120 protein-coding genes, 2 tRNA genes and 3 pseudogenes (1 of these 125 cut by a window edge) are annotated in these 115,033 nt (G+C 48.2%); 99 read left to right on the top strand and 26 right to left on the bottom strand.

Annotation, left to right across the window (positions count from 1 at the left end; all coding sequences use genetic code 11):
- Positions 1–832: the 5' portion of an ROK family protein gene (locus G358_RS0105400; RefSeq protein ID WP_019636180.1), read on the bottom strand. 89 nt of this gene lie to the left of the window's left edge; the window shows 832 of its 921 coding nt (coding positions 1–832); the start codon lies at positions 830–832; its stop codon lies beyond the left edge, outside the window.
- A 112-nt stretch (positions 833–944) separates the two neighbouring features.
- Between G358_RS0105400 and G358_RS0105395 the strand changes: the two genes are divergently transcribed.
- Positions 945–1,979, top strand: a complete 1,035-nt coding sequence (locus G358_RS0105395) for a LacI family DNA-binding transcriptional regulator (protein ID WP_019636179.1) — start codon at positions 945–947, stop codon at positions 1,977–1,979.
- Between the two features lie 196 nt (positions 1,980–2,175).
- On the opposite strand, the gene G358_RS0105390 is transcribed toward G358_RS0105395, so the two are convergent.
- A complete protein-coding gene (locus tag G358_RS0105390; RefSeq protein ID WP_019636178.1) occupies positions 2,176–2,790 on the bottom strand; it encodes a superoxide dismutase in 615 nt (204 codons plus the stop codon).
- Between the two features lie 197 nt (positions 2,791–2,987).
- On the opposite strand from G358_RS0105390, the gene G358_RS0105385 reads away from it, so the two are divergent.
- Positions 2,988–3,245 (top strand): YuzB family protein, encoded by a 258-nt coding sequence (locus G358_RS0105385; RefSeq protein WP_019636177.1) that lies wholly within the window; start codon positions 2,988–2,990, stop codon positions 3,243–3,245.
- A 108-nt stretch (positions 3,246–3,353) separates the two neighbouring features.
- Here the strand turns inward: G358_RS0105385 and G358_RS0105380 are convergent, their stop codons facing one another.
- Positions 3,354–3,986 (bottom strand): helix-turn-helix transcriptional regulator, encoded by a 633-nt coding sequence (locus G358_RS0105380; protein ID WP_019636176.1) that lies wholly within the window; start codon positions 3,984–3,986, stop codon positions 3,354–3,356.
- 25 nt (positions 3,987–4,011) lie between these two features.
- Complete coding sequence (trhO, locus tag G358_RS0105375; RefSeq protein WP_019636175.1) at positions 4,012–4,905, bottom strand: oxygen-dependent tRNA uridine(34) hydroxylase TrhO; 894 nt, start codon at positions 4,903–4,905, stop codon at positions 4,012–4,014.
- A 120-nt stretch (positions 4,906–5,025) separates the two neighbouring features.
- On the opposite strand from trhO, the gene G358_RS0105370 reads away from it, so the two are divergent.
- Positions 5,026–5,730, top strand: coding sequence for a PIG-L deacetylase family protein (locus G358_RS0105370; RefSeq protein ID WP_019636174.1), 705 nt, complete (start codon positions 5,026–5,028; stop codon positions 5,728–5,730).
- A gap of 78 nt (positions 5,731–5,808) precedes the next feature.
- Here the strand turns inward: G358_RS0105370 and G358_RS0105365 are convergent, their stop codons facing one another.
- Together G358_RS0105365 and G358_RS0105360 are read right to left on the bottom strand one after the other, a co-directional pair.
- Positions 5,809–6,354: a DoxX family protein gene (locus tag G358_RS0105365; RefSeq protein ID WP_019636173.1), complete on the bottom strand. Its 546-nt coding sequence runs from the start codon at positions 6,352–6,354 to the stop codon at positions 5,809–5,811.
- 433 nt (positions 6,355–6,787) lie between these two features.
- Positions 6,788–7,561, bottom strand: coding sequence for a polysaccharide deacetylase family protein (locus G358_RS0105360; protein WP_019636172.1), 774 nt, complete (start codon positions 7,559–7,561; stop codon positions 6,788–6,790).
- A 169-nt stretch (positions 7,562–7,730) separates the two neighbouring features.
- Between G358_RS0105360 and G358_RS32920 the strand changes: the two genes are divergently transcribed.
- The 7 genes from G358_RS32920 (at position 7,731) to G358_RS0105325 (ending at position 16,706) form a co-directional block, all read left to right on the top strand.
- Positions 7,731–7,892: a hypothetical protein gene (locus tag G358_RS32920; RefSeq protein WP_019636171.1), complete on the top strand. Its 162-nt coding sequence runs from the start codon at positions 7,731–7,733 to the stop codon at positions 7,890–7,892.
- Between the two features lie 146 nt (positions 7,893–8,038).
- Positions 8,039–10,219, top strand: coding sequence for a hypothetical protein (locus tag G358_RS0105350; RefSeq protein ID WP_019636170.1), 2,181 nt, complete (start codon positions 8,039–8,041; stop codon positions 10,217–10,219).
- 106 nt (positions 10,220–10,325) lie between these two features.
- Complete coding sequence (locus G358_RS0105345) at positions 10,326–11,633, top strand: ABC transporter substrate-binding protein (protein ID WP_019636169.1); 1,308 nt, start codon at positions 10,326–10,328, stop codon at positions 11,631–11,633.
- A 59-nt stretch (positions 11,634–11,692) separates the two neighbouring features.
- On the top strand, positions 11,693–12,562 hold the full coding sequence (locus tag G358_RS0105340) for a carbohydrate ABC transporter permease (RefSeq protein WP_019636168.1): 870 nt from the start codon (positions 11,693–11,695) through the stop codon (positions 12,560–12,562).
- Complete coding sequence (locus G358_RS0105335; protein WP_019636167.1) at positions 12,559–13,362, top strand: carbohydrate ABC transporter permease; 804 nt, start codon at positions 12,559–12,561, stop codon at positions 13,360–13,362. Before G358_RS0105340 ends, G358_RS0105335 begins: the two co-directional genes overlap by 4 nt.
- Positions 13,363–13,398: 36 nt before the next feature.
- Positions 13,399–14,988 (top strand): response regulator transcription factor, encoded by a 1,590-nt coding sequence (locus G358_RS0105330; RefSeq protein WP_019636166.1) that lies wholly within the window; start codon positions 13,399–13,401, stop codon positions 14,986–14,988.
- The gene (locus G358_RS0105325; RefSeq protein WP_019636165.1) at positions 14,985–16,706 is read left to right on the top strand and encodes a sensor histidine kinase; all 1,722 of its coding nucleotides are present in this window, start codon (positions 14,985–14,987) and stop codon (positions 16,704–16,706) included. The genes G358_RS0105330 and G358_RS0105325 overlap by 4 nt, the downstream gene beginning before the upstream one ends.
- 141 nt (positions 16,707–16,847) lie before the next feature.
- Here G358_RS0105325 and G358_RS32915 read toward each other — a convergent pair whose 3' ends face one another.
- Positions 16,848–17,513: a flagellar brake protein gene (locus tag G358_RS32915; protein ID WP_019636164.1), complete on the bottom strand. Its 666-nt coding sequence runs from the start codon at positions 17,511–17,513 to the stop codon at positions 16,848–16,850.
- 359 nt (positions 17,514–17,872) lie between these two features.
- Here G358_RS32915 and G358_RS0105315 point away from each other — a divergent pair, with 359 nt between their 5' ends.
- On the top strand, positions 17,873–19,762 hold the full coding sequence (locus tag G358_RS0105315; protein WP_019636163.1) for a bifunctional diguanylate cyclase/phosphodiesterase: 1,890 nt from the start codon (positions 17,873–17,875) through the stop codon (positions 19,760–19,762).
- Between the two features lie 145 nt (positions 19,763–19,907).
- Here the strand turns inward: G358_RS0105315 and G358_RS0105310 are convergent, their stop codons facing one another.
- Positions 19,908–21,047: a response regulator gene (locus G358_RS0105310; protein ID WP_019636162.1), complete on the bottom strand. Its 1,140-nt coding sequence runs from the start codon at positions 21,045–21,047 to the stop codon at positions 19,908–19,910.
- A 354-nt stretch (positions 21,048–21,401) separates the two neighbouring features.
- Here G358_RS0105310 and G358_RS0105305 point away from each other — a divergent pair.
- A tRNA-Val gene (locus tag G358_RS0105305) sits at positions 21,402–21,474 on the top strand.
- A gap of 166 nt (positions 21,475–21,640) precedes the next feature.
- On the opposite strand, the gene G358_RS0105300 is transcribed toward G358_RS0105305, so the two are convergent.
- From G358_RS0105300 to G358_RS32120, 3 genes are all read right to left on the bottom strand, one after another.
- Complete coding sequence (locus tag G358_RS0105300; protein WP_019636161.1) at positions 21,641–22,930, bottom strand: tyrosine-type recombinase/integrase; 1,290 nt, start codon at positions 22,928–22,930, stop codon at positions 21,641–21,643.
- A gap of 75 nt (positions 22,931–23,005) precedes the next feature.
- Entirely contained in the window at positions 23,006–23,476 is a 471-nt protein-coding gene (locus tag G358_RS0105295; RefSeq protein ID WP_019636160.1) for an ImmA/IrrE family metallo-endopeptidase, read from the bottom strand.
- A 21-nt stretch (positions 23,477–23,497) separates the two neighbouring features.
- Positions 23,498–24,151 carry a helix-turn-helix domain-containing protein gene (locus tag G358_RS32120; protein ID WP_019636159.1) on the bottom strand — a complete coding sequence of 218 codons (654 nt, stop codon included), beginning with the start codon at positions 24,149–24,151 and terminating at the stop codon, positions 23,498–23,500.
- 237 nt (positions 24,152–24,388) lie between these two features.
- Between G358_RS32120 and G358_RS0105285 the strand changes: the two genes are divergently transcribed.
- The 13 genes from G358_RS0105285 (at position 24,389) to G358_RS0105230 (ending at position 31,745) form a co-directional block, all read left to right on the top strand.
- Positions 24,389–24,601, top strand: coding sequence for a helix-turn-helix domain-containing protein (locus tag G358_RS0105285; RefSeq protein ID WP_019636158.1), 213 nt, complete (start codon positions 24,389–24,391; stop codon positions 24,599–24,601).
- Positions 24,598–25,356: a Rha family transcriptional regulator gene (locus G358_RS0105280; RefSeq protein WP_019636157.1), complete on the top strand. Its 759-nt coding sequence runs from the start codon at positions 24,598–24,600 to the stop codon at positions 25,354–25,356. Before G358_RS0105285 ends, G358_RS0105280 begins: the two co-directional genes overlap by 4 nt.
- The gene (locus tag G358_RS0105275; protein WP_019636156.1) at positions 25,353–25,652 is read left to right on the top strand and encodes a helix-turn-helix domain-containing protein; all 300 of its coding nucleotides are present in this window, start codon (positions 25,353–25,355) and stop codon (positions 25,650–25,652) included. Before G358_RS0105280 ends, G358_RS0105275 begins: the two co-directional genes overlap by 4 nt.
- Positions 25,653–25,658: 6 nt before the next feature.
- A complete protein-coding gene (locus tag G358_RS0105270; RefSeq protein WP_019636155.1) occupies positions 25,659–25,856 on the top strand; it encodes a hypothetical protein in 198 nt (65 codons plus the stop codon).
- On the top strand, positions 25,840–26,019 hold the full coding sequence (locus tag G358_RS0105265; protein WP_019636154.1) for a hypothetical protein: 180 nt from the start codon (positions 25,840–25,842) through the stop codon (positions 26,017–26,019). The genes G358_RS0105270 and G358_RS0105265 overlap by 17 nt, the downstream gene beginning before the upstream one ends.
- A 3-nt stretch (positions 26,020–26,022) precedes the next feature.
- Complete coding sequence (locus G358_RS34485) at positions 26,023–26,217, top strand: zinc-finger domain-containing protein (protein ID WP_084662670.1); 195 nt, start codon at positions 26,023–26,025, stop codon at positions 26,215–26,217.
- Positions 26,218–26,235: 18 nt separating this feature from the next.
- Positions 26,236–26,358, top strand: coding sequence for a hypothetical protein (locus tag G358_RS34235; RefSeq protein WP_019636153.1), 123 nt, complete (start codon positions 26,236–26,238; stop codon positions 26,356–26,358).
- A gap of 69 nt (positions 26,359–26,427) precedes the next feature.
- The gene (locus G358_RS0105255; RefSeq protein ID WP_019636152.1) at positions 26,428–26,682 is read left to right on the top strand and encodes an AbrB/MazE/SpoVT family DNA-binding domain-containing protein; all 255 of its coding nucleotides are present in this window, start codon (positions 26,428–26,430) and stop codon (positions 26,680–26,682) included.
- Between the two features lie 23 nt (positions 26,683–26,705).
- Positions 26,706–27,125, top strand: a complete 420-nt coding sequence (locus tag G358_RS0105250) for a hypothetical protein (protein ID WP_019636151.1) — start codon at positions 26,706–26,708, stop codon at positions 27,123–27,125.
- Positions 27,122–28,324: a DUF2800 domain-containing protein gene (locus G358_RS0105245; RefSeq protein WP_019636150.1), complete on the top strand. Its 1,203-nt coding sequence runs from the start codon at positions 27,122–27,124 to the stop codon at positions 28,322–28,324. The genes G358_RS0105250 and G358_RS0105245 overlap by 4 nt, the downstream gene beginning before the upstream one ends.
- 175 nt (positions 28,325–28,499) lie before the next feature.
- Positions 28,500–29,099: a DUF2815 family protein gene (locus tag G358_RS0105240; RefSeq protein ID WP_026342073.1), complete on the top strand. Its 600-nt coding sequence runs from the start codon at positions 28,500–28,502 to the stop codon at positions 29,097–29,099.
- A gap of 328 nt (positions 29,100–29,427) precedes the next feature.
- Complete coding sequence (locus G358_RS34480; protein WP_033403813.1) at positions 29,428–29,790, top strand: nucleoside triphosphate pyrophosphohydrolase family protein; 363 nt, start codon at positions 29,428–29,430, stop codon at positions 29,788–29,790.
- Entirely contained in the window at positions 29,787–31,745 is a 1,959-nt protein-coding gene (locus G358_RS0105230) for a DNA polymerase (RefSeq protein ID WP_019636147.1), read from the top strand. The genes G358_RS34480 and G358_RS0105230 overlap by 4 nt, the downstream gene beginning before the upstream one ends.
- On the opposite strand, the gene G358_RS0105225 is transcribed toward G358_RS0105230, so the two are convergent.
- Positions 31,746–32,255, bottom strand: a complete 510-nt coding sequence (locus G358_RS0105225; RefSeq protein WP_019636146.1) for a hypothetical protein — start codon at positions 32,253–32,255, stop codon at positions 31,746–31,748. It abuts the gene before it with no gap.
- Positions 32,256–32,321: 66 nt separating this feature from the next.
- Between G358_RS0105225 and G358_RS0105220 the strand changes: the two genes are divergently transcribed.
- From G358_RS0105220 to G358_RS32900, 31 genes and pseudogenes are all read left to right on the top strand, one after another.
- On the top strand, positions 32,322–32,561 hold the full coding sequence (locus G358_RS0105220; RefSeq protein ID WP_019636145.1) for a hypothetical protein: 240 nt from the start codon (positions 32,322–32,324) through the stop codon (positions 32,559–32,561).
- Positions 32,562–32,600: 39 nt separating this feature from the next.
- Entirely contained in the window at positions 32,601–35,054 is a 2,454-nt protein-coding gene (locus G358_RS0105215) for a virulence-associated E family protein (RefSeq protein ID WP_019636144.1), read from the top strand.
- A 146-nt stretch (positions 35,055–35,200) separates the two neighbouring features.
- Positions 35,201–35,482: a VRR-NUC domain-containing protein gene (locus tag G358_RS0105210; RefSeq protein ID WP_026342071.1), complete on the top strand. Its 282-nt coding sequence runs from the start codon at positions 35,201–35,203 to the stop codon at positions 35,480–35,482.
- Entirely contained in the window at positions 35,479–36,855 is a 1,377-nt protein-coding gene (locus G358_RS0105205; RefSeq protein WP_019636142.1) for a DEAD/DEAH box helicase, read from the top strand. The genes G358_RS0105210 and G358_RS0105205 overlap by 4 nt, the downstream gene beginning before the upstream one ends.
- Positions 36,852–37,205 carry a hypothetical protein gene (locus tag G358_RS0105200; RefSeq protein WP_019636141.1) on the top strand — a complete coding sequence of 118 codons (354 nt, stop codon included), beginning with the start codon at positions 36,852–36,854 and terminating at the stop codon, positions 37,203–37,205. The genes G358_RS0105205 and G358_RS0105200 overlap by 4 nt, the downstream gene beginning before the upstream one ends.
- 308 nt (positions 37,206–37,513) lie before the next feature.
- Positions 37,514–38,128 (top strand): ECF-type sigma factor, encoded by a 615-nt coding sequence (locus G358_RS0105195; RefSeq protein ID WP_019636140.1) that lies wholly within the window; start codon positions 37,514–37,516, stop codon positions 38,126–38,128.
- 195 nt (positions 38,129–38,323) lie between these two features.
- Positions 38,324–38,409: pseudogene (locus G358_RS32905) on the top strand.
- A gap of 3 nt (positions 38,410–38,412) precedes the next feature.
- Positions 38,413–38,485 (top strand) — tRNA-Pro (locus G358_RS0105190).
- 136 nt (positions 38,486–38,621) lie between these two features.
- Entirely contained in the window at positions 38,622–39,512 is an 891-nt protein-coding gene (locus tag G358_RS0105185; RefSeq protein WP_019636139.1) for a DUF4747 family protein, read from the top strand.
- A gap of 5 nt (positions 39,513–39,517) precedes the next feature.
- The gene (locus G358_RS0105180) at positions 39,518–40,108 is read left to right on the top strand and encodes a hypothetical protein (protein ID WP_019636138.1); all 591 of its coding nucleotides are present in this window, start codon (positions 39,518–39,520) and stop codon (positions 40,106–40,108) included.
- Between the two features lie 43 nt (positions 40,109–40,151).
- The gene (locus G358_RS0105175) at positions 40,152–40,655 is read left to right on the top strand and encodes a hypothetical protein (protein ID WP_019636137.1); all 504 of its coding nucleotides are present in this window, start codon (positions 40,152–40,154) and stop codon (positions 40,653–40,655) included.
- Positions 40,648–42,027, top strand: a complete 1,380-nt coding sequence (terL, locus tag G358_RS0105170; protein WP_019636136.1) for a phage terminase large subunit — start codon at positions 40,648–40,650, stop codon at positions 42,025–42,027. The genes G358_RS0105175 and terL overlap by 8 nt, the downstream gene beginning before the upstream one ends.
- A 3-nt stretch (positions 42,028–42,030) precedes the next feature.
- The gene (locus tag G358_RS0105165; RefSeq protein ID WP_019636135.1) at positions 42,031–43,539 is read left to right on the top strand and encodes a phage capsid protein; all 1,509 of its coding nucleotides are present in this window, start codon (positions 42,031–42,033) and stop codon (positions 43,537–43,539) included.
- Positions 43,539–45,290 carry a phage minor capsid protein gene (locus G358_RS29460; protein ID WP_019636134.1) on the top strand — a complete coding sequence of 584 codons (1,752 nt, stop codon included), beginning with the start codon at positions 43,539–43,541 and terminating at the stop codon, positions 45,288–45,290. Before G358_RS0105165 ends, G358_RS29460 begins: the two co-directional genes overlap by 1 nt.
- 2 nt (positions 45,291–45,292) lie before the next feature.
- Positions 45,293–45,490, top strand: a complete 198-nt coding sequence (locus G358_RS0105155; RefSeq protein WP_019636133.1) for a hypothetical protein — start codon at positions 45,293–45,295, stop codon at positions 45,488–45,490.
- A 141-nt stretch (positions 45,491–45,631) separates the two neighbouring features.
- A complete protein-coding gene (locus tag G358_RS0105150) occupies positions 45,632–46,213 on the top strand; it encodes a phage scaffolding protein (protein ID WP_019636132.1) in 582 nt (193 codons plus the stop codon).
- A 26-nt stretch (positions 46,214–46,239) separates the two neighbouring features.
- Positions 46,240–47,193 (top strand): major capsid protein, encoded by a 954-nt coding sequence (locus tag G358_RS0105145; RefSeq protein ID WP_019636131.1) that lies wholly within the window; start codon positions 46,240–46,242, stop codon positions 47,191–47,193.
- Between the two features lie 13 nt (positions 47,194–47,206).
- Positions 47,207–47,428 (top strand): hypothetical protein, encoded by a 222-nt coding sequence (locus G358_RS0105140; RefSeq protein WP_019636130.1) that lies wholly within the window; start codon positions 47,207–47,209, stop codon positions 47,426–47,428.
- Complete coding sequence (locus G358_RS0105135) at positions 47,428–47,769, top strand: hypothetical protein (protein WP_019636129.1); 342 nt, start codon at positions 47,428–47,430, stop codon at positions 47,767–47,769. Before G358_RS0105140 ends, G358_RS0105135 begins: the two co-directional genes overlap by 1 nt.
- Before the next feature lie 13 nt (positions 47,770–47,782).
- A complete protein-coding gene (locus tag G358_RS0105130) occupies positions 47,783–48,154 on the top strand; it encodes a head-tail connector protein (protein WP_019636128.1) in 372 nt (123 codons plus the stop codon).
- Positions 48,154–48,471, top strand: coding sequence for a hypothetical protein (locus tag G358_RS0105125; protein WP_019636127.1), 318 nt, complete (start codon positions 48,154–48,156; stop codon positions 48,469–48,471). The genes G358_RS0105130 and G358_RS0105125 overlap by 1 nt, the downstream gene beginning before the upstream one ends.
- A gap of 1 nt (position 48,472) precedes the next feature.
- Complete coding sequence (locus G358_RS0105120) at positions 48,473–48,847, top strand: minor capsid protein (RefSeq protein WP_019636126.1); 375 nt, start codon at positions 48,473–48,475, stop codon at positions 48,845–48,847.
- Positions 48,844–49,236, top strand: a complete 393-nt coding sequence (locus G358_RS0105115; protein ID WP_019636125.1) for a minor capsid protein — start codon at positions 48,844–48,846, stop codon at positions 49,234–49,236. The genes G358_RS0105120 and G358_RS0105115 overlap by 4 nt, the downstream gene beginning before the upstream one ends.
- 9 nt (positions 49,237–49,245) lie before the next feature.
- Entirely contained in the window at positions 49,246–49,692 is a 447-nt protein-coding gene (locus G358_RS0105110) for a phage tail tube protein (RefSeq protein ID WP_019636124.1), read from the top strand.
- A gap of 45 nt (positions 49,693–49,737) precedes the next feature.
- Positions 49,738–50,064 carry a hypothetical protein gene (locus G358_RS0105105; protein WP_019636123.1) on the top strand — a complete coding sequence of 109 codons (327 nt, stop codon included), beginning with the start codon at positions 49,738–49,740 and terminating at the stop codon, positions 50,062–50,064.
- Positions 50,065–50,116: 52 nt separating this feature from the next.
- Positions 50,117–50,392, top strand: a complete 276-nt coding sequence (locus G358_RS0105100; RefSeq protein ID WP_019636122.1) for a Gp15 family bacteriophage protein — start codon at positions 50,117–50,119, stop codon at positions 50,390–50,392.
- 56 nt (positions 50,393–50,448) lie between these two features.
- Entirely contained in the window at positions 50,449–53,268 is a 2,820-nt protein-coding gene (locus tag G358_RS0105095) for a phage tail protein (protein WP_019636121.1), read from the top strand.
- Positions 53,269–53,277: 9 nt separating this feature from the next.
- Positions 53,278–53,640, top strand: coding sequence for a DUF6711 family protein (locus tag G358_RS0105090; RefSeq protein ID WP_019636120.1), 363 nt, complete (start codon positions 53,278–53,280; stop codon positions 53,638–53,640).
- A gap of 4 nt (positions 53,641–53,644) precedes the next feature.
- Complete coding sequence (locus G358_RS0105085) at positions 53,645–55,738, top strand: hypothetical protein (protein ID WP_019636119.1); 2,094 nt, start codon at positions 53,645–53,647, stop codon at positions 55,736–55,738.
- A gap of 43 nt (positions 55,739–55,781) precedes the next feature.
- Entirely contained in the window at positions 55,782–56,363 is a 582-nt protein-coding gene (locus G358_RS0105080; protein ID WP_019636118.1) for a stalk domain-containing protein, read from the top strand.
- A gap of 55 nt (positions 56,364–56,418) precedes the next feature.
- Positions 56,419–56,655 carry a hypothetical protein gene (locus G358_RS32900; RefSeq protein WP_019636117.1) on the top strand — a complete coding sequence of 79 codons (237 nt, stop codon included), beginning with the start codon at positions 56,419–56,421 and terminating at the stop codon, positions 56,653–56,655.
- Here the strand turns inward: G358_RS32900 and G358_RS0105070 are convergent.
- Positions 56,615–57,460 (bottom strand): DUF4393 domain-containing protein, encoded by an 846-nt coding sequence (locus G358_RS0105070; RefSeq protein WP_019636116.1) that lies wholly within the window; start codon positions 57,458–57,460, stop codon positions 56,615–56,617. The genes G358_RS32900 and G358_RS0105070 overlap by 41 nt on opposite strands.
- Before the next feature lie 99 nt (positions 57,461–57,559).
- Here G358_RS0105070 and G358_RS29455 point away from each other — a divergent pair, with 99 nt between their 5' ends.
- The 11 genes from G358_RS29455 (at position 57,560) to G358_RS0105010 (ending at position 64,966) form a co-directional block, all read left to right on the top strand.
- Positions 57,560–57,775: a hypothetical protein gene (locus G358_RS29455; RefSeq protein ID WP_157274266.1), complete on the top strand. Its 216-nt coding sequence runs from the start codon at positions 57,560–57,562 to the stop codon at positions 57,773–57,775.
- Positions 57,741–60,338, top strand: a complete 2,598-nt coding sequence (locus G358_RS0105060) for a hypothetical protein (RefSeq protein WP_019636114.1) — start codon at positions 57,741–57,743, stop codon at positions 60,336–60,338. Before G358_RS29455 ends, G358_RS0105060 begins: the two co-directional genes overlap by 35 nt.
- 12 nt (positions 60,339–60,350) lie before the next feature.
- Complete coding sequence (locus G358_RS29450; protein ID WP_019636113.1) at positions 60,351–60,905, top strand: hypothetical protein; 555 nt, start codon at positions 60,351–60,353, stop codon at positions 60,903–60,905.
- Positions 60,898–61,044, top strand: coding sequence for an XkdX family protein (locus G358_RS32110; protein WP_019636112.1), 147 nt, complete (start codon positions 60,898–60,900; stop codon positions 61,042–61,044). The genes G358_RS29450 and G358_RS32110 overlap by 8 nt, the downstream gene beginning before the upstream one ends.
- A gap of 55 nt (positions 61,045–61,099) precedes the next feature.
- Positions 61,100–61,378, top strand: a complete 279-nt coding sequence (locus tag G358_RS0105045) for a hypothetical protein (RefSeq protein WP_019636111.1) — start codon at positions 61,100–61,102, stop codon at positions 61,376–61,378.
- Positions 61,379–61,397: 19 nt separating this feature from the next.
- Positions 61,398–61,682, top strand: a complete 285-nt coding sequence (locus tag G358_RS0105040) for a phage holin family protein (protein ID WP_019636110.1) — start codon at positions 61,398–61,400, stop codon at positions 61,680–61,682.
- Entirely contained in the window at positions 61,663–62,364 is a 702-nt protein-coding gene (locus G358_RS0105035) for an N-acetylmuramoyl-L-alanine amidase (protein WP_019636109.1), read from the top strand. The genes G358_RS0105040 and G358_RS0105035 overlap by 20 nt, the downstream gene beginning before the upstream one ends.
- A gap of 562 nt (positions 62,365–62,926) precedes the next feature.
- Complete coding sequence (locus G358_RS0105030; protein WP_019636108.1) at positions 62,927–63,613, top strand: class I SAM-dependent methyltransferase; 687 nt, start codon at positions 62,927–62,929, stop codon at positions 63,611–63,613.
- A gap of 91 nt (positions 63,614–63,704) precedes the next feature.
- The gene (locus G358_RS0105025) at positions 63,705–63,953 is read left to right on the top strand and encodes a hypothetical protein (protein WP_019636107.1); all 249 of its coding nucleotides are present in this window, start codon (positions 63,705–63,707) and stop codon (positions 63,951–63,953) included.
- A gap of 237 nt (positions 63,954–64,190) precedes the next feature.
- Positions 64,191–64,634 carry a GNAT family N-acetyltransferase gene (locus G358_RS0105015; RefSeq protein ID WP_019636105.1) on the top strand — a complete coding sequence of 148 codons (444 nt, stop codon included), beginning with the start codon at positions 64,191–64,193 and terminating at the stop codon, positions 64,632–64,634.
- Between the two features lie 92 nt (positions 64,635–64,726).
- Positions 64,727–64,966 (top strand): DUF3892 domain-containing protein, encoded by a 240-nt coding sequence (locus G358_RS0105010; RefSeq protein ID WP_019636104.1) that lies wholly within the window; start codon positions 64,727–64,729, stop codon positions 64,964–64,966.
- Between the two features lie 79 nt (positions 64,967–65,045).
- On the opposite strand, the gene G358_RS0105005 is transcribed toward G358_RS0105010, so the two are convergent.
- The gene (locus G358_RS0105005; RefSeq protein WP_019636103.1) at positions 65,046–65,780 is read right to left on the bottom strand and encodes an MBL fold metallo-hydrolase; all 735 of its coding nucleotides are present in this window, start codon (positions 65,778–65,780) and stop codon (positions 65,046–65,048) included.
- Between the two features lie 179 nt (positions 65,781–65,959).
- Here G358_RS0105005 and G358_RS0105000 point away from each other — a divergent pair, with 179 nt between their 5' ends.
- Positions 65,960–66,535 carry a hypothetical protein gene (locus tag G358_RS0105000; RefSeq protein ID WP_019636102.1) on the top strand — a complete coding sequence of 192 codons (576 nt, stop codon included), beginning with the start codon at positions 65,960–65,962 and terminating at the stop codon, positions 66,533–66,535.
- A 123-nt stretch (positions 66,536–66,658) separates the two neighbouring features.
- Positions 66,659–66,973 (top strand): DUF1292 domain-containing protein, encoded by a 315-nt coding sequence (locus G358_RS0104995; protein WP_019636101.1) that lies wholly within the window; start codon positions 66,659–66,661, stop codon positions 66,971–66,973.
- Between the two features lie 81 nt (positions 66,974–67,054).
- Here the strand turns inward: G358_RS0104995 and G358_RS0104990 are convergent, their stop codons facing one another.
- Complete coding sequence (locus tag G358_RS0104990) at positions 67,055–68,530, bottom strand: aminotransferase class I/II-fold pyridoxal phosphate-dependent enzyme (RefSeq protein WP_026342065.1); 1,476 nt, start codon at positions 68,528–68,530, stop codon at positions 67,055–67,057.
- A gap of 310 nt (positions 68,531–68,840) precedes the next feature.
- Here G358_RS0104990 and G358_RS0104985 point away from each other — a divergent pair, with 310 nt between their 5' ends.
- On the top strand, positions 68,841–70,112 hold the full coding sequence (locus G358_RS0104985; RefSeq protein WP_019636099.1) for an MFS transporter: 1,272 nt from the start codon (positions 68,841–68,843) through the stop codon (positions 70,110–70,112).
- Between the two features lie 28 nt (positions 70,113–70,140).
- On the opposite strand, the gene G358_RS0104980 is transcribed toward G358_RS0104985, so the two are convergent.
- Positions 70,141–70,764, bottom strand: a complete 624-nt coding sequence (locus tag G358_RS0104980) for a YktB family protein (RefSeq protein ID WP_019636098.1) — start codon at positions 70,762–70,764, stop codon at positions 70,141–70,143.
- 231 nt (positions 70,765–70,995) lie between these two features.
- On the opposite strand from G358_RS0104980, the gene G358_RS0104975 reads away from it, so the two are divergent.
- The 6 genes from G358_RS0104975 to ptsP all read left to right on the top strand — a co-directional run bounded on the left by G358_RS0104975 (position 70,996) and on the right by ptsP (position 77,504).
- Positions 70,996–71,592 carry a hypothetical protein gene (locus G358_RS0104975; RefSeq protein WP_019636097.1) on the top strand — a complete coding sequence of 199 codons (597 nt, stop codon included), beginning with the start codon at positions 70,996–70,998 and terminating at the stop codon, positions 71,590–71,592.
- 160 nt (positions 71,593–71,752) lie between these two features.
- A complete protein-coding gene (gene gndA / locus G358_RS0104970; protein WP_019636096.1) occupies positions 71,753–73,162 on the top strand; it encodes an NADP-dependent phosphogluconate dehydrogenase in 1,410 nt (469 codons plus the stop codon).
- Positions 73,163–73,239: 77 nt separating this feature from the next.
- A complete protein-coding gene (locus G358_RS0104965) occupies positions 73,240–73,752 on the top strand; it encodes a shikimate kinase (protein ID WP_019636095.1) in 513 nt (170 codons plus the stop codon).
- A 33-nt stretch (positions 73,753–73,785) separates the two neighbouring features.
- Entirely contained in the window at positions 73,786–75,075 is a 1,290-nt protein-coding gene (aroA, locus tag G358_RS0104960; RefSeq protein ID WP_019636094.1) for a 3-phosphoshikimate 1-carboxyvinyltransferase, read from the top strand.
- A gap of 45 nt (positions 75,076–75,120) precedes the next feature.
- A complete protein-coding gene (locus G358_RS0104955) occupies positions 75,121–75,552 on the top strand; it encodes a CoA-binding protein (protein WP_019636093.1) in 432 nt (143 codons plus the stop codon).
- A gap of 215 nt (positions 75,553–75,767) precedes the next feature.
- On the top strand, positions 75,768–77,504 hold the full coding sequence (gene ptsP / locus G358_RS0104950; protein ID WP_019636092.1) for a phosphoenolpyruvate--protein phosphotransferase: 1,737 nt from the start codon (positions 75,768–75,770) through the stop codon (positions 77,502–77,504).
- A gap of 994 nt (positions 77,505–78,498) precedes the next feature.
- On the opposite strand, the gene G358_RS0104945 is transcribed toward ptsP, so the two are convergent.
- Positions 78,499–79,026: a type 1 glutamine amidotransferase domain-containing protein gene (locus G358_RS0104945; RefSeq protein WP_026342064.1), complete on the bottom strand. Its 528-nt coding sequence runs from the start codon at positions 79,024–79,026 to the stop codon at positions 78,499–78,501.
- Positions 79,027–79,313: 287 nt separating this feature from the next.
- On the opposite strand from G358_RS0104945, the gene G358_RS0104940 reads away from it, so the two are divergent.
- The 4 genes from G358_RS0104940 (at position 79,314) to G358_RS0104925 (ending at position 82,153) form a co-directional block, all read left to right on the top strand.
- A complete protein-coding gene (locus G358_RS0104940; RefSeq protein ID WP_019636090.1) occupies positions 79,314–79,763 on the top strand; it encodes a hypothetical protein in 450 nt (149 codons plus the stop codon).
- 105 nt (positions 79,764–79,868) lie between these two features.
- Positions 79,869–80,213, top strand: a complete 345-nt coding sequence (ytxJ, locus tag G358_RS0104935; protein ID WP_019636089.1) for a bacillithiol system redox-active protein YtxJ — start codon at positions 79,869–79,871, stop codon at positions 80,211–80,213.
- 106 nt (positions 80,214–80,319) lie between these two features.
- Entirely contained in the window at positions 80,320–81,321 is a 1,002-nt protein-coding gene (gene ccpA / locus G358_RS0104930; protein WP_019636088.1) for a catabolite control protein A, read from the top strand.
- Between the two features lie 124 nt (positions 81,322–81,445).
- Positions 81,446–82,153: a 5'-methylthioadenosine/adenosylhomocysteine nucleosidase gene (locus G358_RS0104925; RefSeq protein WP_019636087.1), complete on the top strand. Its 708-nt coding sequence runs from the start codon at positions 81,446–81,448 to the stop codon at positions 82,151–82,153.
- Between the two features lie 78 nt (positions 82,154–82,231).
- Here the strand turns inward: G358_RS0104925 and G358_RS0104920 are convergent, their stop codons facing one another.
- Positions 82,232–83,410 (bottom strand): acetoin utilization protein AcuC, encoded by a 1,179-nt coding sequence (locus tag G358_RS0104920; protein ID WP_019636086.1) that lies wholly within the window; start codon positions 83,408–83,410, stop codon positions 82,232–82,234.
- A 46-nt stretch (positions 83,411–83,456) separates the two neighbouring features.
- The gene (locus G358_RS0104915; protein ID WP_019636085.1) at positions 83,457–84,089 is read right to left on the bottom strand and encodes a GNAT family N-acetyltransferase; all 633 of its coding nucleotides are present in this window, start codon (positions 84,087–84,089) and stop codon (positions 83,457–83,459) included.
- Positions 84,090–84,403: 314 nt separating this feature from the next.
- Between G358_RS0104915 and acsA the strand changes: the two genes are divergently transcribed.
- Positions 84,404–86,128, top strand: a complete 1,725-nt coding sequence (gene acsA, locus G358_RS0104910; protein ID WP_019636084.1) for an acetate--CoA ligase — start codon at positions 84,404–84,406, stop codon at positions 86,126–86,128.
- A gap of 51 nt (positions 86,129–86,179) precedes the next feature.
- Here acsA and G358_RS0104905 read toward each other — a convergent pair whose 3' ends face one another.
- Positions 86,180–87,085, bottom strand: coding sequence for a M23 family metallopeptidase (locus G358_RS0104905; RefSeq protein ID WP_240479945.1), 906 nt, complete (start codon positions 87,083–87,085; stop codon positions 86,180–86,182).
- A gap of 355 nt (positions 87,086–87,440) precedes the next feature.
- On the opposite strand from G358_RS0104905, the gene G358_RS0104900 reads away from it, so the two are divergent.
- Entirely contained in the window at positions 87,441–88,181 is a 741-nt protein-coding gene (locus G358_RS0104900; RefSeq protein ID WP_019636082.1) for a response regulator transcription factor, read from the top strand.
- Positions 88,182–88,183: 2 nt separating this feature from the next.
- Positions 88,184–89,980 carry a sensor histidine kinase gene (locus tag G358_RS0104895; RefSeq protein WP_240479947.1) on the top strand — a complete coding sequence of 599 codons (1,797 nt, stop codon included), beginning with the start codon at positions 88,184–88,186 and terminating at the stop codon, positions 89,978–89,980.
- 69 nt (positions 89,981–90,049) lie between these two features.
- Here the strand turns inward: G358_RS0104895 and G358_RS0104890 are convergent, their stop codons facing one another.
- Together G358_RS0104890 and rpsD are read right to left on the bottom strand one after the other, a co-directional pair.
- Positions 90,050–93,121 (bottom strand): transglycosylase domain-containing protein, encoded by a 3,072-nt coding sequence (locus G358_RS0104890; protein WP_019636080.1) that lies wholly within the window; start codon positions 93,119–93,121, stop codon positions 90,050–90,052.
- Positions 93,122–93,340: 219 nt separating this feature from the next.
- The gene (gene rpsD, locus G358_RS0104885; RefSeq protein ID WP_019636079.1) at positions 93,341–93,940 is read right to left on the bottom strand and encodes a 30S ribosomal protein S4; all 600 of its coding nucleotides are present in this window, start codon (positions 93,938–93,940) and stop codon (positions 93,341–93,343) included.
- 458 nt (positions 93,941–94,398) lie between these two features.
- Here rpsD and G358_RS0104880 point away from each other — a divergent pair, with 458 nt between their 5' ends.
- The 5 genes from G358_RS0104880 to G358_RS0104855 all read left to right on the top strand — a co-directional run bounded on the left by G358_RS0104880 (position 94,399) and on the right by G358_RS0104855 (position 99,442).
- Positions 94,399–96,342, top strand: a complete 1,944-nt coding sequence (locus G358_RS0104880) for a sensor domain-containing diguanylate cyclase (protein ID WP_019636078.1) — start codon at positions 94,399–94,401, stop codon at positions 96,340–96,342.
- A gap of 150 nt (positions 96,343–96,492) precedes the next feature.
- A complete protein-coding gene (locus G358_RS0104875; protein WP_019636077.1) occupies positions 96,493–97,326 on the top strand; it encodes a hypothetical protein in 834 nt (277 codons plus the stop codon).
- Positions 97,327–97,486: 160 nt separating this feature from the next.
- Positions 97,487–98,602, top strand: coding sequence for an aminopeptidase (locus G358_RS0104870; protein ID WP_019636076.1), 1,116 nt, complete (start codon positions 97,487–97,489; stop codon positions 98,600–98,602).
- Positions 98,603–98,685: 83 nt separating this feature from the next.
- On the top strand, positions 98,686–98,931 hold the full coding sequence (locus G358_RS0104865; RefSeq protein WP_026342062.1) for an HPr family phosphocarrier protein: 246 nt from the start codon (positions 98,686–98,688) through the stop codon (positions 98,929–98,931).
- Between the two features lie 223 nt (positions 98,932–99,154).
- Positions 99,155–99,442 (top strand): Fpa/YlaN family protein, encoded by a 288-nt coding sequence (locus tag G358_RS0104855; RefSeq protein WP_019636073.1) that lies wholly within the window; start codon positions 99,155–99,157, stop codon positions 99,440–99,442.
- 86 nt (positions 99,443–99,528) lie between these two features.
- On the opposite strand, the gene cax is transcribed toward G358_RS0104855, so the two are convergent.
- Positions 99,529–100,599 carry a calcium/proton exchanger gene (gene cax / locus G358_RS0104850; protein WP_019636072.1) on the bottom strand — a complete coding sequence of 357 codons (1,071 nt, stop codon included), beginning with the start codon at positions 100,597–100,599 and terminating at the stop codon, positions 99,529–99,531.
- 147 nt (positions 100,600–100,746) lie between these two features.
- On the opposite strand from cax, the gene G358_RS0104845 reads away from it, so the two are divergent.
- A complete protein-coding gene (locus G358_RS0104845; protein WP_019636071.1) occupies positions 100,747–101,109 on the top strand; it encodes an Asp23/Gls24 family envelope stress response protein in 363 nt (120 codons plus the stop codon).
- A gap of 233 nt (positions 101,110–101,342) precedes the next feature.
- On the opposite strand, the gene ftsW is transcribed toward G358_RS0104845, so the two are convergent.
- Together ftsW and G358_RS0104835 are read right to left on the bottom strand one after the other, a co-directional pair.
- Complete coding sequence (gene ftsW / locus G358_RS0104840; RefSeq protein WP_019636070.1) at positions 101,343–102,590, bottom strand: putative lipid II flippase FtsW; 1,248 nt, start codon at positions 102,588–102,590, stop codon at positions 101,343–101,345.
- Between the two features lie 10 nt (positions 102,591–102,600).
- A complete protein-coding gene (locus G358_RS0104835) occupies positions 102,601–102,942 on the bottom strand; it encodes a YugN family protein (protein ID WP_019636069.1) in 342 nt (113 codons plus the stop codon).
- Between the two features lie 235 nt (positions 102,943–103,177).
- Here G358_RS0104835 and G358_RS0104830 point away from each other — a divergent pair, with 235 nt between their 5' ends.
- The 8 genes and pseudogenes from G358_RS0104830 to G358_RS31170 all read left to right on the top strand — a co-directional run bounded on the left by G358_RS0104830 (position 103,178) and on the right by G358_RS31170 (position 109,172).
- On the top strand, positions 103,178–104,347 hold the full coding sequence (locus G358_RS0104830) for a M20 family metallopeptidase (RefSeq protein ID WP_019636068.1): 1,170 nt from the start codon (positions 103,178–103,180) through the stop codon (positions 104,345–104,347).
- 90 nt (positions 104,348–104,437) lie between these two features.
- Positions 104,438–104,860, top strand: coding sequence for a CBS domain-containing protein (locus G358_RS0104825; protein WP_019636067.1), 423 nt, complete (start codon positions 104,438–104,440; stop codon positions 104,858–104,860).
- Positions 104,861–105,109: 249 nt separating this feature from the next.
- Entirely contained in the window at positions 105,110–105,550 is a 441-nt protein-coding gene (locus G358_RS0104815) for a YlbF/YmcA family competence regulator (protein ID WP_019636065.1), read from the top strand.
- A 67-nt stretch (positions 105,551–105,617) separates the two neighbouring features.
- Positions 105,618–105,881 (top strand): YlbG family protein, encoded by a 264-nt coding sequence (locus G358_RS0104810; protein ID WP_019636064.1) that lies wholly within the window; start codon positions 105,618–105,620, stop codon positions 105,879–105,881.
- Between the two features lie 169 nt (positions 105,882–106,050).
- Positions 106,051–106,707, top strand: a complete 657-nt coding sequence (locus G358_RS0104805) for an MgtC/SapB family protein (RefSeq protein WP_019636063.1) — start codon at positions 106,051–106,053, stop codon at positions 106,705–106,707.
- Positions 106,708–106,832: 125 nt separating this feature from the next.
- A complete protein-coding gene (locus G358_RS0104800; RefSeq protein WP_019636062.1) occupies positions 106,833–107,270 on the top strand; it encodes a hypothetical protein in 438 nt (145 codons plus the stop codon).
- Between the two features lie 107 nt (positions 107,271–107,377).
- On the top strand, positions 107,378–108,283 hold the full coding sequence (locus G358_RS0104795) for a selenium metabolism-associated LysR family transcriptional regulator (protein WP_019636061.1): 906 nt from the start codon (positions 107,378–107,380) through the stop codon (positions 108,281–108,283).
- Positions 108,284–108,306: 23 nt separating this feature from the next.
- Positions 108,307–109,172: pseudogene (locus G358_RS31170) on the top strand (PHP domain-containing protein).
- A 138-nt stretch (positions 109,173–109,310) separates the two neighbouring features.
- Here G358_RS31170 and G358_RS0104785 read toward each other — a convergent pair.
- The gene (locus G358_RS0104785; RefSeq protein WP_019636060.1) at positions 109,311–111,077 is read right to left on the bottom strand and encodes an Rqc2 family fibronectin-binding protein; all 1,767 of its coding nucleotides are present in this window, start codon (positions 111,075–111,077) and stop codon (positions 109,311–109,313) included.
- A gap of 185 nt (positions 111,078–111,262) precedes the next feature.
- Between G358_RS0104785 and G358_RS0104780 the strand changes: the two genes are divergently transcribed.
- Both G358_RS0104780 and G358_RS33615 read left to right on the top strand, forming a co-directional pair.
- The gene (locus G358_RS0104780; protein ID WP_019636059.1) at positions 111,263–114,067 is read left to right on the top strand and encodes a calcium-translocating P-type ATPase, SERCA-type; all 2,805 of its coding nucleotides are present in this window, start codon (positions 111,263–111,265) and stop codon (positions 114,065–114,067) included.
- Between the two features lie 529 nt (positions 114,068–114,596).
- Positions 114,597–114,718, top strand: a pseudogene (locus G358_RS33615) (transposase); the annotation flags it as partial.
- Positions 114,719–115,033 lie beyond the last annotated feature (315 nt).

Genomic DNA, 115,033 nt, shown 5'->3' with positions numbered 1-115,033 from the left:
AAGGATTTAATGCGCAAGCTTTGACGTAATCCCGCACAGCGTGAAATAGCGGGTCGCCAACTTGGGATACCCCGCCGCCAATGACGACTTTTTCCGGATCCAAGGTGTTGATCAGCGTGACGCAGCCCATGCCGATATAGCGGAACACCTGGTCAACAAGGCGCTTCATTTCAGCATGCCCCTCCTGGGCGAGATCGAACACCTCTTTGGAGGTGACGTCTCTGTCAAGCAGCCGGGAAGCTTGTCTGGCTATGGCTGTCCCGGAAGCGATAAACTCCCAGCAGCCCTGTTGACCGCACACACAATCTCCAGCTGACGGATCGATGACCAAATGACCGACGTCTCCGGCATTACCCGTGGCGCCCGTAATTAGCTTACCATGAGAGTAAATGCCGGCGCCAATGCCCGTGCTGATCGTAATAAAGATGAAATGCTCGCACTCTTGGGCGGCGCCTTGCCATTTCTCAGCCAGGGCTGCCGCTGTTGCGTCATTCTCGAAAATAATAGGCAGGCTAAAGTGGCTCTTTAGCGCGTCCATTAAAGGGAAGTCATGCCATGCGGTCATATTTGGCGGCTTCACGATATGACCTGTCTTTGTATTCAGAGGACCGGGGGCGCCCACCCCGATGCCGGCGATTTGCGCTTCCGTTAAATGCTGGTCCGCCAGCAGCTGCTTTGCAGCGTCAGCGGTACGGCTGATCATTATGCGCGGATCTATGGATAAATCCGTGGGCAGAGACATTTTAGCTAAAATTGTCCCCATGGAATCTACGATTCCGATCGCGGTTTTGGTTCCGCCGATATCGATGCCTAAGGCATATTTAACATCCAAGTTGAATACCTCCTGATATTCTATGTTTATTTTACTTTACAAACTTGACAAAAGTAAATTCTGTCAAGTATATTTAGGCTAAGTTTAACATGTTTTGAGAGGATTGAAAAGAATGACCCGCAGAAAGAAAATTTCAATGCAGGATATCGCCGACAAGCTGGAAATTTCTAAAAATGCTGTTTCGCTAGCGTTGACGAACAAGAAGGGCGTCAGTGACGAATTGCGCAGCCGTATTATCCATACCGCCAAGGAAATGGGGTATGGCCCGTACGCCGTAAGTGACAACGGCGAATCCAATATTCTCGTGCTCGTGCCCGAGCGGATTATGAGCTATCAGGACAACGATCATTTTCAATTTTATCACGACATGATTTGGGGCTTGGAGAAAAGCATCCGCCGTCAAGGCTTCAACGCTGTCATTGCGCCAATTGACCGCGAGTCGGAGCAGCAGCTGAGGCTGCCTCGCTTGTTTACGGATATTTCTTATCGCGGAGTCATTCTATTTGGGATTACATTGCCGGAATATGCCCGCCATGTGTGGGAGCAGAACGTCAAGCTTGTAATGATGGATTGTTACCACCGGGATCTGCCTTGTCCGGCCGTCACCTCAGCGAACATGGAGGGAGCATACAAAGCGGTATCCTATCTCATTGAGTGCGGGCACACCGAAATCGGGTTCATCGGCCCTGTCAATTTGACGACCAGTCATGAAGAGCGCTGGCTAGGGTACTGGAAGGCGATGCAAGGCGGAGGGCGCGAGGTTAAAGGCGAGCATTGCTTGACGTCTTCGGAAGGCTACGATTATACGGCTGAGGAAATATCCTCTTTTTTGTCGGGATTGAGCAAGCTGCCAAGTGCGTTTTTCTGCGGCAATGACCGCATTGCCTATATTTTGGCCGAGGTGCTGCAGGAGCGAAAAATTTCCGTGCCCGGAGACATTTCTATTGCGGGATATGACGATCTCCAGTATGACAGCAGCTCGGGGGTGCATATGACGACGATGCGGGTGGAGAAGGAACTGATGTGCGATGCGGCTGCGGAGCTGCTGCTGTCGTTGTCCGGACCCTCGCGGGAAGCAGTCCGCTGGAGCATTGCGCCAACTTTGATCGTCCGCGAGTCGGTGCAGAGGATAGTAAAGCGGGCATAATACGAATACACATTAGAACAAGATGTGCAAATACAACAAGGTGCGAAACACCACAACAAGATGCGAACACACACCACTGCAAGAAGGAAAAACACACCACAACAAGTGACGAAGAACATCAACAAATACAACAATACATCACAAAAAGACGGACATCTCGGGAAGAGATGTCCGTCTTGTGTTAGCAATAACTAAATTATTTGCTTAGAGCTGCTTCATAACGTTTCTCAACTTCAGACCAGTTGATGACGTTGAAGAAAGCGGCGATGTAGTCAGGGCGTTTGTTTTGGTATTTCAAGTAGTAAGCGTGCTCCCAAACGTCCAGACCCAGGATTGGGGTTTTGCCTTCCATAATTGGGGAATCCTGATTAGGCAGGCTGTATACGGACAATTTGCCGTTGTCTACCGCAAGGAAAGCCCAGCCGCTGCCGAAACGAGTCGTAGCTGCTTTCGTGAAATCTTCCTTGAACTTGTCGAAGCCGCCAAGCTCGTTGTTGATTGCGTCAGCAAGCTTGCCGGAAGGCTGCCCGCCGCCGTTTGGTCCAATCGTTTCCCAGAACAGGGAGTGGTTGGCGTGGCCGCCGCCGTTGTTGCGAACGGCTGTGCGGATGCTCTCAGGAACGCTGTCCAGATCGGCGATCAGGTCTTCCAAAGATTTGGATTGAAGCTCAGGAGCGGACTCCAGAGCCGCGTTCAGGTTTGTTACATAAGTGTTGTGATGGCGATCATGGTGAATCATCATCGTTTGTTCGTCGATATGTGGTTCGAGCGCGTTATTCGCGTAAGGTAGAGCAGGTAATTGGTGTGCCATAATTTAAAATCATCCTCTCTAATTTATATGTAGTTCCTCTTTCAATTCTCACAATGATCATTATAAATACTTACGGGCACTTAGTCAACTTATATGTATGTTAAGTATATTAAATAGGCATTTCGTATTGACAAATGGTAGGACGTTGATCATAATTATTGAACTGAAACGATAACGTACATTTGAGGTGACATACGGTGGGCTTGGGAATCGTCGTTGTAGAAGTATGCGATAGCAATCTGCTCAGCTCGGTAGAGCTGGAGCAACTGGAAGAAGAATATCCCGAGATAGCCGTTCTCCGCCTCGACTGCCTCAACTTGTGCGGGCTTTGCAGGCTAAGGCCTTATGCGATGGTCAATGGCAAGCGGGTATTTGCCAAGACGATCGAAGAGTGCGTGCAGCTCATCAGGCAGACGATCGAGGAGGAGCTTCGGGCTTTTGACGATATAGAATAAAATAACGTTCCCTGTTTATTCATAACCAATCGCAGGCAAAATAAAACCTTCGGCGCTGAAAAACGGCAGTACCGAAGGTTTTTTATTTATAACTGCTTGTCTGTTTTCTTACTGACGATTGGAAATAATATAAATGCATCTTTTCCCGTCTTGCGCCAGGCATTCCGTCCGTTTAACTTCGGTATTCAGCAGCGACTTGAACAAGCTTAACTCACAGTCGCAGGCATGGTTGTAACGGTTCGCGATTTGCAAAATCGGACAGTTATGCTCCTTTAGCACAAAATCCCCGTTTTCATTTTGCTCGCATTCGGTCATATAGCCGTTCTCGTTCTGAATTTGGGCTAGCTTCATTACTTTATCGGCAAAGGGGATCCCTTCCATGCTCTTCTGGTACTGCACCTTCAGCTTATCCCGGCGTTTCTCGAATAGCCGCCTGATCGTATCCTCGCCGACCTCATTTTCAAGCTCGCCGAGCAGATCGAGGGTTAGTGAATGGTAATTTTTCGGAAACAGGCTCTCGGCCAGTTCCGTAAGCCCGAATACCGAGGTGGGCCTGCCCATCGTTTGCCGGATCATTTTGGATTCGATCAGCCCGTCGCGTTCCATTGTACCTAAATGACGCCGGACGGCCATTTCTGTAATTTGCAGTTCGGTTGTAATTTCTTTGGCGCTGAGAGGGCCGGACGTTTTCATCATATGCAAAATCCGCTCTCTCGTCGGCAGCTCTTTGCTTTGGTTCATCATGACACTCCTTGCTAGAATGACATTAGCCGTTGTTTACAGCAACTACGGCTTCTTTACATTCGTTGCTGCAGAATCCGTGATGCTCATCCTCGCAGGTTTCGCAGCAAACGTGCTGGAGATTGCAGACCGGGCAGTTGATGTAGCGGTCATTCGTTTCGCCGCAGTGGTAGCAGCTCGCAATAACGATATCCTCGTCGGTACGGTTGATCGGTACGGAAATCCTCTCGTCGAATACGTAGCATTTGCCGTCGAACAGATGTCCCTTTACTTCGGGATCTTTGCCGTAAGTAACGATTCCGCCCTCCAACTGGGCTACGTCCTCAAAGCCTTCATGCATCAGGAAGCCGGTCAATTTCTCGCAGCGGATGCCTCCTGTACAATAAGTTAAAATTTTCTTATCCTTATATTGACTTAAGTTCTCGCGAATCCACTCCGGGAACTCGCGGAAGGATTCTACTTCCGGACGGATGGCGCCGCGAAAATGGCCGATGTCGTATTCGTAGTCGTTGCGGCCGTCGATGACGATGACGTCCTCCTGCTGCAATTGCTCGTGGAATTCGGCAGGAGACAGCCGTTTGCCGCTGATTTTGTTCGGGTCAAGCTCATGTTCGTAACGGAATGTGACCAGCTCTTCTTTGTGGCGAACGAACATTTTTTTGAAGGCATGGCCTTCTGTTTCATCGATTTTGAAGACGATGTCGTGGAACAACGGGTTGGACCGCAGGTCGTGCATGTATTTCTCCGTTTGTTCTACCGTTCCGGATACCGTTCCATTAATGCCTTCGGAAGCGATGAGGATGCGCCCTTTGAGCCCGAGGTCTTTGCAGTACTGCAAATGCTCCGCGGTAAATACTTCTGGAGATTCGATGTGTGTAAATTTATAATATAGTAACACGCGGTATGCGCTTTTGCTCATTATGATCACCTATCTATATTGGATTCTTCTGCATTGTAGTGAATTTTAACTACTTAGTCAATATTAAAGTATAGTAAGTATAGTAACGGAAATCTACAGGATATTAAAGGAGACGGACTTATGAATAGAACGGTTGGCTTTATTTATGCGCATCCCGACGACGAAACCTTCGGCTGCTCTTTCCTGATTCGGCAGATTGCCAATAGCGGTGATAAGGCTGTGCTGCTGACGGCAACGAGGGGAGAAGCGGGGAAGAGCGGCAGGCTCGGAGCTATGACCTCGGAGCAGCTGGCGGAGATTCGCGATCAGGAGCTGCTGCGGGCTGGGGACATTTTGGGCATCGCGGAAATCGAGCAGCTGGATCTGGGGGACGGCAGGCTGCGGGGAGTGAAGCAGGAAGTGCTCATCGATAAAATCGCTTCGTTTCTGAACAAGCATGAGGCCGAGGTGGTAGTTACTTTCCCGGCGGACGGCATTTCCGGCCATCCTGATCATATCGCCATCCATCATGCGGTAAATCAAGCGGTATTCAGCGGGGCGTGCAGTTCAGTCCAGAAGCTGTACTATAACGTGATGGGGAGCTTTAGCGCGAAGATAAAGGGGCCCGATTCTGTATTGGCGCTGAAGGGAGAGGAGCTGCAGGAGACGAAAGCCAAAGCACTCGCAGCACACGAGTCGCAGATTTTATCGATCGAACGGGTATTTGGCAAACTGGATGGCGGTCCGCCCTGGCACTTCGCGCCGGAATTATTCCAGCTCGTATGGGAGCGGGGAAGCTTTAATCCTACGAAGGAGGAAAACAGTGTCTTCGATGATCTTCTCTAAACCAGTGAAATGGGGACAAAAAAACACGGCTGCTCCTCTTTAAAGGAACAGCCGTATTTTTTTTAGAGATAGGCTAGATTAAGCACCATGGTTAACTTTTAACCGGGGATTGCCTGCTGGTGTCTCTGTCTTCGCTTCTGCCGTTTTATTTTTGTTAAATAGCCCGCGAATGTATGGGAGTACATAGTAGTCGAGTCCGATTTTTCCAGCGTTGGCGGCAGCTGCGATGACCAGTACTTCTAGCAGCAGCATTTGTGCATTCGTGCTCACTGTGCCCGAGAAGAGGAACGCTGCGTTCATTACAAGTCCCATTAAGGCTGCGAAAGTAGTGAAGGTGCCGAGGATCAAGCCGACTCCGACTAGAAACTCTCCATAAGGGACGAGAACGTTGAAGATGTCTACGCCTGGCAGTGCGACATTTTCTAGGAATACTCCCCACCAACCTTGTACTACAGGATTTTCACCGGTACTTTTGGCGATGGCTCCGGCCAGGTAGCCCCCGGCATCAAATCCGCCTGTAATTTTGCCCCAGCCTGCTTTCATCCATGCTACGCCGAGATAGATCCGAATGGCGGTCAGGAACCACATTGCAAATTTATTTGTTCTGAGGAAGTTGTTAAACATAATTACCACTCCTTAATGTAATGTTCTTTTTTAATGTTTTGTTTAGTGGATGATCATCTTTGATGTCTTTATTATAAGTGATATTTTTCACAATTCATGTGATTTAAATCACAATTACTTATTTTTTAATAAATAAATTTTAAAGCATCGATGGTGCCGGAAAAATACACAAGCTAGAAAACAACACACAGCCAGAACACAACACACAGCCAGAACACAACACAACACACAACACACAATGGGAAATAATATATAACATCGCATAATAAAACAACGAAAATAAAGCAGAGGAGAAGGGAAACCCTTCTCCTCTTAGCCTTAAGACCTTGGTGCAACCTTCGTCCTCACAACGCCGAGGTCGGAGGCATTGATGGCAAACGAATTGCCGCCTTGCCTCGTGCTGGAGCGGGAAGTAATAACAATTTTAAAGTGATTAGTGGATAACCTTTCTCAACTGATGATCGGGTGCGGCCTTATGGGTTAACAGCTCGGATATGGTCACAAAGGCATAGCCCTGTTTTTTCAGTTCGGGCAAAATCTGTTTAAGGGCTTCGGCGGTTTGTGTGCTGTTAGCCACATAATCATGCATAAGAACGATATCGCCGTTGCGTGCGTTCGAGAGTACTTTCTTGACGATTTTGTTGACGCCCGGGGCTCTCCAATCCTTCGTATCCTGGTGCCAGGACCAAAGGATGAACTTCAAATGGTTCTCTTTGGAAACGTTGATGAGCGTTTCATTGTAAAATCCCCCAGGGGGGCGAAAAAGCACGGCTTTATGGCCGGTTGCCTGAAAGATAGCCCGCTGGGCTTTGTTTAGCTCATTGTGCATAGTGCTTTTGTTCAATCCTTGAAACGATGGATGCCGGTAAGAATGGTTGCCGACTTCATGGCCTCTGGCTAGCTGCATTTTAACGATTTCAGGATATTTCTCTACCCGTTCTCCAACTACGAAGAAGGTTGCCTTAGCGTTATACTGGTCCAGCACGTCCAAAATTAGCTTCGTTTGGCGATGGTCCGGACCGTCATCGAACGTAAAGGCAATGCATTTGTCCTCGGTGGGGACTTCCCACACAATATCGCCGCGCTCCTCATAGTAAGCTCTGTCCTTGAATTTGGCCGCTGGACTAGCTGCCGACGGTTGCGGGATCAGGGGAAAGACGAGGATCCATGTCAGAATCAGAATGAACAATCGGTTTAATTTAAACATTTAAAGCTATCCTCCATTATGCGTTCGTTTACCAGCGTCTAGTTATTTTGCTGCAATCTGCAGAATTTATCCCTGCCGGGCAACAAGCAATTTAGCACATCTTTGTATTCAGGCAGGCCTGTGGGGTGAGAATGTCGAATAAGATGAAGTATGGAGGGGGGTGAGGAGGATGAAGAGAAATAGCGTAAAAACATTCTTCAACACAAATATTGGTGATCTCGAGAAGGAGATCAATGACTGGTTGTATGAGAACAGAAGGTTTACCGTCCAGTCCATACAATATTCTGCAGAAGGAACAAACTTCAGCGCCCTCGTGTGGTACTTAGTGTAAATGAAACTAAACACAGCACCTGCGGGTGCTTTTTTTATTTCCAGCAATGGATAGAATATTGTAAGCATAAGGCCAGTTTATTGCATCGACCATTCTGCCAGGTTTTATTACATTGAAGATATTACTGCAGAGTGAGGTGGATATACATGTTGAGCATGATCTTTAAGGAAAATCAAGGCTACTACCCCGTCATTGATTTGGGAAACAGTGAGACGGATACAATGACGGTTCACTATCCAGTTGAAGCGCAATTTTTAGACCAGACTTCCATTCGCTTGAAATACAACTATGTGAATCAGGAGAAGCCTAACGTGTGGCAGGCAAAAGCACAATGGAAGCACTCCGGATACAGTTTTGAAATTATAGATCAATGGACCGCAGAGGTAAATCGGGTCGTTCTTCAGCGCAAAGTGAAGGCGGAGGCTTATCAAGCCGGTGTGAAAAATGGCGGACTGCAGCTTCAGCTCCAAGGCAGCTTGCCAAGTCCCGAAAGTGCTGAATGGAGATTTTGTGCCCCAGCTACTCATTATTCCGAGCAGGGTACGCTAGACAAGTTTTCTAAAAACCGAGTATATATGGAGGATCGTTTAACTTATCCGTTTATATTAGCGTACCGCCCTATGAATGGACGTTCAATCACATTGGGACGTGAAAACCTGCCAAAGTCCACGCTGGCACCTAGGCGCACAGAGGCAAAGGAAAGTGTTTATCTCCAGGAAACGGAAGTAGGATCGGTCGGTTATGGTGTCAAGGGCGATAATGAGTTAGTTCTTCAAGCGTTTTGGCCTTACTATGAAGGGGATACAAGCGTTTCCCTTAATGCCAAGGGTACTCCTGTATCGGCATATTATCCGCTGGAGGGTGCGAATTTTCAAATGGATTTATCCTATGATTTTCGCATCGGTGAAGGAGAAACGTTCGCGGATGCCGTTTATGCGGCCTTCCAAGCGTACGCAGAGCTTCATCCTCCACAACCGGTAAAACTGCCTTTTACGCTTGATCAATCGATCGAATACCGGAAAGTATCGCTGCGTAATAGCTATCGGGAGTTGGATAACGGGGGAGCCGGGTTCTTTTTTCACTTTGAACCTAGACAGGGCTACATGTCGCAGCCATCTGGATTTGGGACATCTTTTAACAATATTCCCCATGAGACGTACACTCGGATTTTAGAATACGGGTTTACCGGACGGCAAATCAATACAGCTTATATGCTGGCAAAATTGGACGGCAAGGAATGGGTCGAGAGGGGAAGAAAGGTAACTCAATTTTTTGTAGATCGTCTTTCCACACCATCTGGCTTTCTTTATTCTTTATTTGATATTGAAAAAAATAAACCATTTGCTTCTTTCGGCGAAATAGATGCCCCTAAATTGCATTATATTTCCCACGGGAATATCCCGGGCAATTATTTGCGCACGATGGTGGAGCCCGCTTTCGATCTGCTGCAAATCTATCAATTGTATGCCTCGCTAAACATAGAGGAGCCTACATGGCTGAACACCACTACGAAATTTGGGCGTTTTTTACTTGAAAATCAAAACGAAGACGGCTCATGGTACCGGGCATACGAACCGGATGGAACGCCTTTGAAATACGGCCATGGATTTGGAGAAGATGAGTTTTCCGCGAAATCGGCGAGCTCAATCCCAATCCTATACCTTATTGCATTAGGTAAAGCGTCTGAAGCAGACGGGGAATTATTTTTCAATGCGGCTAAAAAGGCCGGAGACTTCGTTCTAAACACCTATGTTTCCAAAGATCATTACTTGGGCGGAACACTAGACAACCCTAATGTGATCGACAAAGAAGCATCGCAGTACGCGATGGCCGCTCTTTATGGCCTATATAAATTAACGGGGGATAAGCGCTACCTGCAAGGCTCGGTCAAGGCGGCTAAACTATTCGTCACTTGGAACTATCTATGGAATGCGCCGCATCTCCCTGGAACGGATCTGGCTAAAGTCCAATTCCAAACAGTGGGAACGGGGGGGATTAACTCCATTTGGGGCGGCGGCGTTGTCGATATCTATACTTTGTTCCATATTGAAGAACTGAATCTTGTAGGCGAGGAGACTGGAGAGGCGTTTTTCTGCGCCATGGCGGAGTGGATTTCCATAGGGACACAGCAGTTGCTTTCACATCCGGGCGATTTAATGGGATTTACTGACCTTGGCATGCAGCCGGAAGGGTTCGGAATTTGTAATCAGGGAATCGATGAAGGCATGATTGCCAAAGGTGATATCTGGGGCACGTTAGGGTGGATTTACTCGGCAGGAATTTATGGACTGGGAAAATATTTAGAAAGCAGAAACAGATCATCATAGGATAGATTTTCATATCAAACTGAACAGTTTACTGAATGTAGTTTCTAAGTACTATACCGTACGATGAAAATATATTAAAAAGTGAATTTAGAGGAGGGCCTTGGATATGAAAAGAAAGTGGCTGAATGTGAAAGCAACGCTGATACTGGTCCTAATTGTTATCGTTGCAGGCTGTGGTGCAGGCAATACAAAGGAAAGCGCAACTGGCGGCGGCAACGGTGCTGCTCCTAAGCAGCAAGTAGAGTTATCCATGCTCAGCAGCTGGAGTACCGACACGGAACGCGGGAGAGCTCTGCATGCCGTAGTGGAGAAATTTAATCAAGAAAATGAAGGCAACATTAAAGTAAAGCTGGATATCAATGCCGACTGGCCGTCTCTGCAACAAAAAGTAAAAACAATGATCGCAGCCGGACAAACACCAGACTTGTTTAATTACAATTTTAATCCCAACGATCTGTCCCGGCAAGAGTCCGGGGAGCTGCTTGATTTCAATCCTTTTATGAATGAGGAGTGGAAATCCCGGTTTACAGAACAAGACTTGCAGGCGATGACGGTGGACGGGCAATTAACCTCGATACCGTTCGAGAAAGCAGGCATCTTATTTTACTATAACAAAGAACTGTTTGCGCAAGCTGGCATTGAATCATTTCCCGCAACCTGGGACGAGTTCTTTCAAGTATGTGAACAGCTGAAATCAGCCGGAATTACCCCGATTTCTCTTATGACGAGTGATGATGCATGGCATACGACCAATTTATTTACCTACTTGGCGGCAAGCATTGCCGGGACAAGTGTGTTTGAGCCAGGACAATCCCTCGATACGCCGGAAGTGACGCAAGCGGCCCAATATTTAAAGCAAATGTTTGAATATACGACACCAGATGCTCTGGGAGGAAATTACTCGGTCAGCTCCAACAACTTCCTCATTGGCAATACGGCAATGATTATTGATGGGCCATGGCTCATCGGATCCATTTCAGAAGAGATGATTCCTTCCATAGGCATTGCAGCAAGCCCGACATTCGGAGATGGCAAAGTACAACCTGGTTTTACAGTAACCGATGCCCATACCCCTTGGTCTGCTGCTAAGCAAACGTCGCCTGAAAAAGAAGAGGCTGTCGTACAGTTTCTGAAATTTATGACTTCCGAGGAAAGCTCAAAAACATTTACAATTGATGGCCGCATCCTATTATCGATGAGGCTGGAATTGAACGAGGAAGAAGTAAGTGAAGCGGGACCGATCCTCGGACAATACATCAAGACGAACAGCGAAGCGCCTGAAAGTATTGTAAATATCGTTAGAATACTTAAACCGGCAGCTACTTCCAAGCTCCCTTCCCTTCTTGAAGGTTTAATCTTGGATAAATTTACACCAGAAGAGTTCGCCAAAGAGCTGGAAGCCGCTAATTTATAAGTAACTATCCACATAGGGGGGAGCGTTCCCCCCTTTATGACGAAAGGAGCTGAAACACGTTGACTTCGCGGCAGATTTATATTTACTTGGCTCCAGCCTTACTATTCACGGCTCTTTTCTTTATATTTCCTTTAGTATTTTTACTCTATGTAAGCGTGCAGGAATGGAACGGTATCGGTTCGATGAATTTTGTCGCCTTCGACAACTTCCGTTACCTGTTAGGTGATCCTGTTTTCAAAGCAGCAATGATCAACACCGCACTGTGGATATTGGCGGGCATACTTCTTCATACTCCGCTTGGGCTGTTGATGGCATTGCTTTTATTTAGAAAGCCAAGAGGCTGGAAGCTGTTCCGAGTTCTCTTTTTCTTGCCAAACGTCATTTCTACAACCGCGCTTGCCTTCTTATGGTACTTTGTACTTCATGTCAGCCTGGGGCTGGTCAACAACCTGTTCAAATCGGTTGGATTGGAGTCGTGGGCACATCCTTGGTTAAGTGATCCAGGAACAGCTGTTTTCGCTAATATGATCCCTTTTGTGCTCTACATTGGCTTCACGATGGTTATTTTCCTGACGCAAATGACGACAATTTCGCCAGATCTTTATGAGGCAGCTGAAATAGATGGAGCAACGAATGTACAGAAGGACCGGTATATTACTATACCTATGGTTAAAGGCGCGATCGCGATTAACGTGATCTTCAATACTGCATTTTGCTTGAAAATGTTTGAATATCCGCTGCTGATGACCGGGGGCGGACCCGCAGATTCATCTATAAATATGTCTCTTTATATTTATAGAGAAATGATCACGGCGAACCGTTACGGCATCTCCATGTCAGCAGGGCTGATGGCTATACTTATGGGGGCAGTAGCTATGCTGCTTGTCTTCGGGGCTCTGGGTCTAACAGAAAGGAGGGGGAAAGCATGAAGTGGTTGCGCTTTGGTTTCAAAATGCTTTTCCTGCTTGTGACGATGGTTCCTTTCCTATGGTTGATTCTCGCGTCGTTCAAAACAAACCAGGAGCTGTTTGCGGCCCCCTTCTCATTTCCAAAAAGATGGATGATTGAAAATTATGAGGCGGTTCTTTCAAGTCATCCGATCCCGCACTATTTTTTCAATTCGATATTTATTGCCATCGTCTCGACGTTGCTTGGGGTGATTGTCGCGACATTAGTATCTTATGCCTTCATGTACACCTTCAAGTTTAAATCGGGCTGGCTGTTATTGATTACTTTCGGTATATTTATCCCAACGAATGCTTTCATTGTCCCCTATTATTTTATTGTGAATTGGCTGGGATTGTATGATACTTTGCTGGGGGTAGCTCTTGTATATGCAGGGGTTTCACTTCCGCTAAGCGTGCTAATCGTAAAAACGTATATGGACTCCATTCAGCATGAAATTCTTGAAGCTTCATTTATCGATGGGGCCAGTGTGCATCGGACGTTCTTTCAGGTCATTCTGCCTGTCTCTTATCCGGGGATGACGACGGCAAGTATCTTCCTGATGATTACAGCCTGGAATGAGCTGCTGTTTGCCTCTTTGCTTACCCAAAGCGAAGCGACGAGAACACTTCAGGTAGCGATCCGGTTCTTTTTAACGACCTTTTCAGCGAATTATCCGGTAGCGTTTGCAGCAATGGTTATCGCTATTATTCCAACCATAGTGATCTATTCTTTGCTCAGTGAGAAAATCATTGGTGGACTAACGGCGGGAGCCGTGAAATAATCGATTGCAAATACATGTTCGAGGAGGATATCCAACATGAAGGTTTTAATTGTTGATGATGAAATATTTATCCGAGACGGACTTCGTACATTGATCGATTGGAGCGAGGTCGGATTTGATGAAGTGCTGGATGCAAAAAATGCCGCTGAAGCCATTTCAATCATTGAGGAAGGGCCTCCTGATTTAATAGTTACCGATATTTTTATGCCAGGGATGTCTGGACTTGATTTTGCCAAACAGATTCGCAGTCAGCATCCGCACATTCGCTTTGTCATCCTGACAGGGTATGAGAAATTCGAGTATGCCAAAGAAGCGATTGAAATCGGCGTAGCCAAATATTTGGTCAAGCCTATTTTTCCCGAGGAATTAAAGGAGACTGTGGAAGAGATACGGGAAGAAATGCTGCTTGAACACCGTTTGGAGAACTGGAATGAGATGGCGAAGACAAGGCTTGAACAATACAAGCCCATTATTGCTGAGAAATTTTGGAGCGATTTACTTACCGGGGGACTTTCCAGCTCCGCACAGATTCATGACCGGGCCGCCTCTGCTGATATTTCGTTAAATTACCCGGCCTTCTGCTGTGTCGCCATTGAAATTTGCAAATTAGAGAAGGTATATGAGCGTTACGGACAAAGCGAGCATTCTCTCGTTCGCTTTGTCATTCGCAATATTATTGAAGAATTGCATCCACAGGCCGTGATTTATATTTATAATCACTCGGATACTGTACTACTCTGCGTATTATCTGAGTCGGCAAGTATTCCCAAATGGACAAAAACCGTAGAGACGATCCAGAGCACTTTGAAAATTGATGTGAACGTTGGCGTAGGAAATAGCTACGAGCATGTAACCTCCGTCTGGGCCACCTCGCTTGAAGCGCTTGATAGTGTGAAATATTTAGCCATTTTAGAGCAAACAGGCATTATCCGTTTTGAAGATATCCCTGCCTGGAAAAAAGATCATGTGGAGTACCCATACGAAGAGGAAAAGATTTTACTGGAGATGCTGCGGTACCGGGAGCAGCTTAGCGAACAAGCGCTGGAGCCGTTTATGCAAAAAGTGATGATCCAGAATCCTTCGCCCCCGATGATTCATCTTACTTGTGTTCAACTGCTGGGGGCCATTTACCGGCTTGTTGATGAATATGGCATCGATTCGATTCCTACTTTTAATCAAAGCCTGTCCCGGCTTGAGGAGCTGGCCTCATACAGTCAGTTCCAGAAATTGTTTACAGAGCTGCTCACGGAAATTATCGAGCGGAGAAGCAGGCATCATGCCAGCTTTGTAAGCCAACTGGTGGATGGAGCGCAGCAAATGATCCAGGAACGGTTCAATGACTCCACGTTAAGTGTGACTTCTATCGCACAGAGCTTATGTATTTCGCCGAACTATCTCTCACGTATTTTCCATCAGCAAACCGGTAAAACCTGTGTTGAATTTATTACGGAATGCCGATTGGAAGAAGCAAAAAAACTGCTGCTATTAACGAATCGCAAAAACTATGAAATATCGGAGGAAGTCGGTTATACTAGCGCGCACTACTTTAGCTCCATATTTAAGAAAAACGTCGGCCACTCACCGAGTGAATATCGGGAACGATTCAGTGCAGGGCCGTTGCAATGAGCTCCGTTCGTACACAGATGATGCTGTTCTTCTCCCTGCTTATTATTGTTCCAATCATTATCAGCAGTATCAATGTCTACTATACGCTGCAAAACTATTTAAAAAACAGTTATATCGTTCAGCAAAACCAATCTATAGAAAATTTACTGTCGCAAATTACGGAATGGCGGGCGAGCTATGAGGATTTGTCGCTGCAAATATTTGGAGATAAGCGCGTGCAAAATTTTCTTCTTCATCCAAATACAATGCAGACGGGAGAACAGCTGGAGCGGTCTACCGATTTTCGTCAAGCGCTGCAAACCTATGCCACGGCGGGAAATGGAGATTTTTCAATTTACGTCGTTCGTATGAATGGTCAAGTATACGGCGCAGGGCTTCATGCCGGTCATGAGCAATTTATCCAATCCAGAATCAGTAGGGCAGAAAAATACGACGGACCGCCTGCTTGGGAAGATGTGGATTCGCTGAATTCGATTGTTTTGTACCGCCAAATCAACAATAATGAGTTCGATTTAAAGCTCCCAGTTGGCTATCTGTTCCTGATCATCGATAAGCATGAAGTAGAGAAAATTATCGAGAGATACAGTGTCAACTCCAATCAGCAGTATGGCATTTTCAATCAGGACCGCACATTGAGAATCAGCACAGATTTAGCGGCGGACGATGCATTTTTACATGGCATTGGGAAACAGTCGGGTGTAACGAGCCAAGAAATGATTTATCAGGATATGTCTTATATTACATTTGCCAAAAGCCAGTCTGATTGGACGTTCGTATCCTGGATGTTAAAACGAGAAATATTGCAGCCGGCAAGGGAATTATTTTTAGGTATTCTTTTTATTGCGCTCTTACTCTTGATGTTCTCCGTATTTATGGTGCTGTTTCTCTCCCATCGAATTACAAAGCCATTAAATTTGATGCGGCGCAAAATGAAGCAGATCGGAGAAGGCTTGTTTATCATTAAAGTGCCTGTCATTCGAAATGATGAGATCGGAGAGCTGGCTAATGCGATGAACCGGATGTCCGATGAGATCGTAAGTCTTATTCAGAAAAATCGTGAAGAGGAAGCGAAGAGCCGCCTCCTGCAATTACAAACGCTTGAATATCAGATCAACCCTCATTTTTTATACAATACGCTGGACTCGGTGAATATGCTGGCCCGGAAGCATAAGGATCCGATCATTGCGGATATCGTGACCTATCTTTCCCGTTTATTTCGAATCGGGCTCAATCAAGGGCGGGAAATGATCACGCTTGCCGATGAGGTTCGTCATGTGACGTATTATTTGAAAATTCAGGAGATCCGGTTTGCAGGCCAGTTGTATTGGGAAATTCAAATGGATGACAGCATTGAGGATATCAAAATTATTAAATTTATTCTTCAGCCGCTCGTGGAGAATAGCATTAATCATGGCATTCGTAAGCGCGATGAACCAGGACATATTCATATTCGCGTATGGAAGGAAGAAAATTGTATCGTGCTGGAGGTAAAGGATGACGGGGTTGGCATTAAACCGGAGCAAATGGAAAAAATCCGCCAATCCTTAGCCATTGAGCATGAGAACGAGGACAAGGATCATGGCTTTGGCTTGCGCAATGTTCACCAGCGGATCCAACTGCATTACGGCCCTCATTATGGTCTCCAGTTGGCCAGTGAAGAAGGGCAAGGAACTACAATATATATTAGGCTGCCTTACTCAAACGAACAAACGAGCTAGTAGATGCTGTAAAATAGGTAGCAGATTGCTTTGTAAGAAACTTATGAAACAAGAACAAGGTTGCTTTCCAAGTCATGTACATGACTTGGAAAGCAACCTTATTTCCTTTGCCGGCAGTTGCTGTTTTCCCGGATTACAATTCTACAAAGAATAATTTTTCAGCTTGTTTCTCGCCTCTACTTGCTTAAATAAGCAGTATTTAATAATATCGGACCGGATTGATTCCTTCATTTGAATGAATTCCAGCGACACTTTAAACAGATCGTTCTCCTGCCTGATGCAATTTACAACTTTTCCGTTAAATTCAATCGTATTTTGATTGTTGTTTGTTTCTAAATGGAGGATGCCCGGTATGATTTTCTCCATTTCGACTTTAAAGGAGCAGCTAAATGAAAGTCCTCCTCCGCTAATATCCTTTGTCGTCACCATAATATATTTATCTTCTTCCGAATTTTCTATCGCTTTAATATTTAAATTTAATTCGACCTCGACAGGAACGCGGAAAAATCGCCGCCGCTGCGCCTTTCGGACGTTCTTAGCATGCGGTGCAGTAAACCATAGCTGATTATGCCGGAAGTGCAGGCGTGATTCAAACGCATATAATACCCGCTCTTCACTATGAAAATAAAAGGTTACCGGCATATTATTCGTGACCGTCATATATCTGTTCATGCGATTGACCGGTTTTTGTATGTAAAGGTGCTTGTCTTCATTTTTAACGATTTGTGTCTTGTACATTACTCCGTCCAGCGTCTGGAGCTCTAGTAATTGGCCTTTCCAAAATTCCAGCTGCGTTGATTCTTTCATCCAACAATCTCCTTTCTTCAGTTTTGCGCCTGATTCGATTACATCAAAAGCAACTATACAATACCTGTACATTCTCGCAATTATATTATATTTAATGGCAGCGAAGAATAGCTGCATTTTTTGAAAAATGTACAGTTTCTGTAGAGCCAGCTTATATAATATGAATAGGAATCGGTTAGGCAGCATTAGAAACAGGGGGCGAATTAGTGAACATAGAAAGCAGTTATAACTACTATATTGTAGCACTTTCAGTAATAATTGCAGTCCTTGCATCATATTCCGCTTTAAGTATTACAGCAAAAATATCATCGACTACAGGCAGAACGAGATTTTTTTGGCTGCTGGGAGGTTCGCTCGTTATGGGTAACGGCATCTGGTCGATGCACTTCGTCGGGATGCTAGCGTTCCATATGCATATGCCTGTCGAATATGATCTTGGAATTACATTGGGATCTTTGGCGGTGAGCATTATATCTTCGTTTATCGCCTTCTATATTACGATCCCCCAAAATATTAATTGGTTTAAAATTGCTATCGGTGGCGTAATTATGGGCAGCGGCATCGCTACTATGCATTATATGGGCATGGAAGCTATGATTATGCCTGTTGAATTCTATTATGACAAAGTACTACTGGTATTATCGGTTGTTATTGCCTTACTTGCTTCATATGGCGCCCTGCTGCTATTTCTTCGTTTCCGCAACCAATCCTCGACCAGCTGGCTTAAATGGCTGTCGGCGTTCGTTATGGCGGTGGCCATATGCGGCATGCATTACACAGGAATGGAAGCGATGAAGTTTCATCCGCATCATGACGTGATCGAGCATCAATCCACAAATATGGAATTATTTTTGCTGTACGGCGTAACCTTGGTTGTTTTTATTATACTGCTTGTTTCCTGGGGAGCCATGTTCTTTGATCGGCATGTTCTGGAGAAACTGGCTTACTTGGATGCGATTACTGGGCTGCCTAACCGGAATGAAATGAATCGTTTTTTTGACTCGCACGCCGGCAATGAAAGTATCGGCGTTCTCTTTTTGGACCTCGATCAGTTTAAAGCTATAAATGACACCTTGGGCCATAACATAGGCGATTTGCTGATCCAAGAGGTAGGTGTCCGTCTCAGGCAATTTATAAGCGATGATCAGCAAGCATTCCGCATTGGCGGGGATGAGTTTTTGTTTATTGTTAAAAATTGCAATATAGCCCGAGCCGAGCTGTTGGCCGGCAAAATTTTGCAGAGCATAAAGCAGGTCTATCACATTGAAGGCAACGAATTGTATGTAACGGGAAGCATCGGGATCAGCTTAGGCTCCGTTCAGGATTCCGACCGCTCGGTATTATTAAAGACGGCGGATACAGCAATGTACAAGGCCAAAGGGCTAGGGAAGAACCAATATAGCCTGTACAATGAGGAAATGGGCATACAGCTGGTCCGTAAAATGGAGCTGGAAAAAGATTTGCAGCTTGCTCTGGAAAATAACCAATTTTTTATCGTCTACCAGCCGAAATGGAATGTAAAAACGAACAGCCTCGTTGGATTCGAGGCGTTGATTCGCTGGGATCATCCCCGGATCGGCACGGTTTCGCCAGGAGAGTTTATTGAAATTGCCGAAGGCACAGGGCTGATCGTACCGATGACAAGATGGGCATTGGAAGAAGCATGCCGGCAATGCAAGGCTTGGGAGTCGGCAGGGATCCATCAGCCTGTTTCGGTTAACCTCTCCGTGCGGCTCTTTCAAACAGACAGTTTAACCGATTTGGTACAAAATGTGTTAGACAAAGTCGGTCTCGCTCCCCATTTGCTCGAGCTGGAAATTACCGAATCCATGGTACTGTATGACATTAATGATATCATTCGCCAGCTGCAAAGCATCCGGGCGCTGGGCGTACGCGTATCCATGGATGACTTTGGAACAGGATACTCTTCGATAGGACTGCTTGACCGGATTCCGATAGACGCGCTAAAGCTGGATCGCCTGTTTACAAATGACCTGGAAAATCCTAGCAAGCGGGCGATTATCAACGCCATCATCATGATGGCGGAAAATCTCCAGCTTGACGTCATCGCCGAAGGGGTGGAGAATCAAGAGCATATCGAGTTTCTGACGCAGCTGGGCTGTTATGTAATGCAGGGCTATTACTACGGAAAACCAATGAAGGTGAATGATGTGGATGAATGGGTTAAAAAGCATCAGCAGAGCAAGCATCAGTCAAACGATCATTATAGTTTAATTTCCAAAAAGTAGTAAAGTTTGGAATTTGCATTCAGGAGCCTGAGTTTACAGGCTCCTGTTTTGAAGTGATGGCCAAGCTTAAGGAGGGCTGCACGGAATCAATCGACCGTTATCCTGCAGGGCAGCATCGCACGCTGGAATGGCCGCGTAACCCTGTTTATGTTGTCTGTTCCTCATGCTCTTGCTTCCACTGATGATACCACTCACTGATATATGTACTAGGCTGTTCATTAAACTCATCAAACAATATAGATGAGAGTAAACGATATTGTCTATGGACCGCCAAAGAATTTTGCGTCGAGGCAAAAATTTTCATCAATGCAAAATGCGCTTCTTCCGCTATAGGATGCTGGTGGCATATTTCCAAATATTTTTCAGTAGCTTTTATTTGCTGGTTCGAAGCCAAGTACCATTCAGCCATTCGAAAAGAGGCGCGCAGCCAAAGCACCTTTAATCTTTGCCGTTCACTTTCGGCCCACCAGTAGTCATACTCTTTTAAATAATCCTCCCTATATACTTTCATCACTTTTACATAGTCGTTTATCGTACCTTTGGTGATCGGCGGGCTGGACTCGATGTAACTTTCCCATTCCCCTACATCCAGAAGCACATTATGTAGATTTAAAATATAACCATCCACCGAGTTGGAAATCGTAAAATACTCTTCAAAGGGGGTTAATGTTTTTCGGATATGGTAAATTATCGTATACAGCAACGAATACGCCCGGTTTGGCTCATATTCCGGCCAAAGCAGTTCAATCAGTGTAGATTTACGGACGAATTGCCCGCGGTTCTGCAGCAAATATAAGAATAATTCCAGAGCTCTTGTCGTTCGCCAACGCAGCGGTGTCAACTGCTGTCCATTCAAACTGATGGAGAATTGCCCGAACATTTTGATCTGCAGCAATTGATGATCCATGGCAAGCTCATTCAGGGACTTCTTGGAATGATCTATACGCTGGATTGTTTTCAACAATCTTTCCGTCTTTACCGGCTTCAAAATATAGTCCAGCGCATTGAGCTCGAAAGCCTTTACCGCATAAGCTTCATACCCCGTTACAAATACAATATTTAAATGCGGCTTTATTTCTAATATTTCTTCTGCCAATTGAATTCCATCCGCATCCGGCAGTTGAATATCCAAAAAGACGATATCGACCGTATGACTAAGAATTTCTTGCTTCCCTAAGGCTGGATCGGAATACTTCCCAATAACTTCAATTTCAGGAATTTTCATAAGCTGGTGCTCCAAATAATCCAGTGCAATTATTTCATCATCCAGTAGAATAACTTTCATCGCGCTCTCCCTGCATATGTATTAACATCTGTTCCAATACTTTCAATTCTTCCAAATAAACTTCCAATAAATACTATAGACTATCAATCTATACAATCTCTGAACAAAATATTTCCATACTCTTGCAAAAAAATTCCCAGTAGAGTAAAAATGCACAAAGAACCCTTAATGCAAGTGGCATTACAGGGTTCGTTGAATCTTTACCGACTCTTATAACCTATATCGGATAATTAGAAAATTCAATGAATTGGCTAGGGGAACAGGGAGGCAACCCGCAGCGTATTTTTCAATAAAAAAATGTTGACAATCTCGCTCCATCCTGTTATGATAGTTTTTGTCTTCACTTATTAATCTGATCTGTTAGCTCAGCTGGGAGAGCACCATCTTGACAGGGTGGGGGTCAGTGGTTCGAGCCCACTACAGATCATCACCGAGAAGCCTTGATACATAAGGCTTCTTTTCTTTTTATATGTAACGTTGATCTCCTAGAAAAAGGCCACTGGGGACATTTTGGGGACAAAACGGAGTTAATCGTGCTTGGAATTCAGTGGTTATGGACTTATTTAGACTGAAATAAACTGTATGGTACTTATTTATTTTCTTGCAAATTTATCAAATTTACCTGCAGTACGTTTCTTTACTTTTTTGGTAACATGGACATAAATATCACTAGTCGTAGATAGCCGAGCGTGACCTAGTCGTCGCTGTATTGCCATTAAGATCGAATCAACATTTGCATCGTCCTCGTCCTCCAGAAGGAGTGTACCGGAGCTGTGTCGCAAACCGTGAAATTTGATATAACGAATCCCGTGGCGCTCGCAAAATCGTCTCCACCACTTTGAAGCATGTTGGTAATAGTACGGTTTTCCTTTACCGTTGTGGAATACGAATTGTCGTTTTCCGCCTTCCCATTGATCCCCGAGAAACTCTTTTTCTCTATGCCATTCCTCTTCATACTTGGCCAACTCATCCATGTACCACTTTGGCATGTCTACGTCTCTGAACGAGGCAATAGATTTAGGATCTTTCTCAACGGCCTGTCCGTTGTTAGTATACGGGATGTTGTTCTCGATCGTGATGATATCCTGTTCGTAATTCACGAATGGCCATTCAAGTCCGTTAAGCTCTCCTCGTCGGCAACCTCCGATCATAGAACCTAGAATAAATAACCTCCATTTTCTGCTCTCTTTATACAGAGCATCAACTACCTGTTGAGCCTCATCTTCATCATAATATTGCGGGCTAATCCGCTGCGCAATCATTTTTTCTCTCACATTTTTGTCAGCAGGTTTTTTGACGCCTTCCATCGGGTTAGTCTTAATAAGTTGCCATTCGGTTGCTCGTGTAAATATATTCTTGAGTACGCGATGAACGTAGCCAATCGTTCCTGCATCCAGAGGCTCCGCTAACCTCTTAAGTTGTTTTTCTGTGAGAGGCTTCCCGGTTTTTGGAGGCAGTCTGGCCCCTGGCTTTTCCAAGTTTTTCAAAAATGTGACGATGCTGAGCGTTCGGATTTCATCTAGTTGCTTGTGGCCGAACACTGGAATTAATCTGGTGTGGATCACTCTCTCATAGTTAGCTAAGGTGGCAGGGGAGAGGTTATCCGTGTCTGTGGCGTATTTTTCCATCCATTCGTTAATTACAAACTGCTCAAACGTCATTTTCTCGGGTTTGATGTACTCTCCTGACTCGACTTCTTTTCTGAATTTGTAAAGCTCATCATCGAGATATTTTTTTAGGAGTTTTTTCGAGTTCAGGATTTCAGGATCATCAACCGTGACGGGTTTCCTAGGTCGGTTACGAGATCCATCGGCGTTATACCCAAGATCAATCGTCAGTCTCCAGGTATCCGTTCCTCGTTTCTCAATACTGCCTTTTGCCATTTTAATACATCACTCCAAACGTATGTTCTATTTTAGAGTATATTTAAACAGCCTTGCGGCTGGAAAGCGCAAAGGTTATTCGAATATCTCAGCTACGCCGAGAGGATCGAAATAAATTATGTAATTATTCCAGATGGTGTAAAGTCCATATTTATTACGATAGCGGTCAATGCTTGCCTGTAAAAACTCCTCAGTCACATCAAGAAACTCCGCAATCTCATACCTTCCTCTAACTCTAGCGTGAAAGGCTTGTACGATCGCAGACAGCGGGACAAGTCTCTCATACCCCCACTGCCTCGCTCGCAACTCTTGCTGCTGGTTTTCCAACTTTGACTGATCTGTGATATCCCCAACAGTTTTATGCTGATGTCCCATTTCTTCAGACAAAATGCATTTACGCTCCCGATCGGTTTCAAGGTTCCGGTTGAGTAGTATCATGTTCCCCACACCTGATTCAATGTAAATCCCCCTCAACCACTCCGGGAGCGCCGCCTGATCGTCAAACGTGATCGTGACCTCTTGTTTCAGTTCTTCATAGCTGTTCATGTATCCATCCCCCAGATGCGGTTACTTATCGTTTTTCATGAGGGCAATTTTCATGGCTAGTTTAATCTGGGATAGTTGCTCCTCTGTTAATTTTCCTTCATGGCCGACCTGGTGGGCGGCTAAAGTGAGAATTTCTTCTTCTGTTAAACCGTCATGATGAGTCGTTATCGTTTCAGGTTCATCAAATTTTTCATTTGCAAAATCGTCTTGGAGCTTCGCAAATGTTTCCTCAGGGCTTAGAGAAGGCCCGTCATACCCGGGTGGTTCTTGGCGCGCGTAAGCGGCTGTTAAAACTTTGGTATCCATTTTAAGAGCTTTAGCGAGTCGATCAAGCATTTCACCGGGTTCATAATCCCAAGGAGCGGGCGGCAATGTATCAAGACCTCTTAGAAATGATTCAGGCAACTCAGTTAACTTCGCCAACTCTTCTATAGACATGTCAAGTTGGGAAAGTCTGTCTTCAATTAAAGCGTAAATTGATTTACCAAGTAAATAATCCAACGAGACATTGAATATATCAGCTAATTTTATAGCTAGCTCTGCACTTAGGTTTCTGCGTCCTCGTTCTATATTGTAGTAATATTGAGTAGATATCCCTAACTTCTCCGCAACCTCAGCCCCGGTTAAGTCTAAAAATCGACGAGTCTTTCTGATTCTATCCGAAGGTACTTTCACGAATGTTTTTCTCTCCTTATTGATTAGTTTGTTAATTATAATATCATCTATTTGGATAGATTTCAAACTAAAATAAACTTAAAATGGCGATATTTAAAGCAAATAGGATGTTTATTTAAATAAAATCCTAAAAATGCTCTAAATATCGCTTTTTTAGTTCTATTTGGATACTTTTAATCCTTTACGGATACTATCCATATAGAATACAATATATCCAGAAAGGAGGTTGAGTATACATTGGAATTTTCGATCGCTATCAAGCACAGACTTGTGGACCGTAACCTGAATCCTTCTGAGTTAGCTAGGCTTACAGGGCATTCCCCTCAGTATATCCATAATCTACTTAACGGAAACCGACGCTGGAATGAAGATTCCATGCGGAAGGTGTGTGACACGCTGGGACTTGAATTGGCAGTAATCCCAAAAGAAGAAAGCGAGGTATTGAAATGAACCAATTAGTATTTATTGAAAACGGCAAGACGGTAACAGATAGCCTAACGGTGGCAGAGACATTTGGCAAGGAACACAAAAATGTATTGCGCGACATCGAAACTTTGGAATGCAGCGAGGAATTTTCACGGCTCAATTTTGAGCACTCAACTTACATCAACGATCGAGGTCGCTCTTATCCAAAATACATCATCACACAAGATGGATTCTCGTTCCTAGTCATGGGCTATACGGGCAAAGAGGCTGCAATGTTTAAAGAACTGTACATTTCTGAGTTTAATCGGATGCGCGATGAGTTGAACAAATCTCCTAGAACACAATTGGAAGTATTGCTTGCTTCGGCGCAGCAGCTTGTTGAACAGGAACGTCGCTTATCCTTAGTCGAGTCGAGGATCGAACGTACCGAGAAACAGCAGGAGGACATTAAAGACATTCTTGCGCTTAATCCAACGGACGCCAGAAAGAAGGTTAATCAGCTTCTCAATAAGATTGCTCAATCTGCCGGCGGCGTCGGCTCGTATCAAGATGTGCGTACAGAAAGCTATAAAAAGCTGGAAGAACGGGCACGGTGCGACTTAGCGAAACGGGTTACAAACAAGAAGCAACGGCTAGCTCTTGAAGGATTGGCAAAATCAAAAATTGATAAGATCAATAACTTGGACGTGATTTTTGAAGATGGCCGTCTGGCTGAAATCTATTTCGCCATAGTAAAGGAAATGGCCGTCGCAAATCGGATTGAGGTTGAAGCATCATGATCGGCTTAGAAGATGCAATCCGAGCCATTGTAGCCGAGGAGGTAGCAGCTGCAGAGCATCGAATCTTGGCCTCTCTCCCTTCCTATACTACTGATCGTACGCTCGATGTTCGAGAAGCGGCGGAGCTTCTCGGGGTTTCCAAAAAGCTGATCTACCGAATGTGTCAGGAGGGGAGTATCCCACATGAACGGTTTGGAATCTCGGGATCACGAAAACCAGCGATTAAGTTCAGGAGTTCGGATCTCGAAGCTTGGCGCGCTGAACAGAGAGCCGCAAATTACAAGAAAGGACGGTAACAGCCTATGAGTAAGGTACTCGACTTGGATTCTAACGAAGTAATCGACATTTGTGCGGATCCCGATTGTAACGCTGAAATATTCTTCGGCCAAGCGGTCTGGAAGAAAGGACATGATCTGATCTGCTCAACGCCTTGTCTGCTTCGGGTGCTGGGAGCTAAGACGGTGATTGCGGGGAGGGATGAAGATGACCAACGAGGATAAAGTGCAGGCAGAGAACGCTACCGCTCAACTTAATGTTGCTATAGATTACCTTCGGCGGGCGCGTAAGTCTCTATCAGCCTTTAACTACACCGGCTTATCGGTATTGCAAGGCGCTATGCTCGATGTCGAAGAGATTCGCGATGATCTTTTGAAAGGGGATTGAGCCGTGAACCGAAAGCAAGCCGTGTACGCTATCGGTGATCTGTTAGATACGCAATGTGCGGTATGTACTAAACGGGCCGAATTGAACAAAATGTACGGCAGTATCTTTTCAAAAACTGATAGGTACTGCAATAACGAGTGCCCGACTGGGCAACATCTTCAATCATTAGGGGCTCAACTAGAAAGAGCAAAATCTTGAAAGGGGGTGAACAGGAAAATGAACGTAACACGTGATGTTTGGCTTGAACTGACGAAAGATGAACGCATGGTGTGCCTGCGATATGCGGCAAGCGAGAACGCGAAACGCTGGCAAAAAGAAAAACAGCTTCCTGCGGGGTAGGAGCCCGGGAAGCTGCAAATCAAACCATATCTAAGGCCAGTTTACCACTGGCAGAAAGGAAAAAGCAATATGAAAGCTACTGGAATTGTTCGCAAGATTGATAATCTTGGGCGCGTGGTTCTGCCAAAGGAGCTGCGAGAGACCCTGGGAATCGCTGAACAGGATCCGCTCGAAATCTTCGTTGATGGTGACAAAATCATTCTTCGGAAGTATCAGCCAGGCTGCTTCTTTTGCGAGGATACGACAGATCTTAAGCACCTGTTTGGCAAGCCTGTTTGTTCCAAATGCGGTTCTGATATTATTCGGCTTCATAGAAATCATTAATTATATTTTAGGAGGACTTATACATGCCAGTTCAAATTACGATCAACGGCGAGAGTGCCACACAAGCAATTGAGGAATTTGCTATTTTGTCAGCCGCTTTTGTTGGACAAGCCGTGTTAGAGGCTACCTCTACAGCATCAACAGATGAGCCGAAAAAGCCGTCCAGAAAGCAGGCTCCTAAGAAAAAGGAAGAACCGGAAGAGAAGAAGGTCGATGTTGAATCTAAAGATGATGATTCTGGCGGCAACGATGAAACTCAGGAGGGCGCTGATCCTAAACATACTCTTGTTGAGCTCAGGGCTTTCGCTAAAGATCTCTCGGCAGTGGATGCATCTACAAAACCGAAGATTAAGAAGATCCTCACGGAGTTCGGCTATGCCAACATGAGCGCCGTTGAAGATAAGGACGTTGATGCGATCTATGCCAAGCTGGAGGCGCTATGAGTGCCCCAGCACACGCAGAGCGGGCGCATGCCCTGCTAGGTGCTTCGGGGGCCAGCCGCTGGATTGCCTGCCCGCCAAGTGCCCGGCTTACGGAGAAAGTCACAGAAAAACGGAGTGAATATGCCGACGAGGGCACAGCAGCTCATGAGTTGTCAGAGGTAAAGCTGCAGCAATTGCTTATCCCTAATAATTCAGCTCGGCGTAAGGAGCTGGAGACAGCGTTAGCGGAGGCTATGGTTAGTACGTACTACGGTCCTGAAATGGAGAACGCCGTTAACGACTACGTGGACATTGTAGCGGAACGCTTTCTAGCGGCTAAGGTCCGTTCTCAGGATGCCGTAATCATGTTTGAGCAGCGGCTGGACTTTAGCGAATGGGTACCTGAAGGGTATGGCACGGGGGACGTCATCATCATCTCTGATGGGGTTATGGACGTGATTGATCTGAAATACGGCAAGGGCGTCCCCGTATCAGCCTTCGATAATCCGCAAATGAGGCTCTACGCCCTGGGTGCTTGGCAGGAATACGATTACCTGTATGGCATTGAAGAAATCCATATGACGATCGTACAACCACGGCTAGACAGCGTGAGCACGGATATTGTGCAGGTAGAGGATCTGTTAGAGTGGGCCGAAACCGTCGTTAAGCCGGCTGCAGCGCTCGCCTTTGCCGGCGAAGGGGAGTTTAAGGCTGGAGAGCATTGCCGCTGGTGCAAGGTGAAAGGGAACTGCCGGGCGCGAGCTGATGAGAATATGAAAGCCTTGGAATACGAGTTTCGTGATCCGGCGCTCATGACTCCAGAAGAGATCGGCTCGATTCTATTTGTGGCTGAGCAGCTCCAGACCTGGGCGAAGGATGTCCAAGAATATGCTTTTGGCCAAGCAAAGTCCGGCAACAAGATACCGCTCTGGAAGCTCGTAGAGGGGCGGAGCAATCGAACCATCACGGATAAAGAGGCGGCCAGAGCGGTGCTAGAGAAGGCTAAGATTGATCAGATGAAATACCTTAAGCCTCAGGATATGTTCGGTATTAGCGACCTGGAGAAGAACATCGGCAAGAAGGAGCTCGCAAAATTGCTGGACGGTCTGATCATCAAGCCGCCAGGGAAGCCGGTTCTTGTGCCAGAGACAGATCGAAGGCCGGAGCTGAATAGCGTGGACCAGGACTTCGCAGGCGAAGACTTTGATATAAATGGCTGAGCAGTGGGGCGTCTGGAGTAGCTGGTCAAAGAAATGGTGCTTTGGGATTGCCGAGCCGTCTAAGACGAAAGCTCGCAAGGCCTTATTCAACAAAATCGGTAAAGACGCCTATAAATGGCGTTTTGAATTTAAGAAAATTCCTACTATATCTGACTTGAAAAGGAGAAATGTTCAAATGGCAAACGAAATCAGCACAAAGGTGATTACTGGTAAAGTACGGCTGTCTTATGCGAATGTATGGGAGCCTACCCCGGATGATAACGGGACTCTATGGTACAACACTTCTATTCTTGTCCCTAAAGATGATAAGGAGACCTTACGTAAAATCAAAACCGTAGTTGATGCTCTGAAAGAGCAGGCAAAAGCTAAATTCGGCGGGAAGATCCCCCCAAAGTTCCATACGCCACTGCGTGACGGTGACGACGAGCGGCCGGACGATGAAGCTTACGCAGGCCATTATTTTTTTAATGCTAAGAGTAAGAACAAGCCGGGAATCGCTAAACCTGTCGGTAAAAATCCCGACGGATCGACTAAATTCCAGGAAATCACTGATACGACGGAAGTCTATTCAGGCTGTTACGCCAAGGTCTCTATTAATTTTTATATCTTTGATGTTAAGGGGCATAAGGGTATTGCTGCAGGGTTGAACAATATCGTAAAGGTACAGGATGGAGAGTTCCTAGGCGGCCGCAGTAACTTGAACGATGATTTTGCAGATGAGGATTTCGACGACGTTGTTGATATCAGTGATGACGAAGAGGACTTTTTGAACTAACTAACTAGCAAAAAGGGGATGCCGCAAGGATCCCCTTTTCTATCAAATCATTTGGGAGGATCTACAAATGGGGTATAAATTCGCTTCAGTAAAAATCGCTGATATCGATACACTGCTTAATGTTGAGGAAAGAAATCAATTATACGGTCTGCTTAACTTAATCAATGATCGTAGAGTTGAAAATGGCAAAAAATATAATCATTATCTTGTTATTAACCAAGATGAGCAGTATGCTCCTGCAGTTCTGAATTTGATGAAGCAGCAAGGACATTGGGAAAACAGTGACTTGGAATTACATCCAAAAAACCCTATTGGCGTTCTCTGCGATATGGCCCATCAGAACGCAGTGAGTAAAGGCTGGTGGGATGAGGAACGGAGTTTCGCGGAGATTATCGCATTGATTCACAGCGAGGCTTCGGAGGCTCTGGAAGATTATCGGAATGGTCATAACCCGAGTGAAGTCTGGTACGAGTTAAAAGTGACTCAAGATGAAGAACCATTTCAGATGACTTGTGAAGGAACTCCCGATCCAACCTGGAAACCCTGTGGAATCCCTTCGGAGCTGGCCGACATCGTAATTCGTGTGTTCGACGCCTGCGGACGGTACGGTATTGATCTGGAAAAGGCGATCACTGAGAAGATGGCCTATAACGCAACGAGGCCGCAGCGGCATGGTGGGAAAGTGATATGACGGTACTCCAGATTGACGTTGAGACTTACAGCAGCGTGGATCTAATAAAATGCGGTGTTCACCGCTATGTTGAATCACCAGACTTTGAAATTCTTCTATTTGCCTACGCTTATGGTGACGATCCTGTGCACGTGGTTGACTTAGCTGATTTTGAGGAGCTGCCGGAGCAAGTGCTGCACGATTTGACTGATCCGGCGGTTATCAAGACAGCCTATAATGCCGCATTTGAACGGACAACGATTACTAAGCATTTTGGTATCGAGTGCGATCCGTCGCAGTGGCGTTGTACATCGGTCTGGGCTCTGACGCTTGGCCTACCCGGATATCTGAAGGGCGTGGCCGATGTGTTGAAGCTAGAGGCGCAGAAGGATACCAAGGGCAAGGCATTAATCAAGTATTTCAGTGTCCCGTGTAAGCCTACCAAGGTGAACGGGCAGCGGACGAGGAATTTTCCCCATCACGATCCGGAGAAATGGCAAGAGTACATCGAGTATAACCGGCAGGACGTCGTTGTGGAGCGGGAGATCCGCAGGAAGCTGGAACGGTTCCCGGTACCAGAAAGGGAATGGCTGCTTTGGGAGCTGGATCAGCAGATTAACGATCGAGGCGCTCGGCTGGATCCGGTACTGTTTCAGGCAGCGATTGAATGCGATGTACAGTATTCATCCCGTTTAGTTGCCGAAGCGAAGGAGATCACCGGGCTGGAAAATCCGAATAGCCTGACACAGCTCAAGGCTTGGCTTTCGGAGCACGGGCTGGAGACACCTGACGGGCTTAGTAAAGAGCACATGCCTACTCTACTAGATGCCGCGCCTGATGAAGAGACGCGCCGAGTCCTGGAACTCCGACAAGAGATGGGGAAAACCAGCGTTGACAAATACAACGCTATGGATCGCTCCGTTTGCGAGGACGAACGTGCTCGGGGGTTGCTGCAGTTTTGCGGCGCTAACCGAACATGGCGCTGGGCGGGGCGGCTTATACAGGTGCAGAATCTCCCTCAAAACAAAATCGAAGATTTAGCGCTTGCGAGAGAGGTTCTTCGCAGTGGGGATTATGAGCTGCTAGAAATGCTCTTTGGTGCTCCGCCGTTTGTCCTCTCTCAATTAATCCGAACAGCATTTATTCCCTCAGAGGGATGCAGATTCATCGTAGCTGACTTTTCCGCGATTGAGGCCCGTGTGGTAGCCTGGCTGGCTAACGAAAAGTGGGTGCTGGATGTATTCCGGGGACACGGCAAAATTTACGAAGCCACGGCGGCCAACATGTTCAGCGTACCCGTGGAGACAATCGTCAAAGGGCACCCGAATTATGAGCTTCGGGCTCGTGGTAAAGTAGCCGTTCTGGCTTGTGGGTATCAAGGTGGCGAGAACGCTTTAGCAGCCATGGACTCCAAGAAGGAAATAGACCCGGACGAGTATCCAAGGCTAGTGAAGCAATGGCGTGACGCGAATCCGAACATCCGTAAGCTGTGGTATGCAGCGGAGAATGCGGCTGTATCGGCTGTCCGGGAGAAAACGACGGTTAAGCTAGCCCATGGGGTCAGGTATCGCTATGAAGCAGGAATCCTATTTGCTGATCTACCAAGCGGCCGCAGCCTAGCCTATATGAACGCTAGGATTAAGCCGGACCCGAAATTCAATAAGGATGGCATCGTGTTTGATGGAATGGATCAGGTCAAAAAGAAGTGGATGAGCCATCGCACTTATGGCGGCCGGCTAGTGGAGAACCTAGTTCAGGCGATTGCCCGGGATTGTCTGGCTGAAAGCCTACTCCGTCTGGACGCTTCTGGCTATAAAACTGTGATGCACGTTCATGACGAAGTTATCGCCGATGCTCCGATCGGCTGGGGGTCTGTAGAGGAAATGACCGAGATCATGAGCCAGCCGATCGATTGGGCGCCGGGGCTGCCGTTATCAGCAGACGGTTTTGAATGTGAGTTCTATCAGAAGGATTAACTATTGTAGATTGTTTGAAATGTTTAAAAATTTAACCTGCAAATCATGCAATGCTGCTGCTTTTTGATCATCATTTTTACTTTGGTTAAATCGTCCGATTCTCAAATCATCGCTAGTCCAAAAATCTTTAACGTATTCTCTGTAGGATTCCCAAGCGGTATTGATTAAGATCCTATCTTCTTCTGAAAAATATTCTGCTATGTAATAGGCGGGGACTGTTGGGGTTTGAGGTAACACTGTCGTTTCCGTTATACCCACTTTATTTCTTCGGTGGGCATTTAGAAAATCCAACATTTCATCGGCTTGTCTTCTTATCTCTAAAATTAATTGAGATCTTAAAGCGGCTTTAATCTGTTTTCGCTCGTCTTCAATATTTTGAGAAAGTTTTGTACTCGCCTCCGCGGCCTTTGTACTTCGCCGTGTTGCTTGCCAAAGTAAAAAGCTAAATATTGCTGAAATAGTCACACTACCGAGAGTAAGCCAATTATCTAAACTCCAATGGTTCAGCATAGTCACTCCTAATCTCTAATTAATTCTCTCTATTATCTCATTTAATTATTGAAAGGGGAATTCCCTATGGATAAGTTTAAGTTTTGTATTTGTGGTAATCAGACGGGGGCTTTTAAACAGCTAGGCTCCAATGGCCAATATGTTGTTAGCCTCCATGAATGCGGGGGTGTCGTGATAGACGAAAGCCTTCGGAAAGAAAGTAATCTCGAAAAAATTACTAGCCAGCAGGCTACCTATATTGAGCTTTTAGAGAAGAAAAATAGCTTTCTCCTAAAAGAGCTTAATAAATCCGAGTGGCCAAAGTAGGATTTAGGCAGAAATTCGAATACTGATTGAGGTGGCACCATGCAGGAATTAGATATTTCATTCGGCAAGCACCGTGCCGATACGAACTGGAAAACTGAATATTTGACCTGGGAAGAGTTCGTCGATCGGCTGCGGAAGGTTCGCCGGACGAACGAGACCATGGCCCAGTATAACGCCATGAGTACGCCTGCGCGGGGGAAAGTGAAGGACGGTCCGGCCTTTGTCGGTGGGCTTATCCGCACGGGCCGGAGGAAGAAGGAGAATGTCGATAGCCGCAGCCTGATCACGCTCGACGTCGACCGGGGGGATGATGACTTTCTCTTTGCTGCGGATCTGGTGCTTGGGGGGACGGCTTATGTCGTCTACTCCACGCACAGCCACCGCCCGGAGAAACCCAAGTATCGCCTTATTATTCCGGCTGATCGGAACATGAGCCCGGATGAGTATGCCGCAGTCAGCCGCAAGCTGGCGGAGCAGATCGGCATGAACTGCTTTGATAAGACGACTTTTGATGTTCATCGGCTCATGTACCTACCCAGCTGCAGCAAGGACGCCGAGCCTGTACTGGAAGCTTACGAGGGGGAGCCACTGAGTGTTGACCAGGTACTGGATGAATACGAGGACTGGACTGACGTATTAGCGTGGCCCCGACATCCAGAAGCCAAATCACCGGCGCAGCTTGCCGCGAAGAAAGCTCAGGACCCAAGAGAGAAATTCGGCACGATCGGACTTTTCTGCCGGTCATTCTCCATTGAAGAGGGGATCGAGACCTTTCTAGCTGATGTGTATGCCCCCGGTTCAATGCCTCATCGCTATACCTACACAAAGGGAACGAGCGGAAACGGGCTGGAGATTTACCCGGATCAAGACCTTGCCTTCTCGCACCAGGACAGCGATCCGATAGCGGATGGCCGCACTTATAACCTATTTGACCTTGTTCGTGTTCATAAATTCGGTCACTTGGACGAGCAGGTGAAGGATCATACGCCGGATGCGAAAAAGCCAAGCCACCTGGCTATGGAGCAGTGGGCGGCGCAGCGGCCAGAGGTAAAGAAGCTTGCTCTGGCCGAGCGGCAGGCGGACTTTGCGGAAATGGCCGCCGGGTTTGATGACGATGAGGCGGATCCGGGGGATGACGTGTGGGAGACAGAACTGGAGCTCCACCATAAAACCGGAGCGCCGTTACCGACGGCCGGCAATGTAGAGCTGTTTTTAACCTACGGTATATGGAAGAACGTTCTGGCTTATGATGCCTTCGGTAATTCCGAGGTTATCCGGCGTCCGCTGCCTTGGCGAGAATTGGAACGCGGGGGTCGCACATATGAGCCATGGCTGGCCGCTGACGACAAACGTCTTCAACATTGGTTCTCTAAAGTACATGGTATCAATGCAGCCAAAACGATCCAGAATGCTTTTACAGAGGTTGTTCACCGCAACACGTTTCATCCGATCAAGGCATATGTCGAGGATGGGATCTGGGACGGTGAGCCGCGTGCGGAACGGATATTCATTGAATACCTAGGGGCAGCTGACACGCATTACACGCGACAGGTGACGAGGAAGATGCTGCTGGCAGCTGTTACACGGCTGTATCGTCCTGGCTGTAAGTTCGACCAGATGCTTGTTCTTGTGGGGCCACAGGGGGCAGGGAAGAGTAGCCTGTTGGCAAAGCTTGGCCGGGATTGGTTCAGCGATAGCTTGCGGACGTTTGAAAATAAGGAAGCTGGCGAGCATCTGCAGAATGGCTGGATCTTCGAGATCGGCGAGCTGTCGGCCATGAAGAAGACCGAAGTTGAAGAGGTTAAGGCGTTTTTATCTAAGACAGAGGACCGTTACCGGGTGGCGTATGACCGTCAGGTATCTGAGTTTCCCAGGAAGTGCGTTTTCTTCGGAACGACGAATACACGGGATTTTCTTCGGGACACGACCGGGAACCGCCGCTTTTGGCCGGTTGAAGTAGCACCGGAGAGAGCTGATAGGAGTCACTGGGATCATCTTGGCGATGAGGAGGTTCGGCAAATCTGGGCGGAGGTTTTGAGCTGGTTCGAGGCGGGGGAATCCTTGGAGCTGGACAGCGAGGCCCGCATGGAGGCAGAGCGGCAGCAGGCGGCACATATGGAGAGTGACCCGCGTGAGGGCATGATTCAGGAATGGCTTGAATCGGATGAGCTTGACGAGATGGACAGGCCTACAGGTCAACCCCGGCAGCGAGTCTGTGCGGCCCAGATATGGGTGGAATGCCTTGGTAAGCGTAGGGGCGATATGAAGCCTTGGGACGGAAAGGAGATCATGGATATTCTCCGCCGCACTCCTGGGTGGGAGGAACGAAAGAACAAGGCAAAAGTATCTGGTTACGGCGTCCAAAGAGTATTTGAGAGGTTGCCGAGAGGTTGCCGTGGTTGCCGTAATAGGTTGCCAAGGTTGCCGCAAATTGCCGAGAAAATGATTTTACGGCAACCCCTAAAAAGGCTGTTATATCAAGGCTTTGCGTAGCGCGGTTGCCAAGGTTGCCGTAAAATCCACTATTTTTAAAATATATAAATTAACTAGTAATAGCGATACGGATATATAGGTTAAACGCATATATTCGCAGTACGCGCGTAATGAAGGCAATCCGGCAACCGGAAAAGGAGCAGAAAATGAGAGAGTCTACACTGGAACGTCGGCTGGTCCGAGAGGTCAAGAAGATCGGCGGGGATGCCCCCAAGTGGGTAAGCCCGGGAAATCGGGGAGTACCTGACCGGATTATACTACTCCCCAACGGGCAAACGGTATATGTCGAGATGAAGTCACCGGGCGAGCCGCTGTCCCCTTTACAGGAACGCTGGAAACGGAAGCTGCAGAACATGGGACACCGACATTATAAAATTGACTCGGTGGAGGATATCGATTGGTTTATTGACGAGGTGAGAGGCGAGTGAAATTTATACCGCACGTTTATCAGGATTACGCGAGGCTGCGGATCTTGAACACAAACTTTATAGCCCTGCTGCTGGAAATGGGCTTAGGGAAAACGGTAACCACTCTGACGGCGATCGATGAATTGTTAAATGACTATTTCGACGCTTACAAAGTGCTGGTTATCGCCCCGCTGCGCGTGGCCGAGGATACTTGGGCTAGGGAGATCGAGAAATGGGATCACCTGCAGCATCTTCGGATTAGTAAGGTGCTGGGCAGTGCAGTAACCCGCCGGAAAGCCCTCAAGGCAGATGCCGATATTTACGTCATCAATCGGGAGAATGTGGAATGGCTGGTGAACGAATATGGCAGCAAATGGCCTTTCGATACTGTGGTGATCGACGAGCTATCTAGTTTTAAAAATAGCAGTTCAAAACGATTCCGGGCTCTCCGCCGAGTTAGGCCGATGATGAAGCGGGTAATCGGATTAACCGGTACGCCAGCCCCGAACAGCCTTATGGATCTATGGGCACCGATGTACCTGATCGACCAGGGTGAACGGTTAGGCAAGACGATCACAGGTTACCGTGATAAGTACTTCATCCCCGGAAGCCGCAGCGGTCATGTGGTTTATGAGTGGAAAGAGAAGCAGGAAGCGGAAAAACGGATATACGAGGCGATCAGCGACATTGCGGTTAGCATGAAAGCTGAAGACTGGCTAGAGCTTCCTGAACGGATTGATCGCACTATTCCGGTTCCGCTGAGTCCGAAAGCACGGGAACAGTACAAGCAATTGGAGAAGGAGCTGCTTCTTCCCTTCCTGGACGCTGACGTGGTCGCAAGCACAGCAGCTGTACTGAGTAATAAGCTTCTGCAGATGGCATCCGGGGCTGTGTACGACGAGGACAAGGGCGTGAAGTTGATCCATGAGGCCAAGCTGGACGCTTTGGAAGACGTAATTGAAGCGGCCAACGGGAAGCCGGTTATGGTGTTTTATAACTTCAAGCATTCCCTGGCCCGGATTCAACAGCGATTCCCGCAAGCGCGGATTCTGCGTAAAGGCAAAGACGGGAATGAGGATATCAGGGCCTGGAATAACGACGAGATCCCGCTGCTGCTTGTCCATCCAAAATCAGCAGGCCACGGGCTTAACCTTCAAGAGTCGAGTTGCCGGACGGTTGTCTGGTTCGATCAGATCTGGAGCTTGGAAGAGGACCAGCAGGCAAACGCACGAGTGTACCGGCAGGGTGTACGTCATAACATCGTTGTGATTCGATTGGTTGCAGAGGGAACGATGGACGAGGATGCAGTCGCAGCACTAGAGCGTAAAGCCTCCGGACAGGACGCGTTAATGAACGCTGTTAAAGCAAGGATAGAGAGGGTGAAAGCTGCATGACCGAACAGGCTAGCAGAGATTGGAATAAGGACATGGAATTGTTCAAAGAAGCTAATGTAAACATCATTGGAATCATGAGATTCATCCAAGCACAAAGGTTAGAGGGTTCTGAGCTTCAGAAAATAAGAGTTGAACCGGCATCTGAAAAAGAACGTGCAGATAAGGCCGAGAGAGCATTGCGAGAGCAAACAGAAGAAACAGCGCGCTGGATATGCAAGTACCATGGTGACGCAAATCGGTTCCAGCGGATGAAAGGTGAACTGGCAGCGGCAAAGGGGCGAGAGGAAGAGTTAAAAAAAACTAGTGCAAACTATAGCTTTGGCACCGATTATAGATTCCCCAATAGTTGAATTAGAGCGACGAAAAAATGTGGCTAATTCACTGCTATCATCCCTTTATCCTAAGAAGGAGCGTGAACCAAATGGCTAAATACCGCCGGCCTTACTCGATGCGCTTTAAAGTCTGCACGGTCTGCCGGAAGCGTTATACGCTGAGTTGGTTTCCGAAACATAAATGCTTGCGAGGTGAAGATAAATGATTCAATACGCACTGCACCACCCATATCTGACGGCCTTTATGATAACAGTTGCTTTACTGATAACAGGCACCGTTTTGAATAATTTGATTAGTACTATAGCTGCAGCCAAGAGAGGTGACGATGATGGAGACAGCGGAACAGCGAGCAATTGAACAGCTTAGCCAATACCGGCAAAAGCAAGCCCGGATCCATGCGCTATCCACATACAGCGTTGGGGCAGGGATCACGGTATCCAGGCTCAAAGAGGATGACCAGCTGCAGGAGCTGCATGCGAAGCTTAGACGGCTGCCTAGCTATATGTACTTGTCCAAGCACGAACAGCAGTTGGAGCTGGTAGCTAATGCTTACATGGATACCTATCCTGCAGGGATAACAGCACAGAAGCGAGCTGTCCCCGTGGACATATCCGACGACGAGGATCGGAAGCTGCTACTGGAGCTGAAGGGCAAAATCCAGAAGGTGATCGTTGCCCGGGGTTATGACGTGCGAGACGATATAGATGCCATACTGGATCGACTGGCTGAGCTGCAGGACTTACAGGCAGAGGTTAATCGGGTTGACTTCTTACTGGAGACCCTACGAGGTTATAGACCAAATGACGCCTACCTGCTTAGACTGATTTATGTTGAAGGACTGAATAACGCCGAAATTGCAGAAAACTCGCAGGTGACTGAGCGGACAATCGACCGCAGACGAAAGGCAGCCGAGAGCGAATATATTAAACTGGCGCGATGATGTCCAAAAAGTGTCTTTAGATTGTCTTAAAAATGTCGAACGTTTGTTCTTGTTTCCCGTGTCAACCCATGATAAAATGGTATCATCGAAGTAAGTGTATAGACAGGATTTCTACTAGGTCAGAGATTCCGTCTATACGCATAAAAGGCGCAGCTGGCAATGGTTTCAGACTGTTAGGCGGCTGCGTCTTACATCATCCCTGTAGCTTACTGGTAGAGCACGAAGGCGGCCGCAATAACAGACTTCGTAAGGATCAGGTTCGATTCCTGACAGGGGTGCCATAACCGGATGTAGTGTAGCTGGGTAGCACGCTTGCCTTGGGAGCAAGTAGTTCAGGTTCAAATCCTGCCGTTCGGATTAACATCTCCCCCTTCTTAGCCGGCATCTTAACAGGTGTCGGCAATTTTTAACAAATTTCATAATGGAAAATAGGTCGAAAGAAGGGTTTTGCTGTATTCTTGTGGAAGATATCCCCTGAAAAGGGGGATGGACAATGGCCACAAAGAAAAGGAACTTTTATGCTTTTCAGATTGATCTGCACTATTTAGACCCAGATCAACATGCTACTGATGCAGTCAAATGGGATCCTGAAATTATTACTGAACTCTTTACAAGAATAGTAGCTATTCCTGAAAGCCAAAGAGGTCAAAAATACAAAGATTCTTGGTTGATGTATCTTAGTAGTTTTAGCAATGAGGAGCACTATTTATTCGGAAAATTTTTATCTGCTGAGTATGGGACTGTAGGAGAACTAATCCATGCAGATACTCATATTACAAGACCAAATCCGAAAGCGAAACGTGAAGGTGAACTTGAAGCAACTTATTTTTACATCCGAAAAGCTGACGGCTTTATGTTGCTTCAAGGAAGCCAAAGATTAACCAGGGCCAGGTTTGAAGAATATATTGAAAAATTAGGGAATGAAGTTATAACAGAAAATAACTTAACCTATATCCAAGTTTGTACTTTGGTTGAAAAAGAGTTTTTTGATCATATTAGTGAATTAACTTCAGTTAACAAGCTTATGTTTGAAGTAACTAAGACTGAATTGGCAGCAGATGAGAGTCAAACCACAAGAGCACTTCAAAACGATATCGAAGAAATAAGTGCAACAGATGTTAAACTTGAATTTGTTGCGAAATATCAACGGTCCGGGATGAACAGTGTAATAGATCTGGTACGAAGATATAAGCAGCAAAAAGGGGTAACAAAAATTGTTGTCAAAGGTAAAGTAGGGAATGCTGAAAAAATAATTAATATGGAAGAGTCTCAAGAGAAATACGCTAGAAAAGTTGAAGTTGATACTAATAATCAACCAATGCTGACGTCAGTTGAAAATGTGCTGATACAAATAGCATCGCAAAGAAGATCGATAAGGGGTTGAGGAAAATGGCAGGGGGCGTAAAGCGGTTTATAAAGGCCAATAATTTTCATTGGGTAACTTTCAGGAAGTATTGGAAAAACTCTTCAAAATCAGAGTTGCTTGTAGATGTACTTGTCCCCCTTATTGTTTCTACGGCATTCCTTGCAGGATCTTCCTTTTTTATTTCCGAATTTGGATCATTAATTAACAAATTTCGAGATCTGAGCGGCCAAGTTATCGCGGCAATTTCAATACTAGCTGGTTTCAATATAACTAGCATTACCGTTATATCAGCTGCAGGAGGCCAACATGAAGAGTTTAAAAAAAGAGAAGTAGACGGTCAAAATTTATTTGATGCGCTGATTGTATTCTTTACTTGGGCGGTAATTATTCAGCTTACAGTTGTTATGCTTAGTATATTTTTGTTTTATTTAGGGTCTCTTCTACCCGATTCTTTTCAAATGGACATTCCTATATGGGGTTGGTGCTGCGCTATAGTATGGCTAACGCTAACAATTCACTCTATTTTCATTTCATTACGAAATATAAAAACTCTCTATTTATTTGTGACCTATAAGCCCGAGGAACCGACAAAAATCCCACCATCTGGCCGTTGAGATAACTCAATGGCTATTTATTTTCCTGAAAGGAGCTGAGAATATGTCGGGACGCCGCGGACGAGATAAGTATCATACACATGTGGAGCCGAAGCTCCTGCTGATCGAAGCGTGGGCTCGTGACGGGCTTACGGAGGAGCAGACAGCCGCTAAGCTTGGCGTTGCATACTCCACTTTCCGGACTTATAAAGACAAGTATCCGGCACTTTTGGCAGCCTTAAAAAGGGGCCAGGAGGTCGCTGACGTCGAAGTCGAAAATGCGCTATTTAAGCGAGCGGTCGGTTATCAATATGACGAGGTGACAAGGGAGTCAGAGAAGGCGATTGATCCAGAAACCGGACAGATTGTGACGGTGATGGTTGAGACCAAGCGAGTCACGAAAGAGGTTCAGCCCGAGACGGCCGCCGCGATCTTCTGGCTTAAGAACCGTCGTCCAGATAAGTGGCGTGATAAGCAGGAGATCGGGCACAGCGGCAGCGTAGAGGTCAATAACCCACTTCAAGGGCTGACGACAGACGAGCTTAAGAAGCTGATCCGCGATGGTTGATTTGGTGACGATCAAGCGCTATGCCAAGATCGAACTGGCGCGGCGCGAGTTTTTCGGTTTCTGTCAGGCTCTGGCCCCGGACTTCTACAAGGATAGCCGGCAGTACTTGATCGACCTGTGCAATGAGATGCAGGACTTCTACGAATCCGACGACGATATTCTGATTGTCAACGAGCCGCCGCGGCATGGTAAGTCCAGGACGGCCTCCATGTTTGCCCAGTGGGTATTCGGGCAGAACCCGCAGGAAAAGGTTATGACAGGCTCTTATAACGAGACTTTGTCCACGACATTCTCCAAGGCTGTCCGCAATGGGATCAGCACGGTGAAGGCTGACCCGGAAGTAATCGTATACAGTGATATCTTCCCCCAGGTTCAGATAAAGCGTGGAGACGGGGCCATGAACCTCTGGAGTCTAGAGGGCGGCTATAACAGCTATCTGGCGACGTCTCCCACGGGTACAGCAACTGGCTTTGGTGCTTCGATCCTGATCATTGATGACTTGATTAAATCGGCGCTAGAAGCGAATAATGCCGAGGTTCTAGAGAAGCACTGGGACTGGTTCACGAATACCATGCTTTCCCGCTTGGAGGAAGGCGGCAAGATCATCATCATCATGACCCGGTGGGCAACCGGGGATCTGGCTGGGCGAGCGTTGGAGCATTTTGCCGAAGAGAAGAAGAAAGTCCGGCATCTGACTATGAAGGCGCTGCAGGATGATGGCACAATGCTCTGTGAAGAGATTCTGTCCCGTGAAAGCTACGATATGAAGGTACGGGCTATGGGCGAGGACATCGCCAGCGCAAACTATCAGCAAATCCCGATTGACATTAAGGGTAAGCTGTATAGCAGCTTTAAGACGTACACGGAGTTGCCTAAAGATTTCTCGGGCATTTACTCTTACTGCGATACCGCCGATCAGGGCGACGATTACCTTTGCAACATCATCTGGGGCGTATACCAGAAAGAAGCTTATGTTCTGGATGTCATGTATACAAAACAGCCTATGGAGATTACCGAGCCCGCCGTCGCGCAGGCTCTTTTTGATTTTCAGGTGAATAAGGAGCGCATCGAATCCAATAGCGGCGGCCGGGCATTCGCCCGTAACGTCAAGCGAATTTTGGAACAGGACCTGAAAAGCAACCGGACTGACGTGAGCTGGTTCCATCAATCGAAAAATAAGATTGCCAGGATCATATCGAACTCAACCTGGGTTATGAACCACGTCTATTTCCCGATTAACTGGCGAGACCGATGGCCGGAGTATTACAAGGCCATGACGAGCTATCAGCGCGAAGGCAAGAACGCGCATGACGATGCTCCGGACGCTACGACGGGTGTGGCTGAAACGATGTACCTGCTGAATGGAGGTTAAGGAATGGGGTGGTTTAAGAACATGGTTATGAAAATGCTGCGGATTCAACCCGCACAGGATAATAAGACGATAATCATCCAGGAGCCGTTTAGCTACCAGACAAGCGTGCTGCGGAATCAGCTTTGGTATCGCGGCGATCCGTCCGAGCTGGATCAATTCTATAAGCAGACGGCTTCTGATAGCGTGAGCAAGTCCCGCTTCTGGGCGGCTGTACCTTCTGAGGATCTAAGTATCCGAAAAATACATTCTGGGCTGCCTGCGATGATCGTCGAACGGCTGGCGGATATCGTTATAGCAGATCTGGACGGCATCGAGCTGGAGACCAAGGAGCAGACAGAGCTCTGGAAGGAGATCGCCGAGGATAACGAGATTGACGAGCTACTGGGCGATAGTATTGCCGAGGCGCTGGTCGCCGGGGATGGGGCGTTCAAGATTACCGTGGACCCGGATGTGACGGAATATCCGATCATCGAGTTTTATAGCGGCGATCAAGTCGAATACAAGCGGGAGCGAGGGCGGCTGAAAGAGGTCGTCTTTTTTACGGATTACCGATACAAGGATAAAGACTATCGGCTTGAGGAGACCTTCGGACGTGGTTATATTCGTTGCCGACTTCTAAACGATCAGGGGAAAGAGGTTCTATTGACTACTATTCCTGATACAGCCGAGCTGGCACCAGAGGTCACATTTGATGGTGATTTCATTATGGCCGTTCCGCTCATGTTTTTTCGTTCGAAGAGGTGGAAAGGCCGGGGGAAGTCGATATTCGACAGTAAGGCTGACAGTTTTGATGCACTGGACGAGGTTATTAGCCAGTGGATCGACGCCATTAGATCGGGGCGAGTCCAAAAATATATTCCAGAGGATCTGATTCCGAAAAATCCGAAAACCGGGGCGCTACTTAAGCCGAACCCTTTTGATAATCAGTTTATCAAGATCGGCACGGTCATGGCTGAGGAAGCCAAGGGACAGATCGATATGGTGCAGCCGCAGATCCTGTATGAGGCGTTCGTGTCGTCGTATGCGTCAACACTAGACATGTGCCTGCAGGGGATCATCAGCCCGGCTACGCTGGGGATCGACCTCAAAAAGACGGACAATGCCGAGGCTCAGCGGGAAAAGGAGAAGGCTACGCTGTACACTCGAGGGAAAATCATCGAACGGCTGAATGATATTATTCCGCAGCTGGTGAGCGTCGTCATGAAGGTATATGACACGATGAAGAATCGGACAGCTGGGGAGTATGAAGCCAGTGTAAACTTTGGAGAGTATGCCAGCCCTAGCTTTGACAGCGTAGTGGAGACGGTCGGTAAGGCTCGCACTTATGGCATCATGTCCGTTGAGCAATCCGTGGAAGAGCTCTATGGCGATACATGGACCGATGATGAAAAGGCCGTAGAGGTTATGCGCTTGAAAGTGGAACAGGGTTTGGTCGAAATGGGTGAGCCAGAAGTAAGGAAACATGACGATCCTCCAGGGGCTGAGGACGATGATCCTGGCGGTGAAGAATAATGGCCCGTGATCCGTATGATATCCGAGCCATTTTTGACGAAATGACCATGAACCTGATTGCCAGTCTTAAGCGAAACCTTTCCCGGCATGAGGCTGAGGAAGAGCGTGTAGGATTTCGGTTTGATCAATGGCAGCTCGCCAAGCTCCGAGCCTTACACAGGTACAGGCAGGATAACAAGCGACTTATTGGAGAGGCTGGCAGCGAAGCAAACAAGCTGATTGACGACGTGCTGCAGCAGAGCTTTGATGACGGGCAAAGTAGATTTTCCCGGATGTGGGATAAGTTCACCAACTCGATCTTGAAACCATTTGGCCGAAAGCGAGTGTCGGTTACAGGCGAGGTAGAATTCCCGCAGGACTTCAAGGAGATTATCGAACCGCCGAAACCCAAGCGACCGCTTAAGCCTAAGCCAGCGGATCCATCGAAGCCTATTCCCGATATGTACCAACCGCTTCCTGAGCCCAAGCCTAAACCGAAGCCGCATAGTGAGGAGCTACCGCAGGCGCCGCCTGAAAGTGACTTCTTCGGCATGAATGATAAGAAATTGAAGGCTCTCCAGGACAGTGCAAAAGATGACTTGAAAAAAGGCAGCGAGGCAGTCTTACGGAAGATGGATGACGTATATCGTCAGGTTATCTTCAAAGCCGAAGCACATATGGCAGCCGGGGCGATCACACTCGACCAGGCAATCGATAAGGCGACCAAGGACTTTCTGGAGCGAGGATTGGATGTCATCGTCTATAGCAATGGCCGCCGCGTTCTGCTGCCTTATTATGCTGAAATGGCGTTACGGACGGCCAGCCAGCGGGCTACGTTCCTGGGTGAAGGAAAGAAGCGCGACGAATGGGGCGTCTACACCGTAGTAATGAGTAGTCATGATAACTGCTCTCCTTGGTGCTTACCGTTTCAGGGCACGGTTATGATTGATGACGTGTTTACCTCAATCAGCAAGGAGCAGGCTGAACAGCTCTCGCGGGATACTGGCTATTTGCTGTTGTCTTATGCTATGGAGCAAGGCGCATTTCATCCGGCCTGCCGGCATACTTTGGCGACATACTTCCCCGGCATTACTCAGCTGCCTAAGCCAGCGGATCCGGAAGAGGCTGCGGCTAACTATGAAGCTGAGCAAAAGCAACGCTACATGGAGAACGTGATTAGGAAGTACAAGCGCCTGGAACTTGGCTCAATTGATGAAGCAAACCAAGTCAAGTACGGGGCTAAGGTGATTGAGTGGCAGGATCGACTTAAGGCGCATCTTGCTGAGTATCCGCATCTCCGGCGCGACAAACGGCGAAAGAAGATTGACGGCGAAGTGCCGGCAGCCGTACGGAAGGAACTCTTGAAAAATGCAGAGCTTAATGCCAAGATTGAAGAAACGCGGAAGCTCATTCGTGATCAGCAGCCGAAGGATGTCCTTCACGGGCAACAAAATAAGCATATACCGGGTACACATGAATATAACCAGTACGTGGATAAGCTGAAGGCCAAAGGACAACATGGTCCGTCAAGGCTGACCATTACCCAGGAAGAAGTCGCGGAATTAGTGAAGCAGTATGCTGGAACAGGTAAAATAATGATTCGTAAAAATGGTTGGGATAACAAAGAACTGATTTCCACAAATGACCTAGTCATCGGAGTTGCCATCGATAACCGGACAGGCAAGGAAGCTGAAACGACGGTCTTTAAAATACATTACGGGAAAAAGGGAGTCCATATTGTACCGGATTACCCAAGTAAGAAGGGGGGATGACATTGGAGGATCTAACAAGTTATATGCATAAGCGCCTACGGATTGAAACCGTAGAAGGGGAGATATTCGAAGGCGAGGCCATCAGTTATGAAGTAGGCGTGATGGAGGATCGGGATTATGACTCCATCGGACTTGACCAAGGCTCACACGTGGCTATGATCGATGAGCCGGATATTAAAAGCATAGAAGTTATTGAGTAGGGCACTCACGCATTTAGCGAGGGTGCTTTTTCTATGGGCCCCGGTTGAGACTACCGGGGCCTTATTTGCTCAGGCCGGAGCATAGCGGCCCGCTCCCGTAGCTGGAGAGCAGCTATAAAAATCAATGGAGGCTGATTATAAATGGATTGGTTGAAAGAGCTTTTGAAGAAATTAGGCATTGCGGAGACGGACGTAGAGAAGATTGACGCCGAGGTGCGTAAGGAACTGCCTATGCATTTTGTGCCGAAGTCTCAGTACAACGAACTATCCGAAGCCAAAAAGAAGGCCGAGAAGGATGTCACTGACCGTGATAAGCAAATTACGGAGCTAGGCAAGACAGCCGGCCTGTCGGAAGAACTGAAAAAGCAGATTGAGACGTTGACGAATGAAAACAAGGCAGCTGCTGAGAAACATGCATCTGAGCTGAAGGAGATGCAATTATCAAACGCGATCAAGTCCGCATTATCCGGCAAGGTGCATGATGAGGACTTAGTAGCTGGATTGGTGCAAAAAGATAAGTTAATCGTTAACGACGACAAGGTAGTAGGGCTGGACGAGCAGCTTAAAACGCTTCAAGAAACCAAGGCGTTTCTTTTTAAATCTGATGACAATCAGCAGCAACAGACGCCCCCAGGCTTCCGGGTAGGGGGTGGCGGGAATCCAAATCCACCACCTGCAACGGCGTCCCTCAAGGATGCTATTGCAGCACATTTTCAAAAATAATTTAAATAATTTAGGAGTGATCAATAATGGCAGTAACATTGAGTGAAGCAAAGAAAAACGTCCAGGATGCCTTAACGGTGGGCGTAATCGACGAGTTCCGCAAAAATAACTTTCTGTTAGAGAATCTGACGTTTGATGATGCCGTTTCCCCGACAGGCGGCGGTGCAACCCTAACCTATGGTTATACCCGCCTGATTACTCAACCGACAGCACAATTCCGTTCGGTTAACGAAGAGTACACACCGCAAGAGGTCAGTAAGCAGCGCTACACAGTTGACCTTAAAATCTTCGGTGGTACGTTTCAGATTGACCGCATCATTGCTGGAACGGGTGGCATCACGGATGAGGTCAATTTGCAGATGACGCAGAAGATTAAAGCCGCGCAAGCCCTATTTAACGATACGGTTATTAATGGTGACAGCGCTGTTGATGCCAAGGCATTTGACGGATTGGATAAGGCTTTGACAGGCTCGAGCACGGAGTATATTCCTACTTCGGCAATTGACCTGTCCAGTTCGACGGCCGTTGATTCTAACTATAAAGCATTCCTTGACCAACTCGACGAATTCCTGATGGGGCTTGATGGCGATCCGTCCGCAATCATGGGTAACACCAAATTGATTGCAAAAATTAGAGCTGTTGCCCGCCGCGCAGGGGCTTACACGATTACTCGGGATGAGTTCGGTAAGCAGGTTGAGAAGTACAATGAGATTCCACTGGTTGACTTGGGGGCTAAGGCAGGAACGAACGATCCTGTTGTTGACATCAATGCTTCAGGCGAAACGAGTATTTATGTTCCACGTCTTGGTCTTGATGGATTCCATGGTGTGAGCATGGCTGGACAGCCACCTGTGCGTACCTGGTTGCCTGACTATTCCACAAGCGGCGCTGTTAAGACTGGTGAAGTCGAGATGGTTGCAGCTGTGGCGCTCAAAGCAACGAAGGCTGCCGGGGTTATGCGTAAGATTAAAGTCAAATAAGGCGGTGTAACGAATGAAGTATAAAGACGATTTACCGAATGGCTACGTTAACGGCTACTATGTCGGGCTGCGCCAAGGAGGGCCAACGCCGGATAAGCTGGATCCGCAAGGTGATGGGTATTCTGTACAGCGAGATACGCAGCGATATGGCACAGTGACACCGGATGCATTAGAGCCAGATTATCCGAAACCCGACACTGACGAGGAAGAACCGGAAGAGGAGGATAAACCATAATGGCTAGAGTAATTGCGCCAAATAATCAATATACAGGCCTGTCTGCAAGTGTAATGTTTATCAACGGGGTGGGCGAGACGGACGATCCGCATTTGCTTTCATGGTTTGAGGCTAAAGGCTATACGGTGGAGCATCCGGAGACTGATAATCCGTCTAGCGATGTTCCTATCGACAAGATGACAGTTCCCCAGCTCAAGGAATACGCTGCAGAGAAGAAGATTGACCTAGGAGAGGCTACTAAGAAAGAAGATATCCTCAAGGTAATTCAAGATGCCCAGCAGCTAAATGACGGTAAAGAGCAACAAAAGGGCAGCGATGAACCGCCGACTGATAAAGAATAGGCGGTGATGCAGCATGCCTTATGCAACACCGGAGGATTACGAACAGTATGGCACTGGCGATATCTCCGCAGATAAGCTAAACCAAGCGCTGGAACAAGCTTCTGATGAGATCGATATCCTGACGTATAGCCGGATCATCGGGCTAGGTTTCGATAACCTGACACCATTCCAGCAGCTGCGGGTTAAAAAGGCTGTCTGTCAGCATGCGGACTTTAGGCACCGATACGGTGACTTTTTGGATGTGCCATTTAGCGGATTTGGCGCGGGTAGCATATCCATGAGTTTTAATAAAGAGCAAGAGGGCGGCGCGGGGGGCATTCAGACCTCTAGCGCCGTTTTAAATTTGCTCAAGGCAACCGGCCTTACGGATCGGAGGTTATGCTGATGCGCTTCCCGTTTCCGAAATGGAGCCAAGTCACTCCTGTTAAGGTGTATCAAACAGAGCAGGGCAGATATGGCGAGGAAGAGACGCTGATCTATGACGGCAAATGCTTCTACGACGAGAAGTCCAGACAGGTACTTGACGCTGAACGTCGCCTTGTACTGCTTTCAGGCCTGATTATTATCGAGGGTGACATTAATCCAGACAAGGTTATAGAAGGCTTCGTAATGATCGGCGAGGAGCGAAAGAACATCTTCCGAGCAAAGCGGCCACGGAACCCTGACGGCAGCGTGTTCAGTACCGAATTGGAGCTGAGCTGATATGAAGGTGAATGTTAAAGTCACACTCAATCAGGCTGCACTAAAGCGGCTTGATCAGATACAACAGCAAGCTATTGAGATGACAGCCGAAGCAGTCCGAACGGATATCGTTACATCGCAGGTCGTTCCAAAGCAGATCGGAGAGCTCGAGCGCAGTGGCCATGTAGTTGTGGAGCGGGGAAAGGTCAGGCTGGTCTATGACACGCCCTATGCCCGGCGCTTGTACTGGCATCCCGAGTACAATTTCCGCAAGGACAAAAACCCGAATGCCCGGGGTAAATGGATGGAGCCTTATTATGCCGGGGATAAGCGAAAGTTTGTCCAGCAGACCTTTGGGCAATTTGTGAAGCAGCTCAGCAAGGGGTTGATCAAATGACAATGACGCTGGGCGATGTAGTGAATTGGCTTGAAACGGCAATCGATAGCCCATATTGGTACATTGGGCAGATCGGTAAGCCGGATAAATCAATAGGCTTGTATAACACGACTGGAGCACAGTCCAGGCTTGCCGTGGGCGGCTTGGATGCTACTGGGTATGTTATCAAGCCTATTTCTATTCTAGTCCACTGGGGGCGCAACGCCGATGTTGCCGAGCGCAAAGCCCAGGAAGTGTATAATGCCTTCTTCGGCGTTTCTGGCATTGAGATCGGCGGCAAGCGGGTATCACAGTTTCACATGGTCACACCGCAGCCGGTTAATGTCGGGACTGATAGCGAAGGTGTTTTCGAATATGTGATCGAGGTACACATATATCATGAAAGGTAGGTTAGGGATATGCCAAAAGTGACAAGCGGAGTGTTTCCCGTTTTCGATATCAAGTTCAAAATCGGGACCGAAGGCCGCAGCAGCACGGAAGCCGAAATGGCGCTTATCAAGGAAATGGAGACATTTCAGATCGCGATTGACGGCAATGTGGAAGAGTGGAATCCAATGGAGGCAGAGGGCTGGGTGCGCCGGCTAATGACTGGCAAAGGGTTTAGTATCACGTTGAACGGCAAGCGGCACGTAGGCGATCCGGGTAATGACTATATTGCAGAGACCGCCTGGAAGGCTGGATTAGAATGCTCCAGTAAAGCGGAGATAGAGTTCCCGGACGGCTCTTCACTGAAGTTTGACTGTGTCGTTAACGTTACAGCTCCAAACGGAGGCGATTCGACAGCTGTATCGGCTCTCGAGTGCGAGCTGATGAGTGACGGGAAGCCAGACTATACAGCAGCATAATGGCGGCCCCCGTGGCCGTCTATTTCATTTGAGAGGATGACAATTATGTCAAAGACAATTGATATTACCAGTAAGCTGACCAATGAGCGCCCGAAGCTAAAGTTAGGCGATAAAACGTATGAAATTGATAACCGGAAGAATACCGTCTTGGCGATTCAAGCCAAGATGGATGATGGCTCCGACGGTACGGGATATCTTGACGAAGTACTGGAACTTGCACTTGGCAAAGAAGCAGTAAAGGAAATCAATGATTCTGATATCTCGTTTGCCGATTATCAAATTATTTTTATTGCCGCTCTGGCAGGGGCGCTTGGCGAGGATTACGACGACGTAGAGGCGCGATTTCTCACGGCCAAGCAAGCGACCACCTGAACAGTGGTATGACCTCTATGAGGATTGGGGTCTAATCGAGTCCTCCATTGCTATGCAATACGGCATCCGCTTGCGTACAGAGCCAGATATGACCTGGGATGAGTTTTGCACGCTATTGGCGGGCATTATGCCGGAGACTCCGCTGGGGCAGATCGTGCAGATCCGCAGCGAGAATGACCGGGAGCGATTAAAGAACTTTTCACCGGAACAACGGCGGATCCGGAACGAGTGGCGGACCCGGGAACTAAAACAGGCGAAATGGACAGACGAAGAAGCGAGAAAGGCTGTACAGGAATTCCAAAACATCATAAAGCAAGCATTCGGTTAAGGGCGACTCCAGATTAGGGGCCGCCCTTTTTACGTTGTCTGGCGGGAGGTGATTAGATGTCAGAAGCGGGAAAGGTTAGCCTTGGTCTGGAGTTGGTCGGCGGTAACGACTTAAGCAAGCAAATCACAATGGCCGCCGGAGCGATCGGGCAGCAACTGACCAAATCCCTGCAATCCACTTTCGGTGGCTTTAGTCTTAAAGGTTTTGCAGCTAATATTTCGCAGACGCTTAAGGCTACAACCGAAACGGCCATGAAAGGCATTGTCGACGGCATGGAACAATCGGTGGCCGCTGTGGAGGGCCGTCTTGTGAAGTCTATTGATACAGCGAGCAAAGCCATGAAGCAGTCCATCGAAGAGAATAAAACGGCTGCCGAACAAGCCATTGACGATATCGCATCCAAGTTAAACGGACTAAAGCCGCCATCCATTTTTAGCAGGCTAGTGCCCAATATCCAACCATCGGCTGCTGCAGCTGCTACACCTGCCGTATCTACGCCTAAGGTGAAGACTCCTAAAATGGATGTCGAAGCGGCCAAGGCTGAAATGGAGAAGCTGACAGCTATATTAGATAATGTGAACGCTAAGATCGAGATTCAGGAGCGGAAACTAGGTGAGCTAAGGCAGGCTTATGCTGAGGCCTTTAACGAGGGCAAGAAGAACAAGCTTCAGGAGAAAATCGTCAACACGGAAGCCACTTTGCTTCGGCTTACTCAGACCTCCGACAGGACAGCTAAGAAGATATGGGAGCTGGAGGATAGCATCAAAAATGCTGGCGAAGCTGCGGATAACGCCGAGAAGCCAGTCCAAAATCTCGGGCAGAAGATCGTCAACACAAACAAGCCGCTGAAGCAGGTAAAAGGGAATTTAGACAAAGCGGCCAAGGCGGCTGCTGGGGCAGATAAATCCTTTTCTTCTGCCGGGCGCGGCGCTGGCGTAATGGGCAACTCCTTCACGCGTGCGTTAAGCCGTATATTAAAGCAAGTATTCGTCTTTGCAGTACTGTATAAGGCTATCCGTGGATTTCAGGACTATATGGGCGGCGCGCTTAAGACGAACGCCCAATTCGCAGCGTCACTCAATGCGATCCAGACAAATCTTCGCGTTGCGTTTCAACCGATCTATGAGGCGATCTTGCCAGCAATCAATGCGCTTATGGCTGGATTGGCTAAGATCACGGCTTACATTGCTACATTCATCTCTGCACTGTTTGGCAAGACCTACCAACAATCCTACCAGGCGGCTAAGGGAATCGAAACAGCTAGAAAGGCTATGGAAGGGTATGGCAAGAAGGCGAAGAAGGCAGGAAAAGATGCCAAAGGAGCTCTTGCAGGATTTGATGATCTCAACACTTTAGACTTCTCCAAAAATGACGCAGATGCCGATGCTGGAGGAGGCGGAGGCGGTGCTGGCGGATTTGAAATGCAGCAGCCCGATATGGATATCACGGGAATACAGGCTAAGATGGATGCCTTGGCTACTAGCGTTAAGGCTGCATTCGACGGGGCTTGGGAAGGTGTTAAAACAGGCTGGGATTGGGTTGTTTCTACGTTTGGGCCGAGCTTTCAAACAGCGTGGGGCTCAATAGCTCCTGTGCTTGTAAGTTGGAAAGATCAGTTCAGCCAGATGTTCACGGATATTATTTCACTGGGCGAGCCTTTGAAAAACTGGATTCACACCGGATTAATTCCGTTTTGGCAAAGTGGAATTGAGCTCGTTGGGCATGTTTTGGGCGGGTTGCTAGATTCGATCTTAGGCATAGTCAAAAGCATATGGGACGCAGTATACCCCATCATAGATAAGTTCATCACGGATGGATTACCGAGACTTACCGAGTTTCTGATAGGTGTGCAGGCCATATTTAAGAGCCTGTTTGATCTGGTTAAAGCAATATTTGACGATATCTGGCAGGGTGTTGTCGATCCGGTCATGAAGCTTATTTCAAAGATCATCCAGGACGCGCTGGACATCGTGTTCAAGTGGTGGGATGACTGGGGCAAGAAGATTGTTGATGGTTTAAAGTTAGCTTTAGATAAACTAAAGGAGCTTTGGACGAATCTGTGGGAGAAGTTCTTAAAGCCTATCACCCAAAGCGCACTAAAATTTTTAACGGAGCTATGGGATAAACATCTTAAGGGACTGGTCACGGAGGTACTTAATTTTATTGGGAAGCTTGCCTCAGCTGCACTAGATATACTCAACAAATTTGTGATGCCGATTGTCAACTGGCTCGTAAAGACATTGGGCCCGATCTTTGCTGAAATCTTTGACGGGATCTTGAAAGTTATAGGTGCTGCGCTAGGCGGTATCATTGACGCTGTGAAAGGAATCATCAAAGCGCTAGGCGGCATCATTGATTTTATCGCAGGGGTCTTCACAGGTGACTGGAATCGAGCCTGGGAAGGCATAAAGACGTTTTTCAGCGGTATATTTGACGCCGTTGTCGGCATCTTCAAAGGTGCGATCAACCTTATAGTCGAAGCGTTAAACTGGATGATCCGGCAGGTCAACAAAGTAAAGATCGACGTGCCCGAGTGGGTGCCGGGTATTGGCGGTAAAACTCTTGGATTTACCATACCCGAAATTCCGAAACTCGCCAAAGGTGGTTTGGCCTATGGGCCAACGCTTGCCATGGTCGGGGATAACAAAGGGGCTGCAGCGGATCCGGAAGTCATTTCTCCATTGTCCACGTTACAAGATATGTTAGGTGCAAGCAATCAGGCCGTTGTGGATGTGTTGGTGATGATCCTGGACGCACTACGGAGCGGGGACAAAGAGACAGTAATAAAAATAGGCGAAACGGAGTTCGGGCGGCTTGCTGCGCGGGCTATTGGTCATGCCGAGCGTCAGGCCGGACGACCGCTATTTGCTAGATAGGAGGACGAAATGGAGCTATTAAAATTTAACGGACAAGAGCCCGCTGCATACCCGTCCTCCTTTATGGTGACGGTGCTCGACCTGGACGATGGGGAGTCTTCTGTTCGAACAACAGACGGGAAATTAAACCGGGACAGAATCGCTGTAAAACGGCAGATAGAAATGACGTGGGGGCCGCTTAGGTGGGCAGAGATATCATCTATTCTGCGGTCAATGGAAGACGTATTTTTCCCGGTTACCTACCCGGACCCGATGACGGGTAAGTATGAGACCAAGACCTTTTACGTCGGGAACAGGCCCGCGCCGTTTGCTGTGGCCCGGGGGAATGAAATTATGTGGAACGGGTTGAAGTTAACCCTAACGGAGCAGTGATATTATGTATCCAATTAGCCCAATATTTGCTGATTACATTAAGCGCCTCGACAAGACTTACAAAGTCAAAGCGCTGATCAATGGGGTGGAGTACTCCAGCGCTGATATCGTGGAATTTGAGATCGAAAACATCTTAGCAGCTGGCGACGAGTTTGAGATCGGGACGGCCATACCATCGAAGCTCATAATGAAGCTACGGTTACCAGATGCCATCAAACCTAATGCCCAGGTCATCCCGTATCTGGCTTTGTCCCTGGAAAGCATGACCTGGTTGGACGCTAAGTATCCATGGCAGGACATGCACATTCCCTGGGCTTCCGGCATGACGGAATGGTTGCCGCTAGGTGAATTTTATATCGATTCTCGCGAGAAGATTAACGATGTTTGGACGTATACCTGTTACGACAAACTGATTATGGCCGACGTGGCCTATATCTCTCAGCTCAATTATCCTGCCAGCCAGAAGGCAGTCTTTGATGAGATTTGCTCACGAATCGGCTTTACGTATGATAGCAGCGTGGTAATTAACCCGAGCTATCAGATACAGGCGGGGCCAGCCGGTTACACTTGCCGTCAGGTCTTGGCCTATATCGCCGGGGCCAATGGCGCCAGTATATACATGGGCAAGGACGGCGTCATGCGGTTTAAACGCTTTGCGTCCGGGGAGCAGGCAGCGGTTGAGCTGACCACGGCAGACTATATCCGGGTCAAGCAGCTTAACCCGATCAAGACCTTTACGCGGATCGTGGTCACGTATAACACGGAGGACGGGCTGACCTATGACGCCGGCAGCGGGGATGAGAATCACACTTTATATGTAGAAAACCCGTTTGTGACGCAGGCACAGGTCAATGCTCTTTACATGCAGCTTAATGGCCTATCCTACTTGCCGTTGAATATGACAGCGAGAGGATTTCCACAGTTTGACCAAGGCGACGTAATCGGCTTCGAGCAGCGGGAAGGCGGTAGCTGGATTGATACGAATGTTGCCTGGCAGGACTTGCATATCCCCTGGGATGGCATTATGCGCTATACAACTTACATCCTGCGGCAGACTTACAGCTTTAAAGGCGGGTTGACCCATAAGATCGATGCGCCGTCCAAGTCTGAACAGCAAAGTGAATTCCAGTTGGAAGGCGGTCTGACACAGCAGGTTAACCGGCTGAACCAAAACACGGTCCGTTATGGCAAGCCGTACTTCGGGGTGACTCACAGCCGCACTGAGGGGATTGTAATTGAGCGGGAAGACCATAAGAGTAAGCTCACGCTGAATAGCGATAAGATGGACTGGCAGGTCAATGGGCAGTCCTCGTTATTTTACGATGCCCTTTCTAACCGCCTTAAGTTTACAGGGCACTTGGAAGCAGCCACGGGCACATTTAGCGGTAATCTATCGGCTGCTGGCGGAACATTCACCGGAACGCTGGAGGGCGTTGACGGCACGTTTTCAGGCTCGCTACAAGCAGCCACAGGGTCGTTTTCGGGATCGTTGGAGGCTGCAACAGGGACTTTTTCCGGGAACCTGCAAGCGGCAGGAGGCACGTTTACTGGAACGCTAGAGGGTGTTGACGGTACTTTTTCTGGGACGGTCTCAGGGGCTCAAATCATCGGGTCGGTTCTTAAAACGGCTCAATTAGGTAGACGCATTGAAATTGATCAGGCGGGGTTAAGAACTTATGACGGTCAAAATCGAGTTCGTATTCAAATAGCCACCACAACTGATAATACTTTGGCAGCTTTGATTTTTCGGGATGCAAATGGTTCAAATGTTGGGGAGCTAAACTCGTATTCTAGCAGCGGACAGTTTACGATATTTGGGAATAGAATCTTTATAGGCTCAAACAGCACTTCTAATCCAATAATGCTAATGGGGCAGACGACGTTTGAGGGCGAAGCAGTGTTCAGGTATGGCATGAGAGGAATAAATATAAGCAATATAGTTGATTTGCAGACAACACTAACGTCTTTGCAATCGCAAATAAATTCTTTGAAAGAGTCTTACAGTAATCACTCTCACAGGGTCGACATCGGAACGCATAACCACGGCAATGCCTCTAACCAGAACTGGGGTGGAACCTTCACAACGTCCCGTCCGTAAGGTATTATATAGGTTAAATATACCATTCGGAGGTTACGAGGAAATGAAAAAATGGATGTCTATAACAGCGGCTTTTTTGCTGGGGGTTGTTGTAACATTATCTGCTGGAGATGTGTCCGCTCAAATTAAGAGTCTGATAGGCAAGAAAGTTACTGGTGAGTATGAGATGGTTGTGAACGGGAAAACACTTTCGGAAAAAGGTGCAATAATTGATGGCAGGGCAAATGTCCCGGCACGCGCTTTTTCGGAAGCATTGGGGGCTGATGTACAAGTGAGTGGTAAGACGATTTATGTTACTACTGACGATGCGCAAGCTAATGACGGTGCAGGAAATGAAACTGCTGGGGCATCACCAGCAGGAAATTCAGGGTCTAGCAATAAGTACATCGGGAGCACTAAGAGTAGTTTAGAAGAACTGAAGGATAGCATTGAAAATAATATCCTTAAACCTACTCTTGAAGGGAAGGAAGAATTGTCAGGCCATCTAAAGAGAGCCGAAAATAATAAAGATGCAGAGGGTATTGAATACTACAAGGAAAGAATTGCTGAATACGACGAAATTCTTAAAAAAGCTAACGAAGATCTTCGCTTAGTCAACGAAGCTCTACAGCTTCTGAATAAATAACCAATTAGGTCTCGCTGATCAGCGGGGCCTTTTATTATGCCTTGAAGGGGTGAAGATGGTGAACGAAGAACAAGTAAAAGAAATTGTTAGACGTGAGACGATTCGCCTTGAAAAGAGGATTGAACAGCTTGAGCGCGACTTGCTTCTGACAAAGCAGCATACGACTCAGGCTGTTCAGTTAATGGCGGAGAATTTCTCAACTGAACTGGATAATTTACTCAAAGTATACGCAAGTTCATATGAGAAAGCTGCTATGGGATTATTGTCTCATCTGGAAGACAAGCCTCTATGAATAATTTGCCCAACTGAGTAAAGGACCATATGCCTTTTCTTAATTCTATACGCTTATTTTCTTCTAGTTGATTTTTGTATTGATCCCTAAATTGATCAAGAATGACATGATTAATAAGACTATCGTATATTTCGGTGTTTTTGTAAGCATTTGAGTAATCTACTTCAATTAAAGAAAGTCTACAAAGGTTATCTATTGAGGCGCTGTAAAAGAATGCATTATCTATTGACAGATCATCGAAAGGCATAATATGTGTAAGTATGATCGAAAAACTATCTTCTTGTTCAGGTAAGTATCTATTTTTATTTTCTTTTTGATAAGTATTAATCTGTAATCTACCAATTGGGAAACTGGCCTCATACTCCACGATATCCATTAAAATTTGAGCATCAAAAGAAGATAGTTGCTTAATGATTTCTACAAAAGCGGGATGGGTAATATTTGTTTTTTCTGAATTCATTGCAGAAGCAATTAAATTAGCGAACATCTCTCGAAGGTTCTCGTCTTCTATATAATATTTAGCCGCTTCAAGCGCAGGACCTGCAATATTCAGGGGTGGCTCAATTAGGTTTCCAGGGGGTATAGTTGATAATTTATTCTCTAGGTTCCGCTTAAACTGATTTATTCTAGGCTCTAAAGAAGCCCTAACAACATGTAAAGGAGAAAAAGCTAACCAAAATAAATTTCCAAGCCCTTCTCCTAGTTCAGTTGTAGGTTTTTCTAAGGCGTTGTAAGCCAATCTATCAATGGGGACACCGGCATCCTTTGTGGCTTTAGTAACACTAACAATTTCTTCTAAACTCAATTATTAAAACCTCCCTTTTAACGATATTAGGTCTGACCGCCTATACCTTCGACAAATAGGGAGGTTTTCCCTTTTATTCTAACAAAGAAGGTGATGAACTTGGCTCAAATACAAAATGTACTCAGGGTTGAACTTGATCCAAATAAGGCTGTCCCGGAGGTATGCCAGGTAATCCAGGCTATTATCAGCATGTACCCAATGGCTGAACGGGTGGCAATCATTGAGGCAATCCAGGACGAACTGGGAGTTGCCATCGAGCAACTGAAAGGAGTTGAGACACATGGCGAACAGGTACGGGGGAATAACCGGAAGTAAGAAAATTAGCGAGGACTGGGATAATATCAACCGCGCGTTTGATAACGTCCAGGCTGACGTGGATGCGAAAGCTACAACGGTTAATAGCCACATTGCTAATGCTGACATTCACGTAACAGCGGCCAAAAAGGCTGAATGGGATGGCCACGTATCAAATGCTGATATTCACGTTACGGCGGCGCAAAAGGCAGCATGGGATACCAAGGCTGACGGCAGCACGGCAGCGGAGCTGGCTGATCACGTAGCGGATCAGGTTGTCCACGTAACACAAGCCGACCACGATAAGCTTGCCAGTATTGAGGATGGGGCCCAAGTCAATCAAAACGCTTTTTCCAAGGTCAATGACATCGAGGCTGCGGATCCGTCATCCCAGTTCTATATCGTTGGTGGAATTGGGATAACAGTCACTACTAACCCTAATTCCGGTGAGGTCACTGTCACGGCCACTGGGGATGCTGCACCAGGAGCTCACGGCTCGACGCATACCGAACATGGAGCCGATCCGATCCCAACGGCCACGTTGACCGAGGGTGGTCTGTTATCCGCCGCTCAGCTGGCGGAGATTGTCGCACATGGCGAGTTACTGGATGAACATGCAGCGGCTATAACGGATCTGGAGGATCGTCTGGACATAGCCGAAGTTACTCCGCTTACGCTGCAGCCCGGTTTACAAGTTGTTACCGCAGTCAAGGACGCACGGTTCCGGCTGGGGGAGATTCGAGGCAAGACAGAGATTAACGGACAGGGGCGGATTGGACTGATTGGCGTGGAGAATCCGTATGCGGTTGCTACGAGTGGGAATCTGCTGCCGCCGTTCTGTGAGTGGACGCTAATTGCTTCGAATGCACAAATAAGGGAGCCTTATACATTAGAATTAAATGCGGAGGGGGCTTCCTCAGAGCCGAGTCAGGCTACTGTGCCAGTCTTACCGAACACTACCTATACGCTATCGTCAGAAACCGGAAGGATGTATTACAACCTAGGAACATCTAGCGGCCCTATCCGAGGCATCGCGGAATCAGACGGTGGTAGTGTTACCTTTACAACGCCGTCAAATGCGGAGGTGCTCTCGATTCAATGTCTCAATTTATTATCTTACACTGACATTAACGATCCGAGTACTTTTGTCTATGGTGGAGGTAAATTTACATTTAAAAAACCGATGCTCGTTATCGGTCCCAACAGAAATCCATTTCAACCGCAGCGTAGCTCTATGCTCGCTTTCCAGACGGAACTGCATGCGAGCCCTATGGACGGAAGCGATCCAGACGTGCTATTTGAACAGGATGGCGAGTACAGAAAGCTAGCAAAGTGGAAAAAGGTTGCGTTGGATGGATCTCTAGTTTGGTATTACGACCCTGTCTCTGCACCTAAGCCGGGAATGAAGCGAGTATATACTGAGTTATCGGCTGCAGGCGTACCTTTAACAGGTTTCTCAACCAAATACGGCGGCACCCAGATGGTTAATTCCCCAGACTTTGATGCCGTAGATCAATTTACTGTGTGGACATCTTATGTGTACGTATCAATCGCCAATTCTGACAGCGGATGGGGAGACGATTACACGCCGACACAGGATGAAATTAAGGCGTATTTCAACGGGTGGAAGATGTATACCGGGACGGGAGAAGACTTACCTTACTACGACGGCGCTGCTAAGTACTGGAGGTATATAAACATTCCTGTTGGCGAAGCTGGTATCATTTACGGATCAGCTACAGACACCCTGCCTACTACAATGATTCCTAACTATACACCTTACAATCTTCTGTACCGCCTAGCCAAAGAAACTGCCGAGCCAGTCACGAGCGAAGGCTGCCTGACTCTGTCCGAAGGCGAAAACATGCTTGAGGTTGGTACGGGGATTGTATTGCGGGAGCGGGCGAATCCAGTGCAAAATGGCCCACATTATAACGTAAACAACGTAGCGTACCCGGCTTCATTGCTAAAAAATAAAACGGAGAGAATCATAGCTTTTTATAAAAACAACCATGTAGATCCGTGGGGTATTTTTACCCCTTTAGCGTACGGTAATGAGGGCTTGTATACGGAAGCGTCTAACTTTGACCAATCTGCAGCCTATTCCGTCACCTATACCAAACTAGACAAATCGCCTATCGTTCCAATCACCGGCATGATGGCCTCGAACGAAAAAACGCAGCTCTCTGACTTGACCGCAGGCGTGGCCGAGGCATTACATCGGACATCTGTCCTGGAGCAGAAGAAAGCGGAGAAGGATGCACCGGGGTGGCTTATACCGACGCTGCTCAACGGTTGGATGGCACTTGGCACGGACGAGCCGATACCTTCATTTCAAAAGGATTCGGGCGGGAAAGTTTATATAAAGGGCGCGGTTAAATCAGGAGCAATCGGCACTCCAATTTTTTTATTACCATCAGGGTACAGACCCAAGCAGACACTCGGATTCGCAGTAACCACTTTTGATGGGGCTGCTGATACTTTTGCGAAGTTGGTTGTCAATAAAGACGGGGGAGTATTTGCTTGGACGGGTTCAAATGTTTATATATCATTAAATTTGCCCCCGTTTTTAGCGGAACAATAAGGAGGGTTCAACTTGAAAGCAGTACCTAAAGTAAATGCAGACGGTCTTTATATCGAGGATACTATCATGGACGATGCCTTTTCGGGTGTCGTCCCTTTTTATGCCTCACCGTATGAGCCGGAGCCGATGGAGCCAGGACAAGAACATCCAGAACAGCCAGAACAACCAGAGGAAGAAGAGGAGCCGGAGATTGCTGGTTACATCGTTGGCGTGCCTGTACCTCCAGGACTGTTTCGCCCGCGTTTCGACATAGCGGCGTGGGACAAGGATATCTCTCTGGAGCCAGCAGCCTACTGGAAAGAGGGTTTAACGCCGAAGGAAATTGAACAGCTTACAAAGCAGGAAGAGGTAATCACGCCCGAGCGCGTGCTGGCCGCTGAGTCGGTCCGGCGCGAGCTGGAGGTATTGGAGCTCAAACAGCAAAACGCCGCCCTGGGTTCGCAAGTAGTTGCACAGGAACTGACCATAAAAGACTTGAAATCGCAGTACGAGGCTTTAGGTAAAACGATGGTAACTCTGGAACTTAAACTACTAGGGCTTACAAATAAAGGAGGAGGCGATGAGTAAGGTGTTTAACAGCGAATATGACCGTTTGACCTACTTCTACAAACATAAATGGGTCAGTGAGGCGCAGCTCCGGCTCTTCGTAAGCTTCGGGACCATCACGTCTACGGAGTTTAAGACAATCACAGGTAACCGGTATTAGAACATTGCCCTCGGGATCCCCGGGGGCTATTTATATTAGGTCAGGAGGTTAGAGCGTGGAGTGGTCAGGTATATTGACGGTCGTATCCATCGCAAGTGGCATTGTATTAGGTTGGGCGGGGAGATCACGGACGATCAAGAAAGACGTTGCGCAGGAGGCTAGTGCAGACGGCATGCTGCGCGCAGACGTTGGTTATATCAAGCACGGAATCGACGATGTCAGGTCCGAGCAGCGGCAGCAAGGAAAGAAGTTTGACCAACTGTCCGAACGTGTCACGAGAGTAGAGGAGTCAGCGAAACAAGCTCACAAACGACTTGATGATTTGAAAAATTAAAATGAGAGGAATGATTGAAATGGAATGGAACATGATTTTTGAACTGATTGACCCTCGGCTACTGATCGTTGTGGCGGCATGCTGGGTGTTTGGGTATGTGCTTAAGCAAACGCCTAAAGTACCCGACTGGAGCATCATCTATGCTGTAGTGGTACTCGCTGTAGTGTTTGCCGTAGGACTGCTGGGGTGGAGTGTTGAGACGGTGATCCAAGGCATCTTATCCGGCGCTTTTGCCGTCTTTGGTCACCAGGCAGTAAAGCAGGCCAGAAAGGGAGCTGACGAGCATGAAAAAAGTATGGATTGATGCTGGCCATGGTGGCAAGGATCCGGGGGCTGTCTCCAATGGACTGAAGGAGAAGGACATCGCGCTTGCGGTGTCCCTAGGCGTTAAGGAGCGGTTAGAATCGCAGTATGAAGGCGTTCAGGTTCTACTCTCCCGGAGCACGGATGTGTTTTTGGAGCTTAAAGAACGCACTGACAAGGCGAATGCAGCTAAAGCAGACCTTCTCCTGTCCATTCATTGCAATGCAGGTGGCGGGGCTGGCGGCTTTGAATCGTTCCGATATACTTCGGCTTCAACTGCTTCGTCCTCTCTCCAGAACGTCTTGCACTCCGAGATTATGGCAACGTTGAAACCGTATGGCGTGATCGATAGAGGTAAGAAGACTAAAAACTTGCACATGGTCCGGGAGAGCAAAATGCCTGCGGTCCTGACTGAAAACTTGTTTATCGATGTGGCAGCTGATGCGGCCAAGCTTAAACGGCCAGAGGTGATCGAAGCGATTATCCAAGGGCATGTGTCCGGCATCGCTAAGTACCTAGGATTAAAACGAAGGGAGGGAGCAGCCGTGGCAAAAGTACCTGAGTGGAAAGAGAAGGGCCGGGAATGGCTGGTCAAAAATGCCGGAATCAGTCCAGATTGGCAGGCAACGGATCCGGTTGATGTCGGAACGCTTGGAACGATCTTGTCCAGGTTGATTAAGTAGTATATAATGATACAAAATCCGAAAGCATCGGTAGAACCCCGCCAGCTAAATGCCAGCGGGGTTATTTTCTTATCGAGCTCAAACACACTTAGCGGCCTTTATTACGAAGGGTTTATTGTTGGGGACAAATTGGGGACAGAATACAGTGAAATGTATAGAATTAAGTCCAAATGGGAACAAGATGCGAACACCTTGAACCCTTGATATTACTAGCTTTTTGGAATTAATTCCGTTTAAAGTCCCCTTCCCAACGCCTTTGACAGGGTGGGGGTCAGTGGTTCGAGCCCACTACAGATCATACTGAAAACCCTTGCGCAGCAAGGGTTTTTTTGCATATTCGATAAGGTTTAGCTGTTTGCAGCATGTCCTGAAGTCAGCTTTTTGGTTAAAATTTGGGGTTGCAGCTTCCTTACTTCTGCACTCTGCTAAAGCTTATTAAGCAAATTTGATATATAATAGAAGCAGCTCAAGCCAAGCATATGCCTCAGCTTTAGATAAGAGCGTCTATGGGCTGGGGCTTTTTGTTGCTAAATTTCAATGAAAAAGGTAGTGAGAGTAGAACATGTCAAATCATGATCAAGTTTATTTATCCCAAGCCGAGGCTTATGAATCGATGATCAGCAGGCAGCCCGATCTATCTGAAATTGTCCGGCAAATTCGGCCTTATAAAAATTTGGACGTGCTTGATTTGGGGGCGGGCTCCGGAAGACTGGCCTCATTTCTCGCTCCTGAAGTGAAGACTCTCATCTGCACCGATGCATCACAGCCCATGCTGGATATTTTAGATCGAAAATTGACAGAACAGAATTTTGTCCGCAACTGGATTACCCTGGAGGCGGATCATAGGTCGCTGCCTGTCCCCGACTCGTCCGTAGACCTCGTGGTGTCGGGATGGAGCATTTGTTACCTTGCGAGCTCGAATCATCAGGAATGGGACAGCAATCTGGACAAAATTCTTTCAGAACTGGAGCGCATTCTTAAACCTGACGGGACAATTATTATATTTGAAACGATGGGTACCGGAACGGAAACGCCCGACCCGCCGGAATTCCTTACTTCCTATTATTCGCTGCTTGAGCAAAAATACGGGTTCCAGCATCGATGGGTCAGGGCAGACTATAAGTTCGCGTCGGTAGAAGAGGCGATTGAACATACTGAATTTTTCTTTGGCGAGGAGTTGGCCGAGCGGATAAAGAACAATCGCTGGTCAACATTGCCGGAATGCGCAGGCGTATGGTGGAAGGAGTAAGGCAGGCTCTTTTTATTGCGTATAAAGCCCCCTCCAGAAGACGACAATGTTTTTAGCAAATGAGAACATTGTTCGAGAGAGGAGGAGAAGTATGCCCCAACCTAGGCAGTTAGCTTCCAGGCTGAGGTCTGGCTTGAAAACGTCCAAAAGAGCTTTGCTCTCAGGCAGCGCCTTCCTGCTGCTTGCCGTTGGAGGATGCGGCGGTGTGCAGCCGAATGAAGAGACGATGCTGCGGCAGCAGCAGTTCCCTTCCTGGTTTGGCCAATCCGTGCGGGACAGTGTATACGGCAAGTCCGTGCGGGAGCATGTTTACTCTAAAGAAGCCATCACGCCTCCGTGATGGCTCATTCGTCTTCCCAATTGCGGGAATAGCCCTTTTTCGTTGTATAGAACATGGCGACGATGAGGAGGACGGATATTAATATGGCGGCTGCTATAGTCATTCCGTAAATCATAGCAGAGCATAGCCCCTTTCGTGAAACTATTCTTTATGAACAACTTCAACTATACATGAAAACTTTTTTTTTGTATAATAGTGCAGTTTGGAGTAAGGAAGTATATGGCGGGAGGAATGGGAATGGCTGCAGTAATTATTGCCGTTAGCTCGGAAGAGCAACTGAACAAATGCTTGGAAATTCGCAAGGAGGTTTTCGTGGAGGAGCAGAAGGTGCCGCTCGATCTGGAAATCGACGAGAATGATGTCATCGGTCCGGATGCCGTTCATGTGCTGATTGAGATGGAAGGCGCAGCTGCAGCGACCGGAAGGATTACGTACTATAAAGACAACAGTGCGAAAATGCAGCGCATTGCGGTCCGCAAGTCATTCCGGTCCCAGGGGCTTGGCAAAATACTGCTGCTGGCTCTCGAAGAGCGGGCCAGGGAGCTTGGCTTGACCAAATCCGTATTGGACGCCCAGTGCCAGGCGGAGGCTTTTTATGCGAAGCTCGGCTACGAAACGGTTTCTACGGAGCCGTTCTATGATGCAGGCATACTGCACGTACGCATGGAGAAGCCGTTATAGAGGCTCTGCCTAATTCATATTCATAGCCGGCATTGGCTAAACTAACAACATCCCTGCCGGGATACTACCACGGTGAAGGAGATGTAATGAGTATGGCTGTCGACAGCAGAGAGACTTTTATTGCGGTGCAAAGGAACGGGGACGGTAACTTAACCTCTTTCAAGACCTCCAGTGGACGTATATTGAATTACGAGGATGCTTTGCGCGAAGTGAATGCGGGAGCGATTGCGGGCGTCAACATTTTCAAAGGAAAAGACGGCGAAATGTACATCCGCGGCGATGCCGACGGGGATCCGTCCAACAATCTGGACGCCTTGCCTACATTCGAATAGGACAGACCGAAAAAGCAGCCCAGGGAGAAAAATCCCTCGGGCTGCTTTTCGCTGCAGCGCGATGCAGTTGTGCATTTTGTTATAACGTATACACTTCATGCTGGCGAAGAAATTCCATTTCTTGAGCCTGTTCTATAAATGCCTCCATCTCATCGCCATAATGCATTAAGTAAATTTTGTCCCGGATATTTGCCGGAAGAGACAGCAGCTCCTCTAAAGTAGTATGAACCTCCCCGCGGCCCGTGAGCTGCACCTCGTGCAAAATTTTGCGGCAGCCGCGCTGATATACGAGCTCCGACAGCAGCTTAGGCTGAAAGATCATATCGGCGCTATAAAATATTTCATCGTTAATGTATAAAGAGTAGCTATTTTTTCCAGGAATATGAGGGGTGCGCATAATTTCCAGAGCTAGGCCCGGAGCAAGCGCGGCGGTTTCTCCCTCACGCAGAAGGTGAACGGTGAAGGCATCCTCCAGCTTTTCGATTCCGTCCTGTCCGAGCCCGCCCTTCAGCGTATTTTCCCAAAGCGGCTGCGCCAGCGGTTCTGGAACATAAAGCACAGGCTTGCGTCCATGGACGTATTTCATACGAAACGCCAGCTCTTCCAGCCCGCCGACATGATCCCCGTGAATGTGCGTAATCAGTACGGCGTCAATATCCTCCATAGGCTTATTGAGATGATGAAGCGCCTGAGGGGCTGTAATGCCGCAGTCGATTAATAAGGTGAAACGATCTATAGACAGCAGTCCGTTGTTGTTGTAATAACGCTTGGCGAACGCACTGCCGGTACCCAGCATTTGAAGTTGCAGCGACAATAGTATTTCCTCCTGTTCTATGTGACGTGCTCCCTTTTTAATTTACACGATTTTCCTGATGAGTGAAAGCATGTCCTTCATTCTCGTAAATATTAAGAGTGATTTCAGAAATTACCGCAACTTGATCCACTAGCAGGAGTATACATTAACATCAACATGAATCAATTGGAGGGTTATTGATGAACTTGAAATGGAGAAGAATCATGGTACTAGTATTGGCATTCTCCCTTACGGGCGGATCCATGTTGTTTGCTGATTCGGCGACACAGAAAGTCAAGCTGAATATTAACGGCCGTGATGTAGAGGACGGCGGGTACGTCATTGATGGCAAAACCTATGTGCCAGTCAGGGAACTTGAAGGACTGGTTGAATATGATGAAGCGACGAAGAAAGTCAGTTATTATACACCGAACGTGCATATTTTTCTGTTCAAAGGCAACGAGATTTTTTCAAAGATAGAGAAAGGGCTGAAGCTTAAATTTAGCGTATTCTCCCAGATCGACAATTTAAAAACGGATATTTCTGCAGTAAAAGTAACGATTACGGCTCCCGATGGCACCTCCAAAACGATCCAAACGCAAACGAAGGACGGAAAAGACGGGAAAGAATTCGGCAGCAACTTCTACTTTATAACCGATGAATATACGTATGATTTCAAAAATGCCGGCACATATACAATAGGGTTTTATATGAAACCTGCTAAAGGCAACTCCGATTATGTGCTGGTCGCAGAAAAAAACTTTGAAGTGCTGTAATGGACAGTTCCTCGCTTAAGATAGCTTATTTCGAATTGACCTGTCCCGCATAATAATGATACGATACGGATGGAAACTGACAGGTTCATCCAACAACAAATCAATTTAAAGCGAGGTATTTCAATGAGCGATCACAAGCATGATGAATCATGCGGCTGTGGACATGATCATGACCATGAGCACGATGAGATTGTATTGACGCTAACCGACGAAGAAGGCAATGACGTGGAAATGGTTCTGGTAGAAACGTTTGATGTGGCAGAGAAAGTATACGCGCTCCTGCTTGAACGGCACAACCCGGAAGCGGACGGCATCATTCTTCGCCTTGAGGAGGAAGAGAACGAAGAGATGGTTCTCTACAACATTGAGGATGAAGAGGAATGGCGTAAAGTGGAGGCAGCGTATAACGAGCTAATCTCCAGCCAGGATGAAGCATAACATCGCGTGACTATAGATTTGTGACCTAATAAAGAGAAGCTCCCGTGCAAGGGAGCTTTTTTGGATTCGAGGACTGTAACGTCAAAAAATCGGGTCGGCTTCGACGATTACTTTCACCTGGTTAATGTAGCGGTCTTCCGGCCCTTTCACAGGGAGGCCCACCTCCACATGATCAACGATATAATCGATATTGTCCTGGGAAATGACTTCGCCCGGAAGCAGAATCGGTATTCCCGGCGGATAAACGTAGATGAATTCCGCGATGATCCGGCCTGCGGATTCCTTGAAGGGAACCACTTCGGTATCGGCATAAAAGGCATCGCGCGGAATAAGGGATAGCTGGGGGATTTCCGGAATTTTGACGATTAGCTCATTGGCATTATTTTCTTTATAATATAATTTAGATAATTCGCGAAGTGCCGTCAGCAATGTATCTACGGTCTCCCGTGTATCACCCGGTGTGATAAAACAAAGGATATTGTACATGTCGCTGAGCTCGACCTCGATATTATAATGTTCGCGCAGCCAGTTTTCCGTTTCATAGCCCGTGATGCCGAGATGGCGAACATGAATGGTGATTTTTGTCGGATCGTGATCATAGGTAGCTTCACTGCCGAGAATTTCTCGGCCGAAGCAGTACAAGCCTGTTATTTTATTGATTTCGCTGCGCGTGTAGTGCGCCAGCTCCAGTGCCCTCTCCATCATTTCACGGCCGTGAAGCGCGAGGCTTCTTCGGGCGGCATCCAGCGAAGCCAGCAGTAAATAAGAGGTGGACGTCGTCGTCAGCATGCTGATAATCGTCTGCACCCGCTGCGGGTTGACGTAGCCGTTCTTGACATTAAGATTGAGCACGGAGCTTTGGGTCATCGAACCGCCCAGTTTATGAACGCTTGTCGCGGCCATATCCGCGCCGGCCTCCATCGCAGACATCGGAAGATCCTCATGAAAATGAATGTGCACGCCGTGCGCTTCGTCGACAAGCACAGGCACGTGAAAGCTATGGGCCAAGTCCACGATCTCTTGCAAATGAGCGCAGACGCCAAAGTACGTCGGGTTAATGACCAGCACCGCCTTGGCATCAGGATGGCGCTGCAGCGCCCGCCTTACGGAGGAAGTTGTAATGCCGTGGTCGATTCCGAGATTCTCGTCTTGAGCCGGTGAGACAAACACAGGCTTTGCCCCGGCGAAAATAACCGCAGACATGACGGATTTATGCACATTCCGCGGTATGATAATTTTGTCGCCTGGGGAACAAACCGATAAAATCATCGTCATGATGGCGCCGCTCGTCCCCTGGACGGAGAAATAAGTGAAGTCCGCGCCAAATGCATCTGCCGCCAGCTTTTGGGCCTCTTCGATTACTCCTGAAGGCTGATGCAGATCATCAAGTGGAGCAATATTAATCAAATCGATAGACAGGGCATTATCACCTAGAAATTCTCGAAATTCTTGATCAGTACCCATCCCTTTTTTATGACCGGGAATGTGAAATTGAACGGGATTGCCGGCTGCATGCTTTTTGAGCGCGGTAAACAGCGGTGTAGCTTGATGATCCATAATGGCCATCCCTGCCTTTCTTTGCAATTTTTTTAAACAAGGATGAGTATAGCAAAAAGAGTGCGGATTGCAAGTAAAGTTTGAACGGCAATATTAAATTGCAGGAAAAGGGGTGTAAGTTGTAATATAAAGCGGATAGACTATGAACAAGCTTGTAATGGATAAGTTTGTGATGAATAGCTTGTAATGAACTGTTTGTAGTAACAGCCTGTAATGAATCGCAGCATTGGACGTTTACACCTTTGTGCCGGAAAGCCGGCTTTTTATGAAATGAAGTTAAAGACCGTTAAAGAGAAAAGGGAGAACGACTGTGGAAATAACGACCAAGCTCGTAAGCAAAAAACTGCTGACGCCTGCATTCATTTGCTTGTGGATCATTATGTTTTTGGTGGAATTCGTTAAAGGTGCATTAATCGTATCTATATTGCCTGTTTATATGGGGGATGTGCTGAAATTAAGCGCATTTGCCATCGGTTTATCTTTCTCGCTTCAATATATTGGCGACAACGTATTCCGCAGTCCCGCCGGCTGGTTCATCGAACGGGTCGGTTTCCGGATGACGATGCTGATCGGCCTGCTGATCACATTTTTTGCCGTGCTGCTGATTGCCATGACGGACAAGATGGGGTTCATCGTCCTCGGCTGTGCGTTGATTGGGATGGGCACCGCTCCGCTGTGGCCGTGCGTTCTAATGGGAATATCCTCGGTGACCCGGGAGAATAACAATTTTGGGACAGCGATGGGTGTAATACAAATATCCAGCCTGGGGGGAACGGGGACTGGACCGGTTGTCATTAATTTTTTTGTGGACGGATCCTATCGCCCGGTCTTCTGGTTTCTGCTTGCGCTTATGGGCGTTGTGGTTATCGTCTCAATGTTTCTGCCAGGCAAGGCGAAGTCGAACGCGTATGCGAGTCCAGCGGCACCGGATTCGGGAGAAGCTTCGTTATGGGAAGGCGGACTCCGCGGTGTGCTAAGTAATGTTAAGCGGTCAGTTCAGCATATCAGGGACAACCTGCATGTCAGCAGGCTGCTGTTTCCGGCGCTTTTTTTGCAAACCTTTTCGATCGGACTATTGACTCCTGTCATTACGCTGTTTGTCCGCAGCGAGCTTAATTTATCGCCGGAGGCGTTCAGCGCGCTCTTAGTTACCGGGGGTGGAATTACTGTAATAGGGCTTATTCCGATCGGTAAGCTGGTGGACCGCTTCGGCACAAGGTGGTTTTTGCATATCGGATTTGCGATGGCTGCGGTTTCCATCGGGCTGTTTGCTGTAACGCGCACGATTCCTATGATTTGGATTATTGTTATTTTTATCGGCATCAGCTATGCGTGTATTTTGCCTACATGGGATACGATGATCTCTCATTTGCTGCCTGAAGGGGAGAAAGGGACGGTTTGGGGGTTGTTTCTAACCATTCAGGGCTCAGGGATGGTCGTTGGACCGATTGTCTCGGGAAAAATGTGGGACATGCTCGGTCCTTCTGCTCCGTTTATGGCCAGCGCGATCGTGATGGCTGTTCTGTTCTTCGTTCATATTGTTATGCTGAAATCGGAAAAGAGCCTTCCCAGAGTCAAGTGACCGGGAAGGCTGTTTTTTTGCGGGCGTATCAGAATGCGTTTTTATATAGCGGCAGCAGTGTTTCGAAAGTTTGCCCGATCGTTTGGATTAGGCCTGTGCCATCGCGGAGCGCGGGGTCCTCTCGTTCCAGACGAAGTCCGCAGAGCAGCTCCGATTTTTTGAGCGTTCTAAGCTTGACGGCCATTTGATGCAGATCATCTTTACCGGTATCCCGGTGGAGCGTGCCCTCGGGCTTCATATGGTCGGTGGACCAGTAATAATGAGCGGGCACAAGTTTGCGTACTTTGGCAGCATGCTTGTCCAAATAATTGGCGAACGCTTCTTTGTTCGGGCTCTCATAAATAATAGCAAAAATAATAAACAGATGGGTGGAGAACATGCCGACTTGAAAATGAGGCAGTGCTTTATACCCGCGCTTGCTGCTGCTCCAGGCAATCCATGTATCTTCAGGCGGATTGACAGTCCGCCTTGCGTGCTTGGCTACATGCGGAAACATTTCATCACCGCACAGTGTGGATAAATAAGGAGCTATCGTACTTCCGAGCTCCTCCAGCTTAGGGCGAATATTCGCGATAATCGCCTCCATGCGGGAATCTAATCCCGGAACAGTCAAGCTATCGAAATCTTGGTCGGTAAAACCGGCAAATGTCATCACGAAACCTCCAGGGCAAGTCATTTCAGTCTGATAGCTGCAGCATCGCAGCCGTCTTCGTCAGTATATCATTATTTTATCCTTGCTTGCCAAGCTTGGCGTTTTAAACATGCCAAATGCCGCTTTGTACAATTATTGCGTCAGAACAGGGGGATAACGGGTAAAAATAATCAATAATCCAAGTTACCTCTACATAAGATGAAGTATAAGATATGGTAAGGAGGGAGTGCCGTGAATAAAAGTTATGAAGTAGAATACTGCAATCTGGAACTCCGTTTCGACCGCCGGCACATTCAGCAATTGATTCGCGATTTAATTCAAGACGGGTATTCGCTTTATTGGAGCGAGAACGAGTCCATTTTTATTATTTCGGTACGGACAGGTCGTAAATTAACCAAGCTGCGCTTTCAGCGTCTCACTAAAGGATACAAGCTGGCGGGAGACTATGTTATTAAAGACGCCAGGTTAGCTGGATGGCTGGAGAAACTGATCGGGGATTTACGCGGTCATGCGGTAGTCAAGCGTTTTAAAGACCGGCAAATATTAATTGAAAGCATTCTGTTTGGAGAAGTGATCCGATTGGTGGAAATTACGGGAGTAGAGCACCGTGTTATTTTTCAGAAAGGGCCTATTCTGGATATGGAAAGGCTCGCAGAGCTGCTCATTTCCCAGTCGGCGGAACGGCAAATCGAAAGTTTGCAGCAAGAGCTGGACGAAGAGCTCGATCATTTGTATGATGCGATGCAGTCCGGAGATCAGGAGACGATCGAACGCTGCAAGGAGAAGCTACGGAAAATTCGGATACAATTAATTCAACTGGAGTGGTAAGTGAAACAATGCGAACACAAGATGATGAATGAACGGCTCTTCGGGTAATAGGGGAGCCGTTTTTAATTATGAGAGTTGGATGAATTGGGTTCACTTCTGTACTTCAAAGAGTTAAAATGATATTATTGAAAAAAAATATAGAATGCAAAGGATGGAGACCATGTCGAAACAACAAATTGGCGTTATCGGCCTTGCCGTTATGGGTAAGAACCTCGCCCTGAATATTGAAAGCAAAGGTTTCACCGTTTCGGTGTACAACCGTTCCCCTGAGAAGACGCACGATATGCTCGCGAACGAAGCGAAGGGCAAAAATGTGGTCGGTACATTCTCAGTCGAAGAATTCGTAAACTCTCTGGAAGTACCTCGTAAAATTCTGATCATGGTGCAAGCTGGTCCTGCTACCGACGCGACCATTGAACAGCTCCTTCCTTATTTGGATCAAGGCGACATCATTATCGATGGGGGCAACGCTTACTTCCCTGATACGCAGCGCCGCAGCAAAGAGCTTGAAGCCAAAGGCTTCCGTTTTATCGGCACAGGCGTATCCGGTGGCGAAGAAGGCGCGCTGAACGGACCATCGATTATGCCTGGTGGTCAGCAAAGCGCTTATGAATTGGTAGAGCCGATTTTGACGGCGATTTCCGCTAAAGTAAACGGTGATGCTTGCTGTACATATATCGGCCCGGACGGCGCAGGACACTATGTCAAAATGGTGCACAACGGCATTGAGTACGGCGATATGCAGCTGATTTGCGAAGCTTATCACCTGTTGAAGGATGTTCTCGGCCTTGACGCCAAAGAGCTGCATGAAATTTTCACAGAGTGGAATAAAGGCGAACTGGACAGCTATCTGATCGAAATTACCGCTGATATATTCTCGCAATACGATGAAGAGACCGGCAAACCGATGGTTGATGTCATTCTGGACGCAGCTGGCCAGAAGGGAACTGGTAAATGGACGAGCCAAAGCGCTCTCGACCTGGGTGTCCCGCTGTCGATGATTACAGAATCGGTATTCTCCCGTTTCTTGTCGGCGATGAAGGAAGAGCGTATCGCTGCAAGCAAAATCCTTAGCGGACCGGCAACAACCGCTTTTGCAGGCGATAAGCAGCAGTTCATCGAGAGCGTCCGTAAAGCGCTGTTCGCAAGTAAAATTGTTTCCTACGCCCAAGGATTTGCGCAAATGAGAGCTGCTTCCGATGAATACGGCTGGGATTTGAAATACGGCAACATTGCGATGATATTCCGCGGCGGCTGCATTATCCGTTCCCAATTCCTGCACAATATTAAAGAGGCTTATGACCGTGATCCGGCCCTTAAAAATCTGCTGCTTGATCCTTACTTCAAAAATATTGTTGAGAGCTATCAAGGGGCATGGCGCGAGGTCATTTCTGCTGCGGTAGCCTACGGGATCCCGGTGCCTGGGTTCTCCAGCGCGCTGTCCTACTACGACAGCTACCGGACAGAGCGCCTTCCGGCGAATCTGCTTCAAGCGCAGCGCGACTACTTTGGAGCTCACACGTTCAAGCGAGTTGATAAAGAAGGCGTATTCCATCATCAATGGTTCTAAAATACGGATTACAGACGTCAGAGAGCGGTTTTTGCTCTTTGGCGTCTCTTATTTTAAGATAAAAGCAGGTGAAACGATTGAGTGAATGCAGAAACAATATTATACTGGTAGGAATGATGGGCACCGGGAAGTCAACCGTCGGCACCGCCCTTGCCGAGAAGGCAGGGTTCCGTCTGGTTGACCTGGACCAGATCATTGAGGAGGAAGCTCAAGCTACTATTACCGAACTGTTTGCCAGGCATGGTGAAGCTCATTTTCGCGATATCGAGTCAGAGTTGCTCGAACGCGTACTGCAGGATAGCGATATTGTTCTCGCTACCGGCGGAGGCGCCGTGCTGCGCGAAGTCAACCGCGACATTATGCTGGACAACGGCTGGGTTGTCGCTTTAACCGCCGACCTTGAGAGCATACTAAAGCGCGTCGGGGAAGATCCGAACAGGCCTTTGCTTGCCGGGGGGGCCAAGGAGCGGCTGACGGCTCTATTGGAGGAGCGCAAGCATGCCTATGATTTTGCTCATGTCAAAATGGACACATCGGGCAAAAGCCCGGACGATCTGGCCTCAGAGATTTTAATGCATTACCGCGGTTAATCAACAATAAAATGTATATAAAGGAGAATATGAATGGACGTTATCGTTAGACCTACTCCCGAGCTTAACGGTGAAATCGGGGCGCTATCATCCAAAAACTATACGACTCGATACCTGCTTGTTGCCGCCTTGGCCGAAGGCACCAGTACGATATATTATCCTGCGCACAGTGAAGACAGCGATGCAATGCGCCGCTGCATTACGGATCTGGGCGCGGTGCTTAAGGAGGACGATGAGAAAATCGTCATTACCGGCTTTGGCCGCACACCGAAGGATGTAAAAGAGCTCAATGTAGGCAACGCGGGGGCGGTGCTTCGCTTTCTAATGGCGATTGCAGCGCTGTGTCCCGAGGTCACCTTTGTCAATACGTATCCAGATTCACTTGGAAAGCGTCCGCATGACGACCTGATCACGTCTCTTCACCAACTCGGCGTAGAAGTAGAGCACCAGGAGGGACGGCTCCCGATTACGATACGGGGCGGTGCTCCGAAAGGCGGAAAAATTACCGTTTCTGGAGCGGTCAGCTCGCAATATTTAAGCGCTCTGTTGTTTCTCACCCCTCTCCTGGAAGAGGATAGCGAAATTGAGGTGCTGGATGATCTGAAATCGAAAGTAGTGGTCGGTCAAACGCTGGAAGTGCTGGAGCAGGCAGGAATTATTATTCATGCCAGCGATGATTATATGAGCTTCAAAATTCCGGGGCGTCAATCGTACCAGGCTAAGACGTATACAGTTCAAGGCGATTATCCCGGCTCTGCGGCTATTTTAGCCGCTGCGGCTGTGACGAAGTCCAATGTCAAGGTGCACCGTCTCGCGGAACACAGCAAGCAGGGCGAGCGCGCAGTAGTGGATGTGCTGCAAATGATGGATGTGCCGCTAACTCATAAGGACGATATGGTGCATGTGCAAGGCAACGGACGTTTGCGTCCGGTGGAGTTCGACGGCGATGCCGCGACCGACGCCGTACTGGCGATGGTGGCAGCGGCCGTCTTCGCTGACGGAACTTCAAGATTTTATAATGTTGAAAATTTGCGGTACAAAGAATGCGACCGGATTACCGATTATTTGACGGAGCTCAGAAAAGCAGGAGCTAACGTAGAGGAGCGCCAGGCGGAAATTATCGTTCATGGCCGTCCAAGCGGGCTGGAAGGCGGCGTGGAGATCAACGCACATTACGATCACAGGGTTATTATGGCCTTGACCATAGTAGGCCTGCGCTGTCGTGAGCCGCTGGTCATTAAAGATGCCCATCATGTTGCGAAATCATATCCGCAATTTTTTGATCATATGACCGCGCTTGGAGCGTCGGTGGAATGGGTATAACAATCTAGGAGCGGAACTTAAACAAGCAAGAGGAGGAGAGTAAAGATGGCATTTGAAAATCCTGACCGCGAACAAATCAAGCAAGTGCTTGAGAATGCTGGAAACATCGCGGTTGTCGGCTTGTCCGACAAAGCAGACCGCACCTCCTACATGGTGGCCGCAGCGATGCAGAGCAACGGCTACCGGATTATCCCGGTAAACCCGGCGGCGAGCGGTCGCATCCTCGGAGAAGCTGTGTACGCTTCGCTAGGTGACATTCCGGAACCAGTCGATATTGTAAATGTATTCCGCCGCAGTGAATACACACCGGAGGTTGCCCGGGAAGCGGTAGCGATCGGTGCCAAAGTGCTGTGGCTGCAGCAGGGCATCGTCAGTGAGGAGGCGGCGCAAATTGCCGCGCAAGGCGGCATGACCGTCATTATGGACCGCTGCATTAAGGTGGAAGACAGCATTTTGCTTGGCCAAAACCGCAAGTAACAAAACGAACAGGGCCCGTCAATACGGGCCCTGTTCGGCTGCCTGGGACAACTAAAGCGAACCTCAGCATCACAGACAAGCTTATTTTCCTTTGACAAATTTGTAAGGCTGGGCTTACCATAATAGTGGTGTTCAAAAGGGTTGCCGGAACGACGGCTAATAAAAATATAGAGAGATGATATCCTATAACAGAGCAGGACATAGGGGGTCTAAACATGATACAGGGCATCGGCGCAGCGGCGGGCGTAGCCATTGGCAAAGCTTTCGTGCTGCCTGCTTGGGAATGGGATGTGCCGGATCGCCGGATGGATAAGGTCGATCTGGCAGCTGAGTTTGAAAGATTGTATGAAGGCATCCGCACTTCCAGAACAGAGATAGAAGTGATGAAGAACGAAGTGAAAGAAACGGTAGGAGCCGAGGAATCAAGCATATTCGATGCTCATCTGGCTATTCTGGAAGATCCTGTGTTTATGAGTGAAATCAGGGGGATTATCGAACGGCAGTATAAGGCAGCGGAAGTGGCGGTAAAGGAAGCAATCGATCATTTTGTAACAATGTTCGATCTGCTTGATGATGAGTATATGAAAGAGCGGGCGCTCGATATCAAGGATGTCGGCAACCGCTTGTTAAAGCATTTGCTTGGCACACCGGATATTACATTGCCGGCGGATACCCAGCCTTATATTCTCGTAGCCAGAGAATTGTCGCCTTCCCAGCTTGTACATATGAATCCGAACAATGTGCTGGGCATGGTGACGATGGCCGGCGGAAAAACTTCGCATTCTGCGATTATGGCCCGCGCTCTTGGCATACCTCTCGTTTCGGGAGTTGAACATAAGCTGGCCGAACCGCTGAAGACAGGCGATCTGCTCATCGTTGATGGCGACGCAGGGCTTCTGTATGTAGAGCCGGATCAGGAAGCCGTAGACAGGTATACGGAGGTCGCTGAAGGCTTGCGGAAGAGGAAGGAGCAGCTTCAGCTCCTTGCAGCTGTCGAGGCCGTGACGAAGGATGGCGTTCAGTTTCGCCTGGCAGGCAATATCAGCTCAGTGAAAGACTTGGAACAGGCGCTCAAAAACGGAGCGGAAGGTGCCGGACTGTTCCGTACCGAGTTTCTGTATATGGACCGTGCGACCTTTCCTTCAGAGGAAGAGCAGTTTGAAATATATCGTCAAGTTGCCGAGAAGGCTGGCGGCCATTCCGTCGTGATCCGGACGCTTGACATCGGCGGCGATAAACAGCTCGAATATTTCGCTCTGCCGGAGGAAGACAATCCGTTTCTCGGCTATCGCGCCATCCGTATTAGCTTGGACAGCAAGGAAATATTCAAGACCCAGCTAAAGGCTATACTTCGCGCCAGCATGTACGGTCATTTGAAAATAATGCTGCCGATGATATCTTCCCTGGAGGAGGTTCGTCAGGCGAAGGAGATTTTGTCCGAAGCGAAGCGGGAGCTCGATGAGCGCAGCATAGCTTACAACGATCATATCGAGATTGGCGTAATGATCGAGGTGCCTGCAGCGGCGGCGATCGCCGATTTGTTGGCGGGAGAAGCTGACTTTTTCAGCATCGGAACAAACGACCTCGTTCAGTATGTGCTCGCGGTGGACCGCATGAACGAGACGATCGCTCATTTGTACCAGCCGTTCCATCCAGCCGTGCTGCGCATGCTGCGCCAGGCAGTCTCAGCCGCACAGGATGCGGGCATACCCGTAAGTGTGTGCGGAGAGCTGGCGGGGGATGAGAAGGCCATTCCAATTTGGCTGCATTTAGGTGTTCGTGATCTAAGCATGTCACCCCAAGTATTGTTGAGAGTGAAGCATCGCATATTAAATGCCGAGGCCTCTACGGGGAAAGAAGCAGGAGCCGCCTGTTATCGCCTTGCGACAGCAGCTGACATCGATGCGGAGCTGACTCGTTTCGCCGAAACCTGCATTTTGCAGAAACGCTGATCGAGGAGCGGCGGCTCTTTATTCTACTGAGTTAATCAGCACTTTTACAGCTAATATAGAAACGGGACTTCCAAAAAGTCGCTAAATAAAAGTTAGACGGAAAACAACGCGTTGTTTTCCGTCTAACTTTTTTACACATCTGCTTTTGCTGGTGTGAGGTTTTAGTGTGAGGCGTGAGATGTAAGTGCTAAGCGTTAAGTGTGAAGTGTGAAGTGTGAAGTGTGAAGTGCTAAGTGCTAGTGTTATGTGTAAGTGTTAAGTGTTAAGTGTTATGTGTAAGTGTTATGTGTAGTTGTTAAGTGTTAAGTGTTATGTGTTATGTGTAGTTGTTAAGTGTTAAGTGTTAAGTGTTATGTGTAAGTGCTAAGTCTTAGTGTGAGGCAGTTGGTTGTCGGCGGTTGGTTGCCGGATGATTGCTTGAGCGGCGGTGTTGCTTGAGTAGCGGCTGAGCGGTTGGCTGGGAGGCTGGGGTAGGTAACTGGTTGAGCATATGCGAGCCTAACGTAACGCCTAACGGACAAAGGGGGCGCTATTTGAGAAATAACGAGGAATTGGGAAGGCTAACGGACCTACGTTCCGCTATTGACCCCTAAAACCTGTTTATTGCAGTCCATTTGTTTGAATAACGGAACCGGTGTCCGTAAGCATAGCAAAAAGGGCCTAATTCAACAAATAGCGGATCTCCTGTCCGTTGGCGGGTGACCAGTCCCATAAGTCCCGCCAATTCCGCCGGTCTCAGTCTCATTAAGTCATTAGTTCCGCGAGTCACACTCACTCCTATCAGACTAATCAACTCGCATTCACCAGCCTCACTCCTATCAGACTAATCAACTCGTATTCACCAGTCTCACCCTTATCAACCTCATCAACTTGCACTCACTACTCCACCAATTTCACTCACCCCAGCTACCCTCTAAAGATCAAGGGGCTGTCCAAAAGTCAGTTTTTACTTACTTTTGGACAACCCCGTTTTTGGTGCTTGAAGTTCGAAGTTTTAGCCTTTGGCTAGAGCATCGACGAATGCTTTCCCATAAGGCGGCAGGTCTGGCGGACGACGGGCCGAAACGATATGTCCATCCACGACGACATCCTCGTCTTTCCAGATCGCGCCGGCATTTTCCATATCATCGCGTATCCCCGGAGTTGAAGTTACGGTAACCCCTTGTAGTATGCCCGCCGAAATAAGCACCCAGCCTGCATGGCATATTTGGCCGATCGGCTTCTTTGCCGCATGAAGCTCTTTAATGATTTCAAGGACTTTACTGTAACGGCGCAGCTTGTCAGGAGCCCAGCCGCCAGGTACAAGAATCCCGTCGTAGGCATCGGCATTGATTTCCTCAAAGCTGTATTCAGCCTCTGCAGGCACGCCGTATTTGCCTATGTATTTTTTGCCTTTCTCCAGCCCGGCCAAATGCACCTCGGCACCTTCCTCGCGTACACGATAGATCGGGTACCAGAGCTCTAAATCCTCAAACTCCTCATCGACCAGGGCAATTACCTTTTTACCAGTTAGTCTCAAAATCGCTTCCTCCGTTCTGTAAGTGGTCTTGACGAAAAACTTAATCGATATTTTAATTGTATCAAAAATAAAGTTTTATTTCATGTCACCGCTGTGTGCATCGTCCCAAAAAACCTTGCCAATCAAGGAAATAACAAGCATATTACAAGCATATGAATCCCTGGAAGGAGATTGTTTCCCCAGGGTCGAATACATTATTTATTATCATCTGATTCTCATTTTTTCATAGCGAAAATTATGCGACGACGGACAGCCGAAATGAAAAATGATACGTAAGAAGAGGTGGTACTGTGCGCAAGCTTTGCCATTGCGGGCAAATGATGAGCCTTGATTTTAGAGTGCTTATCTTTGAGGGAGTTATTGAAATTGACAGGGTGCCGGTATTTGAGTGCAAACTATGCGATCATTATGAAGTTCTGCCGGCCGTTAAGCCGGACCTGATTGAATTGTTGGCCGAGCTAAAGGCCAGTCAAGAGCAGGGTCTTGTACTTTTTAACGAAGTGAATGAACTGGTTGATGTCATGTTTGCGATATATCGTACATGGGATCAGACAGGCTCGCCAACTTTTGAGGGTCTTCTTGAACAGAAGTGTAAAGAGCGGATTAATCTACTGCTTGACGTATACGGCTGCGCCAAGGAAATGGACGATTCGGGCTGGATGGAAGAAATATCAAAAAGGCTGGCTCAATTGTCGGTTTATGTTAATCATAATCAATATTTGGGGCAGATTAACAACTGATTGCAGAAAAAGTAATGCAATGAGTTGTGTTTGTTATGTTTCTTTTGTTAAGATATTATATAGATTATGTTTGAAATCGTATTGTCGGAAGGGGGGGGATAGATTATGGCCAAATTGAAGAGAATAACTTCCATGGAAGAACTTGCGGAGGAAGTAGAAGCATCATCGCAGCAGCCGCTTCTGTTATTCAAACATAGTACCCGTTGTCCCATCAGCTCGCGGGCGCACCGGGAAGTTGAGGCATACTTAAGTCGCACTCCCAATGAAGCTGTCACCTATGGCCTTATATACGTAGTTGAAGATAAAGCGGTCTCGAACGCCGCTGCTGATCGCTTGGCGGTTAAGCACGAATCCCCTCAAGCTATTCTAGTTACAAACGGACAAGCCGTTTGGCATAGGTCCCATTCCGATATCACGACAGAAGCCCTAGAGGGAATTCTAGCCGAATGAAGTGTTGACATTGCACAAAGTAAAATTTTGTCGTATCATAAACCTAATTGGAGCTTGGAAATACGGGACGAATGAGTGAAAATCTATTGGCAATGGAGAGAAGAATGTGACGGTTACCATTTATGATGTGGCACGTGAAGCAGGCGTCTCAATGGCCACGGTTTCACGGGTTGTCAATAACAACCCCAATGTGAAGCCGCAGACCCGGAAGAAGGTATATGAAGCAATCGAGCGTTTGGGATATCGTCCGAATGCGGTCGCAAGAGGACTTGCGAGCAAGAAGACGACGACCGTCGGCGTAGTTATTCCCGACATCTCGAACTCGATTTTTGCTGAAATTGCCCGGGGTATTGAAGACATCGCTAACATGTACCACTATAACATCATTTTATGTAATGCAGATAAGAAGAAGGAGAAGGAAATCCGCGTCATTAATACGCTGCTTGAGAAGCAGGTTGACGGGCTTCTCTTTATGGGCGGAGCAGTGACGGAAGAGCATATTCAGGCTTTCCAGACGTCTGTTCCGGTGGTTTTGTGCGCAACGAGCGACGAACACGGGAATATCCCTTCCGTGGATATCGATCATGAAGCGGCAGCATTTGATGCTGTCAGTACGCTGATTCGGCATGGTCACCGCGAAATTGCTATGATTAGCGGTACGCTGCAGGATCCAGCAAACGGGTATGCGCGATTCCAGGGTTACAAACGCGCCTTGGAGACAGCGGGCATTGAGTATCAGGAGGATTTGGTGCGTATTGGCAACTATCGCTACGAGTCCGGTGTCGAAGCTATGAAATATTTCCTGGGACTGAAGAAGCGTCCAACGGCGATATTTGCAGCGACGGATGAAATGGCGATCGGGGCGATCCACAGCATACAGGATGAGGGTCTAAAGGTGCCTGAGGATTTTTCCATCATCAGTGTCGACAATATTCGCATGGCTTCGATGGTACGGCCGCAGCTGACTACGGTGGCTCAGCCGATGTATGACCTCGGTGCGGTCGCGATGAGATTGTTGACTAAATTGATGAAGAAGGAAACGGTTGAGAGCTCGAAGGTGATTTTGCCCCACGAGACGATTCTCCGCTTGTCAGTTAGCCATGTATAGTCGGCTTTACTGAGTCATAACAATAGATAGAATGATTTTAGACTAAAGACAAATATATGAAAAAGGTTATACGAAAAAAAGCTCCCTTACAGGAGCTTTTTTTAGGGGAAAGGGAGGGGAATGAATGGCTGGAACAATCGGTCTTATAGGAGCCATGGATGAAGAAATCGCCCTTCTGCTGCAGCAGTTGGAGCGGCAGAACGTGTCCGTGCATGCGGGGATTAACTTTGTTACTGGGCTGTTTCATGGTAAAGAGGTTGTCGTGTGCAAATCCGGTGTCGGTAAAGTGAATGCTGCAGCAACGACCCAACTGCTGGCCGATCGGTTTCATGTGAAGCAAATTTTATTTACCGGCGTTGCCGGCGCCGTTCATCCTGAGTTGAATATCGGCGATATCGTCATATCCTCTTCATGTCAGCAGCATGATATGGACGTGACCCCGCTCGGGTTTGAACGGGGCATAATTCCCTATCAGGAAGTATCGGACTTTCCGGCGGACGCGAAGCTTATTTCCCTGGCGGAAGAGGCGTGCACAAGACTTTGCCGGGACAACCGCTATAGGGTTGGCAAAGTGTTGTCCGGCGATCAATTCATTTCGAATTACGATTACGTGCGGGAGCTTCACGAGACTATGGACGGTGCGTGTGTAGAGATGGAAGGGGCTGCAGTTGCCCAGGTCTGCCATATGAACCAAATTCCATACGTCATCCTTCGTTCTATGTCAGATAAGGCTGACGGCACAGCTGATGTCAATTTCGCCGAATTTACCGCCTTGGCCGCGCAGCGTTCTTATGAAATTTTAAATGATATTATAAGGCATTTGAATGACTGATTATCTGAATGACTGGTTTTGTAAAAAAAATGTCGATTTTGATTGTGCAACAACTCCGCTTCTAGCATCAGCTCCGCTTTAGGGGAAATCCTGTAAAGCAACCGCGAGACTTTCGCGGTTTTTTGCCGTAATTTCTGCCCGGCGGGGAATGCCTTCCCAATGCGTCAGATCATCAAGCCATTCGTGCGGGAGGTCGACGGAGGACTGACCCTGCCATTTGCTGATCCATGCAGGCGGCAGTTTCATCTGCGGCTGCTGCCTTAGCAGGGGCTTCAGCGGATGATCGGTCATTTCCAACCACAGCAAGCTCCAGGCCCGGGGCACGACCCGCCAGATGTCATATCCTCCGCCGCCAACGGCTACCCAGCGCCCGCTGCAGTATGTATGAGCGAGGCTGTGCAAAATAGCGGGCATTTCGTTATAAATTTTCATGCTGCAGTGCATATGGGAGAGAGGATCGAGCGCGTGCGCATCACAGCCATGCTGGCTAATGATAAGGTCCGGCTTGAAATGCTCGGTTAGGCGCCGGATCGATTGTTCAAAGCATTCCATCCAGGAGTCATCTTCAGTATAGGGCTGCAGTGGAATGTTGATACAGGCTCCGTAGCCTTGATGTTCGCCTCTTTCCTGTACAAAGCCCGTCCCGGGGAACAGGTATTTGCCGGTTTCGTGGATCGAGTAAGTGCACACCTCCGGATCGGAATAGAAGCTCCATTGCACTCCGTCACCATGGTGGACATCCGTATCCACATAAAGTACTCTGGCGTTATAATGCTGTCTAACGTAGGCGATCGCGACTGAAACATCATTGTAGACGCAAAACCCCGCTGCTTTGGCTGAAAGGGCATGATGGAGTCCGCCGCCTAAATGGAGGGCGTGTGCGCATTTGCCCGACATGACCGCATCTGCTGCGGTAACAGTGCCTCCGGCGATGTAGGAAGCCGCCTCATGCATGCCGGGAAAGAAAGGGGTGTCCTCGTCTTGCAATCCAAATTGCTCTGCACGATCAAGCCAGGCTTGATTTGGAGATGTGGCGCTTAGCGCTTTGACGGCATCGATATAAGTCGGCTGATGAATTTGCAGCAATTCTTGTTCGGTAGCTTGGCGTGGATTCATTATATGGGCCGGTTTCATCGCTTCCGCCGCGGTCAACAGATCGAGTGTCAGCTCAAGCCGGATAGGGTGAAAAGGATGGCTGTCGTGAAAATGATAGTTCATCGCTTTATTATGATGAATCATTAAAGCCTTTCCAGGCACGGGCGTCACACTCCTTGCGTTAGTATCCTGTTCTGATGGTCAAGCATTAGTACATAAACCGCTGCTGAAAGCGGATGCGGTCAAACTGTTCCTCAGATTCCAGCGGTACCTCTTTGCCGATCCGTACCATGAGACAATTTGCCGGATGGGAACAAATTTCCGGGTCATCGGTCGCATACCAGACCATATCGACTGTTTTCATCAGCCGCTCCATCATTTTCCGGTAATCCCACACACTAAGCCCGCTGCTTTTTAAATCCCAATGCCAGTAATATTCTGTAGTGAACACGATGTACTGCTCCATTTGCTCTTCCTCAAAGGCTGTCTTAATCATCAGGGAGCCTAGTCCTAACGATCGATAATCGTTCGCGACCTCAATCGCCCCCAGCTCGATTAAATCGGGCATGCTGCCTTGAGACCAGCGCTCCATCTCATCGGGATAATGGAACGTAACGTAGCCGATAATTGTATCCTGATCTCTCGCGACAATGATCCGACCTTCCGGGAGTTCAGCAATTTCGATGAGCGCTTCATGCTGATCGCCTGGTCTTCGGAAGGCGTCCAGCTCATGGTGCATCTGCAGACTCTTCAACTGCTCAGGCGCAATCGGTCCTTCGATAACAATTTCCTTGCTATCATAAGACAGGGTATGGCGGATATACGTTTTACGGTGCTCCATTTTTGCCGCCTCCTTTGCTCGTTCCCCTCACTTATAACAGAAAAATGAAAATTTGAAAAGTATAGCCCCTCTTAAAAGCGTGTGATATAATGTATTCCGACATAAAACATTCACAAATAATACTTGACTTTCTACTTATCAACGCTTGACTATTTTACACACTGGCTCCTATAAATGAAAGGTTATCGCTTCGAAGTTAGCAGATTCTTGAGAGCTATAATCCTTACTGCAAAATTCGCCAACGTGTATCCGTTTTCATGATTGAATTTGCTTGGCAATATCATTTTCAGACAGATTCAAGGGAGGATGAAACAATGAGTCAGCTGCAAGGAGAAATTATTTCAGAGGTAGCTTCTTCATCCAATTTGGGGAATTATGAGGAAGCTTATGAAAAGTTCGAGTGGGCTGAAGTGGAGAAGCAATTCTCTTGGTATAATACGGGGCGAGTGAATATGGCTTATGAAGCGATTGACCGTCACGTCGATGCCGGTAAGGGCGAGCGCACAGCCCTATTATTCAGTGATTCGGTCAGGGAGGAATCCTACTCTTATCGAGAGCTGCAAGCTTTGACTAACCAGTTTGCCAACGTGCTTCGCAGTTACGGGGTCGGCAAAGGTGACCGTGTGTTTGTATTTATGCCGCGAAGTCCAGAGCTTTACATCAGTGTGTTGGGAACATTGAAGGTAGGGGCTGTTGTTGGACCGCTCTTTGAAGCGTTCATGGAGACAGCGGTCAAGGATCGCCTGGAAGATAGCGGCGCAGTAGCTATCGTTACTACGCCTGCACTGCTCCCCCGAGTGAAACGCGAAGAGCTTCCTGCCTTGCGGCATGTATTCCTCGTGGGCAGTGAAATCGCGGAGGAGGAAGGAATTATCGATTTTCTGGCCGAACTGAAGCAGGCTTCGCCTGAGGCGGAAATTGAATGGGTCGATCTCGAGGACGGGATGATTCTGCATTATACTTCCGGCTCCACCGGCAAGCCTAAAGGGGTTTACCATGTCCACAATGCGATGATTCAGCATTATCACACCGGGAGGGTTGTCCTTGATCTTAAAGAGGAGGACAGATATTGGTGTACGGCGGATCCCGGCTGGGTAACCGGCACTGCGTACGGGATATTCGCTCCCTGGCTGCTCGGGGTTACTAATGTAGTTCGCGGCGGACGCTTCAGTCCTGGAGACTGGTACGAAACGATTCAAAAAAACAAAGTAACCGTATGGTACAGTGCGCCGACGGCTTTCCGAATGCTGATGGGCGCAGGGGAAGATATTATAGAACAGTACGATCTGTCATCGCTGAGACATGTACTTTCGGTGGGCGAGCCGCTGAATCCGGAAGTCGTACGCTGGGGGCGTAAAGTTTATGGCCTTAGAATCCACGATACGTGGTGGATGACGGAGACCGGCGGACAGTTGATTTGCAACTATCCGTCCATGCCGCTCAAACCGGGTTCAATGGGAAGACCAGTGCCAGGCATCGAGGCTGCCATCATAGATGATAACGGCAAAGTTCTGCCGCCTAACCGGATGGGGAATCTCGCGATACGCACACCTTGGCCGGCAATGATGCGGCTCATTTGGAACAATACTCTTAAGTATGAAGAATATTTCCGCATTCCGGGATGGTATATTTCAGGGGATACGGCTTATATGGACGAAGACGGCTATTTCTGGTTCCAGGGCCGGATCGATGATGTGATTAACTCTTCTGGGGAGCGCATCGGCCCATTTGAAGTAGAAAGCAAGCTGCTGGAGCACCCTGCTGTTGCCGAAGCCGGAGTTATCGGCAAGCCTGATCCGACACGGGGTGAAATCATTAAGGCGTTCATCTCCTTGCTTGACGGATTTGAGCCTTCGGAGGAGCTGAAAGCGGATATTACCCGCTTTGTGAAGGAAGGGCTGTCAGCTCATGCTGCGCCCCGAGAAATTGAGTTTAAGGATAAGCTGCCGAAAACGCGGTCCGGCAAAATTATGCGCCGTGTTCTGAAGGCGTGGGAATTGAACCTTCCGGCAGGCGATCTGTCGACGATTGAAGATTAAGGCTAATTAACAAGAGGAACCTCGGTCACGATGAGGTTCCTCTTCTTTGGTTTAAGGTTCTCCCTGAAGAAATTGTCCCTTGATCGGATCCACACCGTCCTTGAATTGGATACGAAGGGATTTCCCTTGCTCCAAGCTCGGTTGATCGGATACTTGAAAATGAATGTGCGGTTCGCTTGAGTTGCCGGAGTTTCCGCATAAGCCAATCGTTTCACCACGCTTTACCTGCTGTCCTTGCTTGACAAGTATCGACCCCTCCATAAAATGAGCCAGTATACTGTATTCTCCATCATGATCTATAATGATGTAGTTGCCCGCTGGCTGCGTTTCGTCCGCCGTTCCTGGTTTATTATCTGCCACATCGTTTACGACTTGTACTACAACGCCGTCGGCCGGTGCGATCACTTCTTGTCCGAAAGCATAATAACTGCCGTTGGCGGCATCCGCCTCTGCTGCAAATGTGCGATTCTCTTTCGCTATAAAGAAGTCGTAGGCATACCGCTGCGATTCATAAGCGTAATGATAGTTCAAAAGCACGTTGCGTCCACCCCAGTAAGTGAACCATTCCTCTTTAAAAGGCAAGCTGTATTCCTGCTTCGTAAAAGTGTCATCCGACTCTGGATGAGCCGTCAGATTGACAATTTGCAGCCCCCATATCGTGTTGTCCTCATCCAGAACCGCAGATACCCCCTTGTTTTCTTGGGAATCGGTCCAAACATATTCGATCAAGCCGTTTAAGGAATATTCAGCTTGCAGCGAAAATACATCGTTGGGTTGAAAAAAAGATTGGGACAACTTTTTGATTTCCTGTTCCGAGACGCTTTGTTGGAACTCAGCGCTTAGCTGCTCATAGACGGCTTTGTATTGCATATCTATCAAGGCTTGAGGCAAATGCTTCATTTCCAGCGTCGAACCCGGTCCCGGATCCAGTCTTGTATTCAAACTCGTATCTTGCATCTGATTGGTGTTCCCCTCCATCCTAATTTCGGCTGATTTTTCCGAAACGCATCCTGAAATAATAGACAACATAGTTAGAAATAATGTAATAAGCATAATAAGTCCACCTCGTTTTATAAGTGAACGTTTACCGTTTGAATTTACGCTCATACCGCGCCTCCTTTCCCGAGTAAAATTTTTCTATTTCCTGTTTATTTTATAAGATGAACTTAAAGCCGGGCGAAATTGAGCCTTAACATTCTCTTAACTACTCCGCTGCGAGTTAAGATTCTGTTAAGGTCATTTTTGGCTGCACGGTAAACATCCTGTGTTAAAATAAAGATATTTGCTAAGAAAATAGAAAGGAGGACGGTCGTTGAATGAGCCTCAAATCCTGTTGGTAGATGATGAAAAAGCTATTTTGAAATTGCTCCAAACTGTTTTGGCGAAAGAAGGATATAGCCAGGTTGATGCGGTTACAAGCGCGGAAGAGGCGATCGAAGCATGTCGTTCTACACGATATGATCTTATTTTGCTGGACGTGATGCTGCCTGGTAAAAGCGGCTTTGAAGCGGCTCCATTTATTCGCGAGTCGACGGACGCGCCGATTTTGTTCCTGACGGCGAGATCGACCGATTTGGACAAGCTGACCGGATTTGCAATCGGCGGGGATGACTACATAGTTAAACCCTTCAACCCGCTGGAGGTAATAGCCAGAGTGAAAGTGCATCTTAGGCGGGCCAATGCCCAGTTTATTGCCCAACGGGTATCCCCGGTCAGCGGACAGGAACAAGAAAGGCGAGAAGTGTATGACTTCGGTTATTTTATTGTGGATGGAACTGCCAAGGAATTAACAGTAAATGGAGTGAGTGTCGAGTGTCCGGCTCAGGTGTTTCAATTGCTGCTTTTTTTATGCCGCCATCCTAATCGTGTTTTCGCGAAAAATGAACTTTATGAACGGGTTTGGGGAGAATCGGCAATAAATGACGATAATACGGTAATGGTACATATCCATCGCATTCGCGAGCGTATTGAGCGAAACCCGGCTCAGCCTGAGTTTTTGCTGACTGTCCGCGGCCTCGGCTACAAACTGGTTCAGAAGGGGACATTACGGTGACGATGCGCCGGCGTTTTGTAATGATGTTCATCAGACAGTGGCTGACCGTGGGGGTTATTACTGCTGTGTGTATCGTCGTAATGTTTATCTGGCTTGCGTCAAAAATGACAGAGCTTGATTTAAAGCGTAGTTTCTCTCGACCTGCAATGGAAACGCTCCTGGATTCTTATTCAGTTCGCGAGGATGGAACTGTGCATCTGTCCCCCAAGCTTCTGAAGCAAATAGAGATAAACGGGGGCTGGCTGCAGTTGCTGAATGAGAAAGGTGAGGTGACATACTCCTATTTAACGCCTTCGGATGTACCACAAAAGTATACCCCGGGCGAGCTGGTCAATTATATCCGGCGTCTGCAGCCTTTTCCTTACCGGCTGTACATATTGATTCGCCCTATTAGTGGAGAAATGGTTACCCTTCTTTACGGGATAAAGGATCCGCTTGACATGGCGGCAAGGCAGCTTGCAGAAGAGGGCTCCAGCTCAGAACAAGCTTTAAAAGAAGCGGAACATGGCACGGAATCCATTGCCTGGCCTGATGAGGTGAATTATGTATTGCAAGAGCATGGCGTCGGTATCCAGCTTCTCGATCAAGCGGGGAAGGAGCTTCACTCCTACCGTTTGCCCTCCGGCCTGCCGGATGTTTATCCGCCGCAGGAACTGGTGCTTCGCCTAGAATATCCAGAACGCTACGGCGTACGCCTGGAAATGAGCACCGAGGAGGAGACGGGAAGGATGTGGCTCATCCACGCGCCGTACGATGCTGCGCCTGGCATTCAATTAACCGCAATCGGGCCGACAGTGTACAATGAAGTGCAGTTGCTGCTGTACGGCTTTGGAAGTGTTGCTGTCATTTTGCTGCTGGCCTGCGGCGGACTATCTTTGTGGCAGGGAAACAGATTCGGCACACCGATGCTTCATGTTATGCAGTGGCTGCAAAATTTGGCTCACCAGCACTACAAGGAGCCTGTGGGCAGACGGGGGCGTCCGCGCAGCAAAAGGAGAGCAGGCCGCCTTAAATGGAGGTACAGACCCTACGCGGAAGTGATGTATACTGTCCAAGAGCTGTCCCAGCAGTTGGAGCACCATGAGCTTGAAAGGGAGCAAAATGACCGGATGCGCGAGGAATGGATCGCCAGCTTATCCCATGATTTGAAGACGCCGCTTTCCTCCATTTATGGTTACGCTCAGCTGCTGCGTTCGAGCCAATATGAATGGGGAAGAGATGAAATCGCTGAATTCGCCTCGACCATGGCGGAGAAAGCGGAGTATATGGACGAGCTGATCCAGGATTTAAATTTATTGTACCGTCTCAAGAATGCATCTGACGTGCTGCAGTTGGAACGCCATCATATGAACATGTTTTTGAAAGAAGCAGTTACCCGCATTGCCGAAGATCCGCAGTGGCTAAGTTATGAAATTCAGTGGAGCCCAGCTTCCGATCCTATATTTTATAATATTGATCCGAAAGCCTTCCGGCGAATGATGGACAATATTATCATTAACGCATTAATGCACAACCCGGAAGGAACCAGGTTAAAGGTTAGCTTGCAGAAGGGCAGTGAATCAGAATTTTCCGTCCATTTCGAGGATAATGGGCTTGGAATGGACGAAAAGACGCAGGCTAACCTGTTTCAAAGGTATTACCGGGGAACTGACACGGAGAGCTCATCTTCAGGCAGCGGACTAGGTATGGCGATTGCAAAGGAAATTGCGGAGGGGCACGGAGGAAAAGTCGAGGTGCGCAGCGAAGCCGGGAAAGGCACGGTTATCATCGTGATGTTCAGCTACGCTGAAAACGTATAAATTTGTTAATCCTTAAAAAAGCTTTCCCAGGAACGCTGAGCGTTCCGGGAAAGCCTTTTTTGATATCGTTTATTTGTTAAACTGGACAGATATTGAGGCTGCAGATTCTCCAAGGGGATTCATCGCCGTTACTCTAATCCAGCCGCTAGCGGCATCTGTTTTGAACGAAAATTGAGTAGCCGGGGTCGACCCTAATCTGGAATACGTTCCATCCGCAGATGAGGACAAATAAATTTGATAGTTGGTCACCTGCTCAGCGGGTGCGTTAGCCTCCCAGCTTATCGTAATTTCCTGCTCGCTGCTTTGAACGCTGACTTTGGCAGGCGCATTCGGAGGCGATAAATTATCCAGGTCTATGTCAGGCGGCGTATCTTGATCCGTATCGTCCGGATTCCCCGTACCGCTCCAGCTATCATAGCCGACGATCGCGCCAGGTGCTGATTCACGCCCGGCAACGTCAACAGCAGTAACGTAGTAGGAGTAGCTGCCGCCTTCTCCCGAATCGGTAAATGCGGTTTCCCCGCCAGTCAGCACTACTTTTCCGGTATTTTGGAAAGGTGCCCCGGCTGCAGATTTGTAGAGACGGTACCCTACCACATCTTTTTCGCTATTTTTATCAAAGGTTATTTTGGCCGCCCCTCCTGCCGAAGCCATTTTTACGTTAGCAGGGGGGGATGGAGCTTTGCCGTCATCCACCCGCGGATCCAGCTTCGATGGTGCGTCTTCGCCGGCATCTTTCGGCATATAGAAGCTGAGCGATTTATGGCCGCCTCTCATGCTGGAGAAGGCCTTCTGCAGGTCCTCCACAAGCTCCTTGATCGGCTTCTCCCGCTTCATAACGACTTTTTCCATAACCATATCCGAAGGTGTAGTATCGTGCGGGATGTAGTTTACACCTTCATACGTAATATATTTTGCCCGTACCAACACGTCATCGGACTCAGTCGGTACATATTTCGAATTGAATATGTCCGTAACCATTTTTCCGGCCTGCTGCGTAAGCTGCGTAGGCAGTTTGCCGCTGTAGCCGGAAACTGTTTTTGAAACGATCCCCTCGGGCTTCTCGAATTTACCCGTCTCAAAAAGCTCCGGTTTGTTCTCGGTCACCTCGTTCATCACTTTCGCCCATATGGAGCGGGCACGTGATTTTCCTGCATCAGACAGCGTGTTGACCGGCTCTTTGTAACCGATCCATACGCCGAGCGAAATGTCCGGTGTGTAGCCCATAAACCATACATCAGCGTAATTTTGAGTGGAGCCGGTTTTGCCGACGATCGGTATTTTTCCGTAGTTTTTGAACTCTCTTCTAAGCGAACTTGCGGTTCCGTCGGTGATGACCGTGCGCAGCATATCCGTCATTAAGTAAGCCGTCTGTTTGGAGAAAACCCGTACGGGTTCGACTTTATGCTTGTAGACGACATTGCCTTTCAGATCGGTAATCTTCTCGACCATGTAGGCGTCTGTAAATTCCCCGCCGTTGCCGATGGCGCTGTAGGCATTCGTTAACTCCTCAACCGTGACACCGTATTTCAGACCGCCAAGCACGCCGGTCTGCGCGCCGTAATCATCTTCTTCCAATGTAGTGATACCGAGCTTCTTGGTAAACTCCCAAGCCTGTTCTATGCCTACTACTTGATTGAATACTTTAAGCGCCGGCACGTTTCGGGACTCGTTCAGAGCGGTTCGCGCCGTTACGAGGCCTTTGTAGCCTCCGCTTGCGTTCACCGGAATATGATAGCCCTTCGAATAATCCCGTAAAATAATCGGGGAATCATCAATGATGCTTGCTGGCTGAATGAGTCCAAGCTCCATAGCCGGCAAGTAGGCGGAAATCGGCTTCATCGTGGAACCGGGCTGTCTTTTCATCTGCGTAGCATAATTCATTTGCTCTGTATAAAAGTCACGGCCTTCAATCATTCCAAGAATGGCCCCTGTCCGATTGTCGAGCATGATGGCGGCGACTTGCTCCAGTCCTTTTTTCTCGCTGTAAGGGCTGAAATTGTCGGCATTCTCTGATACTTTGTGCATGGCGTTGTATACTTGCTTGTCGATGGTCGTGTATACGCGGTAGCCTCCGGTCAGCAGCTGCTGACGGGCTTCCTCAAGCAATTGCGGACTATTAAGCAGCTCCTCCTTGCTCATATCTGGATGATTCATCATAGCGATGACGAGAGCACCCTGCCGTTCTGTCTCCAGCATAAGGTAAGGATAAGTCTCATATGCCTTTTTCGTCTGCGGCGCCAGAGAACTTTTAATATCGAAGGCCAAAGCTTCATTGTATTCCGTTTTCGTAATTTTGTTCTCTTCCAGCATACGATAGAGTACAAGCTGTTGCCGTTTAATTGCGCGGTCGAAGGCCTCCTGGTTAAACTCTCCCTTGCCGTTAAAAGCGGAGTAGGAGGAAGGAAGCTGAGGCAGCCCTGCCAAATACGCTGTTTGGGCGATATTGAGCTCATTCAGGTTCGTGATGTTGAAAATGCCCTTAGCGGCAGCTTTAATGCCATATACCTGGTAGCCGTTTGAGCCGTTTCCAAAAGGAACTTTATTCAAATAAGCAGTAATAATTTCCTCTTTGGTTAAAAAACGTTCCAGACGTACAGAAAGTAAAATTTCCTTAACCTTCCGGTTAGCGGTTTTATCGAGATTGAGGAATACGCGTCTTGACAGCTGCTGTGTGAGCGTGCTGCCTCCCGTTTGCACATCTTCTTTAAGCAGTCTTTGCTTGACTGCACGCAGCGTTCCTTTGAAATCAATACCAATATGATGATCGAAGTTATTGTCTTCAATGGCGATAACCGCATCCTTTACGGAAGCAGGAATTTCATCATAGCTGATCGGCCGTCTGTCTTCCTCGGATCGAAGCTGCCCGATGCCTGATCCGTCTCGGAAGTAGGCGAACCCTGTCATTTCATTATGATTGATTTTCGCTTCTATATCGGCGCGGGATCGTACAGGGTCATCCTTGACGATCGAAGAGACGTACCCGAATACGGCGCCTCCGGCAAAGAGAACAGCAGCGAATCCGAGCAGTGTGAGCCAGCCCAGCGCTTTCCAGAACCAGCGCCATTTCGATCGCTTCGGAACTTTAGTACTGCTCTCCTGTTGCTTTTTGTTGGAGCTTGTATCGTTATCGCGAGCCATGAGTTATCCTCCTTTTAACAGCAACATTATAGCATAATTTAACGAATTTGAATGCTTTTGAATGTTGTTTTGCGGAGTGGATTTTAAGAAATATGTAAATTATTAATCGTTAATCCGCCTTGGTTTATTAGGCAGTACAAGAAGGCCCGCTGTTTTTTGATCTAAGCAGTCAAAAAAAACCGGCTCAGTCCGAGAGGACTTAAGCCGGTTTTCTTGTTATTAACGGTTGTAGAACTCGACGATTTGTTTCTCGTCGACGTCTTGAGCCAGCTCGGAGCGCTCTGGCAAACGAATGAACTTGCCTTCCAGTGCTGTATCGTTGAATTCCAGGTAAGCAGGAACATGCGAACGGTTCTCAAGCGCTTCCTTGATCGTTGCAAGGCCGCGGCTTCTTTCACGAAGGCCGATCACATCGCCAGGGCTTACGGAGTAAGAGGCGATATCCACTTTCTTGCCGTTAACCGTCACATGACCGTGGGAAACCAATTGACGTGCGCCTGCACGGGAGTTGGAGAAGCCCAGACGGTAAACTAGGTTGTCGAGACGGGTTTCAAGGAGGAACATAAAGTTCTCACCCGCGATCCCGCTCATTTTTTGCGCTTTGTTGAACAAAGTGCGGAATTGCTTCTCGCCGAGGCCGTACATGTGGCGAAGCTTTTGTTTCTCTTGAAGCTGCATACCGTAGTTGCTAATCTTTCTCCGTTGAGTTGGACCATGTTGTCCAGGAGGGAAAGGACGCTTCAATTCTTTTCCGGTGCCGCTTAAAGAAATGCCGAGACGACGGCTAAGTTTAAATTTAGGACCAGTGTAACGTGCCATTGTATAGGTAGACTCCTTTAAATTAAATTTTCGGTGTAGGGTTCTACTTGCGCGGACTTTGTTTATGTGGGCGAAGGATAGGATATAATTGCGCCCATCTGCCAGGAAAGTTCAGCCGCTGTCCTGACAGCAACAAAGCCCAGAGGGTGCCGCATGCGTTACGCCCTAAGCAAGACCTATCCAGTCTTTATCAACAATAAATATTATATGAAATCACCACATAAAGTCAAGAAGAGGTTTTTGTATGAAAACCGAGGTTTATGTCGATAGGGCTTTCGGCCCAAAAAAGTGTGGCGGAATGAAGTAATTTTGATGCAAAAACGCAAGGAAAATAGTAAAATAAACATATAGTCACAGAACGGAAGAGGCAGACCACTTGTTAGAAATGGACAGAGTTGAATAGCTTAGGTTACCATTAAATCGCCGTATTCGAGGATACGACGAAAAGGAGTTTTCCTATGGCCAAACAATCAAGAGATAACCCGATGATAAATACTATACCGAATTCTGTCCTGTCTACACTTTATGAAGAATCAAAAGAGCAGATGAGTTGGCTGGAGCAGCTTGATATAACAGAACATGATTATTCCTATATAGAACCGTTTATCCAAAAAGGCTATGCCGATTGGAAGCAGGAAGTTCACGGATTGCCTGAACTGACCGGGGCGAGATGGTTCGTCGCCAATCATCTCGGCGATATCGTTGAAAGTGACGGGCTGGTTCAATCCGAAGTTTCAGAGGCTGTAACCGCCTGTATACAGGAGCTGAACGTGGTCGTTATGCCTTTGGAGCAGTATAGGATCGTCGCCGTACCGGTTTTGACACGGAGCAAGGAACAGCTGTTTGCTGTATGGGGCTGCGTCATGCCGGAAGATGCGAATGCCGCTGCTTCCAGCGTTTGGGTCAAAGCAGCGGCATATCATTTCAGAACCTGCTTCTACAAAAAAGTCGAGGGCTGGTTTGTGCTTGATTTGCTCAATATCCAAAGACAAGCCAAGCGTGAAGAACACAGACGCTCGATATTGTTCCAGGTCGTTCAGAAGCTGCACGGTAAAATCGATGTGGATTCTATTTTGACAGAAGTGTTTGAGAGAATTGCCGGCATGTATCCGGAAGCAAAGGTTGAGCTGCTGATGTCTCAGGATCATCTTAGCCGCGATCCGCGAGTGAAGCCGCTTATCCTTCATGGCGAACAGGATCACGTATGTGTCAGAGCGTTTATGGAAGGAAGCATGCTTCGTAAAGAGGTGTGGGGCGATGAAGGGAAGCCATGCATTGAAATCGCGGTACCGCTAGTTGGCAAGCAGGGAGCTTACGGTGTATTTCATCTGCTTCTGGAGCGGGACAAGGTCGAAGAGGTTGATCTGCAACTGATTAGTATGCTGGCTGATACGGCGGGAACGGCTTTCGAAAACGCAAAATTGTACGAGCAATCCAACCTGCTGATCAGTGAATTGCGCCTTATTAATGAACTGACGAAGCGGCTAAACCAAAGTTTAAGGCCGAAAGAAGTTTTTAAATTCGCCACGGAGGAGCTCCTGTCTATCTTTAAGGCGGAATATTGCTGTATTTCACAAATTTCCAAAGATAGCGAATGTTTCAAAATTATGTCGAGCAACATTCCGGCGATGTCCAAGGCGTTTTTTCCTAAAGATTACGGGTTTAGCGGTCTAATCTACTCTACGCAGGAACCGATTATTTTATCCGATTATCAGGCATACGGCAAAATTTCATCGAGAATGATGGAGGAGACTGGATCGCGGGCGCTCATTGCCGCTCCGTTGATCGTAAGGGGAGAAGTGAACGGCGTCATTATGCTGTCTCATCGGGAAGAGCGTTTTTTCTCGTATGAAAATTACAAATTGCTTCAGGTGCTGGCATCCCATATCGGTCTGGCCATTGCTAATGCTTCGCTGCATGCTGAAGTGCGGAGGATGGCCAACCGCGATATGCTGACCGGACTGTATGCACGCCATTATTTAGACGATACGATTCAGGAGTTTCAGAAGAAAGATGCCAACGGGTCGCTAATCGTCGTTGATATTGATCAATTCAAAGGGGTCAACGATACGTACGGCCATCAGACCGGAGATCAAATTCTGAAGCAGGTGTGCTCGATCATCACCAGCACCATTCGCAAAACCGACATTGCCGCCCGCTGGGGCGGTGAGGAACTGGCGCTATATTTGCCGGGAGCCAGCATTGAGCACGGCCGTCAGATCGCGGAGATGATTCGCCTGCGCGTAGAGCAGGAGACGAAGCCGTGTGTGACCGTTTCTTGCGGCATTGCGGAATGGAAGCGGGATGATGACAAAATTAGCGTGGAATCGTTGTTTTATCAGGCTGATATGGCATTGTACAAAGCTAAAAATAACGGCAGAAATCAGTCGCAAATCGGTTAAGGTTAAGTTCATCGTAAAGCAATCCAGACAAGCTGTCCTGCTAGTGAGGGGCAGCTTTTCGCCGTTCAGACGCATAGATTCCCTAAGCAGGGACAGCCTACAGCTAACAGCGTGTCAATGAATTTCAGCCTTTAAGGAGGGCTTGCTAACATGCAGAAATTGTACAAAATAGTGCCAGCTTTAGGGTGGATACTTATAGCTGTGATGATATCATCGTGCAGGATGCAGGATGCCAAATCGCCTGAGGAATGGTTTAAAGATACATGGTCCGGTTTGGCCGGCGTAGATACGTTGACTTTTCATGGAAAAGCCGCATTGTGGCGCGGAGAGAACGGGGAACTGGAGCAAAATTTAAGCTATACGGGACAAATGGATGATCATCATCAGTTGACTATACGAACCGTCATTGCCGAGGGCGAGCAAAAAGGAAGGCTTCAAACATCGGGGCAGCGTAAAGATGAAGTGCATGAAGCAAAGCTTCAGGCGCTTAACCGGCACTGGCATATCGTATCCGATCCAGAGACGCTGGGCAGCGGACTTGCCCGGTTAAATCCTTTGGAGCAACTGGAACAAATCCAGAAGGCGAACAAAACGATTAAAATGGAGAGCGGAGCAGCCAGGGGGACGAGAGTGCTTCGCATTGAGCTGGATTCCAAAGACGCTCTCCATTTGATGGCCGCCGGACTGGAGGAAGAAATGAATCAGATCAGAGAGAAATGGGACGGCGAGCTTGCTAAGCTTCCCAGCACGAAGCGGGGGAAGGTATCGAGCCAAGCTGAGCAAATATATAGCTATGGAAAGGAGCAGCTTGCCCAAATGCTGAATCAGGCAGACATTCAAGCTGTTTATCATCTCACTATCGATCGGAAGACGGGGCTTCCACTGCGCCTGACTTCGGAATCAAGGCTGGCATATTTAAGCCCGCAGGGTGCCGCACAGCAAGAAATGCTGCGGACGGATAATCGATTTACAAATTATAAATAGCTGCTCACCCTTGGTCTGCCGTTTCATTTTTGCTTGGAAGACCGCAGCCGGTCATGCTACAATAGAATAGTGAATTAACCACTGTTCAACTAACTTAAGCGGTTTCCGGTCTTGTTTGAGGAATGATGCTTAGGAGAGATTAGAGGAGGCGTAAGACTGGATGCGAGATCCAAGAATATTGAAGCTGGCGGAAAATTTGGTTGGATATTCTGTCAATGTTCAGCCTGGTGAAAATGTGCTTGTTGAAATGATTGGCAATGAGCGCGATTTGCTAATTGCTATTGTGGAAGAAGTCGGAAGGAAAGGCGGAAATGCCTTTGTTGAGCTGACCGATAGAACGGTTCAAAGATCGATGTTCAAATATGCGAATGAAGAGCAGATGAATACGTGGGCTGAAATCGACCTGAATCGGATGAAGCAAATGGATTGCTATATCGGAATTCGTTCCGGCACAAATGTAAATGAATTGTCAGATGTTCCAGAGGAGAAGATGAGGCTGTACAACTCGCTCTATTCACATCGTGTACATAGCGAACAAAGAGTGAAGCATACGAAATGGGTTGTGCTCCGTTATCCGAATGCCAGCATGGCGCAATTGGCGAATACGAGTACTGAAGCGTTCGAAAATTTTTATTTTGACGTTTGCAACTTGGATTATGCCAAGATGGACCGGGCTCAGGATGCGCTGGCGGATTTAATGAAACGCACGGATAAAGTCCGGATTACCGCTCCTGGAACAGACTTATCATTCTCGATTAAAAATATCGGAGCGATTAAATGTTCCGGGCAACACAACATTCCGGATGGAGAGGTTTATTCCGCACCGGTCAGAGACTCCGTAAACGGAACGATCAGCTACAATACCCCGACCCTGTACAATGGGATTACTTTCGAGAACATTAAGTTCCGTTTCGAGCAGGGACGAATTGTTGAGGCGACAAGCAACGATACGGAGAGCCTCAATAAAATATTGGATACAGATGACGGCTCCCGGTATATCGGAGAGTTTGCAATCGGGTTTAATCCCTATATTTTGCATCCAATGAAGGATATTCTGTTCGATGAGAAAATTGCCGGCAGTCTCCATTTCACGCCGGGCCAAGCGTATGAAGAGGCGTTTAACGGAAACAAATCGTCGATCCATTGGGATCTCGTGCTGATCCAGCGCCCGGAATACGGCGGCGGGGAAATTTATTTTGACGATGTACTAATCCGTAAAAATGGTATTTTTGTCCTGCCGGAGCTTGAAGCGTTAAATCCCGATAATCTGAAATAAAGATAATATGCCTTGCTAGGGAAGCGGATTCAATGTATCATGGTAGTGTATTTATTCCAATGTTAGACGCGGAGGGATTCAGAGTGGCGAACAACAATCAAGCGGTAGTTGAAATTGCTCAAACGGCGGGCAAGTTTTCTTCATCCATCGTTCTTCAAGCAGATAACAAGTATATCGATGTTAAAAGTATTTTGGGTCTCTTCACAACGCTTGTGAACACACAAAGCTATGAGCTGCACGTTCACGGACCAGATGCAGCGGAAGCAAAGAAAGCTGTATCCGAAGTGTTTGCAAAGCATGGTCTGGATGTGAAAATTGTAGCTGAATAACGTTTTCAAGGAAGCACTCCTGTCCATTGCGGGCAGGAGTGCTTTTTTGGAACATAAATGGAATGCGTGCGGATAAATGGATGCTGTGGGAAATATTACAGCCGATTGGCGGGACTTGGGAATGGATAATTTAGAGAGGTTCTTGTATTGGTTTCCGATTTCGTCTAATATTAAGAATAGAGTAGATGAGTGACCGACTTTAAGGACATAGGGGGGAAGAAACATGACTTCATCTGATTTGCAGGAGCAATTGAGTCTCAGAGCTTTAAATCTACTGCAGGAAGATGCAGATAAAATACAGAAACTGATCGAAGTACAGATGGAGAACCTAGCTACACGTTACTGCCCTCTCTATGAGGAAGTATTAGATACCCAAATGTACGGTTTTTCCAGACAGGTTGATTATGCAGTCCGTGTCGGGCTCATTCAAGAGCAGACGGGGAAGCAGCTTTTGAGCAAACTGGAACGAAATTTAGCTCTACTGTACGAAGCGATGAACAATAAAGAGTAGCCTGTTTCCGAAGAACAGGCTTACATACTAAAGAAGCGTACGCGCTCTCGGGGTGTCCTCGTTGGCGAACGCTTTTTTTGTTTGAACTAGACTAGGAAAAAGGAGACGCCGAGAATGGCGTAGACGGCGATCAATAGCATACCTTCATACCAGTTGGTTTGGCCGTCCTGGGTAATTGACTTGGCGATAAAGACCGATACCCCGATGGCTGCAAGTTCTATGACCGTGAATACGATGTCCATGGGCCGTCCGAATAGATGACTGACGAAAATCAGCACCGGGGCGACAAAAAGGGCGATCTGCAGACTGCTCCCCACGGCAATTTCTACGGAGGCTCCAATTTTATTTTTCATGGCCAGCAAAATGGCGGCACTATGCTCCGCTGCATTACCCACGATCGCGACGACGAAGGCGCCGACAAATATTTCACTAAGCCCAAAGCGGGCTGTGAACGTGTCCAACGTGCCGACTAGCCATTCGCTGACGAAAGCTACCATTACGGTTGCGAGTATGAGATAAAGGATCGATTTGCCCTTGGACCAAGCGGGCTGCTGCTCGCCAGCCGGGTCCTCACTGCGCTCCTCTTGAATGTCAGCCAGGTAATCCTTATGCGTGATCATAGAGAAGATCAGCCAGAGGAGATAAGATACGATCAGTATGCCGGCGACGATGAGACTGAGCGTCGTCCGATCTTCTTCATGCAGCACATGCGTCTGTAGAAAAATGGCCGGGACAAAAAGAGCGATAATGGCTACGATCATTAATGAACCGTTCATTCCTGCAAGCGAAACGTTGTAACGCTGTATTTTGTGCTTCAGCCCCCCGGCAAGCAGGCTCAAGCCAAGCACGAGCAGCAAATTCCCGATGATTGATCCGGTAATACTCGCTTTTACCATGTCGAACAGCCCTTCGCGTACGAGCAGGATGCCGATAATTAATTCCGCGGCGTTGCCGAAGGTCGCATTCAGAAACCCGCCGAGGCGCTGCCCGGCATAGTGTGCTACGCTTTCGGTCGCTTTGCCGAGAAAACCGGCCACAAAAATGACAGCAATCGCCGATATGAGGAACTGCAAGGTAGCCGGCCAGTGAGCGTAGTGCCCTATGGCGCTGCAAATAAAGAACAAAAATAATAAACCTGGAGAAACATATTTTCGCATTATCGCACCTCAGCTTATAAAATGAATTCAAATTCAATATAACCAATTCAGGGAAATTCATAACGAACGAAAGAAGAATGATCTCTATTTGCTTTAAAAGGTCTGACGAATTACAATAAATATAATGAGGTTGAAGGAGGAATGACCATGACCGAACAATTACAGTTAGATAATGGGCTTATTCGAATATCAGATGACGTCGTTGCCAAGATTGCCGGGATGGCAGCGCTGGAAACGCCGGGGATTGCGGCGATGTCCGGTGGGTTGTCAGAAGGCTGGGCGAAGCGGTTAAGCGGTAAAAACGTGCAAAAAGGCGTCACCGTAGAAGTCGGTCAGTTGGAAGCGGCAATCGATCTCCGTATTATAGTGCTGTATGAGACACCGATTCATGAGGTGTGCCGCATGCTGCAGCAAAATGTTCGTGAAGCGGTCGAGAGCATGACAGGGCTGAAAACCGTAGAAGTAAATGTGAAGGTTGAAGGAGTAGCATTTAAAGACGACGAAGCCTGATTTGCTTCGTTGCGGTTACATACAAAAGGTGAAGACTGTGAGAGCCTTTTAAAGCAAAATAAGGTTGCCCCATCGAATTCATGTAATGAACTGTGGGCAACCTTATTTTTATGTTTCCTTACAATGATAGAATTTTTAACAATTCAGCGGAGCTGAACAATTCTATGCTCTGTAAGAAAAGCTATCGTTAATGATGGTCTTTTTTCCTAGAAAATACACCGATAGACTTTTTTTTATAAATGCCGGCGTCTTTGACTGTTCAGTTCACGGGAGGCTTCCCTGACGACGACGGATTTCGTTCGTTCCTGTTTGGCAGGCAGATTGGATTCCCGTGAAATGCTGAGCACAATCCCCATCGCTCCCATCATGACTAGCAGGGAGGAGCCCCCGTAGCTAATAAATGGCAGGGTAACGCCGGTAATAGGAATCGTGCGCGTCACGCCACCGATATTAACGAAAGCCTGAATGGCGATGAGTCCCATAATGCCTACCCCTGTCAGCGTGCCAAACGTACTGGAACAGCGGAGAGAAACAAGCAGTCCCCTCCAAATAAAGTAAATATAGAACAATAAAAATATAATGCTGCCGATAAAGCCAAACTCTTCCCCGATGACGGGAAATATAAAATCATTGTACGGATTGGGAAGGTAGTGCAGCTTTTGAATCCCCTGGCCGAAACCTGCTCCTGTCACACCGCCATATCCAAGCGCGGTAAGCGAGTGAATCAGGTTGTACCCCGAAAGCTGCGGATCTGCCCACGGGTTGATGAATGATGTGATCCGTCCCATTTTGTAGCTGCTGCCTGATGACGCAGATTCGCTCGGACTGATTTTCTCCCAGAGCGCGCCGGCGCCCAGAACGATGCTGGCACCAAGGATAAGCAGGGCAATCGAGCCTAAAATATGCTTCAAGTTTGCTCCGCCGGCAAAAATAATAAGGCCTGCCGTGGCGACCAGAATCAGGCAGGAGCCAAGGTCAGGCTGAAGCATGATGAGGCCGGCCACAAAACCGACGATGACCATTACGGGAATATAGCCTGTTCTTAAATCCCGGAAACGTTCTCCTTTTTTGGAAATGAGCGCAGCCAAGTAAAGGATCGTGGCAATCTTCGCCAATTCGGTAGGCTGGATGCCGAGGCCGCCGATATTAAACCAGCTCTTGGCCCCATTGATGTCGGATGCCAAAAATGGAATAAGGATCAGCATAATAATCGTCACAATAAACACAGGAACAAAAAGCTTCTTGAACTTGTTATAAGGAATGTTCATCGTAATGAACATGAGGACAACTCCAAGTCCTCCGAAGATTACTTGACGTTTCGTAAAGTACATCAAATCATAACCTTGTTTTTCACTTACTAAAGCAATGCTGGAGCTGGAACTGAATACCATGACAATCCCGAAGCCAACCAAAAGCAAGGTGAGAATAAGCAGTTGAAAATCGGGAGCTCCGCGTTTGGGCTCTGATTTGCTGTCTCTCATGCCAAGTTCCTTACGCTTCGAGGAGCTGTTTCAGTTCAGATAGCTTCAGGTTGGCCGTCTTTTGAACCGCTGCCGGAATTTCCGATTCGTATTCCAGTCCATGTGGGAATGTAGCCCGTCCGATGTAGACGGCCTCAATTTCCAGAACCGTATCAGGACGCTCCAATTTGCCCTCAACGGCACGCGTGTTGATGCGAAGGAAATATTCGTTATTGTTCGCTTCTATTTTGTAGTCGTATGTAGCCCGGTAATATTCCCATTGCCAGCGAATAAACCCGACTTTCTCCGCGGATTCGTCCAAGTAGGACAGATCGCTTTTTACTCCGTTCAAACCGGTATTTTCGAGAATCATCGTGTAAAATGCCTCCTTAAAAGTTCTCTTCCCATGATATTATGTTTCAATCACTTGTGCAAGCATGGGAAAACGCTGCAAAATGGTGAAGGGACGCTGTTTGCTGTTGCAATGCACCGTATTCAGGCTAACCGGTTTTCTGATACAATAATACATATTATGTGCAAGGCTGTTCGTAAGGCGGCTTGCCGTTATCAAATGGACGTTTTATCGACGAAGAAGGAAGTGGAAGACAATGAGAGAGGAAGCGCTAAAGTCATTGTTCCCAATGATGGTGGAGCGGAGGCGTCATTTGCATCGTCATCCGGAATTGTCTTTTAAAGAGCATAAGACATCTGCCTACGTTGCAGACATCCTCACCAAGCTAGGCGTGGATACCGTGGTGAAAGCAGGAGGCAACGGGATAATAGCCACGATAAGAGGAAAATTACCGGGCAAGACGGTTGCGCTCCGGGCGGATATGGACGCGCTGCCGATTCAGGACGAGAAAGCCTGTGACTATGCCTCGGAGGTTCCCGGGGTCATGCACGCCTGCGGCCACGATGCGCATACGGCCGTACTGTTAGCCGTTACTGAATATTTCATCAGCAGAAGAGAGACGCTTCAAGGGGAAATTCGTCTGTTATTTCAACCGGCAGAGGAGGTATGTCCCGGCGGGGCCCTCGGATTGATTGAAGCCGGGGCGCTGGACGGAGTGGACGTAATTTATGGTGTGCATTTATGGACGCCGATCCCGGTAGGCACGGCAGCCAGCCGGCCTGGGCCAATGATGGCCTCGACGGATGAATTTTTCATTGAGCTGTCGGGCCGAGGAGGCCATGGCGGCATGCCGCATGCCGCTGTAGACAGCGTTGTAGCCGGAGCTGCGCTGGTGCTTCAATTGCAAAGCGTCGTCAGCCGATCGGTTAATCCGCTAGATCCCGCTGTCGTGACAATCGGTTCGATCCATGGCGGAACGGCCCAGAACGTCATCGCGGACACCTGCCGACTTGCTGGCACGGTTCGCTGCTTCCAGGAAGAGACGAGGAGCATCATACGCACGAGGATCGAGCAATTGGCGGAAGGGACGGCGCAGGCTTATGGGGCGGGCGTGGCGATCGATTATATGACCGGCTATCCGAGCCTGGCCAATCATCCGGAGGAATATGAAAGGTTTCGAGAGGTTGCGGAACGGGAGACCGGGTTGTCAAGCGGGCTCTCTCCGCAAATTATGCCTGCCGAGGATTTTGCTTACTATTTGCAGCGGATTCCCGGCTGCTTCATGCTTGTAGGAGCGGGAAATCCGGAGAAGAATGCGGTTTATCCGCACCACCATCCGAAATTCGATATCGACGAAGAGGCGATGCTGCATGCGGCCAGCCTCTTGATTGCGATGGCGGAAGCTTATCAAGAAAAGCAGTCCTGATTAATCCCCAAGCTCCCTTTAGGTTTCATTTGAACGGCATGCATAATATAGCTCCCTCCTAGGAAATCTAAATGATGGAGGGATGGCATAATGAGAAAAGTAAAGGACATCATGACTGACCAAGTAGTTACTGTATCGCCAAAAGACAATATCTATGAGGTTGCGGTAAAAATGAAAAACCATGATACCGGCTTTATTCCCGTCGTCGAGGATGGAGACCGGCTGATCGGAGTTATTACCGACCGCGATCTAGTCATTAGAGCGATCGCGGACAAGCATCCTGGTTCTACGGCCGTGGAGACGGTTATGACGCGGGGCATCCGCTGCGCTTCACCGGACACGCCGGTCGACGATGCCGCGGAAATGATGGCGGAGCAGCAAATTCGCCGCCTGCCGGTAACGGAAGGAGAACGGCTCATCGGGATCGTATCGATCGGAGACATGGCTGTACGCAACAATTTTGCCGATGAAGCCGGCGACGCGCTGAGCGAAATTTCCCATCAAGTCCACTAGTTCATGCTAAAGCCAATTTTAGAGAAGAGGTTCGCATAATGCTTGCGGGCTTCTTCTTTTCATATTACAGATTTTTGGAAGGAAAGAGGAGGTTCATTTAATGAACGGAACGGGAATTCGGAACTGAGCAATCGCGGGAAACTCTTCTGCTTGGAAACCGAATATGTTATTATAATGTAGTCTACTGAAAACTGTACTGCTGAATGGATTTTTTAGTAGACCATTCTATATAGAATCGAGTTGAGATTCATGAGCGTAACCGAGCTGAAGACGGTCGACATGGCCGAGCTTTTGACATACGCCTATGAATTAGGCGATATGATAAACAATTCCATCGCGGTATCCGATTATTTATACTGGAAGAGACGCGTGGAGGAGGATCCGGAGGTCCAGGCATACGTCAGAAAGCTTGACGCGCAGAAGGAGCTCTTTGAGGAGACGGAGCGATTCGGGCACTACCATCCCAATTACCATGAGGCGAAAGACAAAGTAGCCCAAGTGGAGAAGGAACTGGAGCAGTTTGAAGCCGTGCGCAACTTCAAAGCGGCAGAGAAAGAGCTGGACGACATGCTGCATCAGATGTCGGAGACGATCGCTTATTCCGTATCCGACACGATTAAGGTGCCGAGCAATGACCCGAATCCGAAGGGCGGCGGCTGCGGAAGCGGCGGCAGCTGCAGCTGCGGATAACGGGGCGCCGCCGCCGGTGTAAGGCGGCGGCGCCATCATTTACAGACGACGAAATTGGGGGGATTAGATGTTTCCGGAACGTACAGGCTATATCATATGGGTAAGCGATCTGAAGGCGGCAAGAAATCTGGAGAAATACGGGAGCGTGCATTATTTATCCCGGCGGATGCATTACGTCGTCATGTATGTAAATGCGGAACGCGCTGAAGATATCATGCGAAATATCCGCAAGCTGTCTTATGTCCGCAAGATTGAACGATCATACCGCAATGAAATTAAGACGGAATATTCGAAGGAAGTTCCAGATAAGACGCATTATTATGGATTGTAGTAGATATTCTATACGAGTGCGAATATTCATGACCCGATTGGCGTAGGACTTATTAGAATGCCGGCGGGATACAATAAAGAGCGACCCTTCAGAGCGACCTTCGGGGCGCTCTTTATTTTTAACGGTTTTCACCCAGAATGGAGCAGAACATCGTCAGGAGGCGGGAATCATGGAGTATGAGCTGCTGCTGCGCGTGATGATTGCGGGAGTTTGCGGCTATGTCATCGGCTTCGAACGAAAAAGCCGCATGAAGGAAGCGGGGGTGCGGACGCATTTTATCGTGGCTGCTGGCTCTGCCCTTATGATTATCATTTCAAAGTACGGTTTTCAGGACCAGATCGGCTGGAGCAATCTGTCGCTCGATCCGTCAAGAGTCGCGGCCGGTGTCGTGAGCGGGGTTGGCTTTTTGGGGGCGGGCATGATATTCATGCAGAAGCATACGGTGAAGGGGCTGACTACGGCAGCGGGCATATGGGCGACGGCGGGGATCGGCATGGCGGTCGGGGCCGGTATGTATTTCGTCGGTATCGGTGTGATGCTGATTATTTTTGTGGGACAAATCGTGCTGCATGGCCGCTTAGGCCGGTTGACCTCTCCAAAAGTGGAAAATATCGTCCTTGTGCTCGAGAATGAACCGCAAGCGCTGGAACGGGTTTTAAAGGAGTTTGGAGAACTTCAGATTACCGTGCTGTCCTTTGAAATGGAGCGCGAAGAGCAGTGGTTGACCCTATCTTTGACCGTGCAGCTCAAAGGCGGCTATGACCTGGAGACGCTCATGCTGACTATAGGAAGCTGCGAATCGGTGAAAAAAATTAAAGCGGAATAATCTTTCTCATAGATTTGGTTCTAAGATCAAGGCCTCCCTTGTAGAATAATGGAAAGTGATGTATGATTATAGGTAAATGTACTTAGTCATAAAGACCTACTATTATTATCCATAAGGGGTGCGTCATGAGGGACAAGGTTACGGAACGGTGGGCAACTTACGAGGCTTTTCATATAACACTAGGCGATAAGAGAGTCTCCGATATCGTGATCACTAACCATGCCATGATGCGGTATCGCGATAGAATAGACCGTAACACTAAAGGGTTTGATAAAATAGCTGCTTGGGCTTGGGAGTGTCTTAAGCAAGGCAGAATTAAACATTATTACCGTAACGAAGAGGACGTCTATTTAGTGGATGATGATCTGGTCATGGTCGCTGAATTTGCCGAAATTCCCGGCGAATACGATTTGATCGGCAGACCTATGCATCGGATGATCATCGTCACTTTCCTTGGGCGCATGTCCGAAACAATTGAGCTGCGGGACTTGCGGTCCTATTATTCTTGGCTAAGGCATTCTCGGCGCATGACGCTGATGAAGAACAGCCGCAAGCGGAAATAGGGAGTAGAAACGATGGCATATTGGAACGAAGCAGACACTTGCCGGTGTTTGCTTTTTTTGTTTGCCTAGACATGCTATTGTAATGGAGAAGAAGGAGTGAAGCGAAAATGGCTTTGAATTATCACCAATTACATATTTTTTATACCGTCGCCCAGCGAGGCAGCTTTTCCGCGGCCGCGCAGGCGCTGCATATGACCCAGCCTGCGGTAACGATGCAAATTCAATCGCTTGAGGATTATTTCGGCACAAAGCTGCTAGTCCGTTCGACGAAGCGTATCGATTTGACCGAAGCAGGAAAAGCATTATATCCGTATGCGCGTAAAAGCATCGAGCTTATGCGCGAGACCGAGAAGGCGATGTCGCAGTTCACTTCTATGCTGGAAGGGCGCCTGCTGCTCGGCTCCAGCCTCACGATCGGCGAATATGTGCTGCCGCGTCTGCTCGGCCCGTTCGGCCGCCAGTATCCGCACATTTCTATCGTGCTGAAGGTGATGAATACGACGCAAATCATTGACGAAATCGTAAGCCATCAGCTTAATTTCGGCCTGGTCGAAGCGCCGGTGCACCATCCGGATATGATATCCGAGCCGGTCATGGAGGACGAATTGAAGCTGGTCGTGCCTGCCGGGCATCCGCTTGTGGGGAAAGGGCCAATGAAGCTGCAGGAAGTATTGTCTTATCCGTTTGTGCTACGCGAGAAAGGCTCGGGGACTCGTCAGGTTATGGAGGATCAATTGGAGCGCAGCGGGATTGAGCTTGGCGAGCTGGACATTGTCATGGAGCTTGGCAGTACAGGCGCTGTAAAATCTGCAGTCGAGGCAGGTTTTGGGCTTACTTTTTTGTCTCCCTCGTCCGTGAAGCACGAAATTGCACTTGGTTTACTAAAAGTACTCGATATCGAGGATGTGACGTTCAAGCGCCAATTTTATTCGATCCATTTGAAATCTACGCTGCTTCCGGTATCCGCGGTTACTTTTTTGACCTTTTTACGAGAACAGAAGCTTCCTTTGTAAATCGTTAAGGAGGAGATTCAATGATGAACGATACAGCATGCCATGAATTTTGCGATTTGCATACCCATACCCGGGCCTCCGACGGCATGAACGCCCCGGCGGAAAACGTGCGTCTCGCTAAAGAAAAGGGCCTGGCCGCCATAGCGATCACCGATCATGATACCGTAGCCGGGATAGAAGAGGCGCTTGTCGCCGGACAGCAATACGGTATTACGGTAGTCCCAGGCGTTGAAATCAGCACGGTCGCGGCTGGCCGCGACATTCACGTGCTGGGTTATTATATCGATACCGGGGATGAGAGGCTGCAGAGCAGATTGCAGAGTCTCCGGGCTACGCGGGAAGCGCGGAACGATCTCATTTTGGAAAAGCTTCACGCCCTCGGATGCCGCTGACGCTCCAAGAAATCAAGGAAGGGCTTGGCCGGCCGCTACGTCCTGATGAGAGCATCGGCCGGCCGCATATCGCCGATGCGCTGGTCCGCAAGGGCTATGCCGAGAACATGCGGGATGCCTTTGACCGTTATCTCGGCGAAGGGAAGCCGGCCTATGCAAGTGTCCCCAGAATCGCTCCGGAGGAGGCGATGCAATGGATCCGCGAGGCTGGCGGCGCCCCCGTGCTGGCGCACCCCGGGTTATATGGGGATGACGAGCTGGTCAAGCGGATTATTGCCCAGGGACAACCCGCGGGAATCGAAGTGTATCACTCCGACCATGGGCCAGCCGACGAGCAGCGTTACCTGGAAATCGCGAAAGAATTCGACCTGATCCCGACTGCCGGCTCCGATTATCATGGCGTTCGGCAGGGCATCGTCTTTCACGGGGAAATCGGCACGCGCACGGTACCGTTAAGCACCTTGGAACAGCTTCGCCTTCGCTCGGGTTTAAGCTGATAAATTTGAAATAAGCGCCTTATCTAACTTTAAAAAAACCCTTCGACCTGGTATTAGCTGAATAACAGCAAACGGTCGAAGGATTTTTGTTGTATTTTTGTTGTAAAGACGATCGGATCAAACTTCCGTTTAATTTGCTCATTTGATGGCATTAGGCAGGCTTTTAACGAGCGCCTCGTCGGGTGTAACGAACAGAGTACGCTGCTGCTCGTAAATAACGAAGCCAGGCTTTGCGCCATTTGGTTTGCGGACATGCCTGATAAGTGTGTAGTCTACGGGTACGCTGCTCGATTCCTTGGCCTGGCTGAAGTAAGCTGCTAGCTGGGCCGCTTCGTTTAATGTGGCCTCCCCATAAGAGGCGCTTCGAATGACGACGTGGGAGCCCGGGATGTCCTTTGTATGCAGCCAGGTGTCATTGTGGCTGGCCAGCCGGTTGGTCACGTACTCGTTTTGCAGATTGTTCTTGCCGACGTAAATGTCGATGCCTTCGGACGAAGTGTAAACATGGAGCGTCGGGCGGTCGTTTTTCTTCTTTTTCTTGCTCTTGCTGCTTCTTTGCTTCAAGTATCCCTGCTGGGTCAGTTCCTCGCGGATTTCATCAATATCGTTTAACGTCGCGTAATCTAATTGTTGGAGCAAGCCCTCCAGATAAGTGATCTCCCTGCGGGCGATGTCCATTTGCTCATCGATAACCGTCAGGCTGTTTTTGAATTTGTTGTATTTCTTAAAATAACGCTGCGCATTCTCGGACGGGGACAGCAGCGGATCGAGGGATACCTTCAGAGACTTCTGTTCTTCATCGTAGTAATTGATGAGCTCTGCTTCTTTATCGCCCTTTTCAATTTGGTGAAGGGAGGCAAGGAGCAAATCTCCAGAGATCCGGTATTTCTCGGCATCCTCAGCTTCTGCCAGATCCTCCTGCAGCTTCGTCAGCTTTTTTATGTTTTTGCTGCGCTCATTTTGCAGAAAACGCAGCAGATCGCTCGTCTTTTGCTTCACGGTATCGCGCAGCGCCTTTTCCCCGTAATAGCCCTCCATGCAGGCGCTGATCGAGTCGTACGTCCGAATTTCCTCCTGCACCATGCTTAACTGAACGGCCGAAAACACATGCTTTCCCTTGCTGTTGTTGCCGGTCATCGGCTGATATTGATGGCGGGCAATATCAAGCATCATGGCTGAGAAAGCCGACCATAACGCTTCAGGTTCCAGAGGCTTTAGCACAGGGGGAGCTTTGGCGTCAGCTTCGATGTGACGAGCCCGGAAATAAATTTCGTCCGCGATCAGCGGGCTGAGGCCGCTATAAGCCTGCACCAGCCAATGACTGGATTCTGCTGCTGCATCCCCGGCATCGCCCCAGGCTGACAGAAACTCCCCCTTCCCGGCTTCCAGCGGATTCAGCTTATGCTGCTCCGGTGGCTTCGTATAGGCGAAGCCGGGCATGACGACCCGGTAGCTGCTGATGGAAGGGGTAACATGGTGAATGCCGTCCAGTTGCACGCCCGTGTTGGGATCGATGAGGATAATGTTGCTGTGCCGCCCCATCAGTTCGATAATGATTCGCTTGGCAGAAATGTCACCGAGCTCGTCACGCTGCCTGATATCGATCGCGATGATCCGCTCCATCCCGTACTGGGTAATCGCTTCGATGACGCCGCTCTCGCAGTGCTTGCGCAGCAGCATGCAGAACATAGGGGCCTCCTGCGGGTTAGGAAAGGATTCCTCCGTAAGGTGAACGCGCGGGTAAGTCGGATTGGCTGATAGAATCAGCCTCCGGTTCGCGCCCTGGGATCTCAAATTGATAATAATATCGCTATCGGATGGCTGATGTATTTTGTTAATGCGTCCGCCCACGCAAATTTGCAGCTCGTGGACAATGGAACGCGTAACGATTCCGTCAAGTGCCATAATTGTGTAGTCTCCCTCTTATAAGTGCCTTGGCGCGTACCGCGCTCTCTCTATGATGCCATACTTCATGTAAAAACTTAAGTCCTTCCCTGTGATAATTTAGGACTGGCCTGAATACATTTACCCTAGGTGGAAAAGCCTTCGCTCTGTAAAACGGCATAAAATACGGGAGGGGAATAGGGAGGATGGAACAAAAAAACTGGCACCAGCGGAGTGGGGAGGAGCTTCTCGAACGGTTCGGCGTCTCGCGGGAGCAAGGGCTGACCGAAGAAGAGGCGCGGCGCAGGCAGGAGCAAAGCGGATGGAATGAGCTGCAGGAAATGCAGAGAGTTTCGCCGCTGCTCCTCTTCTTGAACCAATTCAAGGATTTCATGATGCTCGTACTGATGGCAGCTACTTTGATATCCGGACTTCTCGGCGAATATTTGGACGCCGTTACTATTATAGCCATCATCATACTTAACGGGGTCCTGGGCTTTATTCAGGAATTTCGCGCCGAGCGGTCGCTTAGGGCGCTCAAACAGTTGTCCGCTCCTCATGCTAAAGTGCTGCGGGAAGGACACTTCCGCGATATTACGGCGCGAGAACTCGTTCCAGGTGATATCGTCATGGTGGAGAGCGGGGACCGTATTCCGGCCGATATTCGTTGGCTAGTGACAAACAGTCTCGATGCGGAGGAATCCGCGTTAACCGGCGAATCCCATCCGGTGAATAAGCATGCGGAGACGATCCCGGAAAACGAAGTTCCGCTCGGGGATCAGAAAAATATCGGCTTTATGGGGACGATGGTGACCCGGGGAAGCGGGAGAGGCGTAGTCATCCGCACGGGGATGGAAACGGAGATGGGCAAAATTGCCGATCTGATCCAGAATACAGAGGCGCAGGAGACGCCGCTCCAACGGAGGCTCGAGCAGCTTGGCAAAATTTTGATTTATTTGTCCCTCGGTTTGACCGTTCTCGTCGTCATAGTAGGGATCATGCACGGCCAGCCCGCCGGAAATATGTTTTTTGCCGGTGTCAGCCTTGCTGTCGCTGCGATCCCGGAAGGCTTGCCAGCGATCGTTACGATCGCTCTAGCGCTCGGAGTACAGCGGATGATCAAGCGCAAAGCGATTGTTCGCAAGCTGCCTTCCGTAGAAACGCTTGGCTGCGCCTCGGTCATCTGTTCTGACAAGACCGGCACTTTAACGCAAAATAATATGATGGTAACGGATATTTGGCTGGAGGGACGTCCGCTGAAAGTGACGGGGAATGGGTATGAACCCGTCGGCCATATTTTAGAGCAGGATCACAAACTGGACGCCAAAAAAGACGGGAGCTTGTCCCGATTATTGCAAATCAGTTCGCTTTGCAGTAATGCCAAGATTTACGAAGAGGAAGACGAAGATGGCAGCCGCAATCGCCGTAAAGGGCAGGATGAGCCGGAAAGCCCGCGATGGAAGCTGGAGGGGGATCCGACGGAGGGGGCACTTGTCACATTAGCCGCTAAAATGGGTTATACAGCTGATGAGCTCAGTGGACTGTATAAGCGGGAGAATGAGTTCCCGTTTGATTCCCAGCGCAAGCGGATGTCTGTCATCGCCGCGCATCAAGGCGGCAAAACCGTATTTGTTAAAGGCGCGCCTGATATGTTGCTGGAGCGGTGTTCCTATATATTATGGGAGGGTAAGGTCGTTCCCTTTACCGGGACTTTACGCTCTAAAGTACAGGCTGCGAATGAGGAAATGGCCCGAAGGGCTCTGCGTGTACTTGGCTTAGCCTATCGTGAGCTTCGGGCTCAAGAGAATGCGAGTAATCAGGAAGCAGTTGAATCCCAGCTTGTCTTTGTAGGCCTGACCGGGATGATTGATCCGCCGCGGCGGGAAGTGCGGGAGGCGATTGCCGTCTGCCGCCGGGCAGGGATTAGGACCGTTATGATTACTGGGGATCATGGCCTGACCGCTGAAGCGATCGCCCATGATTTGGGAATTTTGCAGCGTGGAGGCACCTCGGTTTCAGGCTCGCAATTGGCACTGCTTAGTGACGAGGAACTGGATGAGAAGGTTGAGGACATCTATGTATACTCCCGCGTATCGCCGGAGCATAAGCTGCGTATCGTTAAAGCGCTGCAGCGCAAAGGCCATGTGGTGGCCATGACTGGCGATGGAGTCAATGATGCCCCGGCGATCAAAGCAGCGGATATCGGGATCGCCATGGGAATAACCGGAACGGACGTGTCCAAAGAGGCCTCCTCGCTTATTTTGAGTGATGATAACTTCTCGTCCATCGTCGCCGCAATCGAGGAAGGCAGAAACATATATGAAAATATCCGTAAATTTATCCGCTACCTGTTGGCTTCTAACGTAGGTGAAATATTGACGATGTTGTTTGCGATGCTGGCTGGCCTGCCGCTGCCGCTCATGCCGATTCAGATTCTATGGGTTAATTTAGTGACGGACGGCCTGCCTGCCATGGCGCTCGGGGTGGATCAGCCAGAAAAAGATCTTATGGAGCATAAGCCGCGGGGAGCGAAGGAGAACATCTTCGCAAGGCGTCTCGGCTGGAAAATATTAAGCCGTGGCATCCTGATCGGTTTTTGTACGCTCGGTGCGTTCTGGATTACGCTGCACGCCAATGACGGAGCTGAGGGACAGCTCGTCCGGGCCCAATCCGTAGCATTCGCGACGCTTGTTATCGCCCAGCTCATCCATGTATTCGATTGTCGGAGCTCCCGCTCTATTTTTCATCGCAATATTTTGCAGAATCGCCTTCTCGTAGTTGCGGTTCTATCTTCGGTCATTCTTCTGCTGGGTGTTCTATATATCGAAGCATTGCAGCCGATATTCAAGACTGCTCCGCTTAATTTCCGCGACTGGGCGCTGACGATCGTCGCCGCAGGCATTCCTACGTTTTTACTAGGGGCGGGAAGTGTCTGGTCAGGCCGTAAGCATCGCAAATATAACAGCCCAGGCCCGTTCATGCCTGTGAAAAGTACAAATTATCGGGCATAAGACCGATATCTCTCTCGGGCGGCAACATATAGACTAACCCGATAAAGCTATGCACTGCAGCGTGCAATCTGTTAAGGAGTTTGTACTATGAAAGGTGTAGATTTGCCAAAATGGACGGCTCGAAAATGACTCGAAAATGATATTGTTATCGTTTATGGCGAAAAAACAATCTCAGAGCCGTTCTAAATCTCGCCATAAAGTGGTGCCATCGATGCTTCGGAGCAGGCTAGGTGGGATTGATCCCCTAGCCTGCTGTTATTGTCTAAAAACCCCCCAGTTCGACTGGGGGCTTTCTTAGATAGTCATAACCGTCGGCTTAGCCGGTGGTTATGACTTAGGCTTCAGCCAGTTGAGTGAGAGAAACGGGCGAAACAAAAACCACCGGCTATGCGGGTGGAGGGATCGAGGGTTTGACCACCAAGACCATTCTGTACAGTTGAGATGTTCAGGCTCAAGGGAGGGAGTGGTCTTGGATGGCAAACAAGAGCTACAGTTTAGCTCACACAAAGCGGATGTGCAAATACCACATACATCCTTTATGGGATATCTGAAGGGGAAAAGTTCGTTAATGATCTTTGAGAAGCATGCGCAGTAAAGTGTAAATATTGGAAATATGGGAAACGAAAATTCTGGGTAGAAGGATATTATGTACAGCGAGCCTGCCTAATTGGATTTTAGCTATCAGCGACTGTTGTTTGATTCTAGCTATGATGAACGATAAACAGACAGCCCTCCACATTGCTACATCTCGTAGGTTAAAATGGAAAGTGGAAAGACCAACCATTTCAGAGCTACATAGCAAAGGAGAGCTGATACTATGCAGTCTATCACAAAATTCGTCGGTTTAGATGTATCCAAAGAAAAAATTTCGGTGGCCATTGCGGATTCAACCGGGGAAGCCCCTCGCTATTACGGGAGCATTCCACATTCGGCGGCGGCACTTCGTAAACTCATCAAAGAACTGGG

This window comes from Paenibacillus fonticola DSM 21315, assembly GCF_000381905.1.
Lineage (GTDB): Bacteria > Bacillota > Bacilli > Paenibacillales > Paenibacillaceae > Fontibacillus > Fontibacillus fonticola.
The sequence above is the reverse complement of the archived record's forward strand: the minus strand, read 5'-3'. Positions and strand labels throughout refer to the sequence as shown.

Excerpts from the sequence above, each read along its gene's own strand:
- G358_RS0105395 (WP_019636179.1), top strand. The coding sequence starts at position 945 with ATGACCCGCAGAAAGAAAATTTCAATGCAGGATATCGCCGACAAGCTG.
- G358_RS0105390 (WP_019636178.1), bottom strand. The coding sequence starts at position 2,790 with ATGGCACACCAATTACCTGCTCTACCTTACGCGAATAACGCGCTCGAA.
- G358_RS0105380 (WP_019636176.1), bottom strand. The coding sequence starts at position 3,986 with ATGAACCAAAGCAAAGAGCTGCCGACGAGAGAGCGGATTTTGCATATG.
- trhO (WP_019636175.1), bottom strand. The coding sequence starts at position 4,905 with ATGAGCAAAAGCGCATACCGCGTGTTACTATATTATAAATTTACACAC.
- G358_RS0105370 (WP_019636174.1), top strand. The coding sequence starts at position 5,026 with ATGAATAGAACGGTTGGCTTTATTTATGCGCATCCCGACGACGAAACC.
- G358_RS0105365 (WP_019636173.1), bottom strand. The coding sequence starts at position 6,354 with ATGTTTAACAACTTCCTCAGAACAAATAAATTTGCAATGTGGTTCCTG.
- G358_RS0105360 (WP_019636172.1), bottom strand. The coding sequence starts at position 7,561 with ATGTTTAAATTAAACCGATTGTTCATTCTGATTCTGACATGGATCCTC.
- G358_RS32920 (WP_019636171.1), top strand. The coding sequence starts at position 7,731 with ATGAAGAGAAATAGCGTAAAAACATTCTTCAACACAAATATTGGTGAT.
- G358_RS0105350 (WP_019636170.1), top strand. The coding sequence starts at position 8,039 with ATGTTGAGCATGATCTTTAAGGAAAATCAAGGCTACTACCCCGTCATT.
- G358_RS0105345 (WP_019636169.1), top strand. The coding sequence starts at position 10,326 with ATGAAAAGAAAGTGGCTGAATGTGAAAGCAACGCTGATACTGGTCCTA.
- G358_RS0105335 (WP_019636167.1), top strand. The coding sequence starts at position 12,559 with ATGAAGTGGTTGCGCTTTGGTTTCAAAATGCTTTTCCTGCTTGTGACG.
- G358_RS0105330 (WP_019636166.1), top strand. The coding sequence starts at position 13,399 with ATGAAGGTTTTAATTGTTGATGATGAAATATTTATCCGAGACGGACTT.
- G358_RS0105325 (WP_019636165.1), top strand. The coding sequence starts at position 14,985 with ATGAGCTCCGTTCGTACACAGATGATGCTGTTCTTCTCCCTGCTTATT.
- G358_RS32915 (WP_019636164.1), bottom strand. The coding sequence starts at position 17,513 with ATGAAAGAATCAACGCAGCTGGAATTTTGGAAAGGCCAATTACTAGAG.
- G358_RS0105315 (WP_019636163.1), top strand. The coding sequence starts at position 17,873 with ATGGGTAACGGCATCTGGTCGATGCACTTCGTCGGGATGCTAGCGTTC.
- G358_RS0105310 (WP_019636162.1), bottom strand. The coding sequence starts at position 21,047 with ATGAAAGTTATTCTACTGGATGATGAAATAATTGCACTGGATTATTTG.
- G358_RS0105300 (WP_019636161.1), bottom strand. The coding sequence starts at position 22,930 with ATGGCAAAAGGCAGTATTGAGAAACGAGGAACGGATACCTGGAGACTG.
- G358_RS0105295 (WP_019636160.1), bottom strand. The coding sequence starts at position 23,476 with ATGAACAGCTATGAAGAACTGAAACAAGAGGTCACGATCACGTTTGAC.
- G358_RS0105280 (WP_019636157.1), top strand. The coding sequence starts at position 24,598 with ATGAACCAATTAGTATTTATTGAAAACGGCAAGACGGTAACAGATAGC.
- G358_RS0105275 (WP_019636156.1), top strand. The coding sequence starts at position 25,353 with ATGATCGGCTTAGAAGATGCAATCCGAGCCATTGTAGCCGAGGAGGTA.
- G358_RS0105270 (WP_019636155.1), top strand. The coding sequence starts at position 25,659 with ATGAGTAAGGTACTCGACTTGGATTCTAACGAAGTAATCGACATTTGT.
- G358_RS0105265 (WP_019636154.1), top strand. The coding sequence starts at position 25,840 with ATGACCAACGAGGATAAAGTGCAGGCAGAGAACGCTACCGCTCAACTT.
- G358_RS34235 (WP_019636153.1), top strand. The coding sequence starts at position 26,236 with ATGAACGTAACACGTGATGTTTGGCTTGAACTGACGAAAGATGAACGC.
- G358_RS0105255 (WP_019636152.1), top strand. The coding sequence starts at position 26,428 with ATGAAAGCTACTGGAATTGTTCGCAAGATTGATAATCTTGGGCGCGTG.
- G358_RS0105250 (WP_019636151.1), top strand. The coding sequence starts at position 26,706 with ATGCCAGTTCAAATTACGATCAACGGCGAGAGTGCCACACAAGCAATT.
- G358_RS0105245 (WP_019636150.1), top strand. The coding sequence starts at position 27,122 with ATGAGTGCCCCAGCACACGCAGAGCGGGCGCATGCCCTGCTAGGTGCT.
- G358_RS0105240 (WP_026342073.1), top strand. The coding sequence starts at position 28,500 with ATGGCAAACGAAATCAGCACAAAGGTGATTACTGGTAAAGTACGGCTG.
- G358_RS34480 (WP_033403813.1), top strand. The coding sequence starts at position 29,428 with ATGGCCCATCAGAACGCAGTGAGTAAAGGCTGGTGGGATGAGGAACGG.
- G358_RS0105230 (WP_019636147.1), top strand. The coding sequence starts at position 29,787 with ATGACGGTACTCCAGATTGACGTTGAGACTTACAGCAGCGTGGATCTA.
- G358_RS0105225 (WP_019636146.1), bottom strand. The coding sequence starts at position 32,255 with ATGCTGAACCATTGGAGTTTAGATAATTGGCTTACTCTCGGTAGTGTG.
- G358_RS0105220 (WP_019636145.1), top strand. The coding sequence starts at position 32,322 with ATGGATAAGTTTAAGTTTTGTATTTGTGGTAATCAGACGGGGGCTTTT.
- G358_RS0105215 (WP_019636144.1), top strand. The coding sequence starts at position 32,601 with ATGCAGGAATTAGATATTTCATTCGGCAAGCACCGTGCCGATACGAAC.
- G358_RS0105210 (WP_026342071.1), top strand. The coding sequence starts at position 35,201 with ATGAGAGAGTCTACACTGGAACGTCGGCTGGTCCGAGAGGTCAAGAAG.
- G358_RS0105200 (WP_019636141.1), top strand. The coding sequence starts at position 36,852 with ATGACCGAACAGGCTAGCAGAGATTGGAATAAGGACATGGAATTGTTC.
- G358_RS0105195 (WP_019636140.1), top strand. The coding sequence starts at position 37,514 with ATGATGGAGACAGCGGAACAGCGAGCAATTGAACAGCTTAGCCAATAC.
- G358_RS0105185 (WP_019636139.1), top strand. The coding sequence starts at position 38,622 with ATGGCCACAAAGAAAAGGAACTTTTATGCTTTTCAGATTGATCTGCAC.
- G358_RS0105180 (WP_019636138.1), top strand. The coding sequence starts at position 39,518 with ATGGCAGGGGGCGTAAAGCGGTTTATAAAGGCCAATAATTTTCATTGG.
- G358_RS0105175 (WP_019636137.1), top strand. The coding sequence starts at position 40,152 with ATGTCGGGACGCCGCGGACGAGATAAGTATCATACACATGTGGAGCCG.
- terL (WP_019636136.1), top strand. The coding sequence starts at position 40,648 with ATGGTTGATTTGGTGACGATCAAGCGCTATGCCAAGATCGAACTGGCG.
- G358_RS0105165 (WP_019636135.1), top strand. The coding sequence starts at position 42,031 with ATGGGGTGGTTTAAGAACATGGTTATGAAAATGCTGCGGATTCAACCC.
- G358_RS29460 (WP_019636134.1), top strand. The coding sequence starts at position 43,539 with ATGGCCCGTGATCCGTATGATATCCGAGCCATTTTTGACGAAATGACC.
- G358_RS0105150 (WP_019636132.1), top strand. The coding sequence starts at position 45,632 with ATGGATTGGTTGAAAGAGCTTTTGAAGAAATTAGGCATTGCGGAGACG.
- G358_RS0105145 (WP_019636131.1), top strand. The coding sequence starts at position 46,240 with ATGGCAGTAACATTGAGTGAAGCAAAGAAAAACGTCCAGGATGCCTTA.
- G358_RS0105140 (WP_019636130.1), top strand. The coding sequence starts at position 47,207 with ATGAAGTATAAAGACGATTTACCGAATGGCTACGTTAACGGCTACTAT.
- G358_RS0105135 (WP_019636129.1), top strand. The coding sequence starts at position 47,428 with ATGGCTAGAGTAATTGCGCCAAATAATCAATATACAGGCCTGTCTGCA.
- G358_RS0105130 (WP_019636128.1), top strand. The coding sequence starts at position 47,783 with ATGCCTTATGCAACACCGGAGGATTACGAACAGTATGGCACTGGCGAT.
- G358_RS0105125 (WP_019636127.1), top strand. The coding sequence starts at position 48,154 with ATGCGCTTCCCGTTTCCGAAATGGAGCCAAGTCACTCCTGTTAAGGTG.
- G358_RS0105120 (WP_019636126.1), top strand. The coding sequence starts at position 48,473 with ATGAAGGTGAATGTTAAAGTCACACTCAATCAGGCTGCACTAAAGCGG.
- G358_RS0105115 (WP_019636125.1), top strand. The coding sequence starts at position 48,844 with ATGACAATGACGCTGGGCGATGTAGTGAATTGGCTTGAAACGGCAATC.
- G358_RS0105110 (WP_019636124.1), top strand. The coding sequence starts at position 49,246 with ATGCCAAAAGTGACAAGCGGAGTGTTTCCCGTTTTCGATATCAAGTTC.
- G358_RS0105105 (WP_019636123.1), top strand. The coding sequence starts at position 49,738 with ATGTCAAAGACAATTGATATTACCAGTAAGCTGACCAATGAGCGCCCG.
- G358_RS0105100 (WP_019636122.1), top strand. The coding sequence starts at position 50,117 with ATGCAATACGGCATCCGCTTGCGTACAGAGCCAGATATGACCTGGGAT.
- G358_RS0105095 (WP_019636121.1), top strand. The coding sequence starts at position 50,449 with ATGTCAGAAGCGGGAAAGGTTAGCCTTGGTCTGGAGTTGGTCGGCGGT.
- G358_RS0105090 (WP_019636120.1), top strand. The coding sequence starts at position 53,278 with ATGGAGCTATTAAAATTTAACGGACAAGAGCCCGCTGCATACCCGTCC.
- G358_RS0105085 (WP_019636119.1), top strand. The coding sequence starts at position 53,645 with ATGTATCCAATTAGCCCAATATTTGCTGATTACATTAAGCGCCTCGAC.
- G358_RS0105080 (WP_019636118.1), top strand. The coding sequence starts at position 55,782 with ATGAAAAAATGGATGTCTATAACAGCGGCTTTTTTGCTGGGGGTTGTT.
- G358_RS32900 (WP_019636117.1), top strand. The coding sequence starts at position 56,419 with ATGGTGAACGAAGAACAAGTAAAAGAAATTGTTAGACGTGAGACGATT.
- G358_RS0105060 (WP_019636114.1), top strand. The coding sequence starts at position 57,741 with ATGGCGAACAGGTACGGGGGAATAACCGGAAGTAAGAAAATTAGCGAG.
- G358_RS32110 (WP_019636112.1), top strand. The coding sequence starts at position 60,898 with ATGAGTAAGGTGTTTAACAGCGAATATGACCGTTTGACCTACTTCTAC.
- G358_RS0105040 (WP_019636110.1), top strand. The coding sequence starts at position 61,398 with ATGGAATGGAACATGATTTTTGAACTGATTGACCCTCGGCTACTGATC.
- G358_RS0105035 (WP_019636109.1), top strand. The coding sequence starts at position 61,663 with ATGAAAAAAGTATGGATTGATGCTGGCCATGGTGGCAAGGATCCGGGG.
- G358_RS0105030 (WP_019636108.1), top strand. The coding sequence starts at position 62,927 with ATGTCAAATCATGATCAAGTTTATTTATCCCAAGCCGAGGCTTATGAA.
- G358_RS0105025 (WP_019636107.1), top strand. The coding sequence starts at position 63,705 with ATGCCCCAACCTAGGCAGTTAGCTTCCAGGCTGAGGTCTGGCTTGAAA.
- G358_RS0105015 (WP_019636105.1), top strand. The coding sequence starts at position 64,191 with ATGGCTGCAGTAATTATTGCCGTTAGCTCGGAAGAGCAACTGAACAAA.
- G358_RS0105010 (WP_019636104.1), top strand. The coding sequence starts at position 64,727 with ATGGCTGTCGACAGCAGAGAGACTTTTATTGCGGTGCAAAGGAACGGG.
- G358_RS0105000 (WP_019636102.1), top strand. The coding sequence starts at position 65,960 with ATGAACTTGAAATGGAGAAGAATCATGGTACTAGTATTGGCATTCTCC.
- G358_RS0104995 (WP_019636101.1), top strand. The coding sequence starts at position 66,659 with ATGAGCGATCACAAGCATGATGAATCATGCGGCTGTGGACATGATCAT.
- G358_RS0104990 (WP_026342065.1), bottom strand. The coding sequence starts at position 68,530 with ATGGATCATCAAGCTACACCGCTGTTTACCGCGCTCAAAAAGCATGCA.
- G358_RS0104980 (WP_019636098.1), bottom strand. The coding sequence starts at position 70,764 with ATGACATTTGCCGGTTTTACCGACCAAGATTTCGATAGCTTGACTGTT.
- gndA (WP_019636096.1), top strand. The coding sequence starts at position 71,753 with ATGTCGAAACAACAAATTGGCGTTATCGGCCTTGCCGTTATGGGTAAG.
- aroA (WP_019636094.1), top strand. The coding sequence starts at position 73,786 with ATGGACGTTATCGTTAGACCTACTCCCGAGCTTAACGGTGAAATCGGG.
- G358_RS0104955 (WP_019636093.1), top strand. The coding sequence starts at position 75,121 with ATGGCATTTGAAAATCCTGACCGCGAACAAATCAAGCAAGTGCTTGAG.
- ptsP (WP_019636092.1), top strand. The coding sequence starts at position 75,768 with ATGATACAGGGCATCGGCGCAGCGGCGGGCGTAGCCATTGGCAAAGCT.
- ytxJ (WP_019636089.1), top strand. The coding sequence starts at position 79,869 with ATGGCCAAATTGAAGAGAATAACTTCCATGGAAGAACTTGCGGAGGAA.
- G358_RS0104925 (WP_019636087.1), top strand. The coding sequence starts at position 81,446 with ATGGCTGGAACAATCGGTCTTATAGGAGCCATGGATGAAGAAATCGCC.
- G358_RS0104915 (WP_019636085.1), bottom strand. The coding sequence starts at position 84,089 with ATGGAGCACCGTAAAACGTATATCCGCCATACCCTGTCTTATGATAGC.
- acsA (WP_019636084.1), top strand. The coding sequence starts at position 84,404 with ATGAGTCAGCTGCAAGGAGAAATTATTTCAGAGGTAGCTTCTTCATCC.
- G358_RS0104905 (WP_240479945.1), bottom strand. The coding sequence starts at position 87,085 with ATGCAAGATACGAGTTTGAATACAAGACTGGATCCGGGACCGGGTTCG.
- G358_RS0104895 (WP_240479947.1), top strand. The coding sequence starts at position 88,184 with ATGCGCCGGCGTTTTGTAATGATGTTCATCAGACAGTGGCTGACCGTG.
- G358_RS0104890 (WP_019636080.1), bottom strand. The coding sequence starts at position 93,121 with ATGGCTCGCGATAACGATACAAGCTCCAACAAAAAGCAACAGGAGAGC.
- rpsD (WP_019636079.1), bottom strand. The coding sequence starts at position 93,940 with ATGGCACGTTACACTGGTCCTAAATTTAAACTTAGCCGTCGTCTCGGC.
- G358_RS0104880 (WP_019636078.1), top strand. The coding sequence starts at position 94,399 with ATGGCCAAACAATCAAGAGATAACCCGATGATAAATACTATACCGAAT.
- G358_RS0104875 (WP_019636077.1), top strand. The coding sequence starts at position 96,493 with ATGCAGAAATTGTACAAAATAGTGCCAGCTTTAGGGTGGATACTTATA.
- G358_RS0104870 (WP_019636076.1), top strand. The coding sequence starts at position 97,487 with ATGCGAGATCCAAGAATATTGAAGCTGGCGGAAAATTTGGTTGGATAT.
- G358_RS0104855 (WP_019636073.1), top strand. The coding sequence starts at position 99,155 with ATGACTTCATCTGATTTGCAGGAGCAATTGAGTCTCAGAGCTTTAAAT.
- cax (WP_019636072.1), bottom strand. The coding sequence starts at position 100,599 with ATGCGAAAATATGTTTCTCCAGGTTTATTATTTTTGTTCTTTATTTGC.
- G358_RS0104845 (WP_019636071.1), top strand. The coding sequence starts at position 100,747 with ATGACCGAACAATTACAGTTAGATAATGGGCTTATTCGAATATCAGAT.
- ftsW (WP_019636070.1), bottom strand. The coding sequence starts at position 102,590 with ATGAGAGACAGCAAATCAGAGCCCAAACGCGGAGCTCCCGATTTTCAA.
- G358_RS0104835 (WP_019636069.1), bottom strand. The coding sequence starts at position 102,942 with ATGATTCTCGAAAATACCGGTTTGAACGGAGTAAAAAGCGATCTGTCC.
- G358_RS0104830 (WP_019636068.1), top strand. The coding sequence starts at position 103,178 with ATGAGAGAGGAAGCGCTAAAGTCATTGTTCCCAATGATGGTGGAGCGG.
- G358_RS0104825 (WP_019636067.1), top strand. The coding sequence starts at position 104,438 with ATGAGAAAAGTAAAGGACATCATGACTGACCAAGTAGTTACTGTATCG.
- G358_RS0104815 (WP_019636065.1), top strand. The coding sequence starts at position 105,110 with ATGAGCGTAACCGAGCTGAAGACGGTCGACATGGCCGAGCTTTTGACA.
- G358_RS0104810 (WP_019636064.1), top strand. The coding sequence starts at position 105,618 with ATGTTTCCGGAACGTACAGGCTATATCATATGGGTAAGCGATCTGAAG.
- G358_RS0104805 (WP_019636063.1), top strand. The coding sequence starts at position 106,051 with ATGGAGTATGAGCTGCTGCTGCGCGTGATGATTGCGGGAGTTTGCGGC.
- G358_RS0104800 (WP_019636062.1), top strand. The coding sequence starts at position 106,833 with ATGAGGGACAAGGTTACGGAACGGTGGGCAACTTACGAGGCTTTTCAT.
- G358_RS0104795 (WP_019636061.1), top strand. The coding sequence starts at position 107,378 with ATGGCTTTGAATTATCACCAATTACATATTTTTTATACCGTCGCCCAG.
- G358_RS0104785 (WP_019636060.1), bottom strand. The coding sequence starts at position 111,077 with ATGGCACTTGACGGAATCGTTACGCGTTCCATTGTCCACGAGCTGCAA.
- G358_RS0104780 (WP_019636059.1), top strand. The coding sequence starts at position 111,263 with ATGGAACAAAAAAACTGGCACCAGCGGAGTGGGGAGGAGCTTCTCGAA.